The organism is Vibrio sp. TBV020 (genome assembly GCF_046056895.1).
GTDB lineage: Bacteria > Pseudomonadota > Gammaproteobacteria > Enterobacterales > Vibrionaceae > Vibrio.
Map to the genome: position 1 here is coordinate 1 of NZ_JBEEAQ010000002.1, position 94,113 is coordinate 94,113.

Sequence of the window (94,113 nt, forward strand, 5' to 3'; positions counted from 1 at the left end):
ATCGATACGCAGCAGTTTCACTAAAACACGCATTGGCATCGCTAGGTTATAGAAGCAGCGACCGGCTTGAATGCCACGTGCTGCAGGTAGTGTGTAAACCCATTTATTTTCCGACATGGGCAGTCTCCTTATAAACAAAGAAGCCACGCCCAGTCCAGGGAGTGGTCTCCCTGATGGGTAAAAGAAAAAGCCCCTATCGAGATAGAGGCTTTGGGTTGATGAGATTGAGAAATAACGATTATGAAAATAATGCCGTCAATATTTGCTCTTTAAAGAGCAAGGTCACTGTTCCCATAATGATCGTCCCACAAATTGCCCATTGCATTCGATCTTGTTTCGAACTCACACTGGCAATATCTTGTTTTAACTCAGTACGGACGTCTTTCAATTCACCTCGAACTTCTGCAATGTCTTGCTTTAGCTCAGTACGAACATCTGCAATATCTTGCTTCAACTCAGTGCGAACTTCGTCGATACGTCGATTTAGACTTTCTTCCACACTTTGTAGATTCTCTCGCGTTGCAGCGTGCATCGCAGTATCTAACAGGTGCTTCATCAAGTCTTTTTGAGTAAATTCGTTTGGACTATTCATCGTCATTATTTTTCCTGTTATTTGCCATTACTATAACAAAAAAGACAGAAAACCCCAATCCTAACAGGAGCGAGGCTCCTGCCAGAGTGGTTAAAAATGGTTAAATCAACACCTCCACCACAGGGTACGAAATATACCGGCCATGTATGGCTCTAGGCGTACGCTTCACGATACCCGCTTGCTCAAGTGCATCCAGAAATCCTGCATACTCATCGCAATCTTTTATCGCGGTTTCATTCTCTCCAAAAGCCTTGTCTGGAAAGCACACCGTCGGAGTGCCCATGGGTTCACCTGGAAAGGAATCCCCCGCTTGGTTTCGCTCAGTGGCTGCCGTGTATAACTGCAGTGCAACTTGCTTGTTGGCTTGATAGTGATGTTTTTCAACATCGCAATCAATCTGCTGTCCACCGGCTAGTGTGACGGTCACCATTGGTTGAGTCATGTTGTTTCTCCTAATGCCTATAAAGATAAAAGGAGAGACAACCCCAAAGGGGATGACTCCCCTGTGGGTTGGTTAATAATGATTAATTCAGTTTTGTATGTTGAATGCGCTCTTCGAGACGAACGTTGAAACGAATATCAAGCATTCGACGTTGATACCAAGCAATCACCGCTTGGGGTGTTTCCTCAATACCAAGAGACGCCGATGTGTTCAATGTCCACAACTCATTCACGACACTCGCATCGTTGTACAAAGTCTGTTTGAGCTCTGTCCAGAGAAGACCAGATACCGCTCTACCTTCTTGAAGCTGCTCTTCGATAAAATCGAAGCACAATAACCATTGCTCAGATTTGCTTATATCATAATTAAAGCTCTCTGTTTCATGATGGCTTGATTCACATGTAGAGCAAAACTCTTGATCACATTCGTGGTGACCACAATGGTCACAATCAATGGAATAAACCGAGTTGATGCAACCACCAAGGCATTCATCAAAGTTGCGTTTTTCCGCAGACTGGCCACAGTTTGGACACTTCACCTCAGAAGAATAACCTTGAGTATCGAGTACATTCTCCAGCACAAACGCATTACGTTCATCCTGATTCATCATTTGTTCAGTCATATCGTTCTCCTCATTGCGAACAAAAAGGAGAAACGATGCCCCAAGGGGATCGAGTCCCCTATGGGTAAATAAAAGCCCTGCAAGGCTTATCAAGTCAATTATCCTTAGCATTCACTAAAGGATGGGTAGTTGGTGTAATGTTTAGGGTTAGCAACCTTAAACGTTTGATCTACTAATGAAAGATTTATCACATTCTTAAATTCATCGAAATGAACAACGCAGTGACTTTTTGATAAGTCAGGGCGAATAGCGTCCAATCGAACTTCATCCAAATGAGTGATCTCGATTTCAGATACAGAAAGTCTCTGAAAGTTCACGGTGAAATAAGAACGTTCCAGTAATTGTATTGCTGATGTATTTCCCATTAGTTGAGTCATCGTGTTTCTCCTAGTTACGAATAAAAAGGAGAAACGATGCCCAAGGGGATCGAGTCCCCTATGGGTAGAAATAAAAAACCCCAATGCGAAAAGCATCGGGGTAGTCAGTTTATTATCAAGCCGCTTGTTGAGGCTCTGAACTCTCTTTGTTAGCAGAGGTCACAATCACAACATCATTGATCTTAAGATACTTAATCTTGAGCAATCGGCCTTTCAGGTTAAACCCTTTTGTGCCTGCCTTCGATGCATCTCGATGATCACTTGAATAAGTAAACTCATCTAAGTACAAATCGCCGATAGAGAACGTAATCGTTCCTTTATCAGAGCCCTTTGGACTGAAGTCAAACTGTCCAATGTTTTGGGATTCACAAAGCTTAATCGCTTCTGTACCCACCACTTTGCAGTCTATGTACGTTGTTTCGCCTTCATCACCACGTAAAGCAGCAATAGTCATAGCGTAAAACGGGTCACCTTTCTTCGGTGTCACTAAACGCGCTCGGTTAATGTAACCGAATCCAGTTGTAATGAGGTCGAAGAACTGTTTTTGATTGTTACCAGACATAATATTTTCTCCATGAACGCTTACACAAAGAAAACTATATCCCCACTAGGAAAATAATTTTCCCGTGTGGGTTGGTAATAAAAAAGTTTCGAGCACAGGTACGTCCTGTGAAAAAATGCCTTCCAACTTCTCTTAAGAAAAGCCGCGACACGCTCCAGAAAGCCATTTAAGAGCCGTTACACTCGTGTGCTTTACACTATCAAAGTCAGTGTACAACTTTTGAACACAGTTAGAGTAACAGGACATTTAGGCTTGTAAAGTGATTTTTATCACTAAATGAATCAATCCTTTCTCTTCAATTGAGGATGCCACAATAAATAGAGAAACATTTAACCGACCCTAAGCAATAAACTACCCATGCTTAAACAAATATTACCTTAATATTGATTCAGCCAATACAATCCATTGATATTTAAGCGCTTAATGTTGGTTTAATTTTTGAATGTTCATAGACATTCTCGTTTATTGGATCCATTAATCATGGCTCATACGGCATACCTTTCCATCACTGGAAAGACTCAAGGTCCTCTCTCTAAAGGTTGTAATACAAAAGATTCCATTGGCAATAAAGCTCAAGCCTCTCATTGCGATGAAATCACGGTGCTCGCTTGCAACTTTGCCCTAAGTAAGCACGGAGGCCCAGCTGAAGTGCTCATCACTAAGCCCATTGATAAAGCCTCCCCACTGCTTGGTAATGCCTTTTCAAAGCAAGAGCATCAGCAGTGCACCCTCCGCTTCTATCGCACCAATGAGCAAGGGTATAACGAGAACTTCTACACCATTGAGCTCGTCGATGCGCTCATTACCACCCTATCATTTACTCAACCCAACGTTCTTCAAGCTGGGGATGAAGAGATGTCCGAAGAGCTCTCGTTGTCCTATCGAGATATCATTTGGAAGCACAACATAGCTGGCACGGAGGGCTATGAAACCTGGGAAGCTCTACTGAAATGAGAAATAAGAAAACGCCGGACTCCTGGGATATTCGGGAAGTCGAAAAAGCGGGGAAAGGCCTCACAATGCAAGCGGTCACCCTTTCTAACCGGTATATTTCAAATGGTATGTTAAAGCACCAGTTTGTTCGTGACGTTGATAGGTTCGAGCAATGTCTCGTCAATGACTTTAAAAGTGGAAAAAAGAGTAAAGAAGCGGTATTTAAAGCACTGAAAAAAGAGCAATACAGCCTGATGGAACAAGGCAGTTTAATCATGAAAAAAGGGATTGGCTTTGTTGCAGGGGTTATGCAAATCACGACAGGTGGTGCGATATGTTGGTATTCAGCGGCTTACCTTTGTTCTGTCGGGACCTCGATGATGGGTCATGGAGCCAACAACGTGTATGAAAACGGAAAGTATTTCTGGGATGGGGAAGAGAATGCTACAGGTTTTGTTAGAGAAGGTTACCAATACGTGGCCGAATCATTAGGTTATTCGAAGTCCCACGGAGATATTGCCTATTACAGCGCAGATTTAGCGTTATCCGCCTATGGTGCCCTTGCGAAAACAACAACCGTCAAAAGCGCCACAGACGCAAATCAAATTACTTCAAAACCAAACCTAAAGCCCATGCTCTGGACAAGAACCCAAAAAGCCAAGCAATTTAAATTGTTTAGATACAGTGCAGAAGATTATCTCAGAGGGTATCAAACTATGAGCAAGGGTGCTTTAACAACGGAAGTCCTAGCAGATGGCTACACTCTACGCTCTTTGAATAAAGAACTATTCCAATGATTGCCAACATCACATTCATTACCTTTTCTATCGTTTGGGTATTTTTCCTAAAGAAATTCAACAATGTCCGTTCAGAAAGAATGATATTTGTCTTTAAATATTTACTCATGGCAATAAGCGGTGCGCAATTCTTCTCGGTGTTTATATATGGAGGAAAAACCAAAGGAGGCTACCCCGCAGAAGAAATACTCTTTTTTCAAGATCTTCTAGTTACTCAACTGCAATTACCTGGTTATATACAATTTTTTGCCTTGGCTATTTTCCTATTTATCTGTTTTTTTTGTCACCCCAAGCATAAAGATAGGGTTTAATTTTACCTAACGAGCCACCTAACCCTTGAATCTCCACACAACAAAAAAGAGCCTCTAACTAATCGTCAGAGGCTCTTTTTCAATGATGCTCACGTTGCCATTGCAACGCACTGAGCACATCTTTACGCCATTTAGGCAAATGCTTCAAGACATGCTTGTAAACATTTTTATCGTTAGGAAAACGCTCTGTCCAGCGCTTCGCCCTTTGATACAAGTTAACCATAATACGATCGGCTTTCTCTTCATTCCAAGCGAAATAATTTTCCATTCGTTGTGAAGACCAAAACACGCTACAACACGTAGAATGCTCCAGCTTAAGTTGAGTTGGTAAATCAACCAGTGGTACAACTTGATCAGAGACAATCATTACTCCAGACATACTATTTTCTCCATGAACGCTGACACAAAGAAAACAATGTCCCCACTGGGAAATTATTTTCCCGTGTGGGTGGTAGTAAAGGGTTTCGAGCACAGGTACGTCCTGTGAAAAAATGCTTTCCAACTTCTCTTAAGAGAAGCCGCGACACGCTCCCGAAAGCCATTTAAGAGCCGTTACACTCGTGTGCTTGTCACTATCAAAGTCAGTGACCAACTTTTGAATATGTCCAGAATAAAGCCGAATTAGGTTTACCTAGATACGATTTTATTTATCCACCTCATCCAATACAACAAAAGATTCCGTATCTTGCCGAGAATGAGGATAACTTTTTAATGTTTTAGCTAAAACGCCTCGATTCACCCCTAATACTTGAGCAACAAGATGCTTTTTATGACTGACCACTCCCATTGCTTCTTGGAAAATAATCGGTTTCATCGACTGGACAATCGCACTCATGTCAGGGGTATCAGTGAATTCATCAAATTGATTGAGGTAGGCCTTTAAGCTTTGTTTAAACGCTCGCTTGCTCTGCGCGGCTTGTTGCTCTAAATCTATCATTTTGTTTATCGTTATATTGCAAGTGAAAACAAGGATGAACCATAGTTTACCATCATTATACGATGTCGTGATCTCATCGCTACGTAAAGTGCCAACTTCTCCCTACTAAGACAATGTGGGGAAAGATGTTCCTTTTTGAATTTGCCAAAACATATCAACCTTCATTTTTTGCAACGCCTTTTTATGAGTTCGTTTCATTGCATCAATAAAAAGTACAGCAAACCAAAACAACAAAGCGAAAGGAGCAAGTGATAAAATGGCTAATAACGCATTGCATTTTAACTGTTGATAAAGAAGATCATTAGCATGATCTACCATCTCGTAGAGGCATTGCATATCAGCATCGTGCAATCGGCGTCTAAAGTTTGCGGCTCGGTCTCGATCTACCTGGCTCTGAACTCCCTGAGCCTGAGACCAATACCCCAAATAATAGCTCAATGATAACTTATCAACCGATTCAATCGCCCGACTAAGACCATCATCTATCATCAAAATAGTATTGAGTGTTTTTTCGTCGCTTTGGGGCTCTATTTCCACTAACGTCTCTCTTAATTGAGTCTGTAGTGCCAATAATTGCCTTTGAGTTGCCAACTGTCTCGTTTTAACCCAAACTTGTTTATAGGTAAAATGCAGCACCATCAAGCATATACTTACCAAGATAACCCAAGCCATATTCATACTTTCACCTTCGATTTCCGTAACTTACGATTATAAGCAGCAACTGCTCTACGTTGAACATCATCAAGTTCACGTCTGTGTCGTCTTTGGATTAAGTGGACTTGTCCGCCCCACATTATCAAAAAAATCAATGCAACGACCCACCCAATAGACTGACCACTACTTATGATATTCAGCATCTCATGAACCAACGCCACCATCGCATATGCTGGCATTTTATATAAAACAATCGTTCCCCACAGAATGACAACAAAAGGCGCTAGCATCGCTTCATCCATGACTTTAATAAGCACGTCTCTCAAAGCATGGGCTACTGTCACTTGATAAACCACTTGCTTTCTCATCCGCTTCTCACATAACCCCATAAATAAACAGGGCATAGTATAACAAAGTGATTGCATATAAATAAACGACCTTTAGAAAACCTGTGGGAAACAACTCATTCTTTTGAAAATCATCATTTTCTCACTCAAACTCACACGTTTGCATTGATTTGCGAGATCAACATTTGAGTTATTTGCTCCATGATTTTGCTGCTCAATTGGTTTCTCGCTCCTCGCAATTGGTCGTATTGGAGGTGTTGCGATACCGGGTGTTGATAAAGGCCCAAAGTCGCTCGTTCATTGTCACTTCTCAACGAAAACACTCGATACCGCCCCCTGACACAGCTATTGAGATACGAGAAAACACAATGCTCCATCTCCTGCCCCTCTATTCTGAGCTCAAGACCGGTGGTGAGTTCTTTAATCTCGATACCTTTCGAATCAAAATCCGTCCACTCTGCCCCCTCCCAGGTCAATGCGTCTATTTCTGCAGCCTTAGCCAATTGCTCTGCATTCAACTGCTCTATCCAACGTTCGTGCTGCTGCATGAGGGCATACCAAGTTTGATTCTTATGCACTTGCCCATTGGTGTTGGTAAGCCACCCCAGCACATCTTTTAGTTGCATCAGCGCTCGTTGCCACTGCTCTCGCTGCTTTCTGACTTTGACTTTTCCGACCATCGGCATGAAATACTCGGCCCAACGTCCAACGATAAGACGCACTCTTGGGAACAAAAGCGTTTGAAGCTCCTCATCCACTCGCCAGTACACTTCTTCGTTTAGCGCTTCAAATACATCCAAGACAATCCTGGGTGGATATTTCTGCAATAACTTAATGATTTCCAGATATTGCTCATGACGGCCTATCCCTTGAATCAAATACGTTTGCACTTTTCTTGATTGTTGGTTGATACGCCTTATGGATTTTTTACTCACGGACATGCCTAACAGTGGGCGCAGCACTTCATAACTAAACAGATTGGGATGAGAGTAGTGATAAAGAGGCAGTTTTTTTAACCAGGGTAACCAGGTGCTGTTTTGCTCAAACATCGACACATCAAAGCGATGTCGGCTCAGCTGATACACATCTTTAAACGTCACTTCTCTCAATGCCGACTGATGGATTTTCATATGCAAAGAGAGATAACGCCTATCAACAAAAGACCAAAGATGCTTATAGAGGGCTCGACTTCCGCCTTCAACCCCTTGAGCAATGGATGAGAATTGAAGAGTTAACCGCCTCGTTAGCCATTGTCTCGTCCACTTCTGACGAATATCAAGAGAGAAAACCTGACAAGGGTTGAGTCAATATCTGAAAATGACGGCATTTTACTGGTCTTCACTGACATAACAATGGTGTTGACCCCTTGCTTCGTCAAATCGACAAGTAAGGCCTCCACGACGGATTTCAGTGTCTTTTTGAACTCGTAACTCAGATGGTCTCTTGCTGTCTGCAGAGGAAACTCAGGGCACCAATGTGTATTGACCCAGCGCCAATCAAGCTCACCGTGAGCATTTAACCGTAACGTTTTTCGTTGCAGTTTAACTTGCCCGGTCTTCTTAATTTTAACGAGACGATAAAGCCCACATATCACCAATGTCTCTTGCGTCTCGGTTTCAACCGGCTTAACCATCCGTTTCCAGGTTTGAGCACTCAGTAATCGGCTTAAATCCAACCAATCCATAATAGGATTGTGATGTCGATGAAAGTCAAAGCGCTGTTGCAGCGTATTCATTGTGTTGGGTGACAGCAACATTTGAGTATTTTGAATATGATTAGGTAATACTGCGCCCATCCACCCTCTCCTTTAATTCCAGCGCCTGAAACCACGCGAATGCCGGCTCGGTTACCACTCTGTCAAATACATCCAAATTGATGTCAGAATGGTGTGTGACGACTTCACCACAAAACAAGGGCTTAAAATCATGAACTAAAAACCAGCTGCCGAATTGTTCATCTTTCGCCAACTCTGAAGTGGACGCTGCGTAATAGTCATCCCACGCGAGCCTTTGCTGATGGCAAGCTTGACGATAGCAGAGGTCAACTTTTCGTTTATGTACATTCAAATAACGACACACGGTATAAAAAAGGCGCAAATAGTGTTCAGACACCCCATCTTCAAAGTAGATTTTGCCTTTTTTCAGGCAGAACGTGCCCTGAACCCAGATAGGTTGTCTGCTGGGTTTACTTTGCAACGTCCACAACCCAACAAAGGAGTAATGCCCTCTTTTTTTCTGAATATACGCTTGGCCATAAGCCCCCCCCCCCATAATTATCCGGCACTCGAAGTCCACCTAAAGAGAGTACTTGCTCGACTTTAATGTAATAACCCGGTTTGCGGCAGTGGTGAAAGAACGCCAGTAACGTCATCTCAATAGGTTTGCTCATCTTTGAGCTCCGTAGGTTTTCATCATCACTTCGTGAGCCTTTTCCAACTTCTTCACTCCTTTGAAAATGTTGCGTCTCGATACACCCGTCACAAACTCCACCAACTCATAGGTATGGCCGTTGATAATACGCAGCCGAACCGCTTCCCGAGTTCTCTCTGGAAACTCTCGCTGTGAATAGAGTGATAACAACGCCTCTAATTGCTGTTCAGTTAAGAACTGTCTCATTACTCTCACCGTTATACGTATCAAAACCATCAAACCAGGCTCGGCGAAAAGCCAGGTTAAAACATTAATTGCCTATTTTTTGTGTCGGCTAGATAGCCCATTTATCAAATAGAGAGCAAATTGCGCCGCCTGAGCTTCCGTATTAACATTCTGCTTCGCCTCTTCCTGCGTCCCCAATCGATAAGGACCCGCACCACACTGTTCGCAATACCAACCATTACGCACACTCCCTATAGCAGAAAAGCGATGACTTATGTCATTACCATGACAGTTAGGACAACCCGGCTGCATCAAACCTCACTACTGCCAATCCATTGGTCGCTTAAGTAAGCATCCCAACCATCCGGACTCACAGAAAAATAATCCACGCACTCCAACGCATCATGCGTCCAACCGCTAACAGATGCACAATACTGAGCCACCAATTCACCTTGTAAGTTAACAATACGCAGCGGTTGATGTTCATGGCCTATGAGTAAATCAGGTTCGTTAGAGCGAACCGGTTTGCTGACTATCATCACTCCTCACCCAAAAACCGCTCTTGCCTCACGTTCATTATCAAAAAGCCGGCACCCTAATATCGCAGTTTTATCTGGGTTTAAGTATTGAGGATGAATACGCCCATCTTCGGTCAACTTATTAATGGCATCAGCAAGGGATTTCGCCTCAACTTCACCCACTAATGTTGCCTTGACAAACCCAAAGCCAGGGTCGATATACCCTTCTTTCCATACCTGGACAATATGAGGGCAAGGTGGCGACGCCCAGTCCAACGCTTTAGTCAAATTCATCGCTCAACTCATCATCTAAAATGATATTCAGCGCCTGCTCAACCTTCTCTTCAAAGGATTGCTGATGTTCATTTAAAATCCGGCCATCATCACAAAGGAACACTGTCGTCTCGTTGAACTCAATCCCTTCATACACGCCGTTTACCATCACTATCATTCGGTCTGGATATTTGAGCCTTTGGATAGACTCCTCTTTTAATGTCGGATAGGTAATCACCATTTTTCACCCTCTATTTTTGTTTCTGTTTCTCTTCACTGGCATCAAGCCACCCTTCTGTCCAGAGCTCACCCTCAATCCCTTCATAGGGATTTGAGGCCAAAGACTCACCTTTAATAAAAGCGTCCCGGCACCTCTGCCCAGGTAATAAGCCCCAAAGACACTAATAACGTCATTGTTATCGCCGTCAGCATTCTCATATTGAATTCTCTTTCTCCCTTACTCTGATTTGTGATAAGTATTTATATCAATTGAATCACTTACCAAAAAAAGAACATCAGTAGCTCTTACACTCGCAGAGCCCAATTCACACTCAAAACAAATTTCATCTTGCTCAAAGGTCTTACCACCAATAAGAGATTTTCTAAAAATAGTGACAGGCAGGCCATTTGCATCAAGCGGATTAATCACTTTCATCCCCTCTTTTAAGTACCTTGCGACTAGGGTTCCCACAATTAAACTTTCTTTAGGAAGATTGCCTAACGCGATTTGCATGACTCGACCATGACCTAAAAACTCACACTGTTTTGACACTTCTTTTTCAGCGTTTTCTACTGCATCTGAAAATGGTGTTTTACCTTTTGCTGTAACCATCACTTTCCCCTTTAGTCGTTAATTTCTAATTTGTCTGCGTTCTTCACCAAGCAAGCTCTTTCTCCTTTGTAACGTTCAAGCTATAACCCCTGAACAATAAATCGCTGCTCGAAAGTGGGTAAACGGTTATTGTGTTGACTTGCTTTTAACAGTTTTTCCTTTTCGAATGTTGATAGAGTAATGTCTTCCACTCTATTGACCATCACCCCTTCTTCGTCTTCATCTTTCAATGAAGACAGCTCTCCACGTTTATGATGTTCATCTATAAGAACATCCATGCGAGGCTGCGTATAAACCGGTGGGGAGGAACTGAAATGAATAGGCTGCAAAGTATGATCATCACTGACCACATTAAAATCCGTATCAGTAATCATATAATTCACTCTATGAGTCAGCACCTTCTCAAACCATACAGACTGCGCTTTCCAACGTGTAAGCACCGAAAAATTAGTTAATGGTTTATCAACCTCTAAATACACGCCCTGTATGGCTTTGCGCCCTGCTTTTCGACACGCAACGTAGTAAGTTTTATTTGGAAATGGCTGTCTAACAACCAACTCTTTGCCACCCATAAGAACCACATTGAGCTCTGGGAGCTGAACGTCAATCAATTCCACCTTAACATTCGAATAGCGATTTATGATTTGTGGTACTAAATGCAATAACATCATTGCTCCTTAACAGCGCCAATTCGGTCGTACTTAGACTCGGTTAAAACATCAAGACAGTTTGAACAAACACCTTGTTGCTGCTCTCTATCCACAGTCAACCAAGAGCATGCCTGGCCGAAGTCGGTAAATGGTGAAACTTTCTGTCTGATTCATGATAAAATCTCCTGACCAAGCTTACCTTTGTCATCAAAATGACGTTTAGTGCACCCTTGTTTCCAAGCGCTGCAGCTCCAGTAAAAACTGCCTTTGTTTTTGCCACTCTTGCGCACTAATACCCCTTTGCCACACAAGCACTTCTGATTTTTCGCCGGCTTACCGCGCACGCTGTCGAGAACAAGGTTGCAGTTGTCTCTGTCTTCACACGCCCAAAACGGCTTCTTGCCGCTGCGAAGACGCATCGTCTTACCACATAATGGACACGGCGCCTCGGGCTCGACAACTTTAGGTAAGTTAATCGTCAGCTCGCCGGATTTCACCTTACCGACAATCGCTCGCACAAACCCTTCCTGGTTTTGCATAAATGCTTCTAAGCTCATCTCTTTTTTAGCCACGCTTTCCAGTGATTGCTCCCAAATCGCGGTCATGACAGGGTTACTCACTTCATTAGGCAGTGCATGAATAAGCCCTCGCCCTGCGGCAGTACTGATGAGCTTTTTACCTTTTGTTTCAATAAAGCCCCGTTTTTTTAGCGTCTCGATAATGGCAGCACGGGTCGCCTGCGTTCCCAGTCCCGCGGTCTCTTTAAGAATGGCTTTAAACTGCTCAGGTACATTATCACTGCGAGCAATGTGGGCCATCGCATCGAGGAGCGTCCCTTCGGTAAACGCAGCCGGTGGGGTGGTCTTCTTACTTACCAAGGTAACAGGGTTTAGCGTGACAGATTGACCGATAGACAGCGTAGGGAGCGATTGCTCTGCGTGCTCTTCGCTTTTGCTTTTCCCCTCGTCTTTTTCTTCGCCTTTGGTCACCACACGCCAACCTTTCACCCGCTCCACTTTGCCGGTGGTTTTAAAACGATGTACTCCGCACTGCAATTCAATCACCGTGGCATCGTCTTCGGCATGAGGGTAGAACTGGGCGACATAACGCTGCACAATCGCCAGATAGACGTTGCGTTCACGCTCACTGAGCTCAGACAAGTCCGGGGACTTCGCGGTGGGAATGATTGCGTGGTGGGAGCTTTCTGCCACTTTCTTATCATTCCAACAGGCGCTTTTAATATGGGTGTCCGCATCGTGACAGATTGACGCAAACTCAGCGCTTGAGCTCAACGCACTTAAAACCTGTGACACTTCGCCTTGCTGGCTTAATGGCAAGTACGCGCAATCGGTTCGTGGATAGGTGGTCAGCTTGTGTTTTTCATACAGAGCCTGCGCCGTATCAAGCACTTGCTGGGCGGTATAACCATATTGTGACGACATCGCTTTTTGTAATGTGCCTAAGAAGAACAACGCAGGGTGTTTGGCCTTTTTACGTTTGGTTTCAAACACCGTAACTTGAGCGGCTTTACCTTGGCATTGACTCACGACCTGGTTCGCTACCTCTTGAGACAAGCAGCGACCCGATTCATCAGAAACAGACTCCGGCACTTGCCATTTAGCTTTAAATCCCGCCTCGGCGATTACGTCATAAAACGGCTTAGAGACAAAGTTAGCAATGGCAAAGTCTCGCTCAACCACCAAACGCAGCGTTGGAGTTTGTACACGACCAACAGACAGAACGTTACGGTATCCCACTTCACGTCCAATCAATGAACACAGGCGAGTTAAGTTCATGCCAATCAGCCAGTCGGCTTGGCCACGCCCTAATCCGGCCCAATACAGTGATTCGTGCTCAGCGCCCGGCCTTAAGTTCTCCAACCCTTTACGAATACTGGTTTCATCCAAAGCGCTGAGCCAAAGACGAGAGACAGAGCCGGTATAACCGACATAATCCAACATCTCCCTGGCAATCACCTCCCCCTCACGGTCCGCATCGGTGGCTATCACCACCTCGCTTGCGCTGGTTAGCAGCTTTTTAATGATGTTGAACTGCTTTTTCTTATCGGCAGGCACCACCATCTTCCAGATATCAGGGATAATCGGCAGAGGATCAAAAGACCAGGTTTTCAGTGCTTCATCGTAGAGCTCTGGGTCAGCTTGCGATAACAAATGACCAATTGCCCACGTCACCACAGCCCCATTGCCACGCAAAGCACCATCCAGTTTTTCATGGCAACCTAACACCTTGGCAATGTCTCGACCTTGTGAAGGTTTTTCACATAGAAACAGACGCATTACCTCACCTCCGCTAATTGCTCAGACACAGTGACAACGTCACCGGGTATCGATTGCCGAATCGCTGCATACAACCCAGAACGCGCTAACGCCTCGTTGTGATAGAGCGCATCCGTATCGACGTCTTCTCTGGCTTGCCTCACATCCATCGTCTCAGCTTTGGTGCCCTCTTTGGCTTGAGCGTAACCATAAAGCAAAATCAGCAGCTCACTTAAGCGAGCCGCACCGAGCCTGACCCCAAACAGGGCTTCCGCTTGCAGTTGAATATACATCGCTGGCTCCAGAGGGTGCGTGGTCTCTTGGGTCTGGTTATAAAGCACTGTCCTATTGGGATGAGGCTCTACAGGATTGAGCAGGAGATAATGATTCATGAAGACTCCTTGGCCGAGAGACGCTGCTTCACCCAAGTGGCCGTCACATTCGATAAGGTCTTTCCTTCTGTGTTACCAATCAGTGCCTGCTGGACTTGTGAGCTGCAGGGCTCTTGCGCTTTGACGGACAACTCCGCCTGAGCCAATGTATCGCTATCACCACTGTGACGTGCCCGAACCCGGGCACGCAAAGCAGCAATGGCATTGGTTAAATTTACCCCTTTCATGCCATGACTCCTTATTTACAGCTCAGGCTCTTGAGCCGGCGCCATATTATGTTGTGAAGGTAACCCTTGACTTGGTTTTAATATTAACGATTCAATGCGTCGTGGCAAAATAGCAATGGAAGAGGCGGTTAATGCCATTCCAGAGACCATTTGACCGGGGTTATTTTTATCTTCCCAGACATCCATGCGTAATTCCCCTTCAATACGCACTCGCATCCCTTTCAGTAATAACTTACTTAACTCGTCGCCATCCTTATCCCAATAATCAACCGCCACCCAAAAACCTCCTTTATCTTCATAGGCATTATTTGGGTCATTGGTTTTCACTAATCGGTCGTATTTGACATTAAATTTGAGTAAAGGTCTTGGCTCACCATGAGAGCGTTCATTGGCAGGTTGATAACGCAATTCGGGTGCATTGCCTATGTTGCCATCAAAAATAAAGATGCCTTTTGCCATGTTTTTATTTCCTTGTGTTCATGAGTAAAGAAAACTGCCTCACTACACTAGCAAAAGGTCAATAGAAAAATCCCAAACAAAAATATTTTTTTAAAATATTTTTATCGAGTATTTTTCAAAAATATTCTGTTATACTAGAGATAAGTCTGCGCCATAAAACCAAAACTACTTATCATGCTGACACAAATATAAGCCTTTTCTTATTTTAACTGACTGCCTCATTGCTTTTTCTTTCCCCCTCTTGCCTCACCTCGCAAATAGTTTGATTCAAATCAAAGGTTGTCGCCCAGCTCCTCTTTTCTCTTTCATACAATCCCAGTGGTGTTATTTCTATTGGATGCCTCATTTATTTACTGCTTGCCTCAACGAATCCCGAAATCCCACCCAGTATCCAGCCGTTCCCCTCAACGCTGATCGCCTTGCTCAGCGTTGAGGGGAACAATCTGCAACACTTCTGGGCGGTTTTTGTGGTTTACTGAGGCAAATTCTTACCTTAAAGTCATACAGGAAACATTTTTAACTGAGCATTTATTATGAAGCCGAAATATCAAAAAGAGATCATCAAGCAAATGAAGCAAACTCAACAGTTGAAGAGAAAAAGAACATCAAAACTTGAGGCATTCAAAAAAGAGATCCTTTTATTGAGGCACTTTAATATGAGCTATAAAAAGATTTCTATTTGGCTTGACAAAAAACACAACATAAAAATATCCTTGAGTCAATTACACTATATGACGCATGTTGTATGGAGAAGTGATCCTTTTTTATATGAAATTACCAGGGTAATAAATCATGAAGAATCATCTATTTAATGAATTGATTGAAAATGGGTATTTGGACATTGATTATAATTCGACATCTATAACCAAACAATCTCAAAAAAAGGGATCACCATTAGATCGTTATCAGTCCGAAATTTTGTTTTTTAGATATGAAATGGGATGCTCTTATTCTGATATTGCAAAATGGTTATTGACATATAAGAACGTTCAACGTTCTCACACCCAAGTTGCTTTTAAAATACAGCAATGGGGAAAGTAACATGCCCGCAAGAAAATCTTCTCTACGTAAGAAATTTGAGCGAAAAGCGATGAACTTCTTTACATTCCATTACTTTGGACTGGGAAAAAATAAGAAAGAAGCAAAAGAAAAGTTAAGAAGTCAGGCAACTCTTTTTCGACATGTCGAAACGGCGGCATTTATTCAAGAACATATTGGTGCAACCATGTTGATGGATATCACACCACAAATGGCATTAGATTATTTATCATTAAGAGCAAATAAAGTAGGGAGAAAAACTCTTGATAATGAACGACGTGTTTTAGAAAGGATCGTTTATTTACATAACCCCGATCGTCGGCTTTACATTGAAGGAAAACCAGATCCAAGAGAGTGGGTTAATAGGGCTTACACCCATGAGCAAATTTATCAAATAATGACACACCAGACCCCTAGGAATCAGTTAGCGACGGCCTTGTGTTTTACTGCTGGACTCAGAGTACAAGAGTTACTCACACTCCAACGATTTGACGAAGCTTCTGTATCAACAGAACGTCAATGGCGGAGTGATTTATTCACAGGTTCGGAAGGAGCAAAATACATAGTGAAAGGAAAGGGAGGGTTGTATCGAGCAGTCATGATCCCACATTGTTTAGCTGAAAAACTGGAACAACACCGTCTTGAGGAACCCCGAAAAATTAAAGATCGAAAGTGTACAATCGTTAACCGATACGACATCCCTGGTGGAAAGAAATTTACGAATGCTTTCAGCCAGGCCTCTAAGCGTGTTCTAGGCTGGTCACATGGTGCTCATGGATTGAGATACGCTTATGCGCAAGATCGACTTCATCGTTCCATACCCGATAAAAATTACGAAGAAAAATTAGAAATCATCAGCCAAGAACTCGGTCATTTCAGAAAAGAGATCACTCCCCACTACCTTCATCGAGGTACATGTTCGTGAAAATAAGGGCGCTCTTAAGCCATGCGTCACAAACTGAATCAGGAAGGAGGGCTCCTGTAACCCTCCTTCCCGTCCAGCTCTACTTCACTGTTGTTTCGTAGACAACAAATTGAGCCAGAAAACTTGTACTCCCATCCTGATATCGCACCTCACACAGTGAGTCTCGAACCAGCCATAAGCTGCACAAAAACGTAAAACACAGGACCATCAGCCCTGCGAGTGCTGTTTTATTTTTCGGCATTTTTGTTGCCTCCACAGTAAAGAGGCTCTACAATGAGTTTGTTGCACATCATCTTGGCCTCGTTAAATGAAAGTTACTGCGTCAACAGTAACCGGATAACGGGGCTTTGATTTATCTGCAGTAAGCAGATGAGTCAAGTCAGCCACTCCTGACAGATAAGCCAAGAGCACCCGAGCGCAAGTCTACCATAAACCTTTCAAATCACGAACATTTCTGACGCTTCTTCATTGTTAACGCATTAGCACACTTTTTTGAACCCACCCCAGAAAACAAAAGGCTCCCACTTGTATTTTTGAGCAAGTGAAAGCCTTCTACAGTACATCTTAAGTTACGCCTTTCGGCGACGTGGCCAGCCCACGAATTAATCATTCAAGCATGATTTCAGCTTGCCAGCCCTAACACTGACTGTAGATGAATCGAGAAAATTTCTCCTTGAGTTTATTAGATGGTACAGCCAATCCCCCTCAGAACCTTATGCACCAGATATGACAAATTGCACGATCGACTCGATCATGAAGTGAAAAGCTCATTACGAAAAGAGCGGTTAAAATAGCGCAGTGGCCAAGTCGAATTGCACAGGCACGTCCTGTGAAGTTGATAATGCTTTCCAATTTCCCAGAGAGAAACCGCGACACGTCTCAGAAAGCCATTTAAGAGGCGTTACCCTCGTGTGCTTGTACTGCTAGCCAGTACGGGCTACAGCTGCAGACAGTGTATCAAATAGAACCAGAAATGAAAAACGCCAGCGGCTAAGCTGGCGTTTAAGTTCACGAATGGTTTATGCACTATTGAAGTGAGGAAACAATATTCCCCCAAAAGATAACAAAGGCAACAGGTCATAAAACTGTCCCATATACTTAGATGTCGAGCTTGGGAAAAGGTCCAATAAATAGTGTTGGGACAAAAACTACACAAAGGAATTTTCCCCAAATAGTGAAGTTCCAGAGTTAAAAAGCCGCACCTTTCAGCGCGGCAACCTAACCTACGTTGTTATAATTACGTCGCCTTACTCTTCTTGCACTCCCATTAATTCTTGAAATACATAACTGGTTCCAGTGTAAATCAGCTTTTCAGTGCGATTGAAATACACAGGATCTTCATTTTGTAAGATGTTGACCACTGCATTAAATTCAGAGGCGTTTTTAAAGGTCATTTCTAAAAATTCATCGTCATCGACAAACATAAGTCGGATCACCCCGTCACTATTTACGACATTCCACGTTAATCGGTAGGTATCGATTCTTGCATCCATGCAAAACACTCCCTCTGTTTTATTTATAGTTATAGCCATTATGAGGTAATTACCTCATAGCTACGTAAATTGCGGATTAACACATACCGTTTAATTATAGATAAAACTGAAGGCGTGCAAGATTGACCTCAACAAAGAGGCACCAACCAAAGAGAGGATTAATAGGAAAGCGAAGACTTTGAATTTATTCTATCTCGTACGAGATAGTAGCGAACGGTATCAAAAGTGACTTCTGACATCTTAACCTTTAAACATTAAGATGTCAGAGTGTTGAATAGAGGTTGAGTTAATCTTAACCTAGTAAACCAACAATTCCGTTATACAGATCCAAAAAAATTTTGAGTACTACCATAATCTACATCACACCGTAACCACGCACTACTCCATTTACTATGCCATTTGTCAGCCAAAAAGTATCAGTGTGCGATACAGTGCTATATTGAAAGCATCACGTCTCCACAGAAGGAATAATATTATGCCGACCTACCAGGTCGTTTACTTCAACGCGAAACACACCGTGATGGACAACGAAGCTATCTTTATGAAGAATCTAACGAACGCTAAACGTTCAGCAGAGCATCATGCGCCAGAGGGTACTAAACAAATTGAAATCAAAGACTTAATGGAGCGGGTGCTGAGTCGATTTACGTTTGATGAAGGCTGGGTTGATAACACCGAAAACTGAGGTTGCTCACGGTTAAGCTGATTTAACAAGCCTGTCAGTGTGTCTCTACCCCAGTTACTTAGCTTTCCAGAGTGAATAAGAAGCGTCGTATTAATGAGTTCAGAGAGGCATCTAGAGCTCATTAACCCCACTCCTTGTCCCACTCTCTCTGTTCCTCAATCTCTGCTATACGTTTGCGGATATCCATTATGTTCAACTCTTCAGGTATCCGCTTAATGCCCTTCCCTTTCGGGTTGATAGTAAATTGTTTCTGCTTTTTTGTCGGTTTGGGTGATTTGCTCACATTTCATCCTATTCTTTGAGGAAACTGAATTTCGTACGTATTTTTCTTGGCTATAAAAATGACAAGGCTACTACACTAGCCACCTTAAAAATGGACAAAAGTGTGCTAGCAGGCTTTTATAGACAAGTTTCTACAAAATAAAATATATCCTGAAGTTTATATCTATAGTGGCAATTACTGTGGCACGTTGAAACTGTATGACCTTATTGGTATGCTGTACGCGAGGCGGGTTGTATCCCTGTAAGAGCTGCAATTTTGTAAGCAGGCTTGAGCCACCAGTCAATTCATTGGCCTTACACTCAAGCACTTTTTGGTGAACGAATGAAACTTAATATAGGTTTAGTTCTGGGTTTGTTGTTGACGCATTTATCTCCGATCAATGCTATAGGGGCACTACTCATCATCATGTTACTTTATAGATCGTAAAGTAACGGAAAGAGCCACCTCACAGGTGGCTCTAACTCCCACAATAAAGAAGCTCATTCGCTAAACCTCTTTATTTGCTTCTAAGAGTATATTTCGCAGTCTAATCACTGTTCTCTGGTGGAATGCTATATGTATCTATGATGTTTATCAGCTTATCAAAATCACTAGGGTTTATTGTCTCTGTATAACCATCTAGCATGTCTTCTTTGGCAACATAAACACTTTTCAATGTCTTTTTTACCAGCCTTTCTAGATTAAGCGCATCTAAACCTTTGTCGAACCCTTTATCTATCAGCAACCTATGTGTGAACTTGGAAAGAGAAGATTGTTTGTTCATGCGAGTTAAAGAGTCATTGTTCGTAATGCCAAATTTATATGAATAAACCCCAAACTCATTACTTAGCTCCTGAACATAAAATCGCGATGGCTCTTCAGAGTTAAACCCATATTCAGCACAACCTGGACAACCAATCCCTAGCTTATTCGTCGTTGTTGTTGGCGCTTGCTCAAATAAATGCCCATTCTCACATTTTAACTGAACTTTATCTTTAGCTGTTTTATAGTCAGAAAGGATTGTCCACCCTCTACTCTCAACTAATTGTCTAAATTCTTGCTCTGCATGAGTCTTACACATTCCAGAACATACGGGGCACCTCTTCCCTCTCTTAAAGTTAGATGGTGTTTGCTGGAAAGTGTGACCATTGTCACATCTTACATCAGCATGAACAGAACCGCTTATATACTCGGAAAGCAAAGTCCAGTTTTCAGATTTTAGTAAATCTAAATAATCTTTTTTAGCCGATTCTAAGTTATTCCCATAACATACTGAGCATCCTTTACCTGAGCTAGTACTTGCTGGAGTTTGTTCAAATTCATGCCCATAAGAGCACCTTAATTTAACTTTTGATTGAGTTCCATTATATGAAGAGCATAGTGTAAACCCTTTTTCATTAAGCAATGACAGGTATCTTTCTTTTGCTAGTTCAGGATGTAATCCAGAACAAAAAGTACATCCATAACCTCTTCTAGCATCACTAGGACGTTGCTCAAACTCGTGTCCTTGATTGCATATTACCTTGACCTTTGTTCGAACCCCTTTATATTCACCAACGAGAGTCCATCCTCGTTCATCTAATAATTGAAGATATTTATTTTTTGCGTGCTTTGGGCATTGTCCCGAACACACAGGGCATCCATCACCTCCCTTTGTGTGATAAGGCCTTTGTTCGAAATCATGACCCTTTTCGCAAGTGAGTCCGACTTTTTTTGAGTTATTTACATACTCTGTTCGTAAAACCCAACCCCTTTTAGTCAATAATTCAAGATAATCCTTTTTTGCTTGTTTGGGGCATCGTCCAGAACATGCTAAACATCCATCACCACTCTTAGTTCCATGTGGCTTTTGTTGGAACTCATGACCTTTATCGCAAACTAACTCAACTTTAGTTTGATTGTTGAAGTAGTCTCCATTGAGAGTCCACCCTTTCTTCTTTAAAATTCCTAAATACTCGATATAACCTTTGGCTACACGAGTAATGTTCCCTCTATTAGTGTATTTCTCTCCTTTGAAAAAACTCCAATCAAGCTCATTCATAGTTATCCCCAAGCGAAGTTACATATGCCCTATTGAACATCTTATGAGCATCATTTTACACTACGGCATCCCATTTAAGAATATGGTTAATGTAGAAATAGAGCACGATTGCGGGATAAAAGCACTTGCTTCAAGAATGAATCGTATTAATTTGGTTAGCGGAATATCAACTAGATCATTCTGCTTGAGTGTGTTTTAAACTCGTTTTGGGGCATTTTCGAGTTGCAAGTCATCAACTATCATAGCGTTCATCAGGCGAATCGATTGCTGAATAAAGAACACTTAATCAGCTTCGTATTACAGATTCATTTTTATTAAGCCTTGTAGAAAGCTTTACGAAAATTCTCAGGATGTTGGTGAAACCTTATATGCTCTCGATGATTGACTCTTCTCCGTCCCTCAAAAGGTGGCGTTATATATCCCCAATTTGCACATCTTGAGAAGTAGATAACATAATCTATCTTGGTGCTCTGCCATTGAGCACTAACAAAAGTCTTTTCATCAAGGCACTCTACCGACTTCACTTGAATACGATAGAACTTATTCCCATCTGAAATCAGGACATCTGTCTTCATTCCATGATCGATCATGGGCATAAATACTTCCCACCCATCTTGTAACAGCCAACTTGCCAGTAGGGTTTCGTATGAGATGCTTTTGTAATGTTTCTTTGTTTCAGATGGAATGTGGAATGTTTTTACAGGCATAGTAATATCCTAATTACATGCTGAAGAGCTTTTTAGCATAAGACTCTCAGCGAAGCTTCCCGAGTGGGATCACTTCAATTAGGATTCACAATGACTCATTTGAGATTTCATCAACTAATAATAGGAGCTACCCCTAACCTTCAACCGATAAGTTACCTCGATTATTAGTACTAGTGTTCACGTATTGTGAGTGAATCAGTTGGAGTTCATATTAAAATAAACGAAGATTTGTAATTCGTCAAAAAGACACATTCCTGCCCACACCTAATCAGAGTTCATAACGAAATGACTAAATCCATCGCTCTAACACATCTTGAAGCCGAGCTATCAGCTTAAGTTCTTGTTTATTTTTCAAGCGGTTTCGCTCAGTTTTTAACTGCCCCCAGACCATCTCCAAACATGAAGTTTCCAATTTGGAATGACGACTTTCCACATTTTCATAAAGACGTCCTTTATCATATAAACAATCGAAATGTATCCAGGAGGGATTATTAAACAAATCTATTCAAAGAGGACATCCAATGAACTCAATCAAAGCACTTATCTTAGATAACCAGCCCATTGTTCGACATACTCTCATATCAATGGTCAACAGCATCACTATTCAAACTGATACTTTCCAATCAAATTCGATAAAAGATGCGCACCGTATTCTTCGTGAGCAGAATATTGATATGATCATACTTGATGTCGATTTTAATGATGGGAATGGCTTAGATTTCATTCAACGTATTCGAAAAGGTGGCTATAAAGGTAAGGTTCTATTTGTTTCTTCAAACAGTAATCCTCTCTTTAACCATACAGCCAAAAATGTCGGCGCTAATGGATACGTACTTAAGACAGAAGACACTTCATTAATTAATGATGCCATTTTGGCGGTATACCGAGGGTATTCGGTATTCAAACACTGCTCTACTTCAATGCATGAGTTCCCTGACCTATCAGAGCGTGAATCTGTGGTATTTAGCTACTTGTCTAAAGGTTACTCAAACAAGAAAATCTCAGAACTATTATCTTTAAGCTCAAAGACGATTAGCACTTACAAATCTAGAATTCTAGAAAAATACAACGCTAATTCCATTATTGAGATAATGGAACTTCAACGAGCATAAGACCGTGACTGACGCCACCAAATATGAATAAAGCTTTCCAAGCAGGAAAGAATATTTTTCACCTTATCACAAACATGGAATAACTGAGCATGGATTCTCACCACTTACACTGAAAGAGAAATCGATTATGCCATTACCTAAGAACACCATCGAAGCACGGCTAATTCCAAATAATATGTTACATCATATGTGCATGAAACTACTCAATGATCAGGGTTTTAACGAGTCTGAAGCGAGAAAAATTATTGAGGTAGAAGTCTATTTATTAAGCCCCAGAGACACACGTAAGATTCGTAATCAAGTGAACCGACACGAACACACCTTCGAGCAAGCAACACTCCTGCTTCTGAAACAAAAACAACGTCATTATTTCTTAATATTGTTACAACAATTTTTAGACGCTCAAGCCCGAAAGTACACAGAAAACTCCAAACCATCTTTGTTTCTTAACAAGAATATCAAGAGCTAAAGCAAAAATGAGGTTATTGAGTAATAGAAATTCATATAAACAGGTAAGGGCATTATGATGTGTACAGATACAATAAAAATGTTGGTAGCGAACCGGTTTCATCCAATAAGACCACCTTATCAAAGTATGCCTCGACAGGCGTTCTGTTGTACAAAACGTTCGATAAGACTGACACGCTATTATTCTAAAGGGCAAAACTTTTACTGGTTTTGCTTAAGTTGTCACTCTATTACCCTTGATCAGACAGTGCGTTATTAGTCTAGTTTCTACTCCTAAATTATTCACCCAATCTGGTAAATGATTGAGATACTCAATTCTTGTTTTCTTTAAGAATCTACCTCCCTAGCAGTAGCAGATTAAGAACATAGTCCCGCGGACTTGATTACATCGCCTATTCTTGGTTCACATTAACTGCGAATAAGCTGAAGCTTAGGCTCCCAAGATATTCAATCAAGACAGGACCGTCAGCAATGTGATATTTAGTTCTGGTTTTAGTACTAACTCAGGCATCACTCATTCCGCTTAGCTACCTAGTTTTCCATAGGCAATAAGTCCCCCCCTAAAACATTAAAGTCACTAGTCTTGATACAAAGTAGACAAAGAGAGAAAACACCTAACTTTGTCTATCCTTAATAATTAAGACCACTATCACATGCACTTTGTATGCTTCATTATCAATATCACCTACAATAATACTGTCCTTCGTGGCTTAAATTCACCGCTCTGAGTTGTTGTTATGCCTATCCCAAAAGACACAAATGAAACATTCATCAAAAAAGCACGCCTTAAATGGGCTGAGCGCTATGATTACTCTCGTGTACAATACGTGAATAGCCGCACACCAGTGACTATCATTTGCCGAAAACACCATCATGCCTTTAAGCAAACACCCAAAGCCCATTTCTCAGCTAAGCACCATTGTTGCCCATTATGTTATCAAGAGGTCGCTGGCTCCTATCAAAACAATTGGCGAGAGCAGCCTGAACATTCACCACTGGAGCGTCCTCTCCCACCCATTATCAACCAAGTCCTGCGAGAAATAGCGCCCCCTTACTTCTCAAGCACCAAAGAAAATCAATGACGTCCCTGTAACGACTGACTCACCAGAAACTCTCTACTCAGAGTTTGTTTAGGCAATAGATAGAAACTTTGCTAGATAGTGCTAATACTTATTCACTTTTGAGCGCCTATTTTCACATCACTAACCTGACCTGTCAGGTTTCCTCCTTCAGCCCTTAACCCACAGAGCGCTCGCTTGCCAACTTCTTAGCGACACGAATGACTGTCCGGCCAGACACATTGGTAAGCTTGGCTGTATCATTGATACTTAACCCATTTATAACCCGTAACTGATAAATTTTTTCATGCAGTTCTGAGTCGGCCTGTCGTCCTTTATATTTGCCCTCTTCTTTGGCTTTCTTTATTCCCTCTGCCTGGCGACGACGACGATCTTGGTAATCTTTTCTTGCAATCGCGGCGAGCATATCCATCATCATGCTATTTATCGCTTTGATCATCGATCCGGTAAATTCATCAGTGATTTGGGGAGAAAATGCAATATGACTGGTCGGTAAATCTAGACTGATAACCTTGAGTTCTTTCTTGTTCAACATTTCTTTTAATTTGAGCCAACTTTCTTCATCGAGACGAGATAGACGATCGATCTGCTCAATGATAATGGCATCACCAGTTGCGGCATCATCAAGTAATCGGAGTAATTCAGGTCTTTGCAGTGATGCACCCGATTCATTCTCAATATACCAACCCGCTATTCTAAAGCCTTTTTGCTGTACAAACTCCTGCAAGGTATTTTGTGCTCGTTTTGCATTCTGATCAGATGTTGATGCTCTTAAGTAACCAAAGATGTACATAATTCCCTCGAAGTGACATTTAGATTATGATCTAATACTACATGACAAATAGGTTATGACAAATGTGGTTTTCATGTCAATTTTAGGGGGTGATCTATAGGTATACCCTTCTTTCTATATGAAACCACACTAACACCGCTGATTTTTACCTCAATATGTGAACTTGTCACTTTCCATTTTACAGATTTACATTTACTATTTACATATAGTGTAAAACGTAAAGTATTTAAGGTAAGCCAATGTCACAAGATATAAAGAAGCAAGTGGTGAGTGTTTGTGAAACTCTCTATGCGAGCGGAGTTGAACTCAAAAAAATCACAGGCCGATTGGTCGCTAAAGATACAGAGTTCTCACATACTAGTGTGACCCCATTCGTTAAAGAGTGGCGAGAGAGCCAATATAAGATCGAGGCAGACGAACTTAAGAAAACCTCAATGTCTGAGCCTCTCGTCAAAGCACTCCATCAAGAAATTCATATGCGAATGCAATCTCTCAACGCATTACGTGACGACGAAATGGAAACCAACCGTCAAGAGCTGACTGACGCCCTCGACAATGCACTGTTGCTCAATAAGCAAGTTAAAGAGCTAGAAGAGAAGCTATTGACGGCCAATGATAAGAACATTCAGATGCAACGTGACATTGCCACCAAAGAACAAGAGCTCTCGACATTGCAAGCCACGGTATCACGCCTTGAAAGTGACAAGGTAGAAATGAAAGAGAGCTTTGAGCAGCAAATTCAAGAACTTGAAACACGCCTCGATATACAAGAAAAAGAGCACAACACAGCCCTAACCGCCCAAAAAGACGAACACCTTGAGCAAGTCACGGAACTAAAGAGTGAACATACTCAACGTATCACTGAGCTATCTCAGTCTCACAGTCACCACCTTGATGAATTGAAAACAGCCCACGACTCAGCCCAGAGACAATTGCGTTCTGATATTGAAAAGCTTGAGACTGAACTAAAAGCCTCTCATATCGAGTCCTCATCCAAATCAGAGACGATTGGTCAGCTTCGCTCAGAGCTTGAAGATAAAGAACAAATCAAGCAACAAATCTTACAAAGAGACACCGATAATCGAGAGCTGAGTATTAAACTCTCTTCTGCAGAGCAGTCAGCCCAAACGGCGACTGACGCTCTAAGTAAAGTAGAAACAGAGTTGCTCGATCACAAACAACAACGTAACAATGCCCAGACTGAGTTAGCCACATTGAGTACGAAGTTCGAGGACCTGACTAATAAATACACAACCTTATTGGTTGAAAACGCCAAATAAGCTGTAAAATAATAATGAGCGGGAAAGTAAGGATATTCATTTCGCTTATTATATTATTTTAAGTGCATTGCAACATACTGAATATTACCTTGAGAAAAAATTACACTATGTATCATATAGTTACGTTGATTACATAAATTAGATAAATAACATGAAAGATAATACTCCCGCTAAAATGAGTGATTTGTACGAATACTCAGGCTTCTGGCCTCGAGCTGGTGCTAGCCTAATCGATACTGTGATAATTTGTATCCTTACATACCCAATTTTAGTAGCCGTTTATGGTTGGACATATTTTGACAGTGATGCATTAGTGCAAGGCTTCACTGACCTAGTTTTAAGTTGGATTTTTCCATTGGTGGCAATTATCGGATTCTGGCTTTATCGTCAAGCCACTCCAGGTAAAATGGTTATATCCGCGAAAATTGTAGATGCAAAAACTGGCAATAAGCCTACCCTTCAACAGTACATTGTAAGATACCTTGGGTATTTCCTAGCCGTAATTCCTCTTGGGCTTGGTATATTTTGGGTTGCTTGGGATAAGCGTAAACAAGGCTGGCATGACAAACTCGCTAATACAGTCGTTATCTGTAGAAAAGGGAGCAACGCACCTCTAGAAGTTAACTTCTCAACAAAAAATTAACATCAGAGACGTTTAAGGTAAGTTAACAGGATAAATTGAATATATGAAAAAGTTTTTCGCTGCATTTATAGCAGCCTTGTGGTTGATCTCGATTGGCGTCCAAGCTAACGATCACAAATTGAAGCAAGCGTATGAGAATCATCAAAGCAACCTTCAAGTTCAAGGCTCAGGTACTGTCATTCGCTTATTACCAGACGATAATAAGGGAAGCCGACATCAAAAATTCATACTTAGACTGAATAGTAAACAAACTTTACTTGTTGCCCACAATATTGATTTGGCTCCTAGAATTCCAAATTTAAAAATCGGTGATCAAGTACAGTTTTACGGTGAATATGAATGGAATAAAAAAGGCGGTGTCATGCACTGGACGCACCATGACCCTCAAAATCGACATCCCCACGGTTGGTTAAAGCACAACGATAAGAGATACGAGTAAAAATTAACTAAGCGTTTACTACCAACGTCCACTTCGACGTTGGCTATGCATAAATTATAAAAACTAAAGAGCCCGAATGTTTGAACTAGTAGATGGTGTTATTTCTATAATAGGTGGTATTTGTTGTTACTTAATAGCAACTGGAAAGCTTAAGCTAGAAAAGTCTCAAGATGATTCGGCCAACCGGTTAGAGCGCAATAAAAAGCTATTCAAGATAGCTGCTCCCGTGTTGGTTGTTTTTGGACTATTTAGATTAACCCAAGTCATTTTGTTCTTATAGACTAACTGAACCAAAGAACAGCGATAGCCTCATCCACTACACCTAGTTGATGGGGCTATTTTTATCAAAATGAAATCCCTAACCCCTTCTCAAGAAAAGCCAGAAAAAAAACGATTATCCAACTCCACATCCCTAGCGCATTCCACCACATAAAAGTTTTAAATTTTAGAGAGTCAGCTGTAGCTCTCTTACGAATAAATGGATATGCGATGCAATAATAATTAAATCGGTTACCAATATTCCAAGATAATTGATACTTAGGGCGCATATAGCCATTATCGCCATAGTATTTACTAAGATCTTCCGCTAACTGCTTATCTATAAAGATAATATACTTAAAGCTCCCCAATGAAATTACTGGCAATATAATTATCGCCGGAAAACACCAAACAATTGCAATAACACCAAAAGCAGCTACCAACCAATCTAACATTTACTCACGACCCCAAACATCTTCAACCTTTTCATAAATAACATCCGCTCCCCACTTACCAACAAAAGTACCAGCCATCCCACCAACACCCCCACCTACAATAGCTCCCCCAATAGCTGCGACTGCAAGAACAGGAGCACTTGCCGTTATGCCCACCACTAAGGTAAGACCTGAAACAGCAGCAATCGCAAAACTTGTTCCTACCGCTCCACCGGCAATACCACCTTGCCAACCGCCAATAAACCCAACCACTTCACGGGTCGTTGCCCTACCACACTCGCCCGTGCCATCAACCTTGCACGCTTCATAAATGTTATCGACACCACTGACAGCCCCCACAAGTAAACCAACATAACCCACCCCTCTCGCGGCAGAAATACCAAGAGCAATATTACCTATGCGCTTCCCAAGCTCTTTAACAAAACCTGCCTTGAGAATTTCATCGGCATTGTGGACGATAGACTTGGTGGAAAGGTTTAAATTGCGTTTGATTTGCGTATAGATTGGCAGCTGGACACTGCGCTTAGATAACATCGGAAAAGAACCATCAAGTTTTTTAAACAATGCCGCGCGGTCTGCAATGAATGCTCCATAATTAACCCCTCCAGTGCGACTGGCCATCGCTACTTGTGAAGCATACAAGTCATTAATCTCTAACAAGACATTCTGAATATTTTTAAGATTTTGTTCGACCAATGCCGATGTCGCACCCACGCCCACCGCCACCTGAGCATAATAATCACCAGGTAAACCATCCGACTTAATGCGTTCTTCTAACTGGTGAGAAAACACGTCGAAGTGACGATTAAGTGTCGCCACCTCCTCATCCAGAAGTTTCCCTAACTCTTTACTGGCAATCTCTGCTTGCTCAATCCATGCATTAAGTAAATCTCGCTCTTCTTGAGTCTCAGGCTCTGTCGTCGGAATAAGGACAATTTCTCCCTCTCGAACCGGCTCGTTCAAATGCAAATTACAACGCTTGATGGTTTGCTTTTGTTTCTCACTTGTTCCTGATGTAAAAAGGCTTGTCCACAGCTCATCTTGCGATTGAGTGATTGGGGATTGCATCCAGCCTAACTCAAACATTACCTTTCGTTGTGCTAACGTTTCTGCTCTTTGTGCGGCATATCGAGACTGATTGTCTTGAATATACGCCCAGGACTTTTCGGACTGCTGAGTACGCTCTCTGCGCTGCCTTTCCATCTTTTCTTTTGGGGTTTCTGGTATTTGTTCTGGCTCAGAAGCCACCTGTTTAGCTGGCATCAAAGAGCCCGTTAGAGCAAAGTTCTTTACGATCGCTCTGTTTAACGCAGCACGACTCTTTGCTTGCTCCCTAGCCATCGAGCAACTAGAGCATGGGCACGTTTCCGGATTAGGGTTACCGATAGGACATCGATAAGGTTTGGAGCGTTGAAAAGAGTTGTGGAGCATCAGTATTAACGTGCAGAGATATCGTGGGAAACAGCATATCAGAGAAAAAGCTGGGGCAAAAACTCGCTCGCTCCCCCTAATATTGATGAATGACATCTAAAAATAGGCACAAAAAAACCGATGAAGCGCGCACAACATCGGTTTTCATGGCAATCCTTTGCATGACAATAAATATGAATGCAAGGGTTCATTTACTGTCACTCACGATCAACAATAAAATAATACGAGTATTAATGTATATCAGCCTTTTCCGAAAACCGCACTTCCATTCTCGTGACTCCCAAAGACTTCACCAGGAGGGTTAAATGATCCATTCGCCAGGCTCTAAGCGTATCAGTACGACCTGCACGTACTACATATTGCACTTGCTGAGTAAAGTTCACTCCGATAAGATGGAACTTGTTCTCTGTCTCCGATGATTCTTGAGCCAATACCGCCTCAAAACTTCCAAGCTGAGCCAGACGTTTAAACTCCCCTTCTTTGATATGCTCTAATTTCACACAAAACACCATAATAACAATGACATTTCGTCATTATGTTAGAGTATTCTCGATAAATCTACTTTATTTTGTCTCGATACCACGTCGTGTAAGTTGATCGCGTAAGTTTGCCGGAGTGCCTTTCAAGGTAAGCGTATCGGTTTCTGGATCGTAAAAGATACGCTCACCTAATAACATGGCATCAAAGGTCATCGAGACACCGCCACCGCTTCCCACAAACTTAGTCAGATGTTTGAGTGAGCTTCGCTCTACCGGAAAACGCTCTTCCAACTCATAACCTTGCTCTTGAGTATAAGTGGCAAAGTCCTGACCATCGAGACTAGGGGGTAACTCACCAGACAACTCTTTAACCGCGACTTCCTCACCAGACTTGATCTGTGCACTGCAGTGATCAAACACCTGCTGTCGGTATTGATGACGTTCTTGTTTATCCAGTTGGTGGTCGGCACAAAAATCCTCCACCGCTTGCATCAGCACCTGGTTCTGAGCTTTGACATCCAGCCCCACTTCGGCCTCAAGAAAGTCTAAGAAAAAGTCAGAGACGCCACGTCCAACCCGGCCTTTGATGTACGCTAAGTAACGGTGGTTTTCAGGATCGGTTTCTTTGTCCGTTAAGTTAATGCTTGCCGCGATGGTAATGTGCTGCACATCCAAATAGTCAGTCGCATTGATATCGAGTGAATCCGTTACCTTCAAGCTCTGGTGCACCGGTAAGAGACCAATAAAGAGATGGTCCGTGGCCAGATAACGATAGATAGCCATCACTAACACCCCTTCATCCGCAAACGGGTATTTAACGAGCTCCTGGTGAAGCTTATCCGCACACTGGCATGAGAATTCATAAAAAGAGAGGGAGTGGTCACGGTAGCTTATCAATGCCTGATTAACCGCACTGTCGGGTTGAAAAAAGCCGTAACCTTTACCGGCCTTAGCAACAAATTGACGATGGAGTAATTCCGTTAATTGCAAAGAATTGGCATCGTTCTCCAGTGGAGCAGAGCGCACCTGAAGCTGCAGCTCCCCGATGTCATTTTTCATCAATTGGTGGAGTGCAATGTGAGACAGTTCAATCGACATCTTTTCCCTCGTTTTAATAAAGACTTTCTTTTCGCTCCCCATTTTGTAAGAAAGCAAACAAAAACACTATAAGGTAAACCTTAAAATCAACGTATGTTATTGATAATTAGACAATTGATTGTATTATAAAGGGGTTACGCCATGTGACAATGCGATAATTTATTTAAATTGCTTTTCTGCAGACACAAGTTCTCCTACATGTGTCTGCTTTTTTTTTGGCTGGTCTATTTCTTCAGCTACGTCATTACTACAGATTCGCCTTTAAACTTAAGGCGCCTTGTCAGCGCTTTTCTCATTGGTAAAGCAGCTTTAAAAACAAACTTGACTTTCCCAGGCAGCGTTATTTCTCTTTCTTTCTTTTTTTAGGATTTTTCGAGGTTGCCCCACTTGCAAAAAGAAGCGACCAAACTCAGGAAGATCGACATAATGCTGATCAAGCAGCGCTTTCTCTATTTCATTAAACGTTGAATCCATCAATGACGCCACTAATTCTGGTTGTACGCCTTGCTCTCGTGCAACTCGTCTAACTAACTCAGCTTTATCTATTTTACTCACAGCTCTACCTCTCTTTATTGTAAGAACTCAATATCATCCATTGTCACACCTGAAATGGTCGGCTTTACAGTGCAACATGAACATAAATCAAACTCGATAGACGAGCCTTTCGGAGATTGATGCCTGATCACCCCTATCGATCCACTTGGGATCTCTCCCCACCCATTTTTAAGTGTTCGTACCGTTCTGATGGTTCGACCGGTATAATCCCGTTTTAATTTTGGATGAGGGATCACTTTGATATCAGGCACTTCCTGCAAGGATTGAATGCTCACTGGAGAGTGAGCTCTGTTGACTTCCAAAAGCATAGCCACTGCCTCATCCATATTTGTAAAGACTTGCGCTTTTTCGATATCGTCGGCCCAATATTTTGCCTTACCCACACCGACCGACGATTCAAAGTAGACGGTGTGAGTGTGTTTAAACGCCAACTCCCCTTTTTCATTCTCTTCCCACCGACCATCGGGAGCAGAAAGAACAAATTGTCCCGAAACAGGCTGTACTCGTCTTTTCTTCATCACTATTTCTCCTTATTAAATTGACGAAAAGCAGTGCCCATAACGACGAGAAATATGCTCTCGACGTAATCCCACTATTCTGGCCACCGCGGCCTTAGAAACCGGTTTTCCTGTTTGCTTTAACGTTTCGATGGCCGCTTCAATCGCCTTTTCCGAACGATCGGAACGGATCTGGTGAGTCAGATGCGCCGAGTGTGACGTGTGATGTTTGCCAATGGCACCATCACGCAATGCGTCCTGACACACAGGGTTAATCCAGACACACTCTGTACGCAATCCCGTTCCTCTCCCAGCAGACGCACGGGCTTGGCGACTCTCTTTGTGCCATCCAGTCAATACATCATTATACAAAGCGCTGTCATAGCCACTGAGCACCACAGCTCCTTCAAGAGTGTGTAAGTGTGCAAGTAAGGTCTCATGCTCACCCGAGCTCATTTCATGACGATAGACACGGCCAGAGGCATTGAGTTTGCGCGTATTGGGAAGATAAGGCGGATCAACGTAGTGTAACGTTTGAGCGCTGTCATTTTTGCTCATACATAACAAGGCACAGCGATTTTCAATGTTCACACCCTGCAGACGAGCATGCACATAACGCAGTACGGGCGGATATCGGCGCCAACACGCCGCTTCATTAGCATATTGACGACTCGCATCCGAGCGAAATCCCGTCTTATGACCCGTAGCAGCGCCACTGCCAAATCCCATGGCACTGCGTACAATCGTACGGCGAGCTCGCTCCACAGGCTCCTCACACACCTCATACGCCAGTTGAAACTCATTTCGGATGTAGGGCGTCAGCTGGCACAGTTCAATCAATCGCTGTGCACGATCGTTATCTCGAAGTACCTGGAACAAATTAAAGATATCTTGATCGAGATCGTTGTAGACCTCCCCATGCGAGCGCGGTTTGCGCAGCAACACCGACGCGGCCCCACCAAACGGCTCAACGTAGACACGATGCTCAGGAAAGAAACCGTAGAGCCAGGAAGAAAGGCGGTATTTCCCGCCATGGTAACGCAGTAATGGGGTATGCATTACAACGACCCAAGACTTACCAACATAATACGCTCACATTCCCAGTCTCTCGCGGATAAAACACGATGTTTATTATCCTCATCAACGCCCGTCACCCAAAAATCTCCCGAAAGGATATCTCGCTCAGAGCAATCTAAGACCGTGAACGAGGCCTCAACCGCATGAGCGCTACGGTAGCATTGCCCAATCTCAGGACGTTCAATATTAAAACAGCTTATTGAATTCACCGCCTCTAACTTGCTTAAAATAGCCAACCCAGAGTCACGCGCTTCATCAGACGTCCAAGCCAATTGGGATGACCGTTTTCCTTGGTGAGAAGTCAGCTTTCTGTTTTTTTGTTGGCGTTTTTTCACCTTCTGGGCGCGATGTTGACCTTTATTTTTCTTTGCCATATTGCTCTCCAGTCTCTATTGAATATGGCTTAATTTTACCATAAATCGACCAAAAAATAATCGTATTTATTGTTTAATAACAATCACTTAATACGAAACCAGCATCGTTATAGAAGGTATTTTATGAAATAGTGCGCCCCACCCTATTTTCGTTTTTCATGCGCCTCAACGTCTGATGGAAGTCACTAGGAATGACCATTAGGTGATGGAGGAGCGTGCGACGACATACAGAATGAGCGCAGCGAAAAAAAGTGGACGGTCACACCCTCAGTAAAATAAGCCGCAATCAGGCAAGGTGGCATCAATCTTGCCCTTTCGCCTTGCTAGAATGCGCGAGCGAAGCGAGTAAGACATAGGCCAATGCACTGACTTCATCCTCATAGCTGAAAGCTTTGCTGCCTAAGGTGGGATTAGGGGCCCGTTCTTATCGTTATATTGACATTCTTAACCGTATCGCAAAGCTCAGCACGATAAGAATGGGAGGTACTATTTTGCTCTTTTTTAACTTATCCCCCTATCCACAAATTTTTAAAGTTAGTAATAGATCTTTATGTTTAGATTTTAAGTATACGAATGGGGCATCCATTTTTTATCAGCGTAGTATCGATTTATCTTAATCGTTAGTATTCATATTGTGTGAATAACGATCGAAACAGGAAAAACGATCCCCAAACGATCATGTTATCCACTACTAAGCTCAAAGCATGGCGAACTGAGGCCATTTTGGAGAAAGAGGCCGTATCAAAGTGTGATGATAATCAAATTGAATAGAGGTAGAAATGTGAAGAAGCCGCTTCAATGAAGCTAAGACGTAAACATGATAAAAGTATTAAACCGCAGAGGCAGAGGGGGGAAAATCGTGGGGAGAGAAACCACAATGGATAAGGTGAGTATTGACCACCTGTTCAAACTCAGGCTTGCTCAGCGTGTGTACATCGCCCCGGTCACGCAGTTTTTTCATAATGACGTTCATCGCTCTTGAGCGATCGGTGGTCTGCTTCACTTTCTGCCTAGTACTAGCGACACTTATTGCCTGATTGCGGCGCTCAATCGTGCCTTCCCATAATGTATTGCGCAGTACGATCAAGCGAGCTGGCAAACTCCCCGCCCCTTCTGCTATAGCCCGTTGGTCCGCTCGCTCAAATTCAAGGTTCAGCTTGTCACCCGCGGTTTTTCCGCCCATCAACAGGCCGAAGTCGTCCGTCAACACGTAAACGTTATTAAGGTTACGCTTTTGGCCATCGCTTTTGTCGTGCACCAGACCGCCACGTGGGTCAGTCGTCACGTTGTCACCAATAAACGCATGACGAAGCACACCGCACTGGATAAGCAATGAGAGCCAACGTGAGATGGTCGATTGGCTTTTACCAATCACCTCGCCAATTTGAGATTGTGTCCCCCGTAGAGAGAACGAACGGGTGCTTAAAGAGGTATTGGCAAGGATATAGAGGACAAGATGATCGAGCGTTTGCGCCGAGTCTTTACGATAGAGCACCGAGCTCCCTACCCGCTCCATCTGATAGTAGAGCCCACCATTAGCCCTAGCGCCATGCTTTAAGACCGCACGGAACACATCCGCGAGTCCGGCAGGCAATTTAGGCGCCACGCCCGTCTTCTTCCAACGCTCAAACACGATTTCAGGGCGGAAATGAAAGGCGATCAACGCCGCTTCATACTCAGAGAGCGGCTTGATTGCCTTCCCCATCGGCACTTGCTTGGCTTTTTCCAGTTCGGACAGAAGTTGAGCGCGTTTTTTCTGGTGTTTATTCATCCGAGCATACGCCTCATCGTCGTATGCCTGAGCTAAACGTTGCAACGCTTGTTTTTCTGCTTGAGCTGGCACCTCTCCTACCATCACTTGATATTCACTATCAGGACAATAAGGGGCTCCTTGTTCAATCGCTGATGACAAAGAGTTCGGTGTTGCTGTCAGAGGCTCTGGCGTCCCTTGAAATACCGTCCTCTTAGCCATGAACACTCTTAATCGCTGGCGCAAATTCCGCTCGCTCAAGCCCTTCCACCACTTCCAGTGGCAGCTCACCCAGCTTTTTCTGCGCTTCGATGGCTTTCGCATTATTGGTGGCCATATCTTGGCGCGTAATGCCCGAGTGACGCAGCTTCTCACCGAGTTGAAGCGCATGACGCATCACCTGTTTACTGCTACGTCGGTGCTGCTCAAATTGTTGACGGGTGAGCTGAGCTTTAAACTGCGCATCAAACAATCTGACCATCAACACGTCAAACACTTCCAACAGAGCGACCAAACGCCAGCCAAATCGGCTACCTATGCGCAACTCTTTCACCAAAGGTTGACTGCTCTGCGCCTGAGAAAAGCGCAAACGTGAAGAGATCAAAGAGGGCATCGAGTCCATAATGTGATGGAGATGCGCAAACGCGTCATTCAATGCACGCTCAATCTCCAGCAACGCAAAATCGGCATACGGATCATCTTTACGAGCGGCGTGCTCTAAGGTACTGACCGCCTGCAGCCAACGGGGGACACTTGGGACCCCCTTCTTTTTCGAAGGAGACCACAACTGAACGGTTTCTACGCTGTGGATTTCCAGCTGCGCATCCGCAGTTAAGCTGCCTATTCCGCTTTGTTTTTTGTTTGCTTTTTTGTCCATCACTCGATTTCCCACTTTTTGAGTTCATTCCAAAGGGCACACAAACTGACTTGGTGCGTTTTCGCTATATTTAATAAGGTGTCCGGGCGAATTTGACGAAAGTCGCCTTCGGCGTTTAAAGCTTTACACACTTCTGAATGTTGAGTGTGTGAGACGGTCCGACATCGAAATACAGGATCGATGGTCAATACATCACGCCATTCGCTGCATTGATTTGCGTTGATCTTGAACCACTTACGCATCATGGTATTGTTGGCTCCGTGGAGTAAATAGTCCCTATAGGGCTCTGGCACCTCTTCTTTAAGTAACGTCTCAACCCACTCATCGATATCGACTCTAGCTTGGCATTGGTCAATAAATTGTTTTAACTCTTGATAAGACAATTGTTTTAGTTGGTGAATTTGCTGCTCAGAAACCCCAGCGGCTTTCAAAAAATGGCGATCTAAATCAGAGCATGCAATATCAGCAAGTTTTAGTACTACCACTTTGCAAATTTCATTGGCGAGTGAACTTTGATTCTGCATCATCATGCCTCCTCCAAACTGACATGCGGATTCATAGCGTAGCGCTCTTGCCACTCTGGCAAAGCACTAAACAGAAAGCCATTCAACGTGGCCTCCGAGTCTTGAATCAACCCCTTATGCACGTTACGTCCCTGCGCCGTAGGCAGGTGTACTCCTAGGCTCTGCACCGCTTTCTGCACCATGATGTAACTGTTGGTCTGCGCATACTGACATCGCTCATCGACAAACAAACGAAAGGCGCCCGGTGAGACCACAAACAATCCTTGCTCAAGACGATGAAACAACGCGCCCTTTCGGTTCACCGGGTGCACCCCACCTAAAAGCACCGCATTGAGCCATTGGTAAAATGCATCCCCCAAGGCCTCTTCATCCATCTCCCGCAAATCCACCTTACGCAATAAAATATGCTTATCGTCAAGGTCGTCATCACCCTGGTTAGGCGTTTCAACGCTTTCTTCCGGTGTGGGTTCACTCGGTGTGACGTCATTCTGTCCGATGGTATCCATATCCGAAGTGACATCTTGCGAGGTTGAGGGCGTCACCGGCTCCACCTCTTCTTGGTTACCTGCAGCAGGGCTCACTTGAGTAAAAAACTGCATCAAATCGTCTGTGACCTCTTGAGCCTGTGGCAAACTTGATGTGCTCTCGCTCATCGATGCTGGCTCGTCCACCGCTTTAATCTCTTGAGCCAAATTATTGTCAGAAACATTCATGGCCTGTGGCAGAGCGTCATTGGCCTCACCTGAGGTTTTATCAGGTTGCTCTGGTGTCACACTGCCGACAATGGTATCCAGCTCTGCATCAGGTAATAACGATGGCCAGTGGACACAGACAAAGGTAAAGGTTTGAGTCCAATCAAACTCACTTAAGTGCACCTCACACTTCCACACCGCCATATCGTCATGGTTAGGGCGGATCAATTGGTGCTGCTGCAGTTCATTAAACAGACGAGAATTGTCAGAAGGCGCCGAGGTGATCCCACGTTCAATCAACGCACTGCGTAATCGTTCGGCAATGGGTTTGCACACCAGGTAAAGAGACTCTCCCTCAACAAAGCCTTCGGCGCCTTTTTTATTGAGTGGGATTTGCCCAGACTCCAATAAATGGACCAAAGAGAGGCGAAGCTGTCCCGCCAGGGAGACGGCTGCGCCACGCGCTTTCTCCGCAGCTAAATCAATACCGGCTTTATCCGCGCCTAAATCCTGCGCCACACTGGCCGCATCCGCTTGGGTGATGATCTGCCCAATCACATTGTCAGGATTATCATGACCAGAAAGATACTCCGTCATCGCATGATACAGAGGTCTATCGTGAGTGATGGCCGCCATAGGATCTGCACTGAGTAACTGATTCAGTAGCAATAGTCCATTGTGCTTATGCGTCGTATATTGACGATCTTTATAGTAACGGCATCGGTACGGCTGGATAATCGGCCCCAGGGCCGGTGTCCAGCGTCTTGGCTCTTTGCCTTTCTGGTACAGCTCCACTTCCATATCAAGGACTTTGCCGGCATCGTGCAAGAGTGCGCACAGAAAGACCCCATACACCCAGACGATTTCTCGGTGTATCACCTCTTCGGGGGCGGTATTAGGCGGAAGAATGTAGTTTCGACGCAGACGCATGGCGTAAATGGCGACGTCTAACGAGTGAAGCAACAGACCTTGTTTACCAGTGTGGTGGTAATGCTCAGAGGCCGGTAAGTCCTGACACCACAAAGCAAAGTTCACGACCGTATCCACGACAAACTCAGGCCATACCTCGTAAGGCAGTGCCAACCCAGAGCGCTTAAGCACACGAAGTTTGTCCTGGATAATCTCATCGTGCTCAATGTCGTGGCGGTTTCGCGGAAACACAAAACCCTCCGGCGCAGTGGCTGCGTCAGAGTCAGAGGAGGTCACCACATTGTTCGGCTGTTCATTGGTATTGAGCCACTCAATAAAGTGTTTGAGTTTTTTGAACATACATCATCCATTTATTACACAAAAAAAACCTGTATATATATACAGTAATTTATTTAAAGAAATCCTATCAAGCAGAAAAATCTCAAAGAGAGGTCAGTAACAAAATGCACTGCAATCGTGATGAACTGAAAGCGTTCATCACGTATCTTAAGGGGTTACTTGAAGCCCAAACTCGATACGTTAGAAACCATTGCGCAAGAAATGGATTTACATGTCAGCGAGTTGTTGCAAGAAGAGTATCTAGAGCTGGAAGTCAGAGACTCCAGTCCGAGTTATAAAAAGGCCGGTCATCGAAGCAAATATTACTTGTTCGAAGAGCATCAAGCAGAGCGCAATGGCGCATTCGTCGCCAAAACAAAAAGAACGCCAAGGAAATCGCGTTACTGCTTGAACTGAGTAAGGTTTTACTCAAGTAACAGCCGTTTATTTGAGGTAATAGAAATCGCAGCGAGGAAACACGCTGAGAGATTGGTCTAACGAACATCGACACAAATAAGTCGTGTGGGTTCGTCTTTTAATGGATGACTGAAAACAGTATCCAAGAAGTATCGAGCACAGGTACGTCCTGTGAAAAAATGCTTTCCAACTCCTCTAAGAGAAGTCGCGACACGTTTCAGAGAGCCATTTAAGAGCCGTTACACTCGTGTGCTTTACACTATCAAAGTCAGTGCACAACTTTTGAACGAAGAAACAGTAACAAAGCTATCAGTTATATTAAAGCGTCGAAAGCAGAAATAAGAATTGGCTGACAAAGTGACATCAAAGACATGATTAGATATCACGCATAGGATTGAATCACAATCAGTTACACTCTTAAAAAATGCTCAATAAAATAAGGAGTTACCTTATTCATTGAGCATCGGTATGACAGAATTATTATTAGACGATAGCAAAGCCATTTATCAGCATATAAAGCGACAGTTGAATATCTACGTGAGTCGAAGTGGATTGAGTCAATCAGAAATAGGACGTCGTTTAAATGTATCACGAGGAACCGTCACGAACTGGTTGCGTACAGGCCACATTTCGAAAGCGAATCTAGTAAAGCTGTGTCATGAGCTAGGAATTAGCGAGCAAGATATTTTGTCGGTGATTTTATGAATTAACGGATTTATTACTAGCTGGATTAGGCGCATAAAATTGTAATCAAAAGATTACAAAATAAATTTTGTGCGCTTATTCAACAAATTGAAGAGGAAAATGAGTGATCCCCGTTTCCTACAAAGCCGAAGAAAAAAGGGATCACTCTAAGCACGAGTGGGAATCGTGCTTAATTTTTGCGTAGACACATAAGAGCTCACCGAAAGGTGGGCTTTTTTTGTGCTTAACGATCAAAGAGATCGTTGTGTCATACGGATGCGTGAGTTTTTAAAGATCATTTGTTCAGCAAACAATACATATTGGTTCGTTTAATGTCAATTACATAAGATCCATCAGATATCTAAAATAAAAGATATTAAGAATGAACTGGATCCGTAATGAAAACTCTTGAAGAACGGGTATACCAAGCTTTGCTTGAAACTACATTAAGCAATTCTGAAGTAGCAAGGCGATGTGGAGTGGCTCGATCAACTGTTGGTTTGTGGAAGGAAGGGCATACCATCAGAAGTAATAATCTAACTAAATTATGTCAGGTATTAGGGATAAATGAACATATTGAACTATCGTTACGACCTCAACAAAAATCTATCGTTCGCACTATCTCCTCTTTGCCACCTGAGCATGATGATGTTCTTCATTCTCTAGAGAAGCTACTAATAAATCTAAATAAGAAAAACATTTGATTGGCGAAGCCAGGTTGTGGGTAAGTGTGTAAATCTTTGATTTTCCACTTATCCACAAGATCTATAACAATATATTTTTTATAAGGATCTATATTCTTATATGATCTATATAGTTTGGTGAAAAAACTTTAATATCAATAACTTAATTATGTTGCGGTTACTAAGTTTTAGTCGTATTGATCCTTTTATTAGTCTTGAGTCACTAATTTTTAGTCATATTGATCATTTAATTAGTTTTCAAGATCTTATTTTTAGTATTCAAGTCACTAATTTTTAGTCAGTTGTATCAAAAATATGGATGGTTACAGGTTTTTAGTGTACTTTGTTTTTATGGTCACTGAATCTTAGTCATGAGTAATGAACTCTCCAAGGCAAAACATCACAACCGAGTTTTACAAAGAGCTCCCACAGAATTTCTTTAAGAAAAGTCATGAACTGATATTCAGTCGTTTAGGGTTAACGGCTCGTGAGCACGACATGCTTGCTCTGTTTCTCTCTCGTCTGCATAAAGATCATTGGACGGACTACCAAGCTGGTAAAGATGTTTTTGCACCTCAATATACGTTCCATTCTGATGTTTTAAAAGATTGGTTTGGCTTATCTTCAAAGCAGCTATACCCGACTCTCAAGCCTGTTGCTGAAAGGCTTTCAGGCCGGAAAATAGGTATAGTAAACGATGACGTTGAAATGTTTGATTTCCTACCGTTATTTAGTCGTGTTAAGTACAAATCTGGTGCACTGACAGTCGTTCCTAATGCTGAGTTAATGGCGGCATATTTGGCTCAATCCGCAGGCCATGCTCAAGTAAATCATCAATCATTCAGAGCTCTTAAGTCAGAACACTCTAAGCGTTTGTATGCGATTTTATCTAGGTTTAAAGCTCATAATACTAAGTTACATCCACAATCGATAAAACAACTGCATGGTTTGTTTGGCTTGTTAGATGAAAGAGGAGTACTGGCCAAATCAAGTTATGGGAACAATAAAGTATTTATTGAACGCTGTATCAGGAATCCAATCAATGAAATGTCTCGATGTACTGATATACAAAAGGAATTGGAATTTCTTATCGATGAGAAAACGGGATGTTACGGTTATAGACCAATTTATAGTGGAAAGAAAATCGTTCAATTAGAGTTTTTATTTCGTTGGAAAAGTAGTGATAACAAAGGCGAAGCTGCTCTCCGTAAGCAACTAGAGAATGAAACGGTTCCTGATAACCCTATGTTAGTTTTAGCTAAAAGTGCTTACGAGGTTGTCATGACATACCCTGTTAAAGGAGAATTAACAGCTCATCAAGAACTAGCTTTAAAAGCCGTCCTTGAAGGAATTGTCACATTGCCTAATGATATGCCAATCGACGCAACCTTTAAGGCTCGTTTGCAAACTATGGGGTTTGACTAACCTAATGGTCACAAATTTTTAGTCATACACATTAAAATACTAAAAATTTGTGACCTTAAGATACTAGCTTCCTTTTTCTTATTCCCCCCTCTCCCAATAAATAGCTTGTTTATTGTACACACCTGGTATGAGGTCACATAAATTTAGTATTAGACTAATTTTATGTGACCTTGATTTTTACCATTACACGCTTAATTTACGCTTTTATGGTAAAAATTACATTGAAATGATATTTTTGTTCCTATATAGTCAGGACAAATCAAAACTAAGGGTTTGTTATGACGATCATCGATACTATCGGTAGCATTGCCGAAAACATGCAGAAAGAACAAACGAGTTTGGAAGAAGCTTTAAAGCAGCAATTACGAATTTCCGTTTCAGATCAGGATATGGTTGATGGTGTTGACCGCTTGATCTACAACCACTGTAAGAATAAAACGGAACTCAGAGATTTAATTGGGGGCTCTAAACCTACATTCAATAAAAAAATGAAAGATGTGATGGATGAAGGGCTGATATCTGAACCTATCTATCAAAACCGTTCTCACTTATATACCAATGAACAAGTTCATGTTTTATTAGATTATTTCGATTTTCCTAAATATTCAGATCATCATGATAGTAAGGTTGTGACAGTAACCAATCATAAAGGTGGTACAGGGAAAACAAGTACAACTCTCGTTTTAGCGACAGCGACAGCTTTGGATCTGAACCTTAATGCGAAAGTTTGTGTGCTTGATTTGGACCCTCAAGGCTCAGCTGGGCAAGGAGTTGTACAAATTGCTGATGATAGTATTTTTGTCACAATGACGGATTTATTATTGGCCGAATTTGAACCAGATAACGAAGATAACTTAGTAAATGTGTTACTTGATAACGGATATTCATTTGCAGATATTGTAAAAGCTTGTGCGTTCAGTACCCACCTTTCAAATCTATCTGTTATTACAGCATTCCCAAATGATGAACGTTTTGTCGATAGGTATTGGCAACTAGAAGAAAAGGAGCGTTCTCGATTACTACAAAAATTTAGTGAGGTTGTTGTTCCCATCTTGAAAGAAGAATTTGATATTATATATATCGACTTACCTCCTCAAGATAGCCCTATAACTTGGTCTGCTTTAGAAGCGACAAATTGTATTCTTGTGCCTGTTACACCTCGTTATTATGACTATGCTTCAACATCTAACTTCATGGGTAATTTGCATGAGCGACTTCAAAGCCTTCCATCTAAGGGAAACAATATTGAATGGCTGAAAATGGTTGCTGTTAATTACAATGAAAATAGCAAGCCAGAATACCAAACTGTTCAAAAGCTTCTGCGTTCTGTTCGCAATCATTTGTTCACACAAACAATCGCCCATAGTGATGCTTTTACGGCAGCAGCAGAACTTGGACGTACAGTTCTAGACCTTAAAAAATCTGAAGAGATTTGCACTGCTCATCAATTCGACCTTGCTGTTGACTCTGTTCGTTTGTTTTATAACCAGTTCAAAAACGAACTTGTTGTTGTGGCTGCTAAATAAGGTAAGTAGGAGTATATAAAATTATGTTACGAGGAACTAAGAAAGGTAATTTGAATGCTCAATCAAAGTTATCTTTGCAAACTGGGCAACAGATCAAGAAAGATATTCAGTTTGGTGCACAGGTTTATACTGCTCGTCATGTTGTAATTAGAGCGGAAAATGTAGAAGAAACAACAATCGCTCATAGCCTGAATGTGCGTAATCAAGACTCTTTGACGCTTGATTCCGTAAGGGATATTTTATCAGAAGTTTCAACTGAAGGTGTAAAACAAGAAGGTGTTGCTTTTCTTAATCCTGAAACAAAAATTTATGAACTTTTTGATGGTTCTCGTCGTCGATTTTGTGCAATCGAAACTAATAAAGACTTACCACTATGGGTATTAGATAAATCGCCACAACCAAGCGAAATTAAGGCTTATGTTGAGTTGACTCAAAAAGTTAAGAAGTTTTCTTGGAGAGAGCAAGGTAAGTCATACATTAAATTTGCTTTGGAACAAGACATAAATAAGGACGACTTTGAGGCTATTGGCAAAGAGCTCGGAGTGAGTAAGGAAACCATTAGGAAGAAAATTCAGGCAGCTAATATCAATTCTATTCTGATTGACAGTATCCCTGATTGTGAAGGGATACCTACTCGTTTTTATGGTGTATTAGCGAAGATAGAGCGAACATTATCAAAGCACAATATTGATTTGGATGATTATCTAAAGAAAGTGAGGGAGTCATTTAATACTCATGAAGAAGATATTGAGCTGGTTCAAGGTGCTATGCTGGAAAACTTCACTGCCGTTCTTGAAAAAATGCTTGCTAAACCAAAGAAAAAAGAAGCTCGAATTGAACATCTTGCTGAGTTTGAATCGAAGAATAAATATGCTCGGATTAACGTTAGTCCTGATGGTCGTAAAGTAAAATTAGAGTTTTCTTTTTTAACCAAAAACGAGCTTTCAGATATCGAAAATTATGTTCGTAATAGGTTGAATGAGGGCTGATTTTCACCAAATCTAAAATGTGCTATAAGTGCTTGTTTGGTATGATTTATTTCTGAGTTTTTGTTTAAAACAAGGGGGGGTGTTCACCAACAAACAAGGAGGGTATTCCCGGAAGTTTTATCCCTTTCCCCTCTCCCTTTAACTAGCGAAGCTAGTTCCCTTTTACCCTTTCTGGATAGGGCTTTTCCCTTGGGAAAACCCTTCCCTTGCACCCTTTCCCCTTTGGCGCAGCCTACCCTTTTGAATCACCACGCGGTTTTTTGCTTAAGAGCCACTCAAAATATAAATGCTTCAGGTGGATATCTTAGGATGACAAGAACTAAAATGATCAAGCTGCTTCGGTGTTGAGCTGGTGCAACCTCAAATCATTAATATTGTGTGAATCCAATATGTCGGTAGAATGTTCGGTGGGTGCTCTTGGCTTGTTTGCCATGAGTGACTCAGCTAGTTTGCTTATGGCAGACAAATAAAAGCCCCGTTATCCGGTTACTGTTGACGCAGTAACTTTCATTTAACGAGGCCTTAGTCGTGTCTGACAACTTGATTATACCGCCTCTTTCACTGTGGAGGCAATAAAATATGCCGAAAAATAATACTGCACTTGCAGGATTGATTGTACTTTGTGTCACAATCTTGTGTGGCCTGTGGATGGTCCGCGACTCACTCTGTGAGGTTCGCTACCAAAACGGAAACACAAGTTTTCTGGCTAACTTTGTTGTCTACGAAGCAGTAAGGTAGAGCTGGACTGGAGGGGGACTCCGAATCCCTCTCCAGATTCAGTTTGTGAAGCATGGTCATTGAGCGCCCATTAAAAAGAGAGAGCCTTGGCTCTCTCTTTTTAATTTGGGTGGCAGTGAATTTAAAAGTGTGTGTACACGCCGGTCATTTCCTCAAAGGTATTTTCCAACATGTCACCATAGAGGTGAGCTTGTTTTTCCACTTCAATCGCCTCTCCTTTACGGTGATTCACTTTTAAAGTCGTCATTGTATAGGTGTCTGACGGGTCAAGCACAATACGGACTTTGTTGATACCAAGCTTAGCCAGTCTAGCGGGTAAACTAAACATCAATCCTAGCTCTATCGCCACATACTGCTTTGCGCCCGTCATTACGGTAAAACGATTTCCGCCTAACTGCTGCAGAATCGTATGAGCGACGTCTAAGCGTTGCTGTTTTGTTGTGTTCATGGTTTGCTCCAGATTGGTTATAGGAGCGTACCGGGAGGCAAGCTCCCGGATGGGTTAAGTTCGTTCGCTACGATTTATCGTTTTGACGATTTTTTAAGGTTTGTGCATTCACTTTTAAGGTTTGCGTGTTCACTGCTGCTTGCCATTGCACTTTCACATTGCCAATAACAAAGCCGCAGTAACCACACGTAAGCTGATAACTTTGGCTAACACGGAAGTCATTCGCGTCTTTACAAAGCGGACACTTCCTCTCACGGTAGTTACTCATCCTTCTCTCCTTTTGTATTGAAAAAGGTACAAATGGTAAACACCTCTGGGTCTGCATAGAGTTCAGGGTGTAAGTACACATCCACGATGCTCTCTTCGATGTCCATGACCAATAAAGCCCATAAAGTGTTGTTCTCATCATGGTAGTAATGAAACTCACGATAAGGCTTTGGGTTGGTACAAGGTGACACGAACACGCCCCTTCTTACTTTACGCTCAATCAGAGTGAGCAGTTGAGGTTGCCAGGACTTCGCTGGGCGGTGAACACGTTGCAGGCCCACCACTTGCGCGAGCAAGGTGTGAGACAGTGCCAGGTGCTCTTTGAGCGCCTGACACGTCGGCAACGCTGATAATCGTGTCGCTAGCGCTTGGTACATGACTTCAGAGTTCACTTTGCCTTCATTGTCAAAATGCAAGTCGCTTTCTGCTGCCATGTTATCTTCTAACCAAATCATTAATTGGTTTAAGGCATGACCTTGGTTTACGTTCATAGTTTGCTCCAGATTTAAAATGAAAAAGGGAGCGTACCGGGAGGCAGGCTCCCGGTTGGGTTAAGGGTTAACGAGTGCGCATTCGAATGTCACACATCTCGCTCGCAATTGAGTCAAGCGACTGCTCTATGCACTGAGTGAGTTGCTGCTCAGTTGGTGTCGAGGCTACTTTCAGAAGTGCGTGTAACTGAGCTGGAAAAACATCACCGTAAAAGAGATACAGCCTATCAGGGGCATCCAGTTCGTATTGCTCCAGGTGCGCTTCGACAACAGGGATAACTTGCTCCAGCACGAACGTGAAGAACTCTAAATCCCCGCCGTTGGAAACGGCCTCAAACAACACAGTATAGTCTTCCCCGTAAGGGAACCCTTCTTTGAAGTAAGCCAGCGCAAGCGCTTGGTCTAACGTTATAGTTTGCTCCATAATAAAAACCTTGTGGTTAAAGAGCACTTGAGCCCCAGCTGGGCAACAAGTGCCCAGTTAGGGGGATGTGAAGGGTTAATGTTGAGTCTGCTTTAGCAATGATTTAGCTAACGCCACTTCAACACTGTCCCCATCACTGTTTAGGACATCGAGTCCGTTTTCTGGCATGTCGCCAGAGGTGGATTGCGTGACCGCAATCTTCTTGGCCATCAATTCAAGACACGCCATTTGCGCACTGCCTTGATAGCCGAGAAAGGTGACGTCCACATCGTCGCGTTGACCGATACGCCAGCTTCGTCTTGCCGCTTGCATCAACGTATAGACGTTATAACCGGTGTTGGTAAATACAATGGAAGGGAACTCCAATAAATCGAGCCCCGTTTTAACCAGCTCTGGGTTGGTGATAAGCACATCAATGCCTCTATCGACCTGCTCCAAAATCCAGTCCTCTCGGTCTTCGGTTTTCACGCTTGCTCGGAGTACCGCGCATTTAAGCCCTTCGGCACTTAATAGTGCTTTGAATCTCGATACCGTGTCTCGTTTGCCCGTGTAGACCGTATAAACCAGTGTGCGACGTCCCTTTTGTTTGTTGGCTTTCACCTTCTCAATAAGCTGCTGCTCTTTGGGTGTCGGTGTCTGCTCATCAAACAGCGCAGGAATGTAAGCTAAGGTTTCTTGTGTGCGAGGGTGTTTAACCACTTCGTCTCTAAAGACGCAATCAGGCCATGCCAGTAGCGCATTCATCACTACCCCTAACAAGGTTTGGTCGCCGGCGATTAACGCTTTACGCAGTCGTTCCATGAGGTCTTGCTCCATAGCGTCGTAATGCATCTGCATCTCACTGTCCATGCCCACCTCTTCAAAGAACTCCTGGTAGTCAGGCAATATGCCCTCACCCATCTCTTTGAGTTTGACGAACACCGTGTAAGGCAGTACATACTTGGCCACACCTAACGGTCCAAAGCCTGGGGCGCGAGTCTGACTGATACGCACATTCTTGCCCTTGGCGGTTTTATGGTTGGCGTCATCGCTGACTTTCATCACCTCTTTGATGATGCCGTGCTCTTGTGAGAACGCGAGCGCAGCACTGCCCAGCTTCCCTCGATGGTAACGATACCCATCCGCCATCATAATTGACGGCATGGTGCGCCACAGAAGGTAGAACAAGTCCTCTGCATAGCCGCCCATCAAGGTGCCTGTGAGCAATAAACATTGCTTCACACACCCAGCCAGGACTTGCATGGCTTGTCCTTGAGCGGCGCCTGCGTTCTTATACTCGTGCGCTTCATCGATGATTAACCAATCAAAAAAGCCGCGAGGAAAATACCGCTTAATGAACTCACTTGCCTGGTAGTCGCCCTGACCAAACGCAAACTGCGTTTTTGCCAGTTTTCGCTCGATGCGTTCAGCTTGACGTTCGTTAAAAACAAACTCCCCTTCCTCATCAAGCAAGTTCACCAACTCATAAATGTTGTCGGTGAGCGCCTTAGCGAGGTAACGTTCACCAAACCCCTCCACGAGTCGTCCCGCGGTCACTTTACCGATGGTCGGCAGGGTCTGCAGAGCCCGTGATACGGTCTTACTGAGGTTATCGTTTTGGCGTTGCCGTTTGAGTGTCCACAGTGTTGAGCCACATGCTTCGCAGCTTATCTGTTGGTCGCTTGGAAAGTGACTTGGGGCAATAAATTCCCCCTCTTCATCTTTCACCAACTCGCCACAGTCTGGGCAACGCGCAAAGGTCAGTGCTGCAGTTTGCGCTTTGAAGCCATCATGGCCCACTTCACGTACCAAGGTTTTGGTTTGATACGCTGGTTGCCAGTGATAGCCCATGCGCATCCGCACTCGTCCTAACACCACGTACTCAGGCCCGTCATGCGCCTCGGCCTTCCTCAACTTGAGTAAGGATTGCAGCGTATCCGGTCCATTTAGCACCCACACTTTCGCGTTCGGTACGGTATCGAGAATTTCACGACGCCATTTGTACACCAGGTGCGGCGGGGATAAGACTAAAAAGCGTTTGGCTTTGTTTTCACTGTATGCCACGGCGCTGGTTGCTATCCCCATGATGGTTTTGCCGGTCCCCATTTCGCCGTTGAGAATGCCCGCCGGGGCCTGCTCATCAAGGAGTAGGGAGCACATTGCTTGAACGGCTTTCGCTTGTGTCTCAAAGGGCACACGCTTAAGCGATTGCATAACAGCGGTGCGGTTGTCACAGGGCGCTTGGTAACGGGCTGGGTGAGCGGCTTCAATGTTAGCCAGTAACCCTTCCCCAAACTGGTCGATAAACGCATGGAGTGGCAATACATTGTCTTGCGTCGGTGGTGTCTTCTCTTGGGTTGATTCGAGGATAGCACTCATAGCAGGGCTCCTTCTTCGATTGACAACATGCCTTGCTTGAGCGCGTCACTTATCAATGACTCGATAGCCTCAATGGGCAGGGTAAGCCGATAAGCAAACACGCCATATGAGGGCAGAGTCTCAATGTAAGGTTGAAGTCTTGGCTGCAGCGCCGCTTGCCAGTGCTCCAATAGAGGAAGGTGGCAAAGCTGTTTTAAGGTTGGCCATAAATCCGACCATGCCAATGGGGCTGCACTCAGTAACGTCATGCTCTGACCTGACGGTTTGAGCAAAGACGGGTGGATAAGCCAGGTATGCACCCATTCGCCCACCTGAGTAAATTTCGGTAGGCGAGCGGTGCGTTTAGTGAGGGATTTCGCCTGGGCAAAATCCAACACCAACTTTTGCTTATCTGGCAGAGTCACGGTCATCACCCGCAACCCTCCTTCGCTCATGGGTAGGGTGAGTGAGGCAAAAAAATGTTGCATCGCTCCATCACGCCCCCATACCGAGAGAAATTGCACGCTGTTGTCAGTAGTTGTGACGACCGCATCGAGGTAGAGCCCGTTATCGAGCTCAATCAGTGGAGTCTTCATTCAAGGTTCCTTATCAAAATAAGGCGCCTTTCCCCGTCAGGAAAAAAGCGCCTGACGGGCAAATGAAAATAGGGTTATTTAATCACGACTATCTGACCAAACTGCTCACCTGGGGTGAGCTCAATCGCTCGAATGAGCGGTTGAAATTGGTCTATCGTCGTCGTAATGGTTTGGCTCTCGTCCACGGTGGTCACACTGCGTTGCACTTTTTGAGTGCCGCCTTTGACCAGGAGTGTTCGATTGCCATCGTTACTGACCACCTTACCGGCAATTTGTCCTGCTGCCAGAGACAGCGACAAATGCCAAGGGGACAGTTTCCTTAAAGGACGTGGCACACTGTGATGCCGAGTTAAGTTAAAGGCCGTTTCAAATGTTGGCCAGAGACCGCCGTGCTTATCAAACGCTTGTTCAAGTTGCGTTGAGTCAGGACGCACCATTTCAAAACGAAATGGGGTGTCATTGACCGGCGCGACGTCAAACGTGGTCTGAGTGGTTAAATGGGTGGGGATAGGTTGCCCTTCCCCAACCGTAATAAGCCCGTCTGCGGTGCGTGTTCGCTCGACTTGGTACTGTGTCCCTCGTCTATCGGCTTTGCGGCCCATTATCACCACTTGCTTAAAGCGGTTGGTGCTGGCTTTAAACACTTGCACCTGATAGAGCCTTGTCGCCAAATAGCGACTGAACGCCGGTGTAAGAGAAGGGAAGGGCACCACTAACGCTAATACCCCGTCCCGTTTTAAGGTCGGGAGCATTCGCTGAGTAAATTGCACTTCCAATCTTGCCATATCACGCTGTTGTCTCTCCACCTGGTCAGTGACCGTGTCACCGTAAGGTGGGTTTAAAAACAACAGACTTTGGCTGCCAGCACCTATCAGGGTGTCAAACGCATTGCTGCGCAGCACACTATCAAGGCACTGACTGGCCAACGCGGCCCGCTCAGTATCAAGTTCCACACCATAGGTGTGAAACTCGCTCTGAGGATGCTCATCGACTTCCATCACCAGTTGCGCTAACGCCTTTCCCTCTCCACAGCATGGATCGAGTAATCGTTGGCAGCCGGCTTTAAACGAAAGTTTACTGGCAATCTCACTCAAGGTTGCCTCATCGGTGGGGTAATACCCATCTTTGAGGTAGTTATGCGCAACGCGCGGATGCATGACGGCCATTAGCTTGCCTCCTCATCAAGACGAAGACGTATCCAGTGCTGAGCCTCGGGCACAAACTTCCAAACGCGTTCATTATTGATACGACGTTTTAGATGTTTAAGCTGTTTGCCCATCACTTCACGCCCTACTTCTGGAGTGAGCTTAACGATATCACCGACATTTGCAGGCAGTGGCCAAAGTTCACCAAACAAGGTAGCTAACCCATCGCTGTCACCATCAGGCGAATCAGAGGAACTGGCGTCACCGGATGACGGCAGTGCTTGAGCAATAGGTTGTTCTCGCTGCGCGGCTAACTGTTGCTGCGCCTTGCGCTCGTTCGCCAAGGGATCGTCTTCCATCGGTTCATCCGCAGGCACAGCCTCTTCTTTGTAATCACTGAGCCAGATGCCCTCAAGCTCGGCTCTTGTTTCAATCACAAAGCGGTTACTGGTCTGGTAACTCCCTGGATAGATACGTTTTAAACCAAAGGTGCCTTGGTAGGTGCCTTCGTTGTACTCATCGAGCACCGTATCACGGATAGAGAACTTACCGAGCTCTGTATCTAGAGTGGCCACATTAAAGTCGCCATAACGACCGGTAACGGTCTTAATGGTTAAGGTTCCGGGTACTTGGACCATGATGGCCTCCTGTCAAAAAAGTCAAAAGGCCTCCCAACCGGAAGCCTTTCCGGTTAAGGGTACGTTGGTTATAGCCAGCCGCGCTCAGCAAAGGAGACGACGTCGCTGCCTACGACAAAATGGTCAAGAACGCGCACATCAATCAAGGTCAACGCATCACACAATTTTCGTGTAATACGCCTATCGGCTTGACTGGGCTCAGCGGTTCCGCTTGGGTGGTTGTGACAAAAAATCACCGCCGAAGCGTTCCAGAGTAGGGCGCGTTTCACGACCTCTCGTGGGTAGACCGAAGCGCTGTCCACGGTGCCGTAAAAGAGCACCTCAAACTCAATCAATTGATGTTGGTTGTTTAAAAACAGCACGCCAAACACTTCGCGCTCCATTTCTTGCAAGAGACCCGATAGGGTCAGCTTGGTTTGCTTAGGATTTGTGAGTGGTGTACCAGGTTGTAAACGGTCGTTGGCAATTTCTGCAGCGATAGTGAGTAACTCACTCGGCGTCACGGGCGCGGTGAGTTGATAATACTCACCAGGTGCCTGAGCAACCTCACAGAGCTTACCTTGACCGTAGGTTGGTTTATATTGCATCACATCACCACCCTATACTGACCAAAGGGACGCAAGGTGGTTTAGCTGGCAATCGTTGAACGGCCTGGCTAAACAGCCACCATTCAAACACCGACGAAGGCCTTAGAGACAAGCGAAACGCTTGCTCGTCACCGTATAATCCCGTGGTTTGCTTTATCGAAAGGCTTTGTAGGGTCAGCATTAACGTTTGCTGATGTTCAGATAAGGCATCTAACGGGGTTGAGTAGAACGATTTTTCGCAGTAATGCGGCAGTTTGGTCACAAGCTCCGCCTGTTTGAGCTGCTGCTTAATGCGTTTTATCCAACTTTCAGCGGTGCTCCATCGACCACCGGGCTTCAATGCGCCCGATTCGACGTCTTCTGACCAACGTATTCCTAAAAAGCGGACCGCATCAAAATGACGCAAAAAGCCATGACTGGCCCAGTCACCTCGAACGCGCTTGCCCTCATCGTCATACAGGTTGCTCTCACCACACTCGGTGACAAGAACAAACAGGTCTTCTTGATAAGGGAGGCGCAAACCGGTGCGCTGCTCAAAGTCGTGGTAAAAATGGTCGGTGACCTCTCCACCTTGCTGTATAAACCACGCTTTTGCGTCGCTTAATAGCTGTGGGAAAGGATAACGAAATGCCTGCATGGCATAGCAGATAGAATAAGACATAAGGTGCCCCTGATTAAAAAAAAGGGCACCCAATGAGGGATGCCCCTCATGGGTGAAAGTCACGCGTGCGTTAGTGTGAAAAGTCCTGAAAGTCAGTACTGATGGTCACACCTTGTTGACGTAGGCGATTGAGTTCGTGCTCAGTTAACGGGCCCTCCAGCGAGAGCGGCGTTTTACTGCGCAGAACCAGTCGCTTTTTGGTCACGCGCGTTTTAGAGGTTTGCAGTGGGGTTTGACGCCACGGCGTTTCATACACATATGGATACACGTCTGTTGAAGGCGTAAATGAAAAAGTGTTCATCTTGCCTCCTCAGTGGTGGTGATGATCAATATGGGCTCTTGTTGCTTATTGTGTTCAATACTGGCCAGTAGGCTCAGTGGTTGGTTAACGTACACACTGTCTTTGGTCGGTGGCTTACACACTGTAAACGTCACTTGCGATTGCATCGGATGTTTACGAGCGGCTCGCCAGACCAGCTTCAGTAGCCGCTGGGTTAACCCCTCTGGCGACGATTGAGCCAGGCAGTTAGGAACGTCAATCGCTTGATAATAAGCGGTCTGACTCATTCCTGTGTACGAAAAGTGAAACCCTGAGTTCTTAGCTAATGTTGTGATATCGATATACGCATCTTGAGATACGGGCTCGACATTCACAAATTGACCGAGAGTAGGGAAGTGTGTTGATGCCATAGCAAGGCTCCTAACGTAAAAAGGAACCTTGCCCACTGGGAAAAGTTCCCAATGGGTGAGTAGAGGTTGACGTAAGGCAGAGCCTAACGTCCAGTGTGACGATAACGGTGACTTATTTGTCGGTGTAGCTACGTTCGATAAAAGCGCGTTGCTTTAATAAAAACCAGTGCGCACGAAAGTAGCTCTGAGGCTTATTACTTTGCCACACAAGCCAGATGACAGGTGTGAAAATGCCCCAAAACACAAGGTTATCGGTCAGTGTTTGAAAGTCCATGGTGTGTTCCTTAGTCAAAAGGAAAACACACCCCGGTGGGAAGTCTTTTCCCAAGCCGGTGGTTTTAAGTTGAATTGCACAGGTTAGCCTGTGAAGTTGATAATGCTTTCCAATTTCTCTAAGAGAAACCGCGACACGTTCCAGAGAGCCATTTAAGGACGGTTAAATCCGTGTGCTTTACACTATAGAGTCAGTGCACAACTTTTGAACGAATTTAGGATAACGAGTAGGGTAGGGGGTGTCAATAGTTCTATTTAAATGAAGAGGTGCGTACAATAGAGTTGGCATTTATGGGCAGATATGCAGTTCAACTTTTAAAATTAATTGTGAGAATTTAGGCTATCAGGTAGTGTTGAAAAACTAAACGAATGGAGGTCATTACCATGAATAGTATTTTAGGCGTACTAGTTATCGCTCTGATAGCACTGGGAGGGTACTATAAACTTACAACGATGGAATGTAATGAAGGGGATGTGATGTGCTCTTCATCTCAGGTTAAATAAGAAACCGAGATAATATTAGACGTTATCATTTTTATATAACAAGAAAGGCTCAATAAGAGCCCTTCGAATTTAGTGTATTACTTATGCTACAGCTTTTGACTTCTGAATAGTCGAGTTTTGAGACTTAGATGCAGCAACAATGACCCGTCGGTAGATTTTCTTCTTATCCTTAGAAGATGTATTTCGAACAAAGTTAGACAACGGTGTTGAAGCTACTTTGTTAGTGTCGTTGAACATAAGCCTCCTTATAGCCTAACTAGAAACAATACTTTTAACTTCGTCTAGAGTATAAATCGGATGTAGGTAGGGTTTCAAGCTACTAACATTATAATGCGTGGATCGAGTACTACCATCATTGTCTTTGAGCAACAAATCAACCTGAATTTTATTACCAAAGTTTTCTTTTAAATTCTCGACAACTTCTTGGGAGCCAAAGAATTGTTCGACAAAGTGCTCTGGTAAAATTCTTCTTCCTTCGACTTTCTCTCTAGACTGAACGAACTCCCAAGCTAGTTCCGGTCGTTGATAAACAAATATGATTAGTACGGTCCTATCTTTCTTGAGTGACCTAATGATATTTCGCTCTGCAACAGGGTAGCTTGAGAGAGTGCCATCTAAAAGAAAACTTTGCTTGTTCTTAAGAATAAAATCCATTGATCTTTCTACTAACTTAATCACGGCGCTTTGAAATAAGTATGAATTAGAACCATTATATTCGTTAAACTCATTTCTTAAGTCATCAGGATCTAAACGAAGCACCTTAGTTACATCGTCAGTAATTGAGGCAATCAACTCTTTTGAAGATTCTGTTTTCCCAGCTCCCGGCGAGCCGCTCATAAAAACAGAGACGGGATTATTTTCGGGAGAGTATACGGCTTTATCCGTTAATCTTCTGCATATTGCCGTACGATTTTGTTTGGCAAATTTTATAGCTCGCTCAACGATTTCTTTTTCTTCACTAGTGAGTTCCAAAACACTCTCTCAACTATAAGGACTTAAATAGATTTATACCAGTTAACTCTCGCTATTGAAAAGCATCATTACCAAACATATCTACATCATGCTTGATTGCTTCAAATAGTTTTGAATTTTTAGCTTTATCTGGATTATCCAACACGAATTGATTAATTTTCTTAAGATGTTCTAGGGGAATCGAGTCATAAGTATCAGATATTTTTTGTGCAGATGTGACAAGATAATCATAGAAACCAGGAGGGAAGACGTAAGTCCTTGGACTCACAATACCACCACTAAGCGATATACGGCTAGAGCGCATATCTTTTGAATGCTTGGACTTTATTACCCCTACAAAGATGAATGAAGGCAATTTTGTATAGGTTAAAATCATTTCATCATTACCTATTATATCCATGGCAATAGTGCGGAGCATATAGCGATTGATATTTGCTGGAAGATCTAACCCACCATCTGATTTGACAGTTCCAACTTGATATACATGTTGCTCAAAAGAATACAAGTTATCGTCTTGACCTAATAAAAATGATGCTAAACCATTTTGTGCAGCTTCTATTGTTTTAAGGTAATTTTCAGAATGGTTATCAATCTTAGATTGATGTCTTACGTATGTTAATGTTCTCCAAGACAATGACGCAGCGAATTTTGCCATCCATCTTCCATATAGAACTGTATCCTTACCTTTATCAACTATTGGGTAAAAAACCTTGTTGGCAAATTCTCTTTCCCAAACAGAAAAGATGTCTTCACAATTCCCACAGAGCCAATACTCTTTATGTAAATCTTGCATCCTTCTGCTGGGTGCTGAGGGTTGTCTAAAATATCCAGTAATAGATGTGTTTTTTGACCACTTACCTATAAATTTAGGAATAAAGTGGCTCTTTTCTAGCTTCGATTCTTTTCTACAGAGCTTACAGCAACCTTCCATGTAGTTTCCTAGTTAATGTCTCAGAGGTATACAAAAATCTATATCATGCCACTATTTAGTAGCAATGATCACTGACCCTTTAAGTGACCCTGAAGGGGACATCTACACTGAGTGTGTGTGGACGTCAATACGTTGAAGAATCCTATATTACACCTCAGAAAGAGATGAACCAGTGGCGAGTACAGTTTTTCAGCTAAGTAAACATACGGGAGTTTGATGGATGAAATTTGTGACAACAACAGAAATTGGTATGGAAAGTGCGCTTGCTAAATTAGAGAAGGCTTACAAGGGGCAAGACCATAAACTACCTGATTTATGGGCTAATGGTTGCTCGACGGGGTACTCTGACTTGGACAAGCTAACTGCTAACTGACGGTTTGAATTCGGGGTTTGATGACTCGAAACAGCCAAAAATGCTCAAGACGCCCGTTTCAATTCATACCAGGTGAAGTTTTCTTCATCCTGCTCTATAAAATCTAAGTCGTAATGAGGGTGACCTTGAACGGATTGGAGTAGATGTTCCCCTCTTTCTGAGCTTAAACACAAACGTAGCGGGCGTTTTTGTGTTTGTTTGTCATCGAACCCTTCTTCAATCTCTTTTTGGGTCATATAAATAACGTCTTGCTCTCGTTGAATGTTTTCATCCCAAATTTGAGATGCAAAGTCATGAGTGCGGTAAAGGCCATCAAGTAAGATATAAAGTTCATCTGCCTGTGTGAACTTAGCTCTATAGCTGAGGTTCATTTGATTTAACTCATGAAGACGTTTTTCCAGGTTTCCTTTTGCATTACGGCCAATCGAGAGCATGGTTTTGATTTCTTTTTTGTGAGTTACGAATTCACGCTTTTTAGTCAGTGTTTTTAAATGCTTAACTAAAATTTCATTTCGCTTCTTAATTGGAACGTAGCCTTTGGCTTTTTGAATCTCGAAGTAGAGAACGAATAAAGAATGAACAACCAATTTATCAAAAGTTTGGAACTGTTTTAATGCGGTACTCATAAATACAAAGTATGACGATACATAGCTTCATTTTACCACATTCACTCCCCATTCCATCATACATCCTGCAATTTTTTGGTCGAGCTCACCTGCAGATTCGTAACCACAGCCTTTGGAGTAACTTTTTGACTCAGGATTAAACGTCACTAAACATTTTCCATCTTGGTTATAATCAATAGCCGCGGCATTTGTCGGTCTTTTGCAATGTTTACACGTGGTCATTGGCGTTGTCATTTATAACCCCTTTTAAATATATCAATATAGCAATAATCCCTTATTCTTAAAGTGACGTATGGACTCAAATTACCATTGCTTTACTGCTCCATGAACCATATGAAAAAGAGTTCATTTGTTATTGCAAATGACGTTGTAAGTTTGTACAGTATCGGTATCTGCTCAATTATTCATCATCTAGGAGGTCGTTATGTGGCAGGCAATTAAAAAGTTTCGCCAGGCTTACCTGGACGCAAAAGGTGATCGTCTTCATGCGGAAGCAGAAGCTTCACGCCATGCCCTGTGCCAGAGCGCGATGAGTGTGGAGGAGGCGAGTCAAGCTTTTTGCTCTTCTGACAATTTTGACTATGAACAAGCTCGTCAAAATGCGATTCGCATGTTTCCTAGTTGCAAAGAAGAAAGAGATTTATGGTAACTGAATTAATCAGTTACCATATACGTCCTTAATTTCCTTTCGCTATGTTTGATCCTTTGTTAATGACAGTTTGTGTCCCTTGGTATGTAGCTTGAGCTACTTTGTTTATGGCTGTATCAATCCCCAACGCATTCACTTTATATCCCGCAAACCCTAACAACCCAAACCAGACGGATGGAATGATCACGTACATAAAGGCCAGTACGAACTTCAAGATCTGATCGTCGATTGAATTGATGCTCCCTAAAATCGGGTTTAAATTGCTGTGCGCACTGTAGAGCGTCTCGATAAGCTTACTATCAAGACTGCGGCAAAGCTCCCACCAGAACGTTAAGAACTGTAGGCCCGTATAGGTTAAAGTCAGTGACATCAACGTCATGATATTAAAGCTGCTGATGGTCAGTACAATTGGGCTCGCAATCACCACCGCACAAATGAGCAGCGCTTGTAGCATCGGTAAAGCTTCTCGCACGATAAACAGCGCAGGCCCGGTAAAGAAATGCCCAAGTACCACCCCAAAGCTGCCCGCGCCGGCATTCCATACCTCACGTCCCTGGTGTCCCAGTGTTTTATCCAGCACAAAACCATAGCCACGAACAGTACGTCCACTCGACGACTGGTTCTCAACACTCAACACACGTTGGATCAACATATCGATACGCTCTCTTTGTGTGGTTTCAAATCCCATAACACGCGCAAAAAAGCCACTTTCTTTCATCACTTCGATAGCGAGTTCAGGGTTACGTTCTTTGACGTGATTGAAAATACGCCATTTTAAGCCTGGCCATTGATTATCCGCACGTCCACGCTCTTCACTGGCCCACCATTCATCACAATACGGATAGGCGGTAAAGGTGTCGGTCTCTGTGCGTCGATAACGCTTTTGTCTAGGCTCATCGCGTTCTGCTTTAAAGGGGAAATTAAACACCGCATTTTGCGATTGAATCTTGGTGTAGGTCGTATGAGGCGCTATTGGATTGTCCTTCATAAAGTACTCCCCGCCAAGCCAGTTGGCTTTTTGGTAATCTTCGTCGGTGACAAGCTCTTTACGACCTGCGGCTTTCATTGCGATACGTGCACGCGTAAAGCACTGCTCATAGAAGTCTTGAATTTCCTGACGAAGAGGCTGACTTTGAATATCAATCGTTGAGAGCTGAAGGAGGTTTCGCTGGATATCATAATTACAAGGCAGTGCTGAGACGCTGGCGTTGGTTAATCCTTGTGAGACGCTGTGCCAGAGCGCCCACCATATGGGGGTTAACACTCGTTCATCATTAAAGGTACTTTGGCTACTTTGAGTGGTGCCTGTTGTTACGGCAACGCCGCAATTTTTGCTCGCATTGTCATTGTAGATAAGCATATCGACTTTTATCGGAAAGACAGGGAGCACAGCCAAAAATAAAACCAAGCCTGCGAGCATTAATTTGACTTCACTGCGGTTAAGGCTAAGCAGCCCTTTGTTACCTTCGTCTTCACCTTCTTGAGCGACCTCAAACCACACTTGAAAAAGGATCACTGCCAACATAAAGACCATAAGTCCACTCTGGTTGAGTATCGAAAACAGCTTATTTGATACGTACCAACTTTGCAGAGTTAACACGATGGATAGGGGATCATTGACTACCATAATGCGATGGCTCCTGTATGTTGTAGGGCCACAAAGGCTTCGTTAATGAACAATAAGACAATCAGCACGGGTTTGTGCTTGGATGGGCTGTAATAATAAGCCGCGGCGTAAAAGGCGAGTCGCATCGGCAACATCAAAAAAGAGTAACCACTGCTGCTTAAGTCGCTACCATCGACTAAGAAACCAATGGCAGCGGCTAAGGTGACACACAATAAAAGAGCCAGTAATTTGTGGCTATTTTTGATTAAACTAGGCATACGTTTTCCTTGGCTTAGTTCGCGTTCGTTGTTTTAGGATTAAAGGTTCCATCAAGAAACGTGGAATCGGCTTTTGTGGATTCAGGTTGAACTTGTGATTGCTGAAATCTCAGATTATCAAGGGCTTCCAGTGCGGTCTTAGGTCCAATATCTTGTCTGACCTGGGCTTCATAGCGCAGCATATCGATATCTCGCTCTAAGCGGTTGACCGCTTTATCGATATCGAGTTGCGCTGTATCGTGCTGAGCCACATTAACTTCGTATTGACCGGTGAGTAGAGCGCGCCTAGCGTACAGCGCTTTTTCAACGGTGTGGGAGAGCGCCAGCTCACTGGCAATACGGGCGATGGTGTTGTCATCGACTTTTCGTTCGGCAAGGGCATCAAGCAGCAATTTAGGGTAGTGACGAGTGTCTTGGCGATTGATTAAGGCTTGTCTGAGCTCCTTTTCCAGCTCAGCGGAGCTTGTTACCACATCAGAAGTTAACCCCACGCCAGGTGTCGCGCTGCTTAGGCTTTTGTCCATACCGGTTTGCACGCTTTGACTGCCAATGACCGTAGTCAGCCACGTGCTCATCGCTTCGGCGCTGTCCCAGTAACGATAAAGACCTTGGTTATTGGCCTTTTGCTCTGCCGTGCTGAGTAAGTGAAAGCCCACTTCACTCACATCTTGCACCGCATTAATCGGCGGTTGATGACGACCGCCATACTTAGCCCCGCCGACCCAGGTGATGCCACTGTCGCCCATGTCTTTCAGCACTTCGTTTTTGGCTCTGACTGCATCACCACTTTTGACGGCTTGCGTCCACGCTTCGGCTCGCGCCATGGCGTTATACGCCTTGTCTTTATTGAACTCGCCCATGGTCTCCACCATGCCCTCACAAGAGGTGCGGCCATCATCAAAGTCAAACTTGCCTTGCAGTACCCCGTTGGTCAGCATGTCATACAAGCCCGGGTCGCGCTTTTGAATGTAGTAACCAGGCATACTCATCACCGCACTGGTGGCGTTATCGAGTATTGAGCCCATCATGTCTTTATAGCCATTAGTGATGCCATTCAGTTGGTTACGAACGGTCACTTGCGGATCGAGTAAGCCACACTGTAGATTCATGTCCCAGCCCACCCCAAGAGTGGTGCTTCGAATGCTGTCTTGACGGGCAGGTAGAGATATCACGGGTCCTCCGCCAATGGTGTAGTGCAAGATATCGCTGTTATCGATGTCGCTTGCTTGTACGGTGTTCGCTAGAAGCGTTAGTGTTGTTAAGGCTAAAACTAAAGGTTTTTGTTTCATCGTTATTCTCCAAAGTGGGCAATGAGCGTGCTGCCTTTGCGCTCACAGCCTTTGTACATTCGCCAGACCGCCCAGACGTATTGACCGTCTTGAGACGTTTGCTCTGCATAGGGGTTACCCATGCTCCAGCTGTCATCAAATTGCGGCCAGACATACGCATCGGTCTGCTCTAGGGGATAGAGCATCTGAAAGGCGGTTTCATCGTTACTGGTCGTCACCGGTTTTGGTGGCCAGTAACCAGGACGGGGCATTGGGGCAAAGGCCTGGTAGACACGGCTTTCTCCTGTGCGAGTCACCACATGAGTCGCCCGAAAGGCCGTCAGTGCCGCGGCTTTAAACAAATGGTTTTGCAGCGCGAACCCGCCTCGTGGGTAGACATCGCCAAAGGTGCCCAGCTTTTCGCCTAATGGGTTCCAGCCAGTTAAGGTGAGGTTGTCAGGCAGGTTGTAACGCCAGCCCAATGGGTCGAGGCTCGATAGATAGTGAGGCATTAAAGGCATGGCTTCACTGCTGATGCTGTAGCCAAAGCTGGCAAGCATCGAGAAAATCGTGCTCGCTCCCGGGTGACCAATCACATCGGTGTTATGAAAGGTCAATGAGGTGTTATCTAACCCTTGCACGCTGCGACTTGCGCTGTGCCCTCCGTTTTCAGAAAAGCGGTTATCTGGAGACATCCATGCCGTATCGCTCCAAGGGGCTTCCCCAGTTTCTGGGTAACTCATCACTACTAGGTCTGGCAGTCGATGTTTGACTTTAATGGAGGTGTCCGTTGAGCAGCCAGCAGGGGTGCAGGTCATCCAGACGCACGCCCCAATGACCTGATAATCGAGACACTCCGGGCAGGCGCTACTGGCGATGACCTCGGCAGTGGTGACTTTGGCTTGGATAGGGTGACTAAACACGACTAACAATGCAGTGAACAATATGTATCGAGGTAGGTTCATCACTACCCCTCCCCACAGTAATCCATGCGAGCTTGTTCAATCTGCTGCGCTTTAAGCAAACAGGCATCCAGCTCACTTATCCCTTGCGCTTGCATCAAGGCTTGACGAGCTTCTTTGGCCTCCCCATCGGTTTCGCCTAATGCCAGGTAGAGTGCGGGCGGCACGACGCGAAAACGCTGCATCAATTTGCCATCCATACCGGTGACCACGCCTTCTTTGTACTTGTGTTTTTCCGATTGCATTGAGCGAATAAGGTTTTTTTCTGCCTCCGAAAGCTTTTTAAACGCTTCTAAGTTGGTGAGCTCATCTTCGGGCATATTGAGCATCACCCACCACTCGGCGTTGTTGAGCATTTTCCTCGCAATCGAAGGAAAATCCGCTAAGTCTTGGGTGGCAAGCCAGAACCAAGCTCGGAGTTTTCGCCACATCTTGACGATTTTGACCGCATAAGGGGCAAGCAGCTCATTGGTGACAATGAGGTGCGCTTCATCGGTAAGGGTGACAATGTCACGCCCTGAATATTGGTCGCGCTCTGCGATGGTATTGATGCGGTTGATAAGCGAGATGTAGGCCGCGGCCATCTGCGCTTCGTAGCCGGTCTTTGCGTACAGGCCTAAATCAATGATGGTCACATCAGCCTCTGGCCAGTGCTCGGCATCCTGGTCGAAGATTTGTCCCTCTAACCCTTCACAGAAAAAGGCCATCGCTTCGCCCATCATCCGCGCTCGTGCCCGTCGCGCTTCTGGACGCTTTCTCTCTTCACTAAAGGCCAATAAAGCGTCTTTTACATGGCTTGGGCGCACCTGGCACTGCGCTTGGTGACAAGACTCCGCGGCCACTTTTATCGCTTCACGCACCATGGAGGAGTCAGCGCGGCGATAATCGTCCATTTCCCGCTTCTCACCACCGGTTATCATCAATCTGGCCATGATTTCCAGCTCACCAAGAATGTCACGCTCGTCATCGTCTGGTGAGTCGTTATCATTAAGGTGCTCGACCTCTAGCGCTTTGTCGTCACTGACGTTAGGAATGGCCTGGCCGACTAAGTGTTTCGCATCGGCAAAAGGCGCCATGAGCCCTTTTGAGCGTCCATTGACCTGAATGCGATTGACACTTAACCCATAGCGCTCACAAAAAGCGCCAAAGGGACCAAAGCTGTTCCCCGCTTCAATGATAAACAGTCGAGGCCGCTTAGAGGCCAATAAACGCAAGCATTGACCGACCAGAGTAGCCGATTTGCCTGAGCCCGAAGGACCAAATAAATTGAGGTGCGCATTGGACAGGTAGTCGCTTAATGGGTCGAACCCAAACAGCTCCCCTCCCCGATTGTAATAGTGGAACAAATCACTACCGGTTCCGGTCGCTCGGCCAAACAGCGGCGACAGTGCCAACATGTCTTCGAGCCATACCCAGCCGCAATACCACAGCTTATTGTCTTGCTCGGGGTGATAATTCATCGGCAGCCAGCGAAGGTAGCTATCAAGGGGGGACTCTTGGTCACTGTTTTTGATAAAGCGCAGCGCTAAGCTGCGGCTATTGAAAATTGCCCGAAGTGAATCGGTGCGCTCCTCAATGTCACTGACACTCTCCCCCTGCAGGTAAAAAGCCAATTGGCCGCGCCATAAGGGGTGTTTCTCTACATGGGTATCAAAGTCATCGCACCGCTCTCGCAAGGCTTCAAGCTCAGGCTCATCCCCGACGGCAGCTTCCTTGACGACCTTAATTCGAGCTCTGGCTTGCGCTTTACTTTGCGCCACTAACGTCATCGCCATCATGGTGCCGGGAGGCAATTCATCAAACACCACACTCTGAGGGCTCTTATCGCCTTCTTCACACACTTCCCCAAACAGTGCCCCGGACAGAAACTGCTCATTGTCCCAGGAGTCAAGCTCCATGACGCGAGTTGCTACAGGGCGCTCTCCATCAAACCACCACAGCCCGTTGTCTGCATCGGAGCGAATGCCGCTTCGAAGCAATCGCTCTGAAAAGTCCTGGTCAATCACGCTGCGCGGTTTTCGATAGCGAAGGGTTTCTCCTCGTATGCCTGATGGATTGAAGAAAGGACTCAGCCAACCATGAATGCTTTCGCCGCTGCTGGGTTTGATGCCAATGCCTACATTCCCCAAGCTACTTGGAGAAAGCAGTTGCCTGCGAATGCTTTTGAGTTTACTCAAATTTTTCTGCAGCTGAGCCTCGTTGGCCTCTTCTGGCATCCAGCGATAAATGGCGAGTCGCACTTGGCGCTCACGGGCTCGCCATGGCCGGTTATCGACGGCAAAAATCCCCTGCTCTCGACCAATGAGGTCAAAGTGGCGCTTATCGGCATCGAGAACGGCGCGAGTAAATTCATCTTTGACCCGCGCTTGCTCCCACAGGGTGTCGGTAATGTCACCAAAGTTATCGACATCACGAGCAAAGATTTGAACCACCCATGGGTTATCTTCATCAATGAGTGACGTTAAGGTGTGCGCCACACTGCGAGTGAGCTTCGTAAGGGCTTGCTGCGTCTTATCTTCAGTGGTCACTGGGGTGATATCAAGAAACAGCCCCAATGAACGTCCATCTTCAAGTTGAACCAAGCCTTTATCACTGACTTCAATCCAAGGCAGGTTGGCCGCAAACGAAGGCGGCACACTGTAATCTAAGCCCGGGGCTTCTAAGTGTTTACCTTCAGTAAAAAAATCTAGGGTATGGCGTTTAATCGCTTGTAGCATCACCAAGTCTCCTTGGGTAGGTTCGCAGGGCTCTGCATCGGCGTGGCATAATGCACCCGCTCGTAAAGCGGAAACACCGTGGTGTACCCTGGAATGGGCAAGTTGCCGACTTTGTGTGGCATCACATACATCACGATGTCGGGGTTAGGCAGTCTTGGGAATGGGTTGGTCGCTTCACGCCAACTGTCCCTAGCATAATCACTTTGGCGCTCAGCCAGTTGCTGAGCATCAAGCGGCGCAAAAGCCTCACCCATTGAATCGATGCTACCTTGCTGGCCCATTTGCTGCTGCCACACCTTCTCTACATTGGTGTTCGGTGTGGGCAGTGTGTCATCTTGAACGGTTGAGCACCCAACAGCGCTCATGACAAAAAGGGAAGCGAAAAGAAGATTAAGGTAAGGCATAGGTGACTCCTTGCGTTGTCGTCGCATAGTTCACCCGCACCGGTGTATTGGGTGCGCGTAAGGTGATGGGTTTACGAAGATGAATGGCGGCGCTTACACCAGGCTCGACATAGACAATGTCAAAGGTGCTGCCCATACGCGCCTGGATAAAGTCAGAGACCGTAGAGGTAAAGGCCGCCGCTGACTCACCCGCGGCACTTTTCATAGCATTGCCGGTAAGGGATGACGTAGTGGTATTGCCCTCCACCGAGACGGTTTTCTGAGCAATCGACGCTGCATTGGCTGCCGCGGTCGCCGCGTCCAATAACCCCTTGGTGGTCAGGTATTGCGGCGCATTGGAGATGCGAACGCCAGATAAACATGGATTGCCATTTGGGTCGGCCAGAAAACCCAGTTCATCGGTCTTAATGCTGCTTCCATCAAAGCCAGAGTCAATCGCCCCACTCTCTTCTGGATAGGAAAGGATGGTGCCATCGGCGCGAATAAAGTCGATCGACTCCACCACGCCGCGCACGCATGACAGACTCCAATCGCCTGTCACGGTACCGGTGACAATCGCCCCTTGGATATCTGGCAACGTAAAGCCGCTGGCCATCAGGTTATTGGCGCCGACAATCATGGAAAAAGGGTAAGGGTCGGTGACTTGTCCATTCATGGGAATGCGCCCCATCAGCGCCGTCAAACTGACGGAATCGGCCAGCACGCTGCCTCGATGCAGAGTGTAGACCGGTGTGCCTAGGTCATTGTCAAAGCGGGCACTGCTTTGCTCAAAGGTATCTCCAGCTTGCGCTCCTACCGTTTGCATCGCTTTTAATGCTGGGGTTAACCATTGACCTTTTTCATCTTGTTTTGCATCAAGAGGCTCGGTCCACACTAAGACTTGACCTTGAGCGGTGCGTGACTCTTGCTCTTCCCACGCTTGATGTCCTTGCTTGGCACTATCAATACCGAGCTCGTCATATGGCGAGGCGGGATGAGTATGACCTAACGTGTCTTGAATGGGTTGCTGACGCACCTGGAGCTCCTGACGACTGGCATTGGTGGCTAATTCTAAGTTGGTCAGAGCCGTGTCTAAGCGTGCGCCTAGCTGCTCTACTTGCGCTTCCAGTTGGCTGACTTGTTTCTCTTGCTCGTCTTTCATTTCAGAAAGCCCCGCTTCGAGTTTTGCCTGAGCGGTCTGGGTTTGTTGGTAAGAGGCACTGACGGTGCGCAGGGTATCGACCGGCGCATCGGAAAAAGCGCCCATGATAGAAAGCTGTTTGTCATCCACGGCAACGGTAATGGGCTCTGTGGTGGCTTGCTCAGTCTCTTCGGGCATCGGTGGCGCGGTATTGACTAAAAAAATCAATCCCCCAAACACCACGACGCCAAAGCCTGCAAGCACCAGTAAAAAAGGATTGCGTTTAGTCATGACGTCCCCCTAAGAGAAGGTGAGACGCTAACGCCCCTGGCGTCACAATAAAGGCGGTGGCATTGTCTTGCTCTACACCTTGTGCGCCTAGCTCACTGTGAGAAAAGCTCACTTGACAGGCATCGAGAAGGCAACGACCTGCCAGCGTGACGCCTCTTGGATCAAGCGTCTGTTTGGTTGGTTGCAGATTGGTTAGCTTTACTGCGGTCACGACCTTTCCTCCCAATTGCCAAGCGGCAAGGGGCTTAGCTTGAACACGCCACTTAGGAAACGCACTATCAGCGATATCATGAGGCAAACCCATCGGCGCACGTGTGACGCCGGGAAGAGGCTCAATAGCAAAACTTGGGCTGTATAAGCTTTGCATCGCGTAGCGCACAAGCAGTGCCTCTGGCGCCATTTTCAACGCTTGAAAATGAGCTTCGGATGGCGCTTGCTCAGTAACGTTTGGCTCACCACGGTTTTGTTTTGCCCACACAATATCAATGCGCGGTGGGGTCATTACCTCCTCTTTGGCATTCACATCCAAAAGCAGCCTCATGCCATCGTGCAGTCGTTCAACATGAAGACGTGACACATCAAAAGGGGCATGAGCGGTCAGATAGACCTGCCCTGCCAGTGAGGTCACCGATAAGGCGCTTGATAAGTAGGCAGGCGTTGCCACTCGAACATCATCACTAAAGCGTAAGGTGGTCTCTTGCCCTGGCGTTAACGTAATGGCTAAAGGGGAGCCTTGCCATTCAAGAGCGCGAGGCGTCACTGCAGACACACTCATTGCATGAAGCATCAGCAGTACCGCCAAAAGAAAACGAAACATTATTGGGTGCCCTCTTTGTTAAATTGAATTTCACGAGCAGGTCCATCGAAACAGTCAATGGCAAGCTTCCAAGGGTTGTTTTCTACATCGACGTCGTAACGCACGATACGCAATGGCCAGCGGCTGTAGTTATGCTTGACCAAGGTGCTGTCCACATACTCTTTGAGCTCTAAATCCACCTGTACGGTCCAGCTGTCTTTGCTATTGGTGGTGACGCGCCAATCTCGGTAGCCGTACCCAGGGATGGGCGATAAGCTGCGCTCACGCCCTGAAAGCTCCCCTTTAAGACGTTTGTTTTGTTCGTCTTGCTCCAACACTTTGCGACACTGCGGCGTGAGATAATGGGTATAGAGATGCAGATTGCGGCTGTACTCTTGACTGCCATCTTTTTGCCAGCGGTTAATCAAGCTGAATAAGTTGACGGCAAAATCGTAGACATTGGGCTCTGGCACTTCCCACCAGGGACGTGACGAACCTGAGCTTAAATCTGGCGGGTTATGGACCGTGAAGTCTTGCCCTGCGGATAACCAGCCATAACAAGCAAACCCTGCCACACCGGTCATCATGGCGAGACCGGCTCGCAGCGTGCGAATATGGCTGTCTCTTCCTGCTAGTGCACTGCGAAAGCGGCTTTTCTTTGAAGGGGTATTCATCGCGCATCTCCTAACGTGGTGCATTGCCCGAATGTGCGATAGCCCGGGAACTGACTTTGACGACAAATCTCATGCAGCACATTCAGCCCCAAATCGAATTCACTCGGGTGCTCAAAAAAGGCTTCAAAGGCATCGGTATCTTCCAGGCCGATAAGCTCAGCCTTCACCACCCCATCTTGAAGGCGCATTCGCGCCATCACGAACTGGTGCTCGGGTTTGGTGGCGTTGGTGTGGTATAAACGGTATTGGTACGCCTCGGCATGAACCTCGGCTAACACCACCCCTTCGAACACAATGTCACGGCCAAAGGGCGAGGCTTTTTCTAAGAAAAAGGGCTCAAAGGCTTTCTCTTCCAAGTTAAAGGCAGAATGATTCATGAGGCTTCCCCCACCACAACCTGATAAGGGATGCCACACGCGCCAAATAGCTCTCGCAAGTATTGACGATGAATAAATGGCGCACCTTTGACGCAGGATTTATTGGCAAAATGCCAGGCCTGACAACGTTGATAACCCTTAGCCACATTACCCTGGGTGACGGTTTCAACCAGCAGCCAACTGTGGTCGGTCGCTTCATACATCACCTGACGAATGCGCAATGTGTCGATGTGGTTATGCACTTGCCATTGCACGTCAAATTCGGCGTACGCACGTTGCCAGCCATGGAGTAAAATGCCCTCCCCACCCTCTGGGTAAATATGAAAAGTTTGCGGGGAAGTCTCTGGGGCGACGTTTTTCATAGTGCCTCCGTCATCGTTCGTTTGGTCGCAAAGCGGCGTGTCTGCGTGATATAACAATCACGGCGGCGCCAATGGTGAATGCGTTTTGCGGCGTAGTGTTTGCAGTGGTGCGTTTTCAGTCGGCTGAGCTTTCGCATCAAAAACTTAGGCAACATAAAAGGTCCCACAATGCCAAGCATCAGCGCACTGATAAGGACAATGCCCATCTCAAACCATAACGCCAGAGCGATACCTGGAATGGAAAGCAGGCTCATGCACACCAGAACCAACGCCCCCATCTCCCCTTGTGAAAGGCCTTTGTAAAAAGGGGGCATCACATCTAAACAAGCAGCGGTTTTCATCACACGCCCTCCAGAATATTGAGGCCGTAATTGAGCCCCCAGATAGAGAGCAGCAGTAATACCGCCCCGATAATGGCGTCGGTCAACAGGTCTTTTTTGGTGGCTTGCTTATCTTTGGTCTTGCTGTACAAGTCCCACATATGAGCTAAGAAGTAGAGAAAACAGAACGCGATAAACATTCCGCCACCATAAAGCGCGATGTCGTAGGCGTAGTAGTAAATCATCTGCAGAACATTGTTTGAGCTGCCTTGAGTCGGCTGCTGGTTTTGAGGCACGGCCGCAAAGGCAGAAAAAGAGAGCGCACCGAGTACGCTTATTATCCGTCGTTTCATACACTGACTCCGTAGTAGAGTAACCATTGAAGAATGAGAAAGAGAAAACAGGCGCGAAACAGCATGCGTCGAAACACCTCGACGTGAACTTTTTTGTTTTTCATGCCCTTATAGCCGCTCCAAGCGACCCAAAGCACCCACGCCAGTAACAACGCAGAGGCTAACGCAGCCAACAGCAAGGCAAGCGTATCGGCACTAAAGCCCGCGGCATGCTCAAAAGCACTGCCCGTTCGTCCAGGAGAGATATCACTCATAAGTGGCCTTTATCAGATAATCACCACTGATTGGCTCAATGGGAGTTGGCTCTTGACGTTTGGGGTTGAGGTAGGCGTGGATACCCGACTGGATGGTGCGCACGTCCAGGCGCAAGGCGTCGTAATCGAACTGCCGATTAAGGCGATAATCAGCTTCTCGCTCTGCCCTCGTGATGAGGTAGTCGAGCTTATCGAGTTGGTTAAGCAAAAGATGGAGCTCTTGATGCTCACTTTCCCGGTCGGCGCTGGCAGGCAAAGCGATGATGCAGAGCAGCCATAACAGAGACTTTTTCATGCGGTTGTCCTTGTGTGAATGTCATAGACAACACGCTAGCAAAAAAGGGCATGATAAATACTCAACAAAAATATTTTTTTAAAATACTTTTGTTGAGTATTTATTTTGAAACTTATGATATCCTTACGGGGATGTTTTTTTAATGCTTTTGTATGCAATGATGCACTTTGTATACAGCGAATGTCCCTACATGAGCAATATGTTGCATTGTTTGTGGTTATCCTTTGCCCTATCTATAAATTCAATACCCTAACTGACTCTTTCTGCGCACTTTTTTATTGGCACTAAACCTGTATTTATCTTAAAAGCAATGAATATAAAGGAGATAAGTATGTCATTAAGAGAGCGATGCTATATCACGGGGCTGACATTATCTGCTCGCTCGGAACATGCCCTAAAAATGATAAGTTACAAGGTCGATCTCGCCAATCAACTTTCAGCGTTAGTCATCGCCAGTCCACTTATCGATATTTTTTCAGGGCGAAGGGCAACCCTTTCTCAAACATCAAAAGAGATTTACACGTACCATTGGGATGATTTGGCTCAGGCTTTCGGTGCCATTAACCCTATCTTACGAAGAGAAGTGTATAATATTGCCGCACAAGAGGAGTATTTTAGTCATGGCAAAGAACAAAGGTTTTGGAAATGTGTTACCAGTGCTGCTTTGTAGTTTGTCATTGATATCACTTCCCTCTTTTAGTCATGGGCTAGAGCTCACCGAAGCTTATGAAGCACTGAATGCAAGAAAAACGGCGTGTTTTCTATTGGGGGATTCCGGTCATAAGCAACTGCCGAAAGACGACTGGGTAAGCCAGCTTAATGAGGACAATAAACAAGCAGTATTGTCCTACGTAGCCCAAAAAGCGTTTAATGATTGTTTAACTCGTGAAGTTGCACACTTAGAGCGTGTACTGGCAAAGCAAAGTGATGATGTGAAAGCGCTCTTTACTCGATACATAGCGATCGAACCTTACCTAGCTCAACGCCCAATGCAGGTTGATCAAGGAAGCCTGGACAGATTTGAATCTAAGATCCATGGTCCCTTTAAGGTGAGTGAAGCGTTGAACGTGTACGAATAAAAACGAAGTGTCACCGAACATGGACAACTGCCCCACTAACGATCATCTAAAGTGATCCATTCTAGGGCTCTACGCTAGAGCCCCAGAAAATTTCCAGCCCCTCTTATAGATATTTCTTGTACGTCGCAAAAGCGGTGCGCACTAAGATCCCGGTAAGAATGGCTCCGGGCAACAGTAAACCGAACGAAGAGATGGACCAAATTCCAGGCAGCAATAACCACGCATAACTGAGCCCTACCACAAACCAAGGCAGGCCTTTACGACTGTAAAAATGCTTCGTTTCCGTTTCTCTGTCCATAAACGCCACCCGACGCTGACGCACCACTAACCCATCAAACGCGCCCAAGAAGAAAACCAGCAAAAATAATGGGTAGCAGAACAGTAAAATGGCGATACGGGCAAAGAGTGACAGGGTGACGTAAACCACCCCATGCCAATAGGGGGTGAGAAAGGCAAAGAGCCCTGTGAACTCAATCGTGAGGATGGGGACAAGATATTCCATACCACTGGCTAGGATGGCCAGAAGTCGATCGACACTACCCGGCATCTCTTGATGAAGATTCTCCAATTGCTGTAAAAAAAGGTGCTGCGCATTGAGACCGGTGACGCCACCCCAAAACGGGGCGAGCCACTCAATCACAATCAATAAAAGCCATATCCAAAAAAGATGCCCTAAAGCAACAAAAGGCAAGCCATACCAAGGGGTTGGCTCCTCTTTTTTTACGGATTGGGTACGCGGGTGTTGTTCTGGCATAAGCGTTTACGAGAGTTGATGATGGGATGTAAGGGGGTCAGCCACGTTGCCAGATGCTGCGTATGTCCCGAGCGCGGCCAGACTAGATGGTTGGCAAAGCAAGTCTTGCAACTCTTCTTCGTCGAACTCATGGTAAGCCCTCTCAATGTCTTGTTGAAACTGTTCGCTTTCATGGAGCCAAGCGTTGGTGTCTTTGACCGATTGGTTTTTCTCTAACATGCCATCTACTAAGGTTTGGATATCCTCAGGCAAGGCTTCATCGCCTTTGTTGGATGGGAGTGGAAAACGAAGTTTCCATATTTTTGAGCCTTCAAGCTCTGCGTACGCCTGCCCAATCGGCAAGTTGGTAATGTCATTGTCATTGACCAATAACACCTCTTTATTTTGCAAGGTGTCTTTGTTGCTCGAGCGAAAGCCGGTATCACTGCCGGGTGAATCTGAGGCGCCCGTGTCGGGCAAAACTTCTTTTATGGTCACAGATTGCATTCGTGAGGTGAGGATTTGCGCGGTTTTTTTCTCACGAACGCGCAGGCAAATTAAACTGTTAAAGTTGCCTTTGACTTGCTCCGCTTTTGATGTGGCGCCCAATCTTGCCTCAATATCAGACTCAGTTTGAGTGTAAGCCGTGACGACAAACTTAGCGCCCCTGGCTTTATTCAAAATTGGGATAAACTCATCACCAATCAGCTCGTTAAACTCATCGGCGTGTATCATGATGTTGCGAGGTTTGACTTTGGTAAACCCCGGGGCGTTACCGAACTTATAAATTTCGCCCGCCAATGAGCACAAATCGGCAAACATGGAGTTACCAAACGCCGCGGCGACCGTGGTATCAGAGAGCGCATCGAGGCCGACATACACCACGCCCCCTTGCATAATGACTTCACGCCAGTCAATCACCGGCCTTTCGTCACTCGGGGTGTGTTTTGGGGAGATGATTTCGGCCGTTTTACCGGTGCCCAGTTTTTCAAGTAATGGCAATAATGAAGCGACGATTTTATCAAAATAGGTTTTGTCATACTGAATGGCGCTGCGAAGCCCCGCTAGCACATCGTCTGGGATGGGGTGCTCATTAAAATAAGTTTCCAGTGCGACCACTCGCTTGCTTCGTCCCTGCAGATGTCTTGGGGTATTCTTATCAGTCACATTGCTCTCTAATGCTGCGACAAGCTCCGGCGCTTTGGGATGGTAAGTGGGCAGTTTTTTCAGGCAATAATCGACATACAGCTCATCAATGGCTGTCACGTAGCGTTGAATCGAGGCCATATCGGGCTTACGGCCCAGCGCGTCTAAAGCTCTGGCAATGATATTGACAAATCGCCAAGCAAACTGCTTAAACGCAGCGCTGTTGCCTCCGCCATCGAGCTGCCCTGATACACGAGTCGCCACTTCGGTAATACGTCCAAATCGCCCTGTGGGTGAATAGCGGCCACTTTGGTCACAATAACCCAGGTGCATGACATAGAACTCATCTAAGCGGCCAGCGCGAAGGCATTCGATGTACATACGAAGCAGCATATCCGCATCGCCTTTTGGATCGAAGACAAACACCACATCGCCCCGTCGAATATCTTGAGTGACGACAAGCTCTGCTAAGCGAGTTTTCCCCACGCCTGTCGTGCCCAACACCAACATATGCCCTGCCCGGGCGCTCATCGGAAGCAGGCAGTCCCTTTCATCTTCCAGCCCCACCCCATGCATTCGGCTGTCTCCCCCCACTGGAGGTAAAGGGGGGACGGGATTGATGGCTCGCAAAAAGGCATTGATAATGCCTGCCCACATGCCAGCGCGTCGCCAGATTTTTTTCCCTGCCCAGAACGCTTCTATCCAGGTGCCTTCGTATTTGGCCTCCATCGCTCGCGCAAAACCATACAGTTTAGAGGGCGTGACATACTTCTCTGCCCAAATCTGACGAGAGTCGTACAGCCGCTGCGCATGGCGAGGCAACATTTGAAAGCCTTTACCGAGAAAAAGCTTGCTCTTGTACACCGGCATATCCACCGACGCCATTTCCCAATACGGCAGTTTTAAGAGTCCCTGGCGATAAGCGAGCACATCCAGGCCTTGCTTGAGCCGAATCAGCATACACGTAAATAAACTGGCGCCAACACCGATACGCAGAGCCTCTGACAACATAAAAAAGTCAGGTCGCAGCATCACCAAAAAACAAGCAAACCCAAACATGGCCGCACTGAGTAACTCTTCCGCGGGTCTTAATAAGCCTTCAACATAACCGCTCATGGTTTTCCCTATGAGGCGCTATCGAATGAACGTTGTTCAAATAAAGGGAGCAGTGAGGCTAAGAGTTTATCGAAATAAGCCTTGTCATACTGGAGTAGATTGCGAAGCCCCGCTAACCCCTCATCAGTGACAGGATGCTTGTCAAAGTAGGCCTCTAATGCCACTACTCGCTGACTTCGACCGTGCAAATGTCTTGGGGTGTTTTGGCCTGTGACATTGCTTTCTAGCGCAGCCACAAGCTCTAGAGCGTTAGGGTCATATGTCGACAACTTCTCTTGGCAATAATCGACGTAAAGCTTATCAATGTCCATCGCATGACATTGAATCGATGCCATATCGGACTGACGCCCCAGAGTCTCCAGAGCCTTAGCAATGGCATCAACAAGTTGTCTGGCAACGTGTTTAAAGGTCTTATTCGTTGTGATTTCAGTGTTCACTTTCGTGTCCTCATAGTCGCAATAGGTGGGATTGGAGTCAGGGGCAACATGGGCATCTTGTTCGGTGTGAGGGCAGTGATAAACAAGGGTATACCCATCCCCCTCAAAGTACGCACCACACACGCAAGTCATCGAATTAATCGTCATATTTCCCCCATTCCCTTTCAAATTCCGCACGCTCTTCTAAATACTCGATACGGCGGCGGATATCCCCTTTCTCTTTGGCCTCTTGCGTGATTTTTTTCGGCAGTGTGATTCGAGTTGGCAGTACCATTTGGGCAAAGGGGTGGTCACTATTGATGCTCATCTCAACGTCTCCTATTCGTCAGTAACGGCTGGGCCTGTTTGCTCAACCTCTTCTTGTTTGCTGCGTTTCAATAACATCATAAGCCCTTGCTCAGGGCGAACCTGATGCTGCTGACATAAATCCGCTAATGTCATAATGACCGGACTTAAGGTGGAGTCCGCTAAGACTCGGTGTGTGGTGGCGATGATTTGTTGAACATCGCCATTCGATAACGTCTGTATAGGCATAAACTCTCCTATTGCTTAATGGTGCGGTGTTCAATCAGTACGGGGTAATGGGTGAGCCCAAACGCCTTAGCAAAGTCATGACCTTGAACGGGATATAAGGGCAAGGAATAGCGAGATAAGCGCAGCCAACCTTGTTTACTGCTGTTGACCACAATGCCTTTCGCATTAATGCGTCGAAGATAATCGGACTTTGCTTTAAGCCATCGATGGGAAAGTGCATCATCTCCGACAATAAACAGGGGTTGATTGAGCACCACATCTTTGGGTAAGGCGTGCGTCTGGACTTTGCCGGGAGAGAGCTCCGCGGTTGTAACGGGAAGCATCGCCATAAAGGGGTCACTTGCAGCGTGAGTCTGCAGTCCTACCGCCAGGAGAACAGCACCTAGCCATAACTTGATACAATAACGGCTCATAAGCGCTCCTTAAATTGATTGAGTAATGAGGCAAAGGTGGCTTTATAGCGCTCAGCGGGCGCTCCCCCTGCGGGGCGATGAAAATACCCTGCCGCTTCCACCCAGTCCTGATGTTTGGCATACCCTTCTAAGAGCAACTTAGCGGCATGGTGAAGGTTACGCTCAGGGAAAAAGGCCTCACAAGGCGCGGTAAAGTGCGCTTTTTGCCAATACCAGTTGTGCTGCGTTAACCCAATATCCACCGATTCGGTGTACTCCAAAAATCGAGTCAAGGCTTGGCAAGCCTGTTCATAGTCAGGATAAAAGTAAGGCTTACCTTTAACGTTTAAGGTCCACGGCCAAGGGCGAACGAGGCCGCTTTGCAAGCGAACCTGACTTTCTCCAAGCGCTAAACTGTAGAGCACTGTTGCCGGAATACGATGTTCACTGGCCACCTGTTGATAGAGCGCAGGCACTTGACTGACCTCAGCCCAGGCGCCAGTGCTGATAAGTAACATTAAGGCAGCGACACGACGACCCATTGTTCACCTCGCGCTGCCATTGCCACAGGAGCGGGTTGCCCCTTAGCTAAGTTAAACCATAAACCGCGCTTGTCGTGGTTAAGGGTGATGTGTTTATCCGTCACATCCGCTTGACGTATGCCGGCTTTTGCGGCCCATGCGCGAAGTTTGCGGTCATTTCCTTGCCCATCAACCAAATAGACGTCCACCGACACCCCTTGAGAGCGCCAGGCCTTTAAGGCATCCAAGCAGTCATCGCACTGCGAGGAAACAAACAGCACCACCCGCTCAGGCAAAGCATTCCCCACCACGCTTAAATTTGGGTATTGAGTTTTCCATGCCTGTCGATACGCCACGTCCAAGGCCAATAACCCCTCGGTTCGTTTTTTATCAAATTCAACCAACTGTTTAGCCAAGGCGTCGCGCTCGGCATCATGTCGAGCAAAAATCGCCAACACTTCAAGAGGCGTTGCGTCTTGCATGTCATAGGTCAATGGGGTTTGCATTAAACGCTGATAGCGTTGCCACTGCTCATCCGTGATGTCCCAATCACTGCCTTGCCACTGTTTTGCCATCACGGTCGAGGAGTGTTGTGTGTTGACGACGTTTGCGTAGCTAAAGGCGGACCAGAGCAAAAGAGTGAATACAAAGGGCTTCATGCGTCTACCTCCAACTGAACTTCTTGGCCTGCGTTACTACGTACCCGCACCTGGTTATGCTTTACCTCCATAAGGCGCCAACCTAAGTAACGCTCCCCCTGGCGAAGCGCACTCAAATCAGACAACTGCTTGGCATCGGCTTTACCAACAATCGCCAGTGAAACAGTGCCTCGCTTTTGCACGTCAAAGAGCACAAACGGGGGTGGCGTCACCACGACCTTTGGCGTTGCCTTTTTCACCTCAACGGGCGCCTGTTTTGACGCTGCTGTGCGCGTGACTCGACGTGGCTCAGTCAACCGTTTTTCTGCTGCAGACAAACGCTTCTCTAGCTCTTTAATTTGCGCCTCATCCAAGGTCAAATTATCAATGGCGGTGGCGTGTGATTGCTGGGTTGACTCAACGCCATTTAACGTGGCATTGGTGTCATCCAACTCTTGCTGCAGAGCACTGATGCTGGATTCGAGTCCAGACAGATGCGCTAACACCGTTTCACTCTCTTGGTGTAGGCTTAAGGTGATGCGTTGCTCTAACGCATCCACATCGATGAGGCTGGCTGGTGTAGTATAAGAATGATAGAGCGCCAACGAGATGGCGCTGATGCCCCCACACCAAAGGGTGGCGAGCGTGAACTTAATCGTCACTTTCAGGTAGTGTTTATAGCGTGGATCCATGCCTTTATCCTGGGTCGGTAAATGTTTGTTTGACCCTAGCAAAAAAGATAAGTAGAAATACTCAATAAAAGTATTTTTTTTTAATATTTTTATTGAGTATTTATTTTTGTTTTTATGATATCCTCACGGGGATGTTGTTTTACATAAATGATTTGAGGCTTGTCTATGATGGACTTAACGACAGAGCAGCAACAACTGGCGATAATCATTGATGGTTACGCCAATCAGTTTCCCCTCACAGAAGAGGGTGACGCCCTGTTACTGCAAGGGTGTTATGACTATATGGAGGCGTTTAAACGTGTGATGGACAGTTCGTCCAAAGTGCAGATGGACTACCTTTGTCAGCAGTACCTGGGTTTTTATCGTTTTGCGCAATGGATGGAGCGATTGGCACAAGGTATTGCGGATGGCGTGATTGACGTACCCAGAGTTCATTAAAGCACCCACCCGGAAATGTCAGCGGCTCTGGCGTAGAGCTTCGTGATGATAAAGCCCGCCACTTTTTCTCTGTTATTGCAACAAGAGGGCGCGTTTTTGACTCAAACCGCCCATTTACTGCAACTCACGTAGATAGGTTAATCCCATTCATCGTCGTCATAGACATGATCAAGAAGCACTTGTTCGGCTTCGTCCAGTTTCTCGTTCATTTTTTCGAGCGTGTCAATTAACCCAGACACCTCCATACTGAACACTTCCACTTTTTCATGTAAGTTTTCTAAGTGTGACTGGGTGTTGTCATCAAGCGCATAATCTAATGCTCTCCTCGCCATGCCACTAATGACTTCGGTTTCATCAATCAGATCACGGATGCCAGCTTGATAAGCGAGTCGATTCAGGCTGGTAAAATCCTCAGAGGAGAGCTTATCTAGGATGTTATCGTATTTTTCTTCATTAAAAGCCATTAAAAAGCCCCTACCGTTGCGAATTCAACTAAATTATCGCTCTGGTCATCGTCATACAACCACCCTCCATTCACTTGTTGATGTCGATGACATCAACACCAGAAAATCCTGATAACTCCGTGCAAAATAAATCTCTATATTGTTGTTTTACCCACAATATCACGAGAGTAACCATGTCATTAGAACAACTGGTATCAGGGCTATATAAAGAGTTTGCAGGGCAGGCTGTCATATTCGAGCAACAGGCTCAATGGAAAGACGCCGCATTATATTGGCAGAAAGCAGAAGCGAGCGCGAAAAGAAAGTCCAACCGAGAATGGGCGAGTCGCCGTCAAGAACTTTGTCTCCACTATGCATCCCGTCCAGTTTATAGGAGAACACGACGCAATGTTAATGACATTACGCCGTAATTGACACTTAAAGATAAAAAGCGTTATGGATTGACGCTCTCTTTCAGCGCTTTACCGGGTTTGAAAACTGGTACTTTACATGCTGCGATTTGAATGTCGGCGCCTGTTTTTGGGTTACGTCCAGTACGCGCTGCACGCTCGTTGACTTTAAACGTGCCAAAGCCAATCAAGACCACATCATCACCGTTAACCAAGCTCTGCTCAATGCCTTCCAGTGTGGCTTTGAGTGCCATTTCCGCTTTTGCTTTGGACAGCTCAGTGGCTTGAGCAATATGCTCCACAAGTTGTTGTTTATTCATTACGTTCGTTCCTTTTTATTCAATATTGTTTTAATTACTCTAACGTAGCGTCTTTTTCAAACCATAACGGCGACGCCAGCCCAAAATCGTGAACGCCATTACACTCCAAAGGCCCAATGAGCCGCCATCATCCCCATTGCTCGCATTCGGGTTAAGCTTCACCTTCTCACTCGATGATAGATGTAAAGCGCCTTGTCCCTGAACATCGAGCACGTATTGACAGCGCTCAAACGCGTTAATCGCACCGTCTAAACAGCTGCTCGACTCAGAAATCAAAGTGACATTGCCACTGGTGTACGCAGAGTCACTCACTGGATTGAGGTGCAAAGATTGCACTTCGACCGTGACGCGTCCTTGACCATTAACCACCGTTGGGTAATGCCAGCCGTTGATGTGCTCAAGCAGAAAATCTTTGACGTAGTGCAGATCGATACCCGACACTTCATGCAGTTGCTGCACACTATCAAAACCTCCTCCTTGTGTGATAGCAAAGATCTCTTGTTGGTTATTCACCCAAGCACCACCTGAATCACCTTGAGTCGCATGTGCTATTCCGGTTTGCCAAGCACCAATATAAAAAGGGAAGCTAGGACCACTGGTTCTCGACATTTTAAATTCTGCTCGATGCAGTACGTTATCGGTTCCGCCGAACCCATCGAGCGTAAACGTGGCGTCCTGTTCAAAGCCCGGGGTGGCTAAGTCTTTAAAAAACTGAATCGTGGTGTACTCAAATTCTCGATTGAGCTTAACCAGCGCCACATCTTCACTCACGATGCCCGCTTGATAATTAGGGTGAAGAACACTGCTCTCAAGAAAATCCCCATCCAGTGCATAGTAGATGTTGTTGTCTGCATCTTGCATCACCGCCCAATCATTCTGATTGTAACAATGAGCGGCCGTCAACACATAACGCCCACCGATAAAGGTGCCCGTACAACCATCGATGTATACGGTATTATCGTGTTGTCCCCAATTTAACGGTGTACCATCGACCACTGCCCACGCTGAGCTGCTGCACAGTGCCAGCAATAATAAGGTTATGGATTTCATTGCCTTGCTCCTGTTGTTATCCAAGTGCTTCATTTATACCACGCATTTTAAACCTTTGCCCATAGACTGAAACAGTTATAGGGTGTTGATTTTTCTGATAATTTTACAAAATTGAGGTCATGCAAACATGACCTCATTACTTGACTCAAGTTATCGACATTCCGCCTTATACCCGTAACTGGCCACGGCGACAGGATCGCTGTATTGTTGGCACTGCCAGCCTCCAGAGTTCCAGCGTACACACTCTCGCTCAGTGGCCATCAGGAGGCCTTTGGTGCCTTTCAGGCACGCTTGCCCCACCGAGTTCGGGGTAAGAAGCTGTGAATAGGGACCCGCATTAGCCGTCTTGATGGTACGGGTGCCTATCTGCACCCAACGACCTGTGGTTTGGTATCCATTATCTGGGTAACCCACCGAGCTTGGCGGCGGTAGGCCTTCCCTTGCGGCAGGTTGATGTACGCTGTCCACGTGCTCTCGATACGCTTTCATTGAAGCTTTAGCTTCATCACTGGTGAGCTTACCGTCACAATTTAAGTCCCAAAGCTGAAAGCCTGGACCGCATTGTCCAGGTTGCGTGGCCCAAGCAGGCAGCGCTAACACCGAGAGCGCTAAAAGTAAGGTTTTTTTCATGATACTTCCTCTTTCGTTAACGACACTGAACCATGGCAACAATGTCTCCATTGCTCAGCACTTGATATTTATTGGTTTGGGTATTGAGCACATAGGCATCAATATTGAACGTCCAATGAGTCGAGGTTTCATTGGCAATATAAGGTTTGATACTCCCTATCAAGGTATAAGGAGAGATCACATTAATAGCACCGACACTCAGCGAGACCTCTGGAGCCAGCCCTTGCGGGCACCCTGGCTTTTCTAATTTCTCCCACTGCTTTACGCTGTAAACACTGACTAACCCTTGAGCGACAGACGTAGTACTGCCGTCGCTGTTATTGATGTACAAGTCCTGGACACCCAATATCGATTGATTGCCTACATCCCAGTCATCCGTCAGCGCTTTATCCCCGGTTCGCAGCACTAAACCGTCATAAATCAGTGCCGACGTCGCTTGACGTAAGATAATTTCAATATCTTGCGTCGCGGTTTTTCTCGCCCCTGGGATAGTCATTAATGGCACCGACCAACGCAGGTACTCTTTGGTGTCAGCCACTAAGCTTGAGAGCGGCAGTGTCAGCACCATATGACTGTAATGGGGCGCGGTGGTGGTGTCGGTTTGGGTATGCGAATCAATTCGGGTTGATGCCCACGGCACAAAGTCCGGGCGAACGCATTCGTTATTGGCTTCTTGCGCCGTAGAGCACTCATTCCAATAGCGTTTTGGGTAGTCGGTCATTAGGCCATTTAAGGTCGATGGCCAACTGCGGCTATCCGTGGCTGGAATGCGCTCTTCTGAGACTTTGTAATATTGGTACTGGTGAAGCCGGCTAATGACATTTTTGATGTGGTCCGCGTACGCGATAGCGTGGCGGTCTTTTTGCTGCTCAAGCAAAAACGGCACCACCACAAGGGCAACAGAGCTTAATAACGCCACACCCAGTACGATTTCAATCAGGCCAAAGCCCCGTTGTGTTTTCATATTATTCCTTACCAGGCAAAGCAGCCAGTGGTTGGGTCGTATTCTTGTTTCATTACTTCATCCGTGGGCGTGAAGACCAATCGCTGCACGGTGAGCGTTTGCCCTGTGTACGACCAGCTCTCTTCGGTTTTCGGCGCAAACTGCCTTAATTGCTCCCCTTCTCTCTCGGATGAGGCGGTGAGCGTGAGTTGGTAGGCCGTGACCTGATGGTTCGAGCCGGTTTGATAATCAATGTCGAGTTGCCAGGGCAAGTCGGCATCAAGCACAAGGAGCCCGGCTTGGGTTAGCCCCTGCACCGTGGCTTCATCTGGCACGGTCAAACAACCGCTCTCTGCCTGATGCTCGCTGAGTTGCATTTTCATCGCCTGCAGCACGTTCCCTACCGTGCGAGTAAACAATGCTTGGGTATGAAAGTGGTCATAGGCGATAAACGCCCCTGCCATCAGCGCCACCATGACGCCAGCACGTATCGTGCTGGCTAATGTGAATGAGAAAAGAGTCATTACATGGTCACAATGATGGTGTTACCTGAAACCGTAATCGTCGGGCAACTTGCTGCGCTGTTACAGTTACCAGCACTGACTTTCGCCAACATATCGGCTTGGTCATCGATGTACTGGGTATCCACATTGGTGACACCGATATCGACACGCTGCAGGTTGGCACCATTTGGCGTTAAGGTGTAGTTGCCACCGTATTCATTGGTGCCGACACCATCACGGCTGTTACCACACAACGATGAGCTCACCGCGTTGCGACTGGCGGCGCACACTTTGCTCATCGACGCGTCACTGTGGTTCACGCTTTTCACTTTTTCCGCGCCGGCTTTAATTTGCACCACCGCGGCGACGGTATTGCTCTGCTTTACCCAGGCAACCCCGAGGTTGTACAGTTTGACGATGCCTAAAAAGACAAAGACGGCTAAAATCACGTACATAACAAAGTCAATCAGGCTCACGCCTTTTTGACGAGAAGAGGGAGAACGGTGTATTTTCATCATGGGTATCCTTATAATGCGGTGTGTTGAATCGATGCGAACAATGACGCCATGGCGCTGCCTACCAGGCTCAGTAGCAATACAATGGCCAGAACGAGAATGATTTTGGGTAGCCATAAACGCATTCGAGTCAGAGATTGAGTTAAGATTTGTTGATGCTGTGCGGCGCTTTTCTCCAGCAGGAGTGGCAGAGGGGCGATGTCCCCCATCACATCCAAATTAGTTTGTGCATCCGCAAGCAGCAGTCCCGTATCAAGGGCTTTGCCCGGGTTAGACTGCGTCGCGAGGTTGGTTTTCATTTGAGTGAGGTGTTCGTTTAAGTAGCGTGAGCTGTAAGGGCTGATTTCCTCTATCGCCTGAACCAAGTTCATCCCAGCGCGAGACAGGTTTGCTAGTGTTGAAAGTAGATTGGCTGCCGCCGCGATGCGATAATGACTAAATAGCCATACCCCATCGATGGTGTGACGAAGCGGCCCTGTCCACCAAGGCATGGAGAGTGCACTCAGAGCCAATAACCCGAGTGCGAGTGTGAGAGCGAATACGCCCGGACCTTGAACCCAAAGACGCCATTGGTCAGCCATCGAGCCGGTTAGGCTTGCCGTGGCAATGATTTCTCCACTAATGTACACCCCAAGTACGCCTAAGCCTATCAAGGTCAAAAGAGGCCAAAACAGCACCATAAAAAGTCCCATCATCACCCCTTGTCCTCCACTGAGCTCACGCAGCGCAATATCGAGCCCCTCTTTAAGCTGGCCGTTTCGCTCTGCAATCACTAAGGTGGAGACCACGACAGGGGAAAGCCACCCTTCGAGGACATCGGTAAAGCGCACCCCCTTACCCGGGGCGTCTAAGCCAGCTTGTCCAATTTTCTTGGTGGCGTCACTGCCGTTATCCTTCAGTTTTTGACAAAAGTCTTTGGTCGTCATGCCGAATTCAACACAGGTGCGCCACTGCTCAAGCAGCGCAATCTGGTCGCTTTTACCAAATAGCCATTGCTCAAACCTCACAGGCACCTTCCTTACCCATCTCTTGTTGCATCTGGGCATAGAGTGACTTTGACGCGACGGGCATGAGTCCATCCACCTGCTCTGACGCTGAGGCGATATCCACTTGTCCTTTAGCGATACGGTGCAAAGTGTGTTGACGAATGTCAGGCCACTGCTGGTTGGCCAAGTAGCGCTTCCAGCCGATATAGTCTTGCTGCTTGATGTACTCACGGTCGGTATCTTCAAGGGCAATCAGCTCTAGGACCATCAAACGGCCTTGCTCTCCTTTGTGGCGACACTGCTCACATCCTTGAGGGTGTCTTAGCCTCACTTGCTCTAGAGCCTCTGGCGTCAGCTTCTCTAACTGCTCGACTTTCTGTTGGTATTCATCCGATAAGCCCGCCAGCTCATAGGCCTCTTTTGCCGCAACCAGGGGTAATGCGCAGTGAGAGCAGAGCTTTCTGACCAACTTTTGATGGGTAAAGAGCTGCATTAAGTCAGGCGCTGACACAATGGAGGCGGGAATATTAAGCTGCTCAATAAAGATACTCGGTACCCCCATGGAGCTGTTGGCGTGTAACGTGGAAAGTGCCAGTCCACCGGTTTCCCCTTTGCGGGTAAACTCCTTGGTGGTGTGGTGACTGCGAAGCTCACCAAACGAGGTGGCATCGATATCTTGGCGAAGCTGCTCGATGGCGTAAAAGGTGTAATCGAGATATTGGCCAGAGCCCTCTTTCAGCTCACGCTTAGGCTCAACCAAGGTTTTCGTGACGCCCTCTTGCTCAAATTCCACGGGGTCTTCCAGCGCGTGACAACACCTTGCGACTCTATCGATGGTATCAAACAGGGCATACACCATTGAGGTTTTCCCTGAGCCCATCGGACCGGTTAAGACAATGATGCCTGAGCGCCTTTGCATTTTGTCTCGCAGCAGTGCTTCTTGGGTCGGCAATAAGTCCATGGAGTCTAAAGTGAGTGGCTCACCTAATGGGGTTAAACAGCGTAGCACCACTTTGATGCCATGACTTAACGGCATCAGCGCAATACGCCACTCCACGGTGCTAATAACCTCCTGCCCCTCTTCGTCTTGTCGTTGCAAAGGCAGCTCAAATCGGTCATTAAGAGGCAGGCGCGGTGAAAAGTTAGAATTGCCTAAGTTAAAGGCGTAGGCCGCCAAAGCATGACCGAACGCACTGTCAAGTCGCTCAGCACTTTCACCATTTGCAAACGTCGTCAACCGCTCTCGCTTTCCATCCACACGCAACAATATCTGGGTTTGATTGCGATGCACCTCCAAATGGATGTCGGACGCTTTGATATCTACGGACGCCTGACAAAGCTGGGTCAACTTGTCCCCAAACTCGGACTCCAACACGTCGTTACCTTTTTGCTCTAACGTACTGCGAGCAATATCGAGTAAGGCGTGAATGCGAGCGTGGTCAGTGAGCTCTATCTCAGGTGAACGAGCATAAAAACGCCCGCCAGCCAGTGATTCTGACTCTCGCAGGTAATCGCATATCTCTTTGGATTTTGGGGTATTAGGGCCATCAACCCATACCACCCCCTCATTATCCACCACGGTATGCCCATCTTCGATGCACAACCGAAGCAAGGTTGGGTCAAGGAGAAGCGTCAGCTCGGTGTGATTATTCATACCCCCCTCCCACAAGCAGGTGATAACGCTGCGAGCCCAATTGCACCTTTACGCCAGATTCATTAATGCTGAGCACCGATAAATCCGCAATACGCGTTCCTTTGGTGGCTTTGTTCCAACGTCCTTGATAGTGGAGACGAGCAGAATAAGAGTCATCAGCAAGTTGAATCACACTGCCGAGCATCACAGGCAAGGCAGGCTTTGAGGGCAATGGTGCAGAAGTGACTTGCGCTCCAGTTGGCAACATAGGCGCGTTAAGTCCAAGCCCAGAGATCGCTGCCGATGGTTGAGCACGACCATGTTGCTCACGAAGTTTGGCATCGAGTTCTGCCAGTGCGACGTCTCTTGATTTGGTTAGGTATTCCAGAGCCTGGGCATCTAACACCAAAGGCTCGGTGCGCTCTGTCGGCGGCGCCAGCTGCGCAGCAAGCTTTTCATTTAACGCTTGTTCCAGTAATGATGCATGCTGGGGTTGTAAGCCAGAGTCCGCCAAAATTTCAGGTTGAATGAACTCAGGAGAGACAGAGGACGGCGCGGTCTCTGTCAAAGGGTCATTAATGGTGACGTGCTCCACCTCCTGAGGCGCTTCTGCGTAAACCGACGTCGTCGTAGGAAACAGCGTGGTATAGCCAAGGTAGATGGCACCAAGGGCGGCGCCCCCAACGACCAACCATTTATGGGTTTGAGTTAAGGCCATATTACAGCCCTCCGTACAAATTCAGAGTAAAAGAGAGTGCCCAACCTTGTTGGGCTGTGGGGGTGAGCGTGAGGGTTTCTATTCCAACCGGCAGATACCCAAGTAGCGTATTTATCTGGGTTAGCGTCGCTAACGAGGCATTAGAATGCGTCACCTGCCATTGACGGGTTTGCCAAAGGGCTTCGACGTCATTGCTGATGCTCTGCAGCTCTAAGGTTGCCCCCAAGATGGTTAACGCATCTTGCAAATTTTGCCAGCTTGGATTGATAGGCAAGACTCTGTCACGCCAAGTGGGGAGTCCTGAATACAAGAGCACTTGCAGTGTCAGTTCATCTTCTGCCCAATGGGCGAATCGTTTAATGTCAGGGCGACTGTCCAGCCATGCCTTCATCACACCTATCTGGCCATGAGGCTCACGATTGACCATGACAGTTAATTCGTGCGAGGCTTGCGTGATAGCAGAAGCCTTCCACCCTGGTGGCAACTGAGAAAGATACACCGCCAGATTGCGAGCTTGCTTGACCACCTGCTCTGAGTCATAAGCGTGACTGAGCTGAATGCGATAGAGCGCCCAGCTTGGTAAGGTAACGGCCTCAAAGGTTGGTGGTGAAGCCGTTTGAGGTGGTGTTGGCTCTAACGTTGAGTAGTACGTCAGTCCTCCCAATCCAGCAAGCAGTGTCAAGCCGGCCACACTCATGACTTTCCAAGGGGTAACCCGCTTTTGTTTACTCAGTATGTAAGATTCTACGCTCGCTAACTCTTGGTCACTGGCAGACTCACACACCTCGCCACTTAACCCTGGCACTTTCCCGACCAAGAAACACTGCTCTGCCTGCTCTAAGTTGAGCTTGACCCAGTTAGGCTGTCTCTGGTGCCACAGTTTTTTCACGACGCCGCGTTCAACCACCATGCAAAGCCAATAGCGGCCCTGTTCATCGTGAAGCTCTTCCACCAAAATGAACGATTGTTCACTTTCAACTGCGCCGCGGGCCATCAAGCCATCGAGCCACCATTCACTGCGCACCTGATGCGGCTTGTCGCCACCGTACACACATACCCAACCTTGCCTGACTGAGACATAGTGATGGGTATGACCACTGAGCTTTTTCAGCTTAGAAATCGTACTGCGCACTCGCCCCTTATGGGCAAGGGCGTGCAATGTGATGTCCATCATCCGTCTGCTCTCCGTGGCGTGAGGAGTACTAAAGTATCGACGCGCTGTTTTACTGCGCTGCTGCCCCCTAAAAACGGAATGCCTAGAAAGGTGTTTTGCTCGGTGGTGGTGTCGGTTTGAGAGACCGATGCAATGACAATGGTCTGGCCATATTTGAGCTTATTGGCGAAGTTGATTTTCGCTTCGCGCATTTGTGGGAAAATCAGGGTTTCACCGCCCACCACTTGCGGCTCAAGGGCTTCGATTTTGGTTAACATGCCAGAAAGGCGCAGGTAAACGTGGTCACGTTGAATATTTGGTACAGCAATAAAATCCACCCCTTCACGACGTTTGCCCCGCTCTGTTGAGCTTGATACCACCCCTTCACTGCTGTCTGAGCTGAGGTTTTCCATAAACTCCACCACACGCTCTTGCGTAATGTGATTGGTTTGATGGTTTTGCACCAAAATCGTGATTGGGGTTTCGGTGGAAACCTGACCTTGCTGGTTTAACGCATTGATAAGTGCAGTTGAGCCGGACCACTTTCCGCCCCCAGTGAAAGCCAGCCCTGGGCTCGCGGCTTGTGAAATCAAGTCAGTCCCGGGAATAAAGAAATTTAAGCTGTTTCCATCACCCACATCTCGCACCAAGTTCCAATCAATGCCGCGGTTATGGCCTAAGTTTGAACGAAACTCTAAAACCAGCGCCTCTAAAAGCACTTGCTTGCCAAGGGAGGCTTTCGCTTCTGACACAAGCTCAACCACTTGCGCCATACGGGTTGGTGTGGTGCGCACCACAATACGGGACAGACTTTGAATAGCTTGGACTGACCCAACCAACTCTTCACTGCCTGAATCGCTCACATCGGATTTTAAAATCGTCTCGATGCCCTGCGCGACATCTTGAAAGGTATTAACGTCACTGCTGGTCAGCGTAACGAACTGCCCTTCAACTTTGGCGCTGCCTTCCTCTTCGCCACTGTCGTTACTGCTGGTATCCCCGCTGCCAAGCTGGTCATTAATCACCCCGGGAGGCAGCTCTAACTCAAAGGTACGTGACACAAACTGCTCAACGAGTAATTGCTCCCCTTGCGGGGTAAAGCCAACCTCAAGTTGACGTTCGATTTGATTGAGCAAACCGGCAATGGAGCCTTGATAATCTAAGTTAACTCGCGCCTCTGGATTAACCGACTCCCCATACCAGGCAGACTTGTTAAATTGCCCCAGTACGTCATCGAGCACACTTGAAAGCAGCTCCCCTTGGTTAGGCGTGGTGTAACGCACGCTCTGCTGCAGATAACTCAGGTCTACTTGCTGAGATAAAGGCTCAAGCCAGACTGGTGGCTGCTCAATACGTTCAACTTTATTGACGTTACTCACCACTCGCAGCGAGTCAATTTGCGTGCGCACGTCGCCGGATTCTTGGTTGCGCTTACCAAATTCATTCAAGCCAAGTACCTCACAACCGGTAAGTAAACTGGTGCTTAGCAACGCGGCAAGCCATAATGGATGTCTACTCATAGTGACGGTAACTCCTGAATGTAGAGGGTTTTAGTCGCATCAAGACGCTGAGCCTTTAATGGATAAGGAGCAAGCAGGGTACGCATAGCTGCGCTGATATCCCCTTTAGGCGTGACAAGCGGATAACTTGTAAAGGCATAGTTATTACCTTGCCACGAACGCGCTTCATCCCAGCGCCATTGATAATGCAATGTCGTGCTGCGCACGGCATCGATGAGCGTCTCCCCTTGAACCATCAAAGCAGTGACCGCCGAGCCTCTCCACGGATGCAGCGCCACGAGCTGTTGAGAGGGCTTTAAGGTCAGAGTGAGAGACTTAAGTGCAGGCGTCTCGTGAGACAGTCCCGCAATGACTTGCGACAAAGAGCCGGTTTTTGCAAACCCCTCGACGACCACCTCATCGAGGGCGGCCAGAAACTCAGGCTCCTGGGCAAAGGCAATGTGCGGGTATTGGGCTTTATGCACCCAACGAGTCAGTGCATCCCGATAGGATTCGCCGGTTTGTACGTAAAAGGTCATCGCTGGCGCTTTTGGCTTTGTCGGCGTGGTAACCCTAGATGAAGCAGAGGCGCTCTTCACAGAGGAATGACCTTGACGACTCACCAAAGCTTGACCACCAAAGAGTTCATCACTGCCCTCTTCTAATCCTTGGCGGTTGTCGGCCAATCTTTTGTTGATTCTAGGTGACAAGGTCACCTTATCTTGATGAGCAAGAGTGGACTCTGTCGCTGAAGCCTTGTCTTTTACCAAGCGCGACGTCGAAGTCTTGGTTGCTTGAGTCGGCGCTTGCCAGACATAGCCCTCTTTCAAACGAAAGCCCACTTCACGAGCCACCACGTCTTCTTCTAAAGTAAAGGCCTGACCGCCGATGACCTGCAGCGCTTCACGAAGCGTCATACTGCCCATAAGGGTGTGAGTCAATGGAAGTGACTGGGCGTACAACTGCGATTCAGCATAGGAAGTGGGCGTGCGTAACGTCACCCCACTGCCTTGCAACATAAAGGTCATGCCATCTTTGAGTGACATTTGGCTCATCACAGGAATACGAACGTCCACGGGAATGCCCAGAATGTCGGTCAACTGTGAAGAAGGCGCACGGGTTTCTCGCACATAACGAGAGACAAAGAGAGGCGTGGCCTCTTCTAAATCCGGCGCAGTGCGAATATTAAGGGGCGGCGAGGCCACCTCCTGGGGCTCAGGCGGACTTTGACAGCCAGCTAAAGCCACGACGATACACGCCGTAAGAGCACGAATTTGCATTAGGAAATCTCCAGCAAAGAAACACGCTCAAACGCTATCAAAAAAGCCAAGGGAAAATACGCAACAAAAATATTTTTTTAAAATATTTTTATCGAGTATTAATTTTTATTTTTGTGGTATCCTAACGGGACTGGTTAATTAACCATAAACCCAAAAGGCATTATAATTTAATGCTTCAACCGATAAAAAACGCCGACTTTCGTCGGCGTTTGATGTTCACTCTCTTCAAATGTTTTCTTTATCCACCATATTGACTAAAGTTTGCCACAATGTAGTCGGGGCCGATTAAGTCCTGGTAACCTTCATCGTTCTCAGTCTCACTGAAAATAAGATCGTCCCAACACTCTCTTTCCTCTTCACCGTCCACGTAGCTTCTGTAACCCCCAAACGCACAGCCGCATTCGGCAAAATAGTGCGTCATGGTAGTCTTTGGGTAGCGACGTGCCAGTTCAGCGATAGGAGGCAGTGCAGGAGACCAAGCCGTATCAAATTCGAGCTTGGCAGAATCCGAAGATTCATCCAACACTTCTACGGTGACGACTTCCCACTTAGTCCCTAAGCGATCACAGTTATCGTTAAAACCACTGTCCACACCCGGCAACAAACGGCCATTAAAGCCGTTTAACTCCACCAATAAACGAGGCGGTGAGAGCGTGTTGAGTGAAAACTGACCGTCCCGTAAAGCAAGCTCAGGAACATCAAGCTTTGCCCACACCACATCAAGTGCTAGGCGGCGAAGATAAAGTCCTGACCAGTCATACATACTCTCTTTCAGTAACGGCGCCATCTTCTTTCTCGCCGCTTTAGGTAAGTCCCCCCAGTAACGCTGCTTCAAGCCGCTTTGCTCAAGAAGCTCAATCAACATCAAACAAACCTCTTTCGTTAATGTCACCTCTTCATTTAACAAGGTGACAAAGCGAGTAAAAGCTTGGTTTGCGTCACTTAACTGCCCAACCTCTTGAGTTAACTCAGGGTAGAGCGGAAAAGAAACTGGATGAGTGGGCCTTAATAGCCCACCTATTCCAGCTAGAAAAAGCTTCACCGCCGCACGTGTAGCCTGACGATGAAGTAATGGTTTAGGCTCAGTGATAAGATCTCGTCGGTATCTGGTCCTTCAAGATGAAGTTGATTAACACACCAATTTGGCATAATGATTTCCTCAAAAAAATAAAGGAATGCCCCCACCAGGAAAGCATTCCCGGATGGGTGGTGCGCTTTATGCGCTAAAGTCATGAAAAGAGCAACGAACGTTACTCTTTTCTTTCGTTAAAAAGTAGAAAGAAGTGCCGGTAAGTCTGACAAGATATGAGGTGAAAAATGTACGCGAGCAAAATGCTCATTGCTGAGTGACTCTAAAGCCAAATTCACAATGTCACATAACGTCGCATCATCTCCAAACTCAAAGAGCACTGCGGTAATGAACTCCAGTCCAATAAATAATTGGCGTTCAGGCAATTTCACCACAATCCCCATAACCACATCGTTATAACCAGTGAGCTTTTGAAACAGTTCAACCATTTCAAGCGTGTCATAAAAGCCTGTTTTGCCTTCATTAAGATCTAACGCATCCATACTCGACCGAGTGCTGTATACTCCCTGGCAGGCCTGCGCTTCTCTATAGGACGCATGATCACTTCGATAGCCACTAAGCTGGCCATTAAATTGAACGTCGTCATAGTTGACATGATCAGGTATGGTGCGCATATAAACACTCCCCTGCTTCATTCATATTGCTACCACACAATGAGCAACAATGATTCTCGTTAGGCAGTACGACATCATCGGTATACTGGCCACATTTTGGTTCGCTCTCTTCTTCGGTAAAAGAAAAGGTAAAACCAAGCAAGCTTTCAAACCAGGCTTGTTGCATGACGTTAACGCCACACCCTATCACTTCAACCTTAAGTCTCTTTAGCTCAGCAAGGTGAGCTTGACACTGCTCGCTAGAGTAAAGAGCATGAGCATCATCGTTAGTCCACTCAATCAAGGCATCGATCACACTCACTGCCGCGTCTTGCTCTGAATGACATTCTTTCACTGCAGCACTGGCGAATATTCCTTCATCGTCATAGACGTACATTGTCTTAACCATTGTGATTTCCTTAAAAAGAAAGGAAGCCCCCACCAGGAGGGTTTCCTAGTGGGAGGCGTGAACGCCAAAGGTTAATTAAGCAGGGGTATAACGACCTGCGTCATACTCACTCATAATCGCGGATTGAGTAAAAAGACTCACTTCGACCTCTCCAGAGATCATGCGAGACCTATCCTCAAAATGAACACGATAGTGCCCGTCTTCGGTGATATCGAGGACCGTTGCCTTTATCTGTTGCCCTTCTGCCGTATAAAGGCGTCCGGTATTAAATTCAAGCTCTTGCCCAACGTTTACAGGGTTGTCTAACATTGTTTTGTCCTTTTCATGAATAAAAAGGGACGCCCACTGGGAGAGCGTCCCAAGTGGGTAATACACAATAACGGGTTATTGAACCGGCAAAGGTAAGATGGTCAGGGACACTTCCTGATCGTGTCCTTGATCATTGTTCCAATCCAGTGACTTCACCTGCTTGTTCATGTCAACAATGCGAACGCATTCTGCGATGATGCTTTTGCTTAACGGGCTTAGGCATAACGCCGCGTTTTCGTAACTCATATGCTCTCGTCATTACGGTGTGAATGGTGCGCTCAAGAGCAAAACTGACTTGTTCCGGCCCCATTGATTCATAATTGTCAATTAGGAACTGCTGATCTGATGTAGTCCACGGTTTACCTTGGTTTCCATGTAACTCTGGATGGTAATTCATACGACCATATTTATCATATGTTACCCCTTCCAATGACTTCATGACTCACCTCCGATCGGTGCAAAGAACGCTTTCACTGCCGACTTCATCACCCCAAGGTGATTGAAACGCTGTGGGTTGTCATCTGCCCCAATCACTTCTGTGAAGAAGCGCTGATAGTCAGAGGAGTGCGACTCATCCAGCGGCAAGCTTTGCGTTTGCATCGCCACCACAAATTTGTCACCAATGACTTTCTGCACGTCTGGCGCCATACGGTCACCCAAAGTCCCGCTGACCAACTCTTTCAGAGCCAGGTCAATACTCCAACCAAAGAACTCTTTTTCAAGCAAACGATTTTCCGGGGTTAAGGGCAAATTGCACTGCATCAACAGCTTGTTCGCAGTTAAACGAATCGCGGTTGAATCAGACAACATGCGTCCTGTTTCCGGTTGTATGCAGCGTCGCATAAAATCATTTGAATCTCTTAAAAAGTTCAAAGTGGTTAAACGCTCATAGGGCAGTTCATGCACATCCCCAATCTGGCATAGCATTAACTGACCTGCTAAAGCGTAAGCTTTGATCATCACCGTATGGGTTTTAATGGTCTCCAGTCGAACCGTTGCCGGTTCGCTGTTTTCCATCCAAAGCCCACCCCACTGCAGTGCATCACTGATCGATTGCCAAAACACTTTGGCCACCTCTCGATGGGCGTCGCTGATGACCTCTGTTTTTGCGTTGAGCCCCAGTAATGTTGCGGTCGCATCCTTAATGGTTTTCAGGGGAAACAGATAGTCACTTTTGGCGGTGATGGTGTTACGCTCAAAATCCACCAAGCCTTTGAAGCAATTCAGCTCATTGGCCAGCTCATTGGCCAGTTGTGGCAGCACTTCTCTGGTGTTGTAAGCATCAGAGAGGCTTTGCGCCGGCTTTGATACGTTTTGGTTGATGTCGGTAAACGCCATCTTGCGCTCGGCAAGCGTCATATCAACAAACAACAGCAAAGGCACACTGTCTTGCCCAAGTTCGTACGCTTCTTGAATCGCCAATCGAATGCCACTGGCTCGATGTTGGCCGTCAAACAGCTTAAGCTGCGCATCCATAGGAATGCTTAACTCTCCAACGAAGGTCTCTTCCCCTAAAGGGGTGAACTTCACCGAATCAGGACTGGTTGAATCAATATCAACCACCCCAGTTAAACACGGAATGATGTAGCTATCACGGTTGCTGAGCATGTATTGCGCCACCTTACGCGCTCGACTTGGGTTAACCAAACGTTGTGAGCGTTCCATGGTGTCACCGTC

At 45.8% G+C, this 94,113-nt stretch carries 125 protein-coding genes and 1 pseudogene; 25 read left to right on the forward strand and 101 right to left on the reverse strand.

Features of this window, described 5'->3' with window-relative positions; all coding sequences use genetic code 11:
* Nucleotides 1–238: 238 nt before the first annotated feature.
* From AAFX28_RS07215 to AAFX28_RS07235, 5 genes are all read right to left on the reverse strand, one after another.
* Nucleotides 239–598, reverse strand: coding sequence for a hypothetical protein (locus AAFX28_RS07215; protein WP_408686837.1), 360 nt, complete (start codon nucleotides 596–598; stop codon nucleotides 239–241).
* 94 nt (nucleotides 599–692) lie between these two features.
* The gene (locus tag AAFX28_RS07220) at nucleotides 693–1,034 is read right to left on the reverse strand and encodes a hypothetical protein (RefSeq protein WP_408686838.1); all 342 of its coding nucleotides are present in this window, start codon (nucleotides 1,032–1,034) and stop codon (nucleotides 693–695) included.
* 82 nt (nucleotides 1,035–1,116) lie between these two features.
* Entirely contained in the window at nucleotides 1,117–1,656 is a 540-nt protein-coding gene (locus AAFX28_RS07225; protein ID WP_408686839.1) for a hypothetical protein, read from the reverse strand.
* 104 nt (nucleotides 1,657–1,760) lie between these two features.
* Complete coding sequence (locus AAFX28_RS07230) at nucleotides 1,761–2,033, reverse strand: hypothetical protein (RefSeq protein ID WP_408686840.1); 273 nt, start codon at nucleotides 2,031–2,033, stop codon at nucleotides 1,761–1,763.
* A gap of 115 nt (nucleotides 2,034–2,148) precedes the next feature.
* Complete coding sequence (locus tag AAFX28_RS07235) at nucleotides 2,149–2,595, reverse strand: DUF3577 domain-containing protein (RefSeq protein WP_408686841.1); 447 nt, start codon at nucleotides 2,593–2,595, stop codon at nucleotides 2,149–2,151.
* Nucleotides 2,596–3,075: 480 nt separating this feature from the next.
* Between AAFX28_RS07235 and AAFX28_RS07240 the strand changes: the two genes are divergently transcribed.
* From AAFX28_RS07240 to AAFX28_RS07250, 3 genes are read left to right on the forward strand one after another with little or no spacing between them, the layout of a single operon-like run.
* Nucleotides 3,076–3,549, forward strand: a complete 474-nt coding sequence (locus AAFX28_RS07240) for an Hcp family type VI secretion system effector (protein WP_408686842.1) — start codon at nucleotides 3,076–3,078, stop codon at nucleotides 3,547–3,549.
* Nucleotides 3,546–4,325, forward strand: coding sequence for a DUF4225 domain-containing protein (locus AAFX28_RS07245; RefSeq protein ID WP_408686843.1), 780 nt, complete (start codon nucleotides 3,546–3,548; stop codon nucleotides 4,323–4,325). Before AAFX28_RS07240 ends, AAFX28_RS07245 begins: the two co-directional genes overlap by 4 nt.
* On the forward strand, nucleotides 4,322–4,636 hold the full coding sequence (locus tag AAFX28_RS07250; RefSeq protein ID WP_408686844.1) for a hypothetical protein: 315 nt from the start codon (nucleotides 4,322–4,324) through the stop codon (nucleotides 4,634–4,636). The genes AAFX28_RS07245 and AAFX28_RS07250 overlap by 4 nt, the downstream gene beginning before the upstream one ends.
* A gap of 79 nt (nucleotides 4,637–4,715) precedes the next feature.
* Here the strand turns inward: AAFX28_RS07250 and AAFX28_RS07255 are convergent, their stop codons facing one another.
* The 17 genes from AAFX28_RS07255 to AAFX28_RS07335 form a co-directional block, all read right to left on the reverse strand.
* Nucleotides 4,716–5,015, reverse strand: a complete 300-nt coding sequence (locus tag AAFX28_RS07255) for a hypothetical protein (RefSeq protein WP_408686845.1) — start codon at nucleotides 5,013–5,015, stop codon at nucleotides 4,716–4,718.
* A gap of 264 nt (nucleotides 5,016–5,279) precedes the next feature.
* Nucleotides 5,280–5,573 (reverse strand): hypothetical protein, encoded by a 294-nt coding sequence (locus AAFX28_RS07260; protein WP_408686846.1) that lies wholly within the window; start codon nucleotides 5,571–5,573, stop codon nucleotides 5,280–5,282.
* A 105-nt stretch (nucleotides 5,574–5,678) separates the two neighbouring features.
* Nucleotides 5,679–6,251: a hypothetical protein gene (locus AAFX28_RS07265; RefSeq protein WP_408686847.1), complete on the reverse strand. Its 573-nt coding sequence runs from the start codon at nucleotides 6,249–6,251 to the stop codon at nucleotides 5,679–5,681.
* Complete coding sequence (locus tag AAFX28_RS07270) at nucleotides 6,248–6,595, reverse strand: hypothetical protein (RefSeq protein ID WP_408686848.1); 348 nt, start codon at nucleotides 6,593–6,595, stop codon at nucleotides 6,248–6,250. Before AAFX28_RS07270 ends, AAFX28_RS07265 begins: the two co-directional genes overlap by 4 nt.
* Nucleotides 6,596–6,726: 131 nt before the next feature.
* Nucleotides 6,727–7,704, reverse strand: a complete 978-nt coding sequence (locus tag AAFX28_RS07275; RefSeq protein WP_408686960.1) for a PcfJ domain-containing protein — start codon at nucleotides 7,702–7,704, stop codon at nucleotides 6,727–6,729.
* A gap of 113 nt (nucleotides 7,705–7,817) precedes the next feature.
* Nucleotides 7,818–8,369 carry a hypothetical protein gene (locus AAFX28_RS07280; RefSeq protein WP_408686849.1) on the reverse strand — a complete coding sequence of 184 codons (552 nt, stop codon included), beginning with the start codon at nucleotides 8,367–8,369 and terminating at the stop codon, nucleotides 7,818–7,820.
* The gene (locus AAFX28_RS07285) at nucleotides 8,350–8,844 is read right to left on the reverse strand and encodes a hypothetical protein (protein ID WP_408686850.1); all 495 of its coding nucleotides are present in this window, start codon (nucleotides 8,842–8,844) and stop codon (nucleotides 8,350–8,352) included. Before AAFX28_RS07285 ends, AAFX28_RS07280 begins: the two co-directional genes overlap by 20 nt.
* Nucleotides 8,845–8,958: 114 nt before the next feature.
* Nucleotides 8,959–9,189, reverse strand: coding sequence for a hypothetical protein (locus tag AAFX28_RS07290; RefSeq protein WP_408686851.1), 231 nt, complete (start codon nucleotides 9,187–9,189; stop codon nucleotides 8,959–8,961).
* A gap of 290 nt (nucleotides 9,190–9,479) precedes the next feature.
* Nucleotides 9,480–9,707 (reverse strand): hypothetical protein, encoded by a 228-nt coding sequence (locus tag AAFX28_RS07295; protein ID WP_408686852.1) that lies wholly within the window; start codon nucleotides 9,705–9,707, stop codon nucleotides 9,480–9,482.
* Between the two features lie 6 nt (nucleotides 9,708–9,713).
* Entirely contained in the window at nucleotides 9,714–9,980 is a 267-nt protein-coding gene (locus AAFX28_RS07300) for a hypothetical protein (protein WP_408686853.1), read from the reverse strand.
* Entirely contained in the window at nucleotides 9,967–10,200 is a 234-nt protein-coding gene (locus tag AAFX28_RS07305) for a hypothetical protein (RefSeq protein WP_408686854.1), read from the reverse strand. The genes AAFX28_RS07300 and AAFX28_RS07305 overlap by 14 nt, the downstream gene beginning before the upstream one ends.
* A gap of 216 nt (nucleotides 10,201–10,416) precedes the next feature.
* On the reverse strand, nucleotides 10,417–10,791 hold the full coding sequence (locus tag AAFX28_RS07310; RefSeq protein ID WP_408686855.1) for a hypothetical protein: 375 nt from the start codon (nucleotides 10,789–10,791) through the stop codon (nucleotides 10,417–10,419).
* Between the two features lie 80 nt (nucleotides 10,792–10,871).
* A complete protein-coding gene (locus AAFX28_RS07315) occupies nucleotides 10,872–11,462 on the reverse strand; it encodes a DUF6012 family protein (RefSeq protein WP_408686856.1) in 591 nt (196 codons plus the stop codon).
* A 149-nt stretch (nucleotides 11,463–11,611) separates the two neighbouring features.
* On the reverse strand, nucleotides 11,612–13,738 hold the full coding sequence (locus AAFX28_RS07320) for a DNA topoisomerase III (RefSeq protein ID WP_408686857.1): 2,127 nt from the start codon (nucleotides 13,736–13,738) through the stop codon (nucleotides 11,612–11,614).
* Nucleotides 13,738–14,010 carry a hypothetical protein gene (locus AAFX28_RS07325; RefSeq protein WP_408686858.1) on the reverse strand — a complete coding sequence of 91 codons (273 nt, stop codon included), beginning with the start codon at nucleotides 14,008–14,010 and terminating at the stop codon, nucleotides 13,738–13,740. Before AAFX28_RS07325 ends, AAFX28_RS07320 begins: the two co-directional genes overlap by 1 nt.
* A 95-nt stretch (nucleotides 14,011–14,105) precedes the next feature.
* A complete protein-coding gene (locus AAFX28_RS07330; RefSeq protein ID WP_408686859.1) occupies nucleotides 14,106–14,336 on the reverse strand; it encodes a hypothetical protein in 231 nt (76 codons plus the stop codon).
* A 15-nt stretch (nucleotides 14,337–14,351) separates the two neighbouring features.
* The gene (locus AAFX28_RS07335) at nucleotides 14,352–14,795 is read right to left on the reverse strand and encodes a single-stranded DNA-binding protein (protein ID WP_408686860.1); all 444 of its coding nucleotides are present in this window, start codon (nucleotides 14,793–14,795) and stop codon (nucleotides 14,352–14,354) included.
* Nucleotides 14,796–15,587: 792 nt separating this feature from the next.
* On the opposite strand from AAFX28_RS07335, the gene AAFX28_RS07340 reads away from it, so the two are divergent.
* Both AAFX28_RS07340 and AAFX28_RS07345 read left to right on the forward strand, forming a co-directional pair.
* Nucleotides 15,588–15,836, forward strand: coding sequence for a hypothetical protein (locus AAFX28_RS07340; protein ID WP_408686861.1), 249 nt, complete (start codon nucleotides 15,588–15,590; stop codon nucleotides 15,834–15,836).
* Between the two features lies 1 nt (nucleotide 15,837).
* Nucleotides 15,838–16,758, forward strand: coding sequence for an integrase domain-containing protein (locus AAFX28_RS07345; protein WP_408686862.1), 921 nt, complete (start codon nucleotides 15,838–15,840; stop codon nucleotides 16,756–16,758).
* Nucleotides 16,759–16,837: 79 nt separating this feature from the next.
* Here AAFX28_RS07345 and AAFX28_RS07350 read toward each other — a convergent pair whose 3' ends face one another.
* Both AAFX28_RS07350 and AAFX28_RS07355 read right to left on the reverse strand, forming a co-directional pair.
* On the reverse strand, nucleotides 16,838–16,999 hold the full coding sequence (locus AAFX28_RS07350; protein WP_408686863.1) for a Hok/Gef family protein: 162 nt from the start codon (nucleotides 16,997–16,999) through the stop codon (nucleotides 16,838–16,840).
* Between the two features lie 1,006 nt (nucleotides 17,000–18,005).
* Nucleotides 18,006–18,251 carry a hypothetical protein gene (locus AAFX28_RS07355; RefSeq protein ID WP_408686864.1) on the reverse strand — a complete coding sequence of 82 codons (246 nt, stop codon included), beginning with the start codon at nucleotides 18,249–18,251 and terminating at the stop codon, nucleotides 18,006–18,008.
* A 475-nt stretch (nucleotides 18,252–18,726) separates the two neighbouring features.
* On the opposite strand from AAFX28_RS07355, the gene AAFX28_RS07360 reads away from it, so the two are divergent.
* Complete coding sequence (locus AAFX28_RS07360) at nucleotides 18,727–18,936, forward strand: hypothetical protein (protein ID WP_408686865.1); 210 nt, start codon at nucleotides 18,727–18,729, stop codon at nucleotides 18,934–18,936.
* Between the two features lie 121 nt (nucleotides 18,937–19,057).
* Here AAFX28_RS07360 and AAFX28_RS07365 read toward each other — a convergent pair whose 3' ends face one another.
* The 3 genes from AAFX28_RS07365 to AAFX28_RS07375 form a co-directional block, all read right to left on the reverse strand.
* Nucleotides 19,058–19,219 carry a hypothetical protein gene (locus AAFX28_RS07365; protein WP_408686866.1) on the reverse strand — a complete coding sequence of 54 codons (162 nt, stop codon included), beginning with the start codon at nucleotides 19,217–19,219 and terminating at the stop codon, nucleotides 19,058–19,060.
* 526 nt (nucleotides 19,220–19,745) lie between these two features.
* On the reverse strand, nucleotides 19,746–21,239 hold the full coding sequence (locus AAFX28_RS07370; RefSeq protein ID WP_408686867.1) for a hypothetical protein: 1,494 nt from the start codon (nucleotides 21,237–21,239) through the stop codon (nucleotides 19,746–19,748).
* A gap of 314 nt (nucleotides 21,240–21,553) precedes the next feature.
* A complete protein-coding gene (locus tag AAFX28_RS07375) occupies nucleotides 21,554–21,946 on the reverse strand; it encodes a hypothetical protein (RefSeq protein ID WP_408686868.1) in 393 nt (130 codons plus the stop codon).
* A 521-nt stretch (nucleotides 21,947–22,467) separates the two neighbouring features.
* Between AAFX28_RS07375 and AAFX28_RS07380 the strand changes: the two genes are divergently transcribed.
* Together AAFX28_RS07380 and AAFX28_RS07385 are read left to right on the forward strand one after the other, a co-directional pair.
* On the forward strand, nucleotides 22,468–23,058 hold the full coding sequence (locus AAFX28_RS07380) for a response regulator (RefSeq protein ID WP_408686869.1): 591 nt from the start codon (nucleotides 22,468–22,470) through the stop codon (nucleotides 23,056–23,058).
* Nucleotides 23,059–23,185: 127 nt separating this feature from the next.
* Nucleotides 23,186–23,527, forward strand: coding sequence for a hypothetical protein (locus tag AAFX28_RS07385; RefSeq protein ID WP_408686870.1), 342 nt, complete (start codon nucleotides 23,186–23,188; stop codon nucleotides 23,525–23,527).
* Between the two features lie 1,235 nt (nucleotides 23,528–24,762).
* Here AAFX28_RS07385 and AAFX28_RS07390 read toward each other — a convergent pair.
* Complete coding sequence (locus tag AAFX28_RS07390; RefSeq protein WP_408686871.1) at nucleotides 24,763–25,398, reverse strand: recombinase family protein; 636 nt, start codon at nucleotides 25,396–25,398, stop codon at nucleotides 24,763–24,765.
* Between the two features lie 239 nt (nucleotides 25,399–25,637).
* On the opposite strand from AAFX28_RS07390, the gene AAFX28_RS07395 reads away from it, so the two are divergent.
* From AAFX28_RS07395 to AAFX28_RS07410, 4 genes are all read left to right on the forward strand, one after another.
* Complete coding sequence (locus AAFX28_RS07395) at nucleotides 25,638–26,678, forward strand: hypothetical protein (RefSeq protein WP_408686872.1); 1,041 nt, start codon at nucleotides 25,638–25,640, stop codon at nucleotides 26,676–26,678.
* A gap of 151 nt (nucleotides 26,679–26,829) precedes the next feature.
* Nucleotides 26,830–27,321, forward strand: coding sequence for an RDD family protein (locus AAFX28_RS07400; RefSeq protein WP_408686873.1), 492 nt, complete (start codon nucleotides 26,830–26,832; stop codon nucleotides 27,319–27,321).
* Nucleotides 27,322–27,364: 43 nt separating this feature from the next.
* Nucleotides 27,365–27,760, forward strand: coding sequence for a DUF3465 domain-containing protein (locus tag AAFX28_RS07405; protein ID WP_408686874.1), 396 nt, complete (start codon nucleotides 27,365–27,367; stop codon nucleotides 27,758–27,760).
* A gap of 76 nt (nucleotides 27,761–27,836) precedes the next feature.
* Nucleotides 27,837–28,040 carry a hypothetical protein gene (locus AAFX28_RS07410; RefSeq protein WP_408686875.1) on the forward strand — a complete coding sequence of 68 codons (204 nt, stop codon included), beginning with the start codon at nucleotides 27,837–27,839 and terminating at the stop codon, nucleotides 28,038–28,040.
* Between the two features lie 64 nt (nucleotides 28,041–28,104).
* On the opposite strand, the gene AAFX28_RS07415 is transcribed toward AAFX28_RS07410, so the two are convergent.
* From AAFX28_RS07415 to mobH, 12 genes are all read right to left on the reverse strand, one after another.
* Nucleotides 28,105–28,473, reverse strand: a complete 369-nt coding sequence (locus AAFX28_RS07415; protein ID WP_408686876.1) for a hypothetical protein — start codon at nucleotides 28,471–28,473, stop codon at nucleotides 28,105–28,107.
* Nucleotides 28,474–29,814: a hypothetical protein gene (locus AAFX28_RS07420; protein WP_408686877.1), complete on the reverse strand. Its 1,341-nt coding sequence runs from the start codon at nucleotides 29,812–29,814 to the stop codon at nucleotides 28,474–28,476.
* Nucleotides 29,815–30,134: 320 nt separating this feature from the next.
* Entirely contained in the window at nucleotides 30,135–30,404 is a 270-nt protein-coding gene (locus AAFX28_RS07425; protein WP_408686878.1) for a hypothetical protein, read from the reverse strand.
* 63 nt (nucleotides 30,405–30,467) lie between these two features.
* Nucleotides 30,468–31,481, reverse strand: a complete 1,014-nt coding sequence (gene yejK / locus AAFX28_RS07430; protein ID WP_408686879.1) for a nucleoid-associated protein YejK — start codon at nucleotides 31,479–31,481, stop codon at nucleotides 30,468–30,470.
* A gap of 309 nt (nucleotides 31,482–31,790) precedes the next feature.
* On the reverse strand, nucleotides 31,791–32,036 hold the full coding sequence (locus AAFX28_RS07435) for an HU family DNA-binding protein (RefSeq protein WP_408686880.1): 246 nt from the start codon (nucleotides 32,034–32,036) through the stop codon (nucleotides 31,791–31,793).
* Nucleotides 32,037–32,050: 14 nt separating this feature from the next.
* The gene (locus tag AAFX28_RS07440; protein WP_408686881.1) at nucleotides 32,051–32,554 is read right to left on the reverse strand and encodes a hypothetical protein; all 504 of its coding nucleotides are present in this window, start codon (nucleotides 32,552–32,554) and stop codon (nucleotides 32,051–32,053) included.
* Between the two features lie 15 nt (nucleotides 32,555–32,569).
* Nucleotides 32,570–33,592 carry a DNA adenine methylase gene (locus tag AAFX28_RS07445; RefSeq protein ID WP_408686882.1) on the reverse strand — a complete coding sequence of 341 codons (1,023 nt, stop codon included), beginning with the start codon at nucleotides 33,590–33,592 and terminating at the stop codon, nucleotides 32,570–32,572.
* The gene (locus tag AAFX28_RS07450) at nucleotides 33,592–33,984 is read right to left on the reverse strand and encodes a hypothetical protein (RefSeq protein WP_408686883.1); all 393 of its coding nucleotides are present in this window, start codon (nucleotides 33,982–33,984) and stop codon (nucleotides 33,592–33,594) included. Before AAFX28_RS07450 ends, AAFX28_RS07445 begins: the two co-directional genes overlap by 1 nt.
* 829 nt (nucleotides 33,985–34,813) lie before the next feature.
* Nucleotides 34,814–35,956 carry a hypothetical protein gene (locus AAFX28_RS07455; protein WP_408686884.1) on the reverse strand — a complete coding sequence of 381 codons (1,143 nt, stop codon included), beginning with the start codon at nucleotides 35,954–35,956 and terminating at the stop codon, nucleotides 34,814–34,816.
* Nucleotides 35,949–36,611 (reverse strand): PFL_4669 family integrating conjugative element protein, encoded by a 663-nt coding sequence (locus AAFX28_RS07460; RefSeq protein WP_408686885.1) that lies wholly within the window; start codon nucleotides 36,609–36,611, stop codon nucleotides 35,949–35,951. The genes AAFX28_RS07455 and AAFX28_RS07460 overlap by 8 nt, the downstream gene beginning before the upstream one ends.
* Nucleotides 36,611–37,141, reverse strand: a complete 531-nt coding sequence (locus tag AAFX28_RS07465; protein ID WP_408686886.1) for an STY4526/YPO1902 family pathogenicity island replication protein — start codon at nucleotides 37,139–37,141, stop codon at nucleotides 36,611–36,613. The genes AAFX28_RS07460 and AAFX28_RS07465 overlap by 1 nt, the downstream gene beginning before the upstream one ends.
* A complete protein-coding gene (gene mobH, locus AAFX28_RS07470; RefSeq protein ID WP_408686887.1) occupies nucleotides 37,138–39,096 on the reverse strand; it encodes a MobH family relaxase in 1,959 nt (652 codons plus the stop codon). Before mobH ends, AAFX28_RS07465 begins: the two co-directional genes overlap by 4 nt.
* Before the next feature lie 159 nt (nucleotides 39,097–39,255).
* Here mobH and AAFX28_RS07475 point away from each other — a divergent pair, with 159 nt between their 5' ends.
* The 7 genes from AAFX28_RS07475 (at nucleotide 39,256) to AAFX28_RS07505 (ending at nucleotide 45,537) form a co-directional block, all read left to right on the forward strand.
* On the forward strand, nucleotides 39,256–39,492 hold the full coding sequence (locus AAFX28_RS07475; protein WP_408686888.1) for a hypothetical protein: 237 nt from the start codon (nucleotides 39,256–39,258) through the stop codon (nucleotides 39,490–39,492).
* Nucleotides 39,493–39,960: 468 nt separating this feature from the next.
* Entirely contained in the window at nucleotides 39,961–40,197 is a 237-nt protein-coding gene (locus AAFX28_RS07480) for a helix-turn-helix domain-containing protein (protein ID WP_408686889.1), read from the forward strand.
* A gap of 377 nt (nucleotides 40,198–40,574) precedes the next feature.
* Nucleotides 40,575–40,880, forward strand: coding sequence for a helix-turn-helix domain-containing protein (locus AAFX28_RS07485; RefSeq protein WP_408686890.1), 306 nt, complete (start codon nucleotides 40,575–40,577; stop codon nucleotides 40,878–40,880).
* A gap of 357 nt (nucleotides 40,881–41,237) precedes the next feature.
* Entirely contained in the window at nucleotides 41,238–42,284 is a 1,047-nt protein-coding gene (locus AAFX28_RS07490) for a replication initiation protein (RefSeq protein ID WP_408686891.1), read from the forward strand.
* Between the two features lie 278 nt (nucleotides 42,285–42,562).
* Nucleotides 42,563–43,810 carry a ParA family protein gene (locus AAFX28_RS07495; protein WP_408686892.1) on the forward strand — a complete coding sequence of 416 codons (1,248 nt, stop codon included), beginning with the start codon at nucleotides 42,563–42,565 and terminating at the stop codon, nucleotides 43,808–43,810.
* 23 nt (nucleotides 43,811–43,833) lie between these two features.
* The gene (locus AAFX28_RS07500; RefSeq protein WP_408686893.1) at nucleotides 43,834–44,799 is read left to right on the forward strand and encodes a ParB family protein; all 966 of its coding nucleotides are present in this window, start codon (nucleotides 43,834–43,836) and stop codon (nucleotides 44,797–44,799) included.
* A 579-nt stretch (nucleotides 44,800–45,378) separates the two neighbouring features.
* Complete coding sequence (locus AAFX28_RS07505) at nucleotides 45,379–45,537, forward strand: Hok/Gef family protein (protein WP_408686894.1); 159 nt, start codon at nucleotides 45,379–45,381, stop codon at nucleotides 45,535–45,537.
* A 121-nt stretch (nucleotides 45,538–45,658) separates the two neighbouring features.
* Here AAFX28_RS07505 and AAFX28_RS07510 read toward each other — a convergent pair whose 3' ends face one another.
* The 16 genes and pseudogenes from AAFX28_RS07510 to AAFX28_RS07585 form a co-directional block, all read right to left on the reverse strand.
* A complete protein-coding gene (locus AAFX28_RS07510; protein ID WP_408686895.1) occupies nucleotides 45,659–45,985 on the reverse strand; it encodes a hypothetical protein in 327 nt (108 codons plus the stop codon).
* Nucleotides 45,986–46,052: 67 nt separating this feature from the next.
* Nucleotides 46,053–46,253, reverse strand: a complete 201-nt coding sequence (locus AAFX28_RS07515; protein WP_408686896.1) for a hypothetical protein — start codon at nucleotides 46,251–46,253, stop codon at nucleotides 46,053–46,055.
* Nucleotides 46,246–46,743 (reverse strand): hypothetical protein, encoded by a 498-nt coding sequence (locus AAFX28_RS07520; RefSeq protein ID WP_408686897.1) that lies wholly within the window; start codon nucleotides 46,741–46,743, stop codon nucleotides 46,246–46,248. The genes AAFX28_RS07515 and AAFX28_RS07520 overlap by 8 nt, the downstream gene beginning before the upstream one ends.
* Before the next feature lie 67 nt (nucleotides 46,744–46,810).
* Complete coding sequence (locus tag AAFX28_RS07525) at nucleotides 46,811–47,167, reverse strand: hypothetical protein (RefSeq protein WP_408686898.1); 357 nt, start codon at nucleotides 47,165–47,167, stop codon at nucleotides 46,811–46,813.
* A 75-nt stretch (nucleotides 47,168–47,242) separates the two neighbouring features.
* The gene (locus tag AAFX28_RS07530) at nucleotides 47,243–49,525 is read right to left on the reverse strand and encodes an SNF2-related protein (RefSeq protein ID WP_408686899.1); all 2,283 of its coding nucleotides are present in this window, start codon (nucleotides 49,523–49,525) and stop codon (nucleotides 47,243–47,245) included.
* Nucleotides 49,522–50,100 (reverse strand): hypothetical protein, encoded by a 579-nt coding sequence (locus AAFX28_RS07535; RefSeq protein ID WP_408686900.1) that lies wholly within the window; start codon nucleotides 50,098–50,100, stop codon nucleotides 49,522–49,524. The genes AAFX28_RS07530 and AAFX28_RS07535 overlap by 4 nt, the downstream gene beginning before the upstream one ends.
* A 74-nt stretch (nucleotides 50,101–50,174) precedes the next feature.
* Nucleotides 50,175–51,266 (reverse strand): DUF6094 domain-containing protein, encoded by a 1,092-nt coding sequence (locus tag AAFX28_RS07540; RefSeq protein ID WP_408686901.1) that lies wholly within the window; start codon nucleotides 51,264–51,266, stop codon nucleotides 50,175–50,177.
* Nucleotides 51,266–51,883, reverse strand: coding sequence for a DUF3275 family protein (locus AAFX28_RS07545; RefSeq protein ID WP_408686902.1), 618 nt, complete (start codon nucleotides 51,881–51,883; stop codon nucleotides 51,266–51,268). The genes AAFX28_RS07540 and AAFX28_RS07545 overlap by 1 nt, the downstream gene beginning before the upstream one ends.
* Nucleotides 51,884–51,951: 68 nt before the next feature.
* Nucleotides 51,952–52,410 (reverse strand): annotated as a pseudogene (radC, locus tag AAFX28_RS07550) (DNA repair protein RadC); the annotation flags it as partial.
* Between the two features lie 64 nt (nucleotides 52,411–52,474).
* Nucleotides 52,475–53,131: a hypothetical protein gene (locus AAFX28_RS07555; RefSeq protein WP_408686903.1), complete on the reverse strand. Its 657-nt coding sequence runs from the start codon at nucleotides 53,129–53,131 to the stop codon at nucleotides 52,475–52,477.
* Between the two features lie 70 nt (nucleotides 53,132–53,201).
* The gene (locus AAFX28_RS07560; protein WP_408686904.1) at nucleotides 53,202–53,432 is read right to left on the reverse strand and encodes a hypothetical protein; all 231 of its coding nucleotides are present in this window, start codon (nucleotides 53,430–53,432) and stop codon (nucleotides 53,202–53,204) included.
* Nucleotides 53,429–53,821, reverse strand: coding sequence for a hypothetical protein (locus tag AAFX28_RS07565; RefSeq protein ID WP_408686905.1), 393 nt, complete (start codon nucleotides 53,819–53,821; stop codon nucleotides 53,429–53,431). Before AAFX28_RS07565 ends, AAFX28_RS07560 begins: the two co-directional genes overlap by 4 nt.
* A gap of 112 nt (nucleotides 53,822–53,933) precedes the next feature.
* Nucleotides 53,934–54,095, reverse strand: a complete 162-nt coding sequence (locus AAFX28_RS07570; RefSeq protein WP_408686906.1) for a hypothetical protein — start codon at nucleotides 54,093–54,095, stop codon at nucleotides 53,934–53,936.
* 584 nt (nucleotides 54,096–54,679) lie between these two features.
* On the reverse strand, nucleotides 54,680–54,835 hold the full coding sequence (locus tag AAFX28_RS07575; RefSeq protein ID WP_408686907.1) for a hypothetical protein: 156 nt from the start codon (nucleotides 54,833–54,835) through the stop codon (nucleotides 54,680–54,682).
* 15 nt (nucleotides 54,836–54,850) lie between these two features.
* Nucleotides 54,851–55,570 (reverse strand): zeta toxin family protein, encoded by a 720-nt coding sequence (locus AAFX28_RS07580; RefSeq protein WP_408686908.1) that lies wholly within the window; start codon nucleotides 55,568–55,570, stop codon nucleotides 54,851–54,853.
* Between the two features lie 52 nt (nucleotides 55,571–55,622).
* Complete coding sequence (locus AAFX28_RS07585) at nucleotides 55,623–56,501, reverse strand: hypothetical protein (protein WP_408686909.1); 879 nt, start codon at nucleotides 56,499–56,501, stop codon at nucleotides 55,623–55,625.
* A gap of 220 nt (nucleotides 56,502–56,721) precedes the next feature.
* On the opposite strand from AAFX28_RS07585, the gene AAFX28_RS07590 reads away from it, so the two are divergent.
* Nucleotides 56,722–56,874, forward strand: a complete 153-nt coding sequence (locus AAFX28_RS07590; RefSeq protein ID WP_408686910.1) for a hypothetical protein — start codon at nucleotides 56,722–56,724, stop codon at nucleotides 56,872–56,874.
* 44 nt (nucleotides 56,875–56,918) lie between these two features.
* On the opposite strand, the gene AAFX28_RS07595 is transcribed toward AAFX28_RS07590, so the two are convergent.
* Together AAFX28_RS07595 and AAFX28_RS07600 are read right to left on the reverse strand one after the other, a co-directional pair.
* Entirely contained in the window at nucleotides 56,919–57,500 is a 582-nt protein-coding gene (locus tag AAFX28_RS07595) for a DUF2913 family protein (RefSeq protein ID WP_408686911.1), read from the reverse strand.
* A 27-nt stretch (nucleotides 57,501–57,527) separates the two neighbouring features.
* Nucleotides 57,528–57,734, reverse strand: a complete 207-nt coding sequence (locus AAFX28_RS07600) for a hypothetical protein (protein WP_408686912.1) — start codon at nucleotides 57,732–57,734, stop codon at nucleotides 57,528–57,530.
* 190 nt (nucleotides 57,735–57,924) lie between these two features.
* On the opposite strand from AAFX28_RS07600, the gene AAFX28_RS07605 reads away from it, so the two are divergent.
* On the forward strand, nucleotides 57,925–58,149 hold the full coding sequence (locus AAFX28_RS07605; RefSeq protein WP_408686913.1) for a hypothetical protein: 225 nt from the start codon (nucleotides 57,925–57,927) through the stop codon (nucleotides 58,147–58,149).
* A gap of 28 nt (nucleotides 58,150–58,177) precedes the next feature.
* Here AAFX28_RS07605 and AAFX28_RS07610 read toward each other — a convergent pair whose 3' ends face one another.
* The 15 genes from AAFX28_RS07610 to AAFX28_RS07680 are packed head-to-tail and all read right to left on the reverse strand — an operon-like array spanning nucleotide 58,178 to nucleotide 70,226.
* Nucleotides 58,178–59,776 carry a conjugal transfer protein TraG N-terminal domain-containing protein gene (locus tag AAFX28_RS07610; RefSeq protein WP_408686914.1) on the reverse strand — a complete coding sequence of 533 codons (1,599 nt, stop codon included), beginning with the start codon at nucleotides 59,774–59,776 and terminating at the stop codon, nucleotides 58,178–58,180.
* Nucleotides 59,770–60,033: a hypothetical protein gene (locus tag AAFX28_RS07615; RefSeq protein WP_408686915.1), complete on the reverse strand. Its 264-nt coding sequence runs from the start codon at nucleotides 60,031–60,033 to the stop codon at nucleotides 59,770–59,772. Before AAFX28_RS07615 ends, AAFX28_RS07610 begins: the two co-directional genes overlap by 7 nt.
* Before the next feature lie 14 nt (nucleotides 60,034–60,047).
* A complete protein-coding gene (locus AAFX28_RS07620) occupies nucleotides 60,048–61,322 on the reverse strand; it encodes an integrating conjugative element protein (protein ID WP_408686916.1) in 1,275 nt (424 codons plus the stop codon).
* 2 nt (nucleotides 61,323–61,324) lie between these two features.
* Entirely contained in the window at nucleotides 61,325–62,266 is a 942-nt protein-coding gene (locus AAFX28_RS07625) for a TIGR03756 family integrating conjugative element protein (protein ID WP_408686961.1), read from the reverse strand.
* Between the two features lie 2 nt (nucleotides 62,267–62,268).
* On the reverse strand, nucleotides 62,269–64,980 hold the full coding sequence (locus tag AAFX28_RS07630; protein WP_408686917.1) for a conjugative transfer ATPase: 2,712 nt from the start codon (nucleotides 64,978–64,980) through the stop codon (nucleotides 62,269–62,271).
* Nucleotides 64,980–65,384: a TIGR03751 family conjugal transfer lipoprotein gene (locus AAFX28_RS07635; protein WP_408686918.1), complete on the reverse strand. Its 405-nt coding sequence runs from the start codon at nucleotides 65,382–65,384 to the stop codon at nucleotides 64,980–64,982. Before AAFX28_RS07635 ends, AAFX28_RS07630 begins: the two co-directional genes overlap by 1 nt.
* Nucleotides 65,371–66,795: a TIGR03752 family integrating conjugative element protein gene (locus tag AAFX28_RS07640; protein WP_408686919.1), complete on the reverse strand. Its 1,425-nt coding sequence runs from the start codon at nucleotides 66,793–66,795 to the stop codon at nucleotides 65,371–65,373. The genes AAFX28_RS07635 and AAFX28_RS07640 overlap by 14 nt, the downstream gene beginning before the upstream one ends.
* The gene (locus AAFX28_RS07645) at nucleotides 66,788–67,612 is read right to left on the reverse strand and encodes a TIGR03749 family integrating conjugative element protein (RefSeq protein WP_408686920.1); all 825 of its coding nucleotides are present in this window, start codon (nucleotides 67,610–67,612) and stop codon (nucleotides 66,788–66,790) included. The genes AAFX28_RS07640 and AAFX28_RS07645 overlap by 8 nt, the downstream gene beginning before the upstream one ends.
* On the reverse strand, nucleotides 67,612–68,265 hold the full coding sequence (locus tag AAFX28_RS07650) for a PFL_4703 family integrating conjugative element protein (RefSeq protein ID WP_408686921.1): 654 nt from the start codon (nucleotides 68,263–68,265) through the stop codon (nucleotides 67,612–67,614). The genes AAFX28_RS07645 and AAFX28_RS07650 overlap by 1 nt, the downstream gene beginning before the upstream one ends.
* Nucleotides 68,262–68,642, reverse strand: a complete 381-nt coding sequence (locus AAFX28_RS07655) for a hypothetical protein (RefSeq protein WP_408686922.1) — start codon at nucleotides 68,640–68,642, stop codon at nucleotides 68,262–68,264. The genes AAFX28_RS07650 and AAFX28_RS07655 overlap by 4 nt, the downstream gene beginning before the upstream one ends.
* Nucleotides 68,639–69,004, reverse strand: a complete 366-nt coding sequence (locus AAFX28_RS07660) for a hypothetical protein (RefSeq protein WP_408686923.1) — start codon at nucleotides 69,002–69,004, stop codon at nucleotides 68,639–68,641. The genes AAFX28_RS07655 and AAFX28_RS07660 overlap by 4 nt, the downstream gene beginning before the upstream one ends.
* Nucleotides 69,001–69,345 (reverse strand): hypothetical protein, encoded by a 345-nt coding sequence (locus AAFX28_RS07665; protein WP_408686924.1) that lies wholly within the window; start codon nucleotides 69,343–69,345, stop codon nucleotides 69,001–69,003. The genes AAFX28_RS07660 and AAFX28_RS07665 overlap by 4 nt, the downstream gene beginning before the upstream one ends.
* Nucleotides 69,345–69,677 (reverse strand): TIGR03745 family integrating conjugative element membrane protein, encoded by a 333-nt coding sequence (locus AAFX28_RS07670; RefSeq protein WP_408686925.1) that lies wholly within the window; start codon nucleotides 69,675–69,677, stop codon nucleotides 69,345–69,347. The genes AAFX28_RS07665 and AAFX28_RS07670 overlap by 1 nt, the downstream gene beginning before the upstream one ends.
* Nucleotides 69,674–69,931, reverse strand: a complete 258-nt coding sequence (locus tag AAFX28_RS07675) for a TIGR03758 family integrating conjugative element protein (protein WP_408686926.1) — start codon at nucleotides 69,929–69,931, stop codon at nucleotides 69,674–69,676. Before AAFX28_RS07675 ends, AAFX28_RS07670 begins: the two co-directional genes overlap by 4 nt.
* Complete coding sequence (locus AAFX28_RS07680) at nucleotides 69,924–70,226, reverse strand: RAQPRD family integrative conjugative element protein (RefSeq protein WP_408686927.1); 303 nt, start codon at nucleotides 70,224–70,226, stop codon at nucleotides 69,924–69,926. Before AAFX28_RS07680 ends, AAFX28_RS07675 begins: the two co-directional genes overlap by 8 nt.
* Before the next feature lie 331 nt (nucleotides 70,227–70,557).
* Here AAFX28_RS07680 and AAFX28_RS07685 point away from each other — a divergent pair, with 331 nt between their 5' ends.
* Complete coding sequence (locus AAFX28_RS07685) at nucleotides 70,558–70,896, forward strand: hypothetical protein (RefSeq protein WP_408686928.1); 339 nt, start codon at nucleotides 70,558–70,560, stop codon at nucleotides 70,894–70,896.
* Entirely contained in the window at nucleotides 70,847–71,305 is a 459-nt protein-coding gene (locus AAFX28_RS07690; RefSeq protein WP_408686929.1) for a hypothetical protein, read from the forward strand. The genes AAFX28_RS07685 and AAFX28_RS07690 overlap by 50 nt, the downstream gene beginning before the upstream one ends.
* A 103-nt stretch (nucleotides 71,306–71,408) precedes the next feature.
* On the opposite strand, the gene AAFX28_RS07695 is transcribed toward AAFX28_RS07690, so the two are convergent.
* The 9 genes from AAFX28_RS07695 to AAFX28_RS07735 are packed head-to-tail and all read right to left on the reverse strand — an operon-like array spanning nucleotide 71,409 to nucleotide 77,514.
* A complete protein-coding gene (locus AAFX28_RS07695) occupies nucleotides 71,409–72,059 on the reverse strand; it encodes a DUF4400 domain-containing protein (RefSeq protein WP_408686930.1) in 651 nt (216 codons plus the stop codon).
* A gap of 6 nt (nucleotides 72,060–72,065) precedes the next feature.
* The gene (gene traD / locus AAFX28_RS07700; RefSeq protein ID WP_408686931.1) at nucleotides 72,066–74,300 is read right to left on the reverse strand and encodes a type IV conjugative transfer system coupling protein TraD; all 2,235 of its coding nucleotides are present in this window, start codon (nucleotides 74,298–74,300) and stop codon (nucleotides 72,066–72,068) included.
* Between the two features lie 8 nt (nucleotides 74,301–74,308).
* Entirely contained in the window at nucleotides 74,309–74,884 is a 576-nt protein-coding gene (locus tag AAFX28_RS07705) for a hypothetical protein (RefSeq protein ID WP_408686932.1), read from the reverse strand.
* Nucleotides 74,874–75,044 carry a hypothetical protein gene (locus tag AAFX28_RS07710; RefSeq protein WP_408686933.1) on the reverse strand — a complete coding sequence of 57 codons (171 nt, stop codon included), beginning with the start codon at nucleotides 75,042–75,044 and terminating at the stop codon, nucleotides 74,874–74,876. The genes AAFX28_RS07705 and AAFX28_RS07710 overlap by 11 nt, the downstream gene beginning before the upstream one ends.
* Before the next feature lie 11 nt (nucleotides 75,045–75,055).
* The gene (locus AAFX28_RS07715) at nucleotides 75,056–75,271 is read right to left on the reverse strand and encodes a hypothetical protein (RefSeq protein ID WP_408686934.1); all 216 of its coding nucleotides are present in this window, start codon (nucleotides 75,269–75,271) and stop codon (nucleotides 75,056–75,058) included.
* 8 nt (nucleotides 75,272–75,279) lie between these two features.
* Entirely contained in the window at nucleotides 75,280–75,684 is a 405-nt protein-coding gene (locus tag AAFX28_RS07720) for a PFL_4695 family integrating conjugative element protein (protein ID WP_408686935.1), read from the reverse strand.
* The gene (locus AAFX28_RS07725) at nucleotides 75,681–76,205 is read right to left on the reverse strand and encodes a hypothetical protein (protein ID WP_408686936.1); all 525 of its coding nucleotides are present in this window, start codon (nucleotides 76,203–76,205) and stop codon (nucleotides 75,681–75,683) included. Before AAFX28_RS07725 ends, AAFX28_RS07720 begins: the two co-directional genes overlap by 4 nt.
* Complete coding sequence (locus AAFX28_RS07730; RefSeq protein WP_408686937.1) at nucleotides 76,181–76,819, reverse strand: TIGR03759 family integrating conjugative element protein; 639 nt, start codon at nucleotides 76,817–76,819, stop codon at nucleotides 76,181–76,183. Before AAFX28_RS07730 ends, AAFX28_RS07725 begins: the two co-directional genes overlap by 25 nt.
* Nucleotides 76,820–76,839: 20 nt before the next feature.
* Nucleotides 76,840–77,514: a hypothetical protein gene (locus AAFX28_RS07735; protein ID WP_408686938.1), complete on the reverse strand. Its 675-nt coding sequence runs from the start codon at nucleotides 77,512–77,514 to the stop codon at nucleotides 76,840–76,842.
* Nucleotides 77,515–77,679: 165 nt separating this feature from the next.
* Here AAFX28_RS07735 and AAFX28_RS07740 point away from each other — a divergent pair, with 165 nt between their 5' ends.
* Nucleotides 77,680–77,952 (forward strand): arylsulfatase regulator, encoded by a 273-nt coding sequence (locus AAFX28_RS07740; RefSeq protein ID WP_408686939.1) that lies wholly within the window; start codon nucleotides 77,680–77,682, stop codon nucleotides 77,950–77,952.
* Nucleotides 77,953–78,089: 137 nt separating this feature from the next.
* Here AAFX28_RS07740 and AAFX28_RS07745 read toward each other — a convergent pair whose 3' ends face one another.
* Entirely contained in the window at nucleotides 78,090–78,416 is a 327-nt protein-coding gene (locus tag AAFX28_RS07745; RefSeq protein ID WP_408686940.1) for a hypothetical protein, read from the reverse strand.
* A gap of 173 nt (nucleotides 78,417–78,589) precedes the next feature.
* Between AAFX28_RS07745 and AAFX28_RS07750 the strand changes: the two genes are divergently transcribed.
* Nucleotides 78,590–78,826 (forward strand): ANR family transcriptional regulator, encoded by a 237-nt coding sequence (locus tag AAFX28_RS07750; protein WP_408686941.1) that lies wholly within the window; start codon nucleotides 78,590–78,592, stop codon nucleotides 78,824–78,826.
* 23 nt (nucleotides 78,827–78,849) lie between these two features.
* Here AAFX28_RS07750 and AAFX28_RS07755 read toward each other — a convergent pair whose 3' ends face one another.
* The 18 genes from AAFX28_RS07755 to AAFX28_RS07840 all read right to left on the reverse strand — a co-directional run.
* Nucleotides 78,850–79,125: an HU family DNA-binding protein gene (locus tag AAFX28_RS07755; RefSeq protein ID WP_408686942.1), complete on the reverse strand. Its 276-nt coding sequence runs from the start codon at nucleotides 79,123–79,125 to the stop codon at nucleotides 78,850–78,852.
* Nucleotides 79,126–79,164: 39 nt separating this feature from the next.
* Complete coding sequence (locus AAFX28_RS07760; protein ID WP_408686943.1) at nucleotides 79,165–80,175, reverse strand: trypsin-like serine protease; 1,011 nt, start codon at nucleotides 80,173–80,175, stop codon at nucleotides 79,165–79,167.
* Between the two features lie 150 nt (nucleotides 80,176–80,325).
* Nucleotides 80,326–80,805, reverse strand: a complete 480-nt coding sequence (locus AAFX28_RS07765) for a hypothetical protein (RefSeq protein WP_408686944.1) — start codon at nucleotides 80,803–80,805, stop codon at nucleotides 80,326–80,328.
* Between the two features lie 16 nt (nucleotides 80,806–80,821).
* Entirely contained in the window at nucleotides 80,822–81,769 is a 948-nt protein-coding gene (locus AAFX28_RS07770) for a type II secretion system protein (RefSeq protein ID WP_408686945.1), read from the reverse strand.
* 8 nt (nucleotides 81,770–81,777) lie between these two features.
* Nucleotides 81,778–82,224 carry a hypothetical protein gene (locus AAFX28_RS07775; RefSeq protein WP_408686946.1) on the reverse strand — a complete coding sequence of 149 codons (447 nt, stop codon included), beginning with the start codon at nucleotides 82,222–82,224 and terminating at the stop codon, nucleotides 81,778–81,780.
* Between the two features lie 47 nt (nucleotides 82,225–82,271).
* Nucleotides 82,272–82,769 (reverse strand): hypothetical protein, encoded by a 498-nt coding sequence (locus AAFX28_RS07780; protein ID WP_408686947.1) that lies wholly within the window; start codon nucleotides 82,767–82,769, stop codon nucleotides 82,272–82,274.
* A gap of 8 nt (nucleotides 82,770–82,777) precedes the next feature.
* A complete protein-coding gene (locus AAFX28_RS07785) occupies nucleotides 82,778–83,773 on the reverse strand; it encodes a type II secretion system F family protein (RefSeq protein WP_408686948.1) in 996 nt (331 codons plus the stop codon).
* Nucleotides 83,763–85,406: a GspE/PulE family protein gene (locus tag AAFX28_RS07790; protein ID WP_408686949.1), complete on the reverse strand. Its 1,644-nt coding sequence runs from the start codon at nucleotides 85,404–85,406 to the stop codon at nucleotides 83,763–83,765. Before AAFX28_RS07790 ends, AAFX28_RS07785 begins: the two co-directional genes overlap by 11 nt.
* On the reverse strand, nucleotides 85,399–86,103 hold the full coding sequence (locus AAFX28_RS07795) for a hypothetical protein (protein WP_408686950.1): 705 nt from the start codon (nucleotides 86,101–86,103) through the stop codon (nucleotides 85,399–85,401). Before AAFX28_RS07795 ends, AAFX28_RS07790 begins: the two co-directional genes overlap by 8 nt.
* 1 nt (nucleotide 86,104) lies before the next feature.
* Entirely contained in the window at nucleotides 86,105–87,277 is a 1,173-nt protein-coding gene (locus tag AAFX28_RS07800; RefSeq protein WP_408686951.1) for a hypothetical protein, read from the reverse strand.
* A complete protein-coding gene (locus AAFX28_RS07805) occupies nucleotides 87,274–88,776 on the reverse strand; it encodes a type II secretion system protein GspD (RefSeq protein ID WP_408686952.1) in 1,503 nt (500 codons plus the stop codon). The genes AAFX28_RS07800 and AAFX28_RS07805 overlap by 4 nt, the downstream gene beginning before the upstream one ends.
* A complete protein-coding gene (locus AAFX28_RS07810) occupies nucleotides 88,773–90,035 on the reverse strand; it encodes a hypothetical protein (protein ID WP_408686953.1) in 1,263 nt (420 codons plus the stop codon). Before AAFX28_RS07810 ends, AAFX28_RS07805 begins: the two co-directional genes overlap by 4 nt.
* Nucleotides 90,036–90,273: 238 nt before the next feature.
* Complete coding sequence (locus tag AAFX28_RS07815; protein ID WP_408686954.1) at nucleotides 90,274–91,077, reverse strand: DUF1281 domain-containing protein; 804 nt, start codon at nucleotides 91,075–91,077, stop codon at nucleotides 90,274–90,276.
* 224 nt (nucleotides 91,078–91,301) lie between these two features.
* Nucleotides 91,302–91,739, reverse strand: coding sequence for a hypothetical protein (locus AAFX28_RS07820; protein ID WP_408686955.1), 438 nt, complete (start codon nucleotides 91,737–91,739; stop codon nucleotides 91,302–91,304).
* Nucleotides 91,723–92,127 carry a hypothetical protein gene (locus AAFX28_RS07825; protein WP_408686956.1) on the reverse strand — a complete coding sequence of 135 codons (405 nt, stop codon included), beginning with the start codon at nucleotides 92,125–92,127 and terminating at the stop codon, nucleotides 91,723–91,725. Before AAFX28_RS07825 ends, AAFX28_RS07820 begins: the two co-directional genes overlap by 17 nt.
* 75 nt (nucleotides 92,128–92,202) lie before the next feature.
* Complete coding sequence (locus tag AAFX28_RS07830; protein ID WP_408686957.1) at nucleotides 92,203–92,436, reverse strand: hypothetical protein; 234 nt, start codon at nucleotides 92,434–92,436, stop codon at nucleotides 92,203–92,205.
* A 169-nt stretch (nucleotides 92,437–92,605) separates the two neighbouring features.
* Nucleotides 92,606–92,875 carry a hypothetical protein gene (locus tag AAFX28_RS07835; protein ID WP_408686958.1) on the reverse strand — a complete coding sequence of 90 codons (270 nt, stop codon included), beginning with the start codon at nucleotides 92,873–92,875 and terminating at the stop codon, nucleotides 92,606–92,608.
* Nucleotides 92,872–94,113 (reverse strand): DNA sulfur modification protein DndB (locus AAFX28_RS07840; protein ID WP_408686959.1); only part of this gene is annotated, 1,242 nt, incomplete at its 5' end. The genes AAFX28_RS07840 and AAFX28_RS07835, both read right to left, overlap by 4 nt.

What these genes read in the sequence shown, in the direction of transcription:
- AAFX28_RS07215 (WP_408686837.1), bottom strand. Translation starts at nt 598, where the DNA reads ATGACGATGAATAGTCCAAACGAATTTACTCAAAAAGACTTGATGAAG.
- AAFX28_RS07220 (WP_408686838.1), bottom strand. Translation starts at nt 1,034, where the DNA reads ATGACTCAACCAATGGTGACCGTCACACTAGCCGGTGGACAGCAGATT.
- AAFX28_RS07225 (WP_408686839.1), bottom strand. Translation starts at nt 1,656, where the DNA reads ATGACTGAACAAATGATGAATCAGGATGAACGTAATGCGTTTGTGCTG.
- AAFX28_RS07230 (WP_408686840.1), bottom strand. Translation starts at nt 2,033, where the DNA reads ATGACTCAACTAATGGGAAATACATCAGCAATACAATTACTGGAACGT.
- AAFX28_RS07235 (WP_408686841.1), bottom strand. Translation starts at nt 2,595, where the DNA reads ATGTCTGGTAACAATCAAAAACAGTTCTTCGACCTCATTACAACTGGA.
- AAFX28_RS07240 (WP_408686842.1), top strand. Translation starts at nt 3,076, where the DNA reads ATGGCTCATACGGCATACCTTTCCATCACTGGAAAGACTCAAGGTCCT.
- AAFX28_RS07245 (WP_408686843.1), top strand. Translation starts at nt 3,546, where the DNA reads ATGAGAAATAAGAAAACGCCGGACTCCTGGGATATTCGGGAAGTCGAA.
- AAFX28_RS07250 (WP_408686844.1), top strand. Translation starts at nt 4,322, where the DNA reads ATGATTGCCAACATCACATTCATTACCTTTTCTATCGTTTGGGTATTT.
- AAFX28_RS07255 (WP_408686845.1), bottom strand. Translation starts at nt 5,015, where the DNA reads ATGTCTGGAGTAATGATTGTCTCTGATCAAGTTGTACCACTGGTTGAT.
- AAFX28_RS07260 (WP_408686846.1), bottom strand. Translation starts at nt 5,573, where the DNA reads ATGATAGATTTAGAGCAACAAGCCGCGCAGAGCAAGCGAGCGTTTAAA.
- AAFX28_RS07265 (WP_408686847.1), bottom strand. Translation starts at nt 6,251, where the DNA reads ATGAATATGGCTTGGGTTATCTTGGTAAGTATATGCTTGATGGTGCTG.
- AAFX28_RS07270 (WP_408686848.1), bottom strand. Translation starts at nt 6,595, where the DNA reads ATGAGAAAGCAAGTGGTTTATCAAGTGACAGTAGCCCATGCTTTGAGA.
- AAFX28_RS07275 (WP_408686960.1), bottom strand. Translation starts at nt 7,704, where the DNA reads ATGAAAATCCATCAGTCGGCATTGAGAGAAGTGACGTTTAAAGATGTG.
- AAFX28_RS07280 (WP_408686849.1), bottom strand. Translation starts at nt 8,369, where the DNA reads ATGGGCGCAGTATTACCTAATCATATTCAAAATACTCAAATGTTGCTG.
- AAFX28_RS07285 (WP_408686850.1), bottom strand. Translation starts at nt 8,844, where the DNA reads ATGGGGGGGGGGGCTTATGGCCAAGCGTATATTCAGAAAAAAAGAGGG.
- AAFX28_RS07290 (WP_408686851.1), bottom strand. Translation starts at nt 9,189, where the DNA reads ATGAGACAGTTCTTAACTGAACAGCAATTAGAGGCGTTGTTATCACTC.
- AAFX28_RS07295 (WP_408686852.1), bottom strand. Translation starts at nt 9,707, where the DNA reads ATGATAGTCAGCAAACCGGTTCGCTCTAACGAACCTGATTTACTCATA.
- AAFX28_RS07300 (WP_408686853.1), bottom strand. Translation starts at nt 9,980, where the DNA reads ATGAATTTGACTAAAGCGTTGGACTGGGCGTCGCCACCTTGCCCTCAT.
- AAFX28_RS07305 (WP_408686854.1), bottom strand. Translation starts at nt 10,200, where the DNA reads ATGGTGATTACCTATCCGACATTAAAAGAGGAGTCTATCCAAAGGCTC.
- AAFX28_RS07310 (WP_408686855.1), bottom strand. Translation starts at nt 10,791, where the DNA reads ATGGTTACAGCAAAAGGTAAAACACCATTTTCAGATGCAGTAGAAAAC.
- AAFX28_RS07315 (WP_408686856.1), bottom strand. Translation starts at nt 11,462, where the DNA reads ATGATGTTATTGCATTTAGTACCACAAATCATAAATCGCTATTCGAAT.
- AAFX28_RS07320 (WP_408686857.1), bottom strand. Translation starts at nt 13,738, where the DNA reads ATGCGTCTGTTTCTATGTGAAAAACCTTCACAAGGTCGAGACATTGCC.
- AAFX28_RS07325 (WP_408686858.1), bottom strand. Translation starts at nt 14,010, where the DNA reads ATGTATATTCAACTGCAAGCGGAAGCCCTGTTTGGGGTCAGGCTCGGT.
- AAFX28_RS07330 (WP_408686859.1), bottom strand. Translation starts at nt 14,336, where the DNA reads ATGAAAGGGGTAAATTTAACCAATGCCATTGCTGCTTTGCGTGCCCGG.
- AAFX28_RS07335 (WP_408686860.1), bottom strand. Translation starts at nt 14,795, where the DNA reads ATGGCAAAAGGCATCTTTATTTTTGATGGCAACATAGGCAATGCACCC.
- AAFX28_RS07340 (WP_408686861.1), top strand. Translation starts at nt 15,588, where the DNA reads ATGAAGAATCATCTATTTAATGAATTGATTGAAAATGGGTATTTGGAC.
- AAFX28_RS07345 (WP_408686862.1), top strand. Translation starts at nt 15,838, where the DNA reads ATGCCCGCAAGAAAATCTTCTCTACGTAAGAAATTTGAGCGAAAAGCG.
- AAFX28_RS07350 (WP_408686863.1), bottom strand. Translation starts at nt 16,999, where the DNA reads ATGCCGAAAAATAAAACAGCACTCGCAGGGCTGATGGTCCTGTGTTTT.
- AAFX28_RS07355 (WP_408686864.1), bottom strand. Translation starts at nt 18,251, where the DNA reads ATGGATGCAAGAATCGATACCTACCGATTAACGTGGAATGTCGTAAAT.
- AAFX28_RS07360 (WP_408686865.1), top strand. Translation starts at nt 18,727, where the DNA reads ATGCCGACCTACCAGGTCGTTTACTTCAACGCGAAACACACCGTGATG.
- AAFX28_RS07370 (WP_408686867.1), bottom strand. Translation starts at nt 21,239, where the DNA reads ATGAATGAGCTTGATTGGAGTTTTTTCAAAGGAGAGAAATACACTAAT.
- AAFX28_RS07375 (WP_408686868.1), bottom strand. Translation starts at nt 21,946, where the DNA reads ATGCCTGTAAAAACATTCCACATTCCATCTGAAACAAAGAAACATTAC.
- AAFX28_RS07380 (WP_408686869.1), top strand. Translation starts at nt 22,468, where the DNA reads ATGAACTCAATCAAAGCACTTATCTTAGATAACCAGCCCATTGTTCGA.
- AAFX28_RS07385 (WP_408686870.1), top strand. Translation starts at nt 23,186, where the DNA reads ATGCCATTACCTAAGAACACCATCGAAGCACGGCTAATTCCAAATAAT.
- AAFX28_RS07390 (WP_408686871.1), bottom strand. Translation starts at nt 25,398, where the DNA reads ATGTACATCTTTGGTTACTTAAGAGCATCAACATCTGATCAGAATGCA.
- AAFX28_RS07395 (WP_408686872.1), top strand. Translation starts at nt 25,638, where the DNA reads ATGTCACAAGATATAAAGAAGCAAGTGGTGAGTGTTTGTGAAACTCTC.
- AAFX28_RS07400 (WP_408686873.1), top strand. Translation starts at nt 26,830, where the DNA reads ATGAAAGATAATACTCCCGCTAAAATGAGTGATTTGTACGAATACTCA.
- AAFX28_RS07405 (WP_408686874.1), top strand. Translation starts at nt 27,365, where the DNA reads ATGAAAAAGTTTTTCGCTGCATTTATAGCAGCCTTGTGGTTGATCTCG.
- AAFX28_RS07410 (WP_408686875.1), top strand. Translation starts at nt 27,837, where the DNA reads ATGTTTGAACTAGTAGATGGTGTTATTTCTATAATAGGTGGTATTTGT.
- AAFX28_RS07415 (WP_408686876.1), bottom strand. Translation starts at nt 28,473, where the DNA reads ATGTTAGATTGGTTGGTAGCTGCTTTTGGTGTTATTGCAATTGTTTGG.
- AAFX28_RS07420 (WP_408686877.1), bottom strand. Translation starts at nt 29,814, where the DNA reads ATGGCTAGGGAGCAAGCAAAGAGTCGTGCTGCGTTAAACAGAGCGATC.
- yejK (WP_408686879.1), bottom strand. Translation starts at nt 31,481, where the DNA reads ATGTCGATTGAACTGTCTCACATTGCACTCCACCAATTGATGAAAAAT.
- AAFX28_RS07440 (WP_408686881.1), bottom strand. Translation starts at nt 32,554, where the DNA reads ATGAAGAAAAGACGAGTACAGCCTGTTTCGGGACAATTTGTTCTTTCT.
- AAFX28_RS07445 (WP_408686882.1), bottom strand. Translation starts at nt 33,592, where the DNA reads ATGCATACCCCATTACTGCGTTACCATGGCGGGAAATACCGCCTTTCT.
- AAFX28_RS07450 (WP_408686883.1), bottom strand. Translation starts at nt 33,984, where the DNA reads ATGGCAAAGAAAAATAAAGGTCAACATCGCGCCCAGAAGGTGAAAAAA.
- AAFX28_RS07455 (WP_408686884.1), bottom strand. Translation starts at nt 35,956, where the DNA reads ATGGCTAAGAGGACGGTATTTCAAGGGACGCCAGAGCCTCTGACAGCA.
- AAFX28_RS07460 (WP_408686885.1), bottom strand. Translation starts at nt 36,611, where the DNA reads ATGGACAAAAAAGCAAACAAAAAACAAAGCGGAATAGGCAGCTTAACT.
- AAFX28_RS07465 (WP_408686886.1), bottom strand. Translation starts at nt 37,141, where the DNA reads ATGATGATGCAGAATCAAAGTTCACTCGCCAATGAAATTTGCAAAGTG.
- mobH (WP_408686887.1), bottom strand. Translation starts at nt 39,096, where the DNA reads ATGTTCAAAAAACTCAAACACTTTATTGAGTGGCTCAATACCAATGAA.
- AAFX28_RS07480 (WP_408686889.1), top strand. Translation starts at nt 39,961, where the DNA reads ATGACAGAATTATTATTAGACGATAGCAAAGCCATTTATCAGCATATA.
- AAFX28_RS07485 (WP_408686890.1), top strand. Translation starts at nt 40,575, where the DNA reads ATGAAAACTCTTGAAGAACGGGTATACCAAGCTTTGCTTGAAACTACA.
- AAFX28_RS07490 (WP_408686891.1), top strand. Translation starts at nt 41,238, where the DNA reads ATGAACTCTCCAAGGCAAAACATCACAACCGAGTTTTACAAAGAGCTC.
- AAFX28_RS07495 (WP_408686892.1), top strand. Translation starts at nt 42,563, where the DNA reads ATGACGATCATCGATACTATCGGTAGCATTGCCGAAAACATGCAGAAA.
- AAFX28_RS07500 (WP_408686893.1), top strand. Translation starts at nt 43,834, where the DNA reads ATGTTACGAGGAACTAAGAAAGGTAATTTGAATGCTCAATCAAAGTTA.
- AAFX28_RS07505 (WP_408686894.1), top strand. Translation starts at nt 45,379, where the DNA reads ATGCCGAAAAATAATACTGCACTTGCAGGATTGATTGTACTTTGTGTC.
- AAFX28_RS07510 (WP_408686895.1), bottom strand. Translation starts at nt 45,985, where the DNA reads ATGAACACAACAAAACAGCAACGCTTAGACGTCGCTCATACGATTCTG.
- AAFX28_RS07515 (WP_408686896.1), bottom strand. Translation starts at nt 46,253, where the DNA reads ATGAGTAACTACCGTGAGAGGAAGTGTCCGCTTTGTAAAGACGCGAAT.
- AAFX28_RS07520 (WP_408686897.1), bottom strand. Translation starts at nt 46,743, where the DNA reads ATGAACGTAAACCAAGGTCATGCCTTAAACCAATTAATGATTTGGTTA.
- AAFX28_RS07525 (WP_408686898.1), bottom strand. Translation starts at nt 47,167, where the DNA reads ATGGAGCAAACTATAACGTTAGACCAAGCGCTTGCGCTGGCTTACTTC.
- AAFX28_RS07530 (WP_408686899.1), bottom strand. Translation starts at nt 49,525, where the DNA reads ATGAGTGCTATCCTCGAATCAACCCAAGAGAAGACACCACCGACGCAA.
- AAFX28_RS07535 (WP_408686900.1), bottom strand. Translation starts at nt 50,100, where the DNA reads ATGAAGACTCCACTGATTGAGCTCGATAACGGGCTCTACCTCGATGCG.
- AAFX28_RS07540 (WP_408686901.1), bottom strand. Translation starts at nt 51,266, where the DNA reads ATGGCCGTCATGCATCCGCGCGTTGCGCATAACTACCTCAAAGATGGG.
- AAFX28_RS07545 (WP_408686902.1), bottom strand. Translation starts at nt 51,883, where the DNA reads ATGGTCCAAGTACCCGGAACCTTAACCATTAAGACCGTTACCGGTCGT.
- AAFX28_RS07555 (WP_408686903.1), bottom strand. Translation starts at nt 53,131, where the DNA reads ATGTCTTATTCTATCTGCTATGCCATGCAGGCATTTCGTTATCCTTTC.
- AAFX28_RS07560 (WP_408686904.1), bottom strand. Translation starts at nt 53,432, where the DNA reads ATGAACACTTTTTCATTTACGCCTTCAACAGACGTGTATCCATATGTG.
- AAFX28_RS07565 (WP_408686905.1), bottom strand. Translation starts at nt 53,821, where the DNA reads ATGGCATCAACACACTTCCCTACTCTCGGTCAATTTGTGAATGTCGAG.
- AAFX28_RS07570 (WP_408686906.1), bottom strand. Translation starts at nt 54,095, where the DNA reads ATGGACTTTCAAACACTGACCGATAACCTTGTGTTTTGGGGCATTTTC.
- AAFX28_RS07575 (WP_408686907.1), bottom strand. Translation starts at nt 54,835, where the DNA reads ATGTTCAACGACACTAACAAAGTAGCTTCAACACCGTTGTCTAACTTT.
- AAFX28_RS07585 (WP_408686909.1), bottom strand. Translation starts at nt 56,501, where the DNA reads ATGGAAGGTTGCTGTAAGCTCTGTAGAAAAGAATCGAAGCTAGAAAAG.
- AAFX28_RS07590 (WP_408686910.1), top strand. Translation starts at nt 56,722, where the DNA reads ATGAAATTTGTGACAACAACAGAAATTGGTATGGAAAGTGCGCTTGCT.
- AAFX28_RS07595 (WP_408686911.1), bottom strand. Translation starts at nt 57,500, where the DNA reads ATGAGTACCGCATTAAAACAGTTCCAAACTTTTGATAAATTGGTTGTT.
- AAFX28_RS07600 (WP_408686912.1), bottom strand. Translation starts at nt 57,734, where the DNA reads ATGACAACGCCAATGACCACGTGTAAACATTGCAAAAGACCGACAAAT.
- AAFX28_RS07605 (WP_408686913.1), top strand. Translation starts at nt 57,925, where the DNA reads ATGTGGCAGGCAATTAAAAAGTTTCGCCAGGCTTACCTGGACGCAAAA.
- AAFX28_RS07610 (WP_408686914.1), bottom strand. Translation starts at nt 59,776, where the DNA reads ATGGTAGTCAATGATCCCCTATCCATCGTGTTAACTCTGCAAAGTTGG.
- AAFX28_RS07615 (WP_408686915.1), bottom strand. Translation starts at nt 60,033, where the DNA reads ATGCCTAGTTTAATCAAAAATAGCCACAAATTACTGGCTCTTTTATTG.
- AAFX28_RS07620 (WP_408686916.1), bottom strand. Translation starts at nt 61,322, where the DNA reads ATGAAACAAAAACCTTTAGTTTTAGCCTTAACAACACTAACGCTTCTA.
- AAFX28_RS07625 (WP_408686961.1), bottom strand. Translation starts at nt 62,266, where the DNA reads ATGAACCTACCTCGATACATATTGTTCACTGCATTGTTAGTCGTGTTT.
- AAFX28_RS07630 (WP_408686917.1), bottom strand. Translation starts at nt 64,980, where the DNA reads ATGCTACAAGCGATTAAACGCCATACCCTAGATTTTTTTACTGAAGGT.
- AAFX28_RS07635 (WP_408686918.1), bottom strand. Translation starts at nt 65,384, where the DNA reads ATGCCTTACCTTAATCTTCTTTTCGCTTCCCTTTTTGTCATGAGCGCT.
- AAFX28_RS07640 (WP_408686919.1), bottom strand. Translation starts at nt 66,795, where the DNA reads ATGACTAAACGCAATCCTTTTTTACTGGTGCTTGCAGGCTTTGGCGTC.
- AAFX28_RS07645 (WP_408686920.1), bottom strand. Translation starts at nt 67,612, where the DNA reads ATGTTTCGTTTTCTTTTGGCGGTACTGCTGATGCTTCATGCAATGAGT.
- AAFX28_RS07650 (WP_408686921.1), bottom strand. Translation starts at nt 68,265, where the DNA reads ATGAATACCCCTTCAAAGAAAAGCCGCTTTCGCAGTGCACTAGCAGGA.
- AAFX28_RS07655 (WP_408686922.1), bottom strand. Translation starts at nt 68,642, where the DNA reads ATGAATCATTCTGCCTTTAACTTGGAAGAGAAAGCCTTTGAGCCCTTT.
- AAFX28_RS07660 (WP_408686923.1), bottom strand. Translation starts at nt 69,004, where the DNA reads ATGAAAAACGTCGCCCCAGAGACTTCCCCGCAAACTTTTCATATTTAC.
- AAFX28_RS07665 (WP_408686924.1), bottom strand. Translation starts at nt 69,345, where the DNA reads ATGAAAACCGCTGCTTGTTTAGATGTGATGCCCCCTTTTTACAAAGGC.
- AAFX28_RS07670 (WP_408686925.1), bottom strand. Translation starts at nt 69,677, where the DNA reads ATGAAACGACGGATAATAAGCGTACTCGGTGCGCTCTCTTTTTCTGCC.
- AAFX28_RS07675 (WP_408686926.1), bottom strand. Translation starts at nt 69,931, where the DNA reads ATGAGTGATATCTCTCCTGGACGAACGGGCAGTGCTTTTGAGCATGCC.
- AAFX28_RS07680 (WP_408686927.1), bottom strand. Translation starts at nt 70,226, where the DNA reads ATGAAAAAGTCTCTGTTATGGCTGCTCTGCATCATCGCTTTGCCTGCC.
- AAFX28_RS07685 (WP_408686928.1), top strand. Translation starts at nt 70,558, where the DNA reads ATGTCATTAAGAGAGCGATGCTATATCACGGGGCTGACATTATCTGCT.
- AAFX28_RS07690 (WP_408686929.1), top strand. Translation starts at nt 70,847, where the DNA reads ATGGCAAAGAACAAAGGTTTTGGAAATGTGTTACCAGTGCTGCTTTGT.
- AAFX28_RS07695 (WP_408686930.1), bottom strand. Translation starts at nt 72,059, where the DNA reads ATGCCAGAACAACACCCGCGTACCCAATCCGTAAAAAAAGAGGAGCCA.
- traD (WP_408686931.1), bottom strand. Translation starts at nt 74,300, where the DNA reads ATGAGCGGTTATGTTGAAGGCTTATTAAGACCCGCGGAAGAGTTACTC.
- AAFX28_RS07705 (WP_408686932.1), bottom strand. Translation starts at nt 74,884, where the DNA reads ATGACGATTAATTCGATGACTTGCGTGTGTGGTGCGTACTTTGAGGGG.
- AAFX28_RS07710 (WP_408686933.1), bottom strand. Translation starts at nt 75,044, where the DNA reads ATGAGCATCAATAGTGACCACCCCTTTGCCCAAATGGTACTGCCAACT.
- AAFX28_RS07715 (WP_408686934.1), bottom strand. Translation starts at nt 75,271, where the DNA reads ATGCCTATACAGACGTTATCGAATGGCGATGTTCAACAAATCATCGCC.
- AAFX28_RS07720 (WP_408686935.1), bottom strand. Translation starts at nt 75,684, where the DNA reads ATGAGCCGTTATTGTATCAAGTTATGGCTAGGTGCTGTTCTCCTGGCG.
- AAFX28_RS07725 (WP_408686936.1), bottom strand. Translation starts at nt 76,205, where the DNA reads ATGGGTCGTCGTGTCGCTGCCTTAATGTTACTTATCAGCACTGGCGCC.
- AAFX28_RS07735 (WP_408686938.1), bottom strand. Translation starts at nt 77,514, where the DNA reads ATGGATCCACGCTATAAACACTACCTGAAAGTGACGATTAAGTTCACG.
- AAFX28_RS07740 (WP_408686939.1), top strand. Translation starts at nt 77,680, where the DNA reads ATGATGGACTTAACGACAGAGCAGCAACAACTGGCGATAATCATTGAT.
- AAFX28_RS07745 (WP_408686940.1), bottom strand. Translation starts at nt 78,416, where the DNA reads ATGGCTTTTAATGAAGAAAAATACGATAACATCCTAGATAAGCTCTCC.
- AAFX28_RS07750 (WP_408686941.1), top strand. Translation starts at nt 78,590, where the DNA reads ATGTCATTAGAACAACTGGTATCAGGGCTATATAAAGAGTTTGCAGGG.
- AAFX28_RS07755 (WP_408686942.1), bottom strand. Translation starts at nt 79,125, where the DNA reads ATGAATAAACAACAACTTGTGGAGCATATTGCTCAAGCCACTGAGCTG.
- AAFX28_RS07760 (WP_408686943.1), bottom strand. Translation starts at nt 80,175, where the DNA reads ATGAAATCCATAACCTTATTATTGCTGGCACTGTGCAGCAGCTCAGCG.
- AAFX28_RS07765 (WP_408686944.1), bottom strand. Translation starts at nt 80,805, where the DNA reads ATGAAAAAAACCTTACTTTTAGCGCTCTCGGTGTTAGCGCTGCCTGCT.
- AAFX28_RS07770 (WP_408686945.1), bottom strand. Translation starts at nt 81,769, where the DNA reads ATGAAAACACAACGGGGCTTTGGCCTGATTGAAATCGTACTGGGTGTG.
- AAFX28_RS07775 (WP_408686946.1), bottom strand. Translation starts at nt 82,224, where the DNA reads ATGGTGGCGCTGATGGCAGGGGCGTTTATCGCCTATGACCACTTTCAT.
- AAFX28_RS07780 (WP_408686947.1), bottom strand. Translation starts at nt 82,769, where the DNA reads ATGATGAAAATACACCGTTCTCCCTCTTCTCGTCAAAAAGGCGTGAGC.
- AAFX28_RS07790 (WP_408686949.1), bottom strand. Translation starts at nt 85,406, where the DNA reads ATGAATAATCACACCGAGCTGACGCTTCTCCTTGACCCAACCTTGCTT.
- AAFX28_RS07795 (WP_408686950.1), bottom strand. Translation starts at nt 86,103, where the DNA reads ATGGCCTTAACTCAAACCCATAAATGGTTGGTCGTTGGGGGCGCCGCC.
- AAFX28_RS07800 (WP_408686951.1), bottom strand. Translation starts at nt 87,277, where the DNA reads ATGATGGACATCACATTGCACGCCCTTGCCCATAAGGGGCGAGTGCGC.
- AAFX28_RS07805 (WP_408686952.1), bottom strand. Translation starts at nt 88,776, where the DNA reads ATGAGTAGACATCCATTATGGCTTGCCGCGTTGCTAAGCACCAGTTTA.
- AAFX28_RS07810 (WP_408686953.1), bottom strand. Translation starts at nt 90,035, where the DNA reads ATGCAAATTCGTGCTCTTACGGCGTGTATCGTCGTGGCTTTAGCTGGC.
- AAFX28_RS07820 (WP_408686955.1), bottom strand. Translation starts at nt 91,739, where the DNA reads ATGCGCACCATACCTGATCATGTCAACTATGACGACGTTCAATTTAAT.
- AAFX28_RS07825 (WP_408686956.1), bottom strand. Translation starts at nt 92,127, where the DNA reads ATGGTTAAGACAATGTACGTCTATGACGATGAAGGAATATTCGCCAGT.
- AAFX28_RS07830 (WP_408686957.1), bottom strand. Translation starts at nt 92,436, where the DNA reads ATGTTAGACAACCCTGTAAACGTTGGGCAAGAGCTTGAATTTAATACC.
- AAFX28_RS07835 (WP_408686958.1), bottom strand. Translation starts at nt 92,875, where the DNA reads ATGAAGTCATTGGAAGGGGTAACATATGATAAATATGGTCGTATGAAT.